The 113,767-nt window shown below is 61.0% G+C and carries 100 protein-coding genes, 1 pseudogene and 1 riboswitch (2 of these 102 only partly in view); of the genes and pseudogenes, 50 read left to right on the top strand and 51 right to left on the bottom strand.

What is annotated here, in order from left to right; genetic code table 11:
- Positions 1-597, bottom strand: partial view of a LysR family transcriptional regulator gene (locus AC07Y2_RS02555; RefSeq protein WP_074690186.1) — the 5' portion only. Its footprint begins 321 nt before the window's first position; the window shows 597 of its 918 coding nt (coding positions 1-597); it begins with the start codon at positions 595-597; the stop codon falls past the left edge of the window.
- A 141-nt stretch (positions 598-738) separates the two neighbouring features.
- Between AC07Y2_RS02555 and trhA the strand changes: the two genes are divergently transcribed.
- Complete coding sequence (trhA, locus tag AC07Y2_RS02550) at positions 739-1,356, top strand: PAQR family membrane homeostasis protein TrhA (RefSeq protein ID WP_007953311.1); 618 nt, start codon at positions 739-741, stop codon at positions 1,354-1,356.
- Here the strand turns inward: trhA and AC07Y2_RS02545 are convergent.
- Positions 1,353-2,264, bottom strand: coding sequence for a LysR family transcriptional regulator (locus AC07Y2_RS02545; RefSeq protein ID WP_103385431.1), 912 nt, complete (start codon positions 2,262-2,264; stop codon positions 1,353-1,355). The two genes, trhA and AC07Y2_RS02545, sit on opposite strands and share 4 nt — an antisense overlap.
- A 108-nt stretch (positions 2,265-2,372) precedes the next feature.
- On the opposite strand from AC07Y2_RS02545, the gene AC07Y2_RS02540 reads away from it, so the two are divergent.
- Together AC07Y2_RS02540 and AC07Y2_RS02535 are read left to right on the top strand one after the other, a co-directional pair.
- The gene (locus tag AC07Y2_RS02540; protein WP_103385358.1) at positions 2,373-3,614 is read left to right on the top strand and encodes a D-amino acid dehydrogenase; all 1,242 of its coding nucleotides are present in this window, start codon (positions 2,373-2,375) and stop codon (positions 3,612-3,614) included.
- A gap of 41 nt (positions 3,615-3,655) precedes the next feature.
- Positions 3,656-4,558 carry a transporter substrate-binding domain-containing protein gene (locus tag AC07Y2_RS02535; RefSeq protein ID WP_103385359.1) on the top strand — a complete coding sequence of 301 codons (903 nt, stop codon included), beginning with the start codon at positions 3,656-3,658 and terminating at the stop codon, positions 4,556-4,558.
- Positions 4,559-4,562: 4 nt separating this feature from the next.
- Here the strand turns inward: AC07Y2_RS02535 and AC07Y2_RS02530 are convergent, their stop codons facing one another.
- A complete protein-coding gene (locus AC07Y2_RS02530; RefSeq protein WP_103385360.1) occupies positions 4,563-5,282 on the bottom strand; it encodes a 16S rRNA (uracil(1498)-N(3))-methyltransferase in 720 nt (239 codons plus the stop codon).
- A 145-nt stretch (positions 5,283-5,427) separates the two neighbouring features.
- Complete coding sequence (locus tag AC07Y2_RS02525) at positions 5,428-6,834, bottom strand: adenosylmethionine--8-amino-7-oxononanoate transaminase (protein WP_039767958.1); 1,407 nt, start codon at positions 6,832-6,834, stop codon at positions 5,428-5,430.
- 223 nt (positions 6,835-7,057) lie between these two features.
- On the opposite strand from AC07Y2_RS02525, the gene AC07Y2_RS02520 reads away from it, so the two are divergent.
- The 3 genes from AC07Y2_RS02520 (at position 7,058) to AC07Y2_RS02510 (ending at position 10,291) form a co-directional block, all read left to right on the top strand.
- A complete protein-coding gene (locus AC07Y2_RS02520; RefSeq protein ID WP_039767959.1) occupies positions 7,058-8,836 on the top strand; it encodes a flavin monoamine oxidase family protein in 1,779 nt (592 codons plus the stop codon).
- 277 nt (positions 8,837-9,113) lie between these two features.
- Positions 9,114-9,665, top strand: coding sequence for a cytochrome b (locus tag AC07Y2_RS02515; protein WP_074692051.1), 552 nt, complete (start codon positions 9,114-9,116; stop codon positions 9,663-9,665).
- A gap of 32 nt (positions 9,666-9,697) precedes the next feature.
- Positions 9,698-10,291 carry a YceI family protein gene (locus AC07Y2_RS02510; RefSeq protein WP_039768113.1) on the top strand — a complete coding sequence of 198 codons (594 nt, stop codon included), beginning with the start codon at positions 9,698-9,700 and terminating at the stop codon, positions 10,289-10,291.
- Between the two features lie 138 nt (positions 10,292-10,429).
- Here the strand turns inward: AC07Y2_RS02510 and rhlE2 are convergent, their stop codons facing one another.
- From rhlE2 to ahcY, 4 genes are all read right to left on the bottom strand, one after another.
- Positions 10,430-12,298 carry an RNA helicase RhlE2 gene (gene rhlE2 / locus AC07Y2_RS02505; protein ID WP_103385361.1) on the bottom strand — a complete coding sequence of 623 codons (1,869 nt, stop codon included), beginning with the start codon at positions 12,296-12,298 and terminating at the stop codon, positions 10,430-10,432.
- Between the two features lie 222 nt (positions 12,299-12,520).
- Positions 12,521-13,333 carry a substrate-binding periplasmic protein gene (locus AC07Y2_RS02500; RefSeq protein ID WP_039767962.1) on the bottom strand — a complete coding sequence of 271 codons (813 nt, stop codon included), beginning with the start codon at positions 13,331-13,333 and terminating at the stop codon, positions 12,521-12,523.
- Positions 13,334-13,480: 147 nt separating this feature from the next.
- Entirely contained in the window at positions 13,481-14,326 is an 846-nt protein-coding gene (gene metF / locus AC07Y2_RS02495; RefSeq protein ID WP_007959683.1) for a methylenetetrahydrofolate reductase [NAD(P)H], read from the bottom strand.
- 195 nt (positions 14,327-14,521) lie between these two features.
- Positions 14,522-15,931, bottom strand: coding sequence for an adenosylhomocysteinase (gene ahcY / locus AC07Y2_RS02490; RefSeq protein WP_039767963.1), 1,410 nt, complete (start codon positions 15,929-15,931; stop codon positions 14,522-14,524).
- Positions 15,932-15,953: 22 nt separating this feature from the next.
- Positions 15,954-16,052, bottom strand: a riboswitch (S-adenosyl-L-homocysteine riboswitch).
- A 192-nt stretch (positions 16,053-16,244) separates the two neighbouring features.
- Between ahcY and AC07Y2_RS02485 the strand changes: the two genes are divergently transcribed.
- Positions 16,245-16,652 (top strand): acyl-CoA thioesterase, encoded by a 408-nt coding sequence (locus AC07Y2_RS02485; protein ID WP_011336338.1) that lies wholly within the window; start codon positions 16,245-16,247, stop codon positions 16,650-16,652.
- Positions 16,653-16,725: 73 nt separating this feature from the next.
- The gene (locus AC07Y2_RS02480; RefSeq protein ID WP_039767964.1) at positions 16,726-17,631 is read left to right on the top strand and encodes a formate/nitrite transporter family protein; all 906 of its coding nucleotides are present in this window, start codon (positions 16,726-16,728) and stop codon (positions 17,629-17,631) included.
- Here the strand turns inward: AC07Y2_RS02480 and AC07Y2_RS02475 are convergent, their stop codons facing one another.
- Together AC07Y2_RS02475 and AC07Y2_RS02470 are read right to left on the bottom strand one after the other, a co-directional pair.
- On the bottom strand, positions 17,632-18,897 hold the full coding sequence (locus tag AC07Y2_RS02475; RefSeq protein WP_085667394.1) for a cation:proton antiporter: 1,266 nt from the start codon (positions 18,895-18,897) through the stop codon (positions 17,632-17,634).
- 105 nt (positions 18,898-19,002) lie between these two features.
- A complete protein-coding gene (locus AC07Y2_RS02470) occupies positions 19,003-20,172 on the bottom strand; it encodes an MFS transporter (RefSeq protein WP_103385362.1) in 1,170 nt (389 codons plus the stop codon).
- A gap of 219 nt (positions 20,173-20,391) precedes the next feature.
- Between AC07Y2_RS02470 and AC07Y2_RS02465 the strand changes: the two genes are divergently transcribed.
- Positions 20,392-21,225 carry an EamA family transporter gene (locus AC07Y2_RS02465; protein ID WP_103385363.1) on the top strand — a complete coding sequence of 278 codons (834 nt, stop codon included), beginning with the start codon at positions 20,392-20,394 and terminating at the stop codon, positions 21,223-21,225.
- Between the two features lie 39 nt (positions 21,226-21,264).
- Positions 21,265-21,648, top strand: a complete 384-nt coding sequence (locus AC07Y2_RS02460) for an MAPEG family protein (RefSeq protein WP_039767967.1) — start codon at positions 21,265-21,267, stop codon at positions 21,646-21,648.
- Positions 21,649-21,697: 49 nt separating this feature from the next.
- On the opposite strand, the gene mltA is transcribed toward AC07Y2_RS02460, so the two are convergent.
- A complete protein-coding gene (gene mltA / locus AC07Y2_RS02455) occupies positions 21,698-22,870 on the bottom strand; it encodes a murein transglycosylase A (protein ID WP_103385364.1) in 1,173 nt (390 codons plus the stop codon).
- A gap of 128 nt (positions 22,871-22,998) precedes the next feature.
- On the opposite strand from mltA, the gene AC07Y2_RS02450 reads away from it, so the two are divergent.
- Positions 22,999-23,448, top strand: coding sequence for a c-type cytochrome (locus tag AC07Y2_RS02450; protein WP_074692066.1), 450 nt, complete (start codon positions 22,999-23,001; stop codon positions 23,446-23,448).
- Positions 23,449-23,490: 42 nt separating this feature from the next.
- Here the strand turns inward: AC07Y2_RS02450 and AC07Y2_RS02445 are convergent, their stop codons facing one another.
- The 4 genes from AC07Y2_RS02445 to AC07Y2_RS02430 form a co-directional block, all read right to left on the bottom strand.
- Positions 23,491-23,886, bottom strand: a complete 396-nt coding sequence (locus tag AC07Y2_RS02445; RefSeq protein WP_039767970.1) for a DUF1090 domain-containing protein — start codon at positions 23,884-23,886, stop codon at positions 23,491-23,493.
- A 97-nt stretch (positions 23,887-23,983) separates the two neighbouring features.
- Complete coding sequence (gene ligB / locus AC07Y2_RS02440) at positions 23,984-25,660, bottom strand: NAD-dependent DNA ligase LigB (RefSeq protein ID WP_103385365.1); 1,677 nt, start codon at positions 25,658-25,660, stop codon at positions 23,984-23,986.
- A gap of 143 nt (positions 25,661-25,803) precedes the next feature.
- Positions 25,804-26,994 (bottom strand): methionine adenosyltransferase, encoded by a 1,191-nt coding sequence (gene metK, locus AC07Y2_RS02435; protein ID WP_011336330.1) that lies wholly within the window; start codon positions 26,992-26,994, stop codon positions 25,804-25,806.
- A gap of 18 nt (positions 26,995-27,012) precedes the next feature.
- Complete coding sequence (locus tag AC07Y2_RS02430; protein ID WP_039767972.1) at positions 27,013-28,008, bottom strand: ArsR/SmtB family transcription factor; 996 nt, start codon at positions 28,006-28,008, stop codon at positions 27,013-27,015.
- A gap of 270 nt (positions 28,009-28,278) precedes the next feature.
- Between AC07Y2_RS02430 and tkt the strand changes: the two genes are divergently transcribed.
- The 6 genes from tkt (at position 28,279) to fba (ending at position 34,506) form a co-directional block, all read left to right on the top strand.
- Positions 28,279-30,276, top strand: a complete 1,998-nt coding sequence (gene tkt / locus AC07Y2_RS02425) for a transketolase (RefSeq protein ID WP_085611949.1) — start codon at positions 28,279-28,281, stop codon at positions 30,274-30,276.
- Positions 30,277-30,441: 165 nt separating this feature from the next.
- Positions 30,442-31,494: an erythrose-4-phosphate dehydrogenase gene (gene epd, locus AC07Y2_RS02420; RefSeq protein ID WP_064380162.1), complete on the top strand. Its 1,053-nt coding sequence runs from the start codon at positions 30,442-30,444 to the stop codon at positions 31,492-31,494.
- Positions 31,495-31,506: 12 nt separating this feature from the next.
- Positions 31,507-32,670 (top strand): phosphoglycerate kinase, encoded by a 1,164-nt coding sequence (locus tag AC07Y2_RS02415; RefSeq protein WP_103385366.1) that lies wholly within the window; start codon positions 31,507-31,509, stop codon positions 32,668-32,670.
- A 34-nt stretch (positions 32,671-32,704) separates the two neighbouring features.
- The gene (locus AC07Y2_RS02410; RefSeq protein WP_007959706.1) at positions 32,705-32,926 is read left to right on the top strand and encodes a hypothetical protein; all 222 of its coding nucleotides are present in this window, start codon (positions 32,705-32,707) and stop codon (positions 32,924-32,926) included.
- 57 nt (positions 32,927-32,983) lie between these two features.
- Entirely contained in the window at positions 32,984-33,316 is a 333-nt protein-coding gene (locus AC07Y2_RS02405) for an MliC family protein (protein WP_039767975.1), read from the top strand.
- Positions 33,317-33,441: 125 nt separating this feature from the next.
- Positions 33,442-34,506: a class II fructose-bisphosphate aldolase gene (fba, locus tag AC07Y2_RS02400; protein WP_007959708.1), complete on the top strand. Its 1,065-nt coding sequence runs from the start codon at positions 33,442-33,444 to the stop codon at positions 34,504-34,506.
- Between the two features lie 73 nt (positions 34,507-34,579).
- Here the strand turns inward: fba and AC07Y2_RS02395 are convergent, their stop codons facing one another.
- Both AC07Y2_RS02395 and AC07Y2_RS02390 read right to left on the bottom strand, forming a co-directional pair.
- Positions 34,580-35,779 carry a type II toxin-antitoxin system HipA family toxin gene (locus AC07Y2_RS02395; RefSeq protein WP_103385367.1) on the bottom strand — a complete coding sequence of 400 codons (1,200 nt, stop codon included), beginning with the start codon at positions 35,777-35,779 and terminating at the stop codon, positions 34,580-34,582.
- Positions 35,776-36,027 carry a helix-turn-helix domain-containing protein gene (locus AC07Y2_RS02390; RefSeq protein WP_039767977.1) on the bottom strand — a complete coding sequence of 84 codons (252 nt, stop codon included), beginning with the start codon at positions 36,025-36,027 and terminating at the stop codon, positions 35,776-35,778. Before AC07Y2_RS02390 ends, AC07Y2_RS02395 begins: the two co-directional genes overlap by 4 nt.
- An 85-nt stretch (positions 36,028-36,112) precedes the next feature.
- On the opposite strand from AC07Y2_RS02390, the gene AC07Y2_RS02385 reads away from it, so the two are divergent.
- The 3 genes from AC07Y2_RS02385 (at position 36,113) to AC07Y2_RS02375 (ending at position 37,530) form a co-directional block, all read left to right on the top strand.
- Positions 36,113-36,538, top strand: coding sequence for a class II fructose-bisphosphate aldolase (locus AC07Y2_RS02385; protein ID WP_490840616.1), 426 nt, complete (start codon positions 36,113-36,115; stop codon positions 36,536-36,538).
- Positions 36,539-36,698: 160 nt separating this feature from the next.
- Positions 36,699-36,950, top strand: coding sequence for a helix-turn-helix transcriptional regulator (locus AC07Y2_RS02380; RefSeq protein WP_102619726.1), 252 nt, complete (start codon positions 36,699-36,701; stop codon positions 36,948-36,950).
- Complete coding sequence (locus AC07Y2_RS02375; RefSeq protein ID WP_256586959.1) at positions 36,943-37,530, top strand: HipA N-terminal domain-containing protein; 588 nt, start codon at positions 36,943-36,945, stop codon at positions 37,528-37,530. Before AC07Y2_RS02380 ends, AC07Y2_RS02375 begins: the two co-directional genes overlap by 8 nt.
- Positions 37,531-37,906: 376 nt before the next feature.
- Here the strand turns inward: AC07Y2_RS02375 and AC07Y2_RS02370 are convergent.
- The 3 genes and pseudogenes from AC07Y2_RS02370 to AC07Y2_RS02360 form a co-directional block, all read right to left on the bottom strand.
- Positions 37,907-38,125 (bottom strand): annotated as a pseudogene (locus tag AC07Y2_RS02370) (polysaccharide lyase family 7 protein); the annotation flags it as partial.
- Positions 38,059-38,487 carry a hypothetical protein gene (locus tag AC07Y2_RS02365; RefSeq protein ID WP_146040471.1) on the bottom strand — a complete coding sequence of 143 codons (429 nt, stop codon included), beginning with the start codon at positions 38,485-38,487 and terminating at the stop codon, positions 38,059-38,061. The pseudogene AC07Y2_RS02370 and the gene AC07Y2_RS02365, both read right to left, overlap by 67 nt.
- Before the next feature lie 210 nt (positions 38,488-38,697).
- Positions 38,698-39,270, bottom strand: a complete 573-nt coding sequence (locus tag AC07Y2_RS02360; RefSeq protein WP_103385368.1) for a hypothetical protein — start codon at positions 39,268-39,270, stop codon at positions 38,698-38,700.
- Between the two features lie 502 nt (positions 39,271-39,772).
- Here AC07Y2_RS02360 and AC07Y2_RS02355 point away from each other — a divergent pair.
- On the top strand, positions 39,773-40,270 hold the full coding sequence (locus AC07Y2_RS02355; RefSeq protein WP_146040472.1) for a hypothetical protein: 498 nt from the start codon (positions 39,773-39,775) through the stop codon (positions 40,268-40,270).
- 105 nt (positions 40,271-40,375) lie between these two features.
- On the opposite strand, the gene AC07Y2_RS02350 is transcribed toward AC07Y2_RS02355, so the two are convergent.
- Both AC07Y2_RS02350 and AC07Y2_RS02345 read right to left on the bottom strand, forming a co-directional pair.
- Entirely contained in the window at positions 40,376-40,735 is a 360-nt protein-coding gene (locus AC07Y2_RS02350; protein ID WP_103385369.1) for a DUF6124 family protein, read from the bottom strand.
- 364 nt (positions 40,736-41,099) lie between these two features.
- The gene (locus AC07Y2_RS02345) at positions 41,100-41,768 is read right to left on the bottom strand and encodes a polysaccharide lyase family 7 protein (protein ID WP_011336318.1); all 669 of its coding nucleotides are present in this window, start codon (positions 41,766-41,768) and stop codon (positions 41,100-41,102) included.
- Between the two features lie 351 nt (positions 41,769-42,119).
- Between AC07Y2_RS02345 and AC07Y2_RS02340 the strand changes: the two genes are divergently transcribed.
- The 3 genes from AC07Y2_RS02340 to AC07Y2_RS02330 are packed head-to-tail and all read left to right on the top strand — an operon-like array spanning position 42,120 to position 45,097.
- Positions 42,120-44,243, top strand: a complete 2,124-nt coding sequence (locus AC07Y2_RS02340; RefSeq protein WP_074692094.1) for a putative bifunctional diguanylate cyclase/phosphodiesterase — start codon at positions 42,120-42,122, stop codon at positions 44,241-44,243.
- A gap of 41 nt (positions 44,244-44,284) precedes the next feature.
- Positions 44,285-44,776 carry a M48 metallopeptidase family protein gene (locus AC07Y2_RS02335; RefSeq protein WP_007959720.1) on the top strand — a complete coding sequence of 164 codons (492 nt, stop codon included), beginning with the start codon at positions 44,285-44,287 and terminating at the stop codon, positions 44,774-44,776.
- A gap of 24 nt (positions 44,777-44,800) precedes the next feature.
- Complete coding sequence (locus tag AC07Y2_RS02330; RefSeq protein ID WP_039767983.1) at positions 44,801-45,097, top strand: winged helix-turn-helix domain-containing protein; 297 nt, start codon at positions 44,801-44,803, stop codon at positions 45,095-45,097.
- A gap of 42 nt (positions 45,098-45,139) precedes the next feature.
- Here AC07Y2_RS02330 and AC07Y2_RS02325 read toward each other — a convergent pair whose 3' ends face one another.
- The gene (locus AC07Y2_RS02325) at positions 45,140-45,592 is read right to left on the bottom strand and encodes a GNAT family N-acetyltransferase (RefSeq protein WP_064599990.1); all 453 of its coding nucleotides are present in this window, start codon (positions 45,590-45,592) and stop codon (positions 45,140-45,142) included.
- A gap of 256 nt (positions 45,593-45,848) precedes the next feature.
- Here AC07Y2_RS02325 and AC07Y2_RS02320 point away from each other — a divergent pair, with 256 nt between their 5' ends.
- Complete coding sequence (locus tag AC07Y2_RS02320; RefSeq protein WP_064599988.1) at positions 45,849-46,586, top strand: substrate-binding periplasmic protein; 738 nt, start codon at positions 45,849-45,851, stop codon at positions 46,584-46,586.
- A 6-nt stretch (positions 46,587-46,592) separates the two neighbouring features.
- Here the strand turns inward: AC07Y2_RS02320 and yccS are convergent, their stop codons facing one another.
- From yccS to betI, 9 genes are all read right to left on the bottom strand, one after another.
- The gene (gene yccS, locus AC07Y2_RS02315; protein ID WP_103385370.1) at positions 46,593-48,776 is read right to left on the bottom strand and encodes a YccS family putative transporter; all 2,184 of its coding nucleotides are present in this window, start codon (positions 48,774-48,776) and stop codon (positions 46,593-46,595) included.
- Positions 48,777-48,886: 110 nt separating this feature from the next.
- Positions 48,887-50,065 carry a BaiN/RdsA family NAD(P)/FAD-dependent oxidoreductase gene (locus tag AC07Y2_RS02310; RefSeq protein ID WP_103385371.1) on the bottom strand — a complete coding sequence of 393 codons (1,179 nt, stop codon included), beginning with the start codon at positions 50,063-50,065 and terminating at the stop codon, positions 48,887-48,889.
- 143 nt (positions 50,066-50,208) lie between these two features.
- Positions 50,209-51,594 carry an ATP-dependent RNA helicase DbpA gene (gene dbpA / locus AC07Y2_RS02305; protein WP_103385372.1) on the bottom strand — a complete coding sequence of 462 codons (1,386 nt, stop codon included), beginning with the start codon at positions 51,592-51,594 and terminating at the stop codon, positions 50,209-50,211.
- 121 nt (positions 51,595-51,715) lie between these two features.
- The gene (gene mdtD, locus AC07Y2_RS02300) at positions 51,716-53,143 is read right to left on the bottom strand and encodes a multidrug transporter subunit MdtD (protein WP_039767988.1); all 1,428 of its coding nucleotides are present in this window, start codon (positions 53,141-53,143) and stop codon (positions 51,716-51,718) included.
- Between the two features lie 151 nt (positions 53,144-53,294).
- A complete protein-coding gene (locus tag AC07Y2_RS02295) occupies positions 53,295-54,632 on the bottom strand; it encodes a TldD/PmbA family protein (RefSeq protein WP_103385373.1) in 1,338 nt (445 codons plus the stop codon).
- Positions 54,632-56,074, bottom strand: a complete 1,443-nt coding sequence (locus AC07Y2_RS02290; RefSeq protein ID WP_103385374.1) for a TldD/PmbA family protein — start codon at positions 56,072-56,074, stop codon at positions 54,632-54,634. The genes AC07Y2_RS02295 and AC07Y2_RS02290 overlap by 1 nt, the downstream gene beginning before the upstream one ends.
- Positions 56,075-56,357: 283 nt before the next feature.
- Positions 56,358-58,061 (bottom strand): choline dehydrogenase, encoded by a 1,704-nt coding sequence (betA, locus tag AC07Y2_RS02285; RefSeq protein WP_103385375.1) that lies wholly within the window; start codon positions 58,059-58,061, stop codon positions 56,358-56,360.
- Between the two features lie 131 nt (positions 58,062-58,192).
- Positions 58,193-59,665 (bottom strand): betaine-aldehyde dehydrogenase, encoded by a 1,473-nt coding sequence (gene betB, locus AC07Y2_RS02280; RefSeq protein WP_039767992.1) that lies wholly within the window; start codon positions 59,663-59,665, stop codon positions 58,193-58,195.
- A gap of 108 nt (positions 59,666-59,773) precedes the next feature.
- Positions 59,774-60,367, bottom strand: coding sequence for a transcriptional regulator BetI (gene betI, locus AC07Y2_RS02275; RefSeq protein WP_103385376.1), 594 nt, complete (start codon positions 60,365-60,367; stop codon positions 59,774-59,776).
- A gap of 483 nt (positions 60,368-60,850) precedes the next feature.
- Between betI and AC07Y2_RS02270 the strand changes: the two genes are divergently transcribed.
- Positions 60,851-62,791 carry a BCCT family transporter gene (locus AC07Y2_RS02270; RefSeq protein WP_223290698.1) on the top strand — a complete coding sequence of 647 codons (1,941 nt, stop codon included), beginning with the start codon at positions 60,851-60,853 and terminating at the stop codon, positions 62,789-62,791.
- A gap of 241 nt (positions 62,792-63,032) precedes the next feature.
- Here AC07Y2_RS02270 and choV read toward each other — a convergent pair whose 3' ends face one another.
- The 3 genes from choV to AC07Y2_RS02255 all read right to left on the bottom strand — a co-directional run bounded on the left by choV (position 63,033) and on the right by AC07Y2_RS02255 (position 66,067).
- The gene (gene choV, locus AC07Y2_RS02265) at positions 63,033-64,211 is read right to left on the bottom strand and encodes a choline ABC transporter ATP-binding protein (RefSeq protein ID WP_011336304.1); all 1,179 of its coding nucleotides are present in this window, start codon (positions 64,209-64,211) and stop codon (positions 63,033-63,035) included.
- Positions 64,208-65,053: a choline ABC transporter permease subunit gene (choW, locus tag AC07Y2_RS02260; RefSeq protein ID WP_039767993.1), complete on the bottom strand. Its 846-nt coding sequence runs from the start codon at positions 65,051-65,053 to the stop codon at positions 64,208-64,210. The genes choV and choW overlap by 4 nt, the downstream gene beginning before the upstream one ends.
- Positions 65,054-65,119: 66 nt before the next feature.
- Positions 65,120-66,067 carry a choline ABC transporter substrate-binding protein gene (locus tag AC07Y2_RS02255; protein WP_011336302.1) on the bottom strand — a complete coding sequence of 316 codons (948 nt, stop codon included), beginning with the start codon at positions 66,065-66,067 and terminating at the stop codon, positions 65,120-65,122.
- A gap of 434 nt (positions 66,068-66,501) precedes the next feature.
- Here AC07Y2_RS02255 and AC07Y2_RS02250 point away from each other — a divergent pair, with 434 nt between their 5' ends.
- Both AC07Y2_RS02250 and gbdR read left to right on the top strand, forming a co-directional pair.
- The gene (locus AC07Y2_RS02250; RefSeq protein ID WP_007959754.1) at positions 66,502-67,878 is read left to right on the top strand and encodes an L-serine ammonia-lyase; all 1,377 of its coding nucleotides are present in this window, start codon (positions 66,502-66,504) and stop codon (positions 67,876-67,878) included.
- A gap of 524 nt (positions 67,879-68,402) precedes the next feature.
- Entirely contained in the window at positions 68,403-69,506 is a 1,104-nt protein-coding gene (gbdR, locus tag AC07Y2_RS02245; RefSeq protein WP_011336300.1) for a choline metabolism transcriptional regulator GbdR, read from the top strand.
- A gap of 140 nt (positions 69,507-69,646) precedes the next feature.
- Here gbdR and AC07Y2_RS02240 read toward each other — a convergent pair whose 3' ends face one another.
- From AC07Y2_RS02240 to choX, 6 genes are all read right to left on the bottom strand, one after another.
- Positions 69,647-69,910, bottom strand: coding sequence for a hypothetical protein (locus AC07Y2_RS02240; RefSeq protein WP_039767996.1), 264 nt, complete (start codon positions 69,908-69,910; stop codon positions 69,647-69,649).
- 273 nt (positions 69,911-70,183) lie between these two features.
- Entirely contained in the window at positions 70,184-71,347 is a 1,164-nt protein-coding gene (locus tag AC07Y2_RS02235; RefSeq protein WP_103385378.1) for a gamma-butyrobetaine dioxygenase, read from the bottom strand.
- A 24-nt stretch (positions 71,348-71,371) separates the two neighbouring features.
- Positions 71,372-71,848 (bottom strand): thioesterase family protein, encoded by a 477-nt coding sequence (locus AC07Y2_RS02230; protein WP_103385379.1) that lies wholly within the window; start codon positions 71,846-71,848, stop codon positions 71,372-71,374.
- Positions 71,849-71,988: 140 nt separating this feature from the next.
- A complete protein-coding gene (locus AC07Y2_RS02225) occupies positions 71,989-72,954 on the bottom strand; it encodes an L-carnitine dehydrogenase (RefSeq protein WP_103385380.1) in 966 nt (321 codons plus the stop codon).
- A 70-nt stretch (positions 72,955-73,024) separates the two neighbouring features.
- The gene (cdhC, locus tag AC07Y2_RS02220; protein ID WP_039768000.1) at positions 73,025-73,912 is read right to left on the bottom strand and encodes a 3-dehydrocarnitine:acetyl-CoA trimethylamine transferase CdhC; all 888 of its coding nucleotides are present in this window, start codon (positions 73,910-73,912) and stop codon (positions 73,025-73,027) included.
- A 75-nt stretch (positions 73,913-73,987) separates the two neighbouring features.
- A complete protein-coding gene (choX, locus tag AC07Y2_RS02215) occupies positions 73,988-74,932 on the bottom strand; it encodes a choline ABC transporter substrate-binding protein (RefSeq protein WP_039768001.1) in 945 nt (314 codons plus the stop codon).
- 193 nt (positions 74,933-75,125) lie between these two features.
- On the opposite strand from choX, the gene AC07Y2_RS02210 reads away from it, so the two are divergent.
- Together AC07Y2_RS02210 and AC07Y2_RS02205 are read left to right on the top strand one after the other, a co-directional pair.
- On the top strand, positions 75,126-76,070 hold the full coding sequence (locus AC07Y2_RS02210; RefSeq protein ID WP_011336294.1) for a GlxA family transcriptional regulator: 945 nt from the start codon (positions 75,126-75,128) through the stop codon (positions 76,068-76,070).
- A 68-nt stretch (positions 76,071-76,138) separates the two neighbouring features.
- On the top strand, positions 76,139-77,311 hold the full coding sequence (locus AC07Y2_RS02205; RefSeq protein ID WP_103385381.1) for an ATP-binding protein: 1,173 nt from the start codon (positions 76,139-76,141) through the stop codon (positions 77,309-77,311).
- Here the strand turns inward: AC07Y2_RS02205 and AC07Y2_RS02200 are convergent, their stop codons facing one another.
- The 3 genes from AC07Y2_RS02200 to AC07Y2_RS02190 all read right to left on the bottom strand — a co-directional run bounded on the left by AC07Y2_RS02200 (position 77,312) and on the right by AC07Y2_RS02190 (position 78,864).
- Positions 77,312-77,728 (bottom strand): DUF3010 family protein, encoded by a 417-nt coding sequence (locus tag AC07Y2_RS02200; RefSeq protein WP_103385382.1) that lies wholly within the window; start codon positions 77,726-77,728, stop codon positions 77,312-77,314. It abuts the gene before it with no gap.
- Between the two features lie 17 nt (positions 77,729-77,745).
- Positions 77,746-78,375 (bottom strand): hypothetical protein, encoded by a 630-nt coding sequence (locus AC07Y2_RS02195; protein WP_039768002.1) that lies wholly within the window; start codon positions 78,373-78,375, stop codon positions 77,746-77,748.
- Between the two features lie 87 nt (positions 78,376-78,462).
- Positions 78,463-78,864, bottom strand: coding sequence for a lysozyme inhibitor LprI family protein (locus AC07Y2_RS02190; protein WP_039768003.1), 402 nt, complete (start codon positions 78,862-78,864; stop codon positions 78,463-78,465).
- Between the two features lie 234 nt (positions 78,865-79,098).
- Here AC07Y2_RS02190 and AC07Y2_RS02185 point away from each other — a divergent pair, with 234 nt between their 5' ends.
- From AC07Y2_RS02185 to AC07Y2_RS02145, 9 genes are all read left to right on the top strand, one after another.
- On the top strand, positions 79,099-80,076 hold the full coding sequence (locus tag AC07Y2_RS02185) for a dipeptidase (protein ID WP_039768004.1): 978 nt from the start codon (positions 79,099-79,101) through the stop codon (positions 80,074-80,076).
- A gap of 77 nt (positions 80,077-80,153) precedes the next feature.
- Complete coding sequence (locus tag AC07Y2_RS02180) at positions 80,154-80,684, top strand: DUF5943 domain-containing protein (protein ID WP_011336290.1); 531 nt, start codon at positions 80,154-80,156, stop codon at positions 80,682-80,684.
- 15 nt (positions 80,685-80,699) lie between these two features.
- Complete coding sequence (dgcA, locus tag AC07Y2_RS02175; protein ID WP_011336289.1) at positions 80,700-82,760, top strand: dimethylglycine demethylation protein DgcA; 2,061 nt, start codon at positions 80,700-80,702, stop codon at positions 82,758-82,760.
- Positions 82,761-82,910: 150 nt separating this feature from the next.
- A complete protein-coding gene (gene dgcB / locus AC07Y2_RS02170) occupies positions 82,911-84,860 on the top strand; it encodes a dimethylglycine demethylation protein DgcB (protein ID WP_103385383.1) in 1,950 nt (649 codons plus the stop codon).
- On the top strand, positions 84,860-86,080 hold the full coding sequence (gene etfA, locus AC07Y2_RS02165; protein WP_103385384.1) for an electron transfer flavoprotein subunit alpha: 1,221 nt from the start codon (positions 84,860-84,862) through the stop codon (positions 86,078-86,080). Before dgcB ends, etfA begins: the two co-directional genes overlap by 1 nt.
- Before the next feature lie 9 nt (positions 86,081-86,089).
- A complete protein-coding gene (gene etfB, locus AC07Y2_RS02160; protein ID WP_103385385.1) occupies positions 86,090-86,860 on the top strand; it encodes an electron transfer flavoprotein subunit beta in 771 nt (256 codons plus the stop codon).
- Between the two features lie 1,185 nt (positions 86,861-88,045).
- Positions 88,046-91,498 carry a GMC family oxidoreductase N-terminal domain-containing protein gene (locus AC07Y2_RS02155; RefSeq protein ID WP_103385386.1) on the top strand — a complete coding sequence of 1,151 codons (3,453 nt, stop codon included), beginning with the start codon at positions 88,046-88,048 and terminating at the stop codon, positions 91,496-91,498.
- Positions 91,499-91,637: 139 nt separating this feature from the next.
- Positions 91,638-93,506 (top strand): c-type cytochrome, encoded by a 1,869-nt coding sequence (locus AC07Y2_RS02150; RefSeq protein WP_103385387.1) that lies wholly within the window; start codon positions 91,638-91,640, stop codon positions 93,504-93,506.
- Positions 93,507-93,532: 26 nt separating this feature from the next.
- Complete coding sequence (locus AC07Y2_RS02145) at positions 93,533-94,777, top strand: metallophosphoesterase family protein (RefSeq protein WP_103385388.1); 1,245 nt, start codon at positions 93,533-93,535, stop codon at positions 94,775-94,777.
- Positions 94,778-94,928: 151 nt separating this feature from the next.
- On the opposite strand, the gene gbca is transcribed toward AC07Y2_RS02145, so the two are convergent.
- Complete coding sequence (gbca, locus tag AC07Y2_RS02140; RefSeq protein WP_039768012.1) at positions 94,929-96,221, bottom strand: glycine betaine monooxygenase oxygenase subunit; 1,293 nt, start codon at positions 96,219-96,221, stop codon at positions 94,929-94,931.
- A gap of 293 nt (positions 96,222-96,514) precedes the next feature.
- Here gbca and gbcB point away from each other — a divergent pair, with 293 nt between their 5' ends.
- Positions 96,515-97,615: a glycine betaine monooxygenase reductase subunit gene (gene gbcB, locus AC07Y2_RS02135; RefSeq protein WP_011336281.1), complete on the top strand. Its 1,101-nt coding sequence runs from the start codon at positions 96,515-96,517 to the stop codon at positions 97,613-97,615.
- Between the two features lie 228 nt (positions 97,616-97,843).
- On the opposite strand, the gene AC07Y2_RS02130 is transcribed toward gbcB, so the two are convergent.
- The 3 genes from AC07Y2_RS02130 to AC07Y2_RS02120 all read right to left on the bottom strand — a co-directional run bounded on the left by AC07Y2_RS02130 (position 97,844) and on the right by AC07Y2_RS02120 (position 100,922).
- On the bottom strand, positions 97,844-98,668 hold the full coding sequence (locus AC07Y2_RS02130; protein WP_103385389.1) for an SDR family oxidoreductase: 825 nt from the start codon (positions 98,666-98,668) through the stop codon (positions 97,844-97,846).
- 355 nt (positions 98,669-99,023) lie between these two features.
- Positions 99,024-99,557, bottom strand: a complete 534-nt coding sequence (locus AC07Y2_RS02125; RefSeq protein ID WP_103385390.1) for an REP-associated tyrosine transposase — start codon at positions 99,555-99,557, stop codon at positions 99,024-99,026.
- Between the two features lie 309 nt (positions 99,558-99,866).
- On the bottom strand, positions 99,867-100,922 hold the full coding sequence (locus tag AC07Y2_RS02120; RefSeq protein WP_103385391.1) for a threonine aldolase family protein: 1,056 nt from the start codon (positions 100,920-100,922) through the stop codon (positions 99,867-99,869).
- A 127-nt stretch (positions 100,923-101,049) separates the two neighbouring features.
- Between AC07Y2_RS02120 and AC07Y2_RS02115 the strand changes: the two genes are divergently transcribed.
- The 8 genes from AC07Y2_RS02115 (at position 101,050) to fdhA (ending at position 110,779) form a co-directional block, all read left to right on the top strand.
- A complete protein-coding gene (locus AC07Y2_RS02115) occupies positions 101,050-101,760 on the top strand; it encodes a TraX family protein (protein WP_103385392.1) in 711 nt (236 codons plus the stop codon).
- A 156-nt stretch (positions 101,761-101,916) separates the two neighbouring features.
- The gene (gene glyA / locus AC07Y2_RS02110; RefSeq protein WP_064599942.1) at positions 101,917-103,170 is read left to right on the top strand and encodes a serine hydroxymethyltransferase; all 1,254 of its coding nucleotides are present in this window, start codon (positions 101,917-101,919) and stop codon (positions 103,168-103,170) included.
- 20 nt (positions 103,171-103,190) lie between these two features.
- On the top strand, positions 103,191-104,441 hold the full coding sequence (locus AC07Y2_RS02105) for a sarcosine oxidase subunit beta (RefSeq protein WP_003206307.1): 1,251 nt from the start codon (positions 103,191-103,193) through the stop codon (positions 104,439-104,441).
- A gap of 13 nt (positions 104,442-104,454) precedes the next feature.
- The gene (locus AC07Y2_RS02100; RefSeq protein ID WP_007959805.1) at positions 104,455-104,784 is read left to right on the top strand and encodes a sarcosine oxidase subunit delta; all 330 of its coding nucleotides are present in this window, start codon (positions 104,455-104,457) and stop codon (positions 104,782-104,784) included.
- A complete protein-coding gene (locus AC07Y2_RS02095; protein WP_074692149.1) occupies positions 104,781-107,798 on the top strand; it encodes a sarcosine oxidase subunit alpha in 3,018 nt (1,005 codons plus the stop codon). The genes AC07Y2_RS02100 and AC07Y2_RS02095 overlap by 4 nt, the downstream gene beginning before the upstream one ends.
- A gap of 147 nt (positions 107,799-107,945) precedes the next feature.
- Positions 107,946-108,578: a sarcosine oxidase subunit gamma gene (locus AC07Y2_RS02090; protein ID WP_039768018.1), complete on the top strand. Its 633-nt coding sequence runs from the start codon at positions 107,946-107,948 to the stop codon at positions 108,576-108,578.
- Between the two features lie 13 nt (positions 108,579-108,591).
- The gene (gene purU / locus AC07Y2_RS02085; protein WP_007959808.1) at positions 108,592-109,449 is read left to right on the top strand and encodes a formyltetrahydrofolate deformylase; all 858 of its coding nucleotides are present in this window, start codon (positions 108,592-108,594) and stop codon (positions 109,447-109,449) included.
- A gap of 130 nt (positions 109,450-109,579) precedes the next feature.
- Positions 109,580-110,779, top strand: a complete 1,200-nt coding sequence (fdhA, locus tag AC07Y2_RS02080; RefSeq protein WP_011336270.1) for a formaldehyde dehydrogenase, glutathione-independent — start codon at positions 109,580-109,582, stop codon at positions 110,777-110,779.
- 80 nt (positions 110,780-110,859) lie between these two features.
- Here fdhA and AC07Y2_RS02075 read toward each other — a convergent pair whose 3' ends face one another.
- Positions 110,860-111,072: a cold-shock protein gene (locus AC07Y2_RS02075; protein WP_039768019.1), complete on the bottom strand. Its 213-nt coding sequence runs from the start codon at positions 111,070-111,072 to the stop codon at positions 110,860-110,862.
- 76 nt (positions 111,073-111,148) lie between these two features.
- Positions 111,149-111,334 (bottom strand): hypothetical protein, encoded by a 186-nt coding sequence (locus AC07Y2_RS02070; protein ID WP_039768020.1) that lies wholly within the window; start codon positions 111,332-111,334, stop codon positions 111,149-111,151.
- 322 nt (positions 111,335-111,656) lie between these two features.
- On the opposite strand from AC07Y2_RS02070, the gene AC07Y2_RS02065 reads away from it, so the two are divergent.
- Positions 111,657-112,214: a DUF2780 domain-containing protein gene (locus AC07Y2_RS02065; RefSeq protein WP_039768021.1), complete on the top strand. Its 558-nt coding sequence runs from the start codon at positions 111,657-111,659 to the stop codon at positions 112,212-112,214.
- Position 112,215: 1 nt separating this feature from the next.
- Here AC07Y2_RS02065 and yihG read toward each other — a convergent pair whose 3' ends face one another.
- A complete protein-coding gene (gene yihG, locus AC07Y2_RS02060) occupies positions 112,216-113,103 on the bottom strand; it encodes a 1-acylglycerol-3-phosphate O-acyltransferase, YihG family (protein WP_039768022.1) in 888 nt (295 codons plus the stop codon).
- A 265-nt stretch (positions 113,104-113,368) separates the two neighbouring features.
- Here yihG and rloA2 point away from each other — a divergent pair, with 265 nt between their 5' ends.
- Positions 113,369-113,767, top strand: partial view of a retropepsin-like aspartic peptidase RloA2 gene (gene rloA2, locus AC07Y2_RS02055; protein WP_007959815.1) — the 5' portion only. Its footprint extends 105 nt past the window's final position; only the first 399 of its 504 coding nucleotides appear in the window; it begins with the start codon at positions 113,369-113,371; its stop codon lies off the right edge, out of view.

The raw sequence follows: 113,767 nt of genomic DNA, 5'->3' as shown, positions 1-113,767 counted from the left end.
GAAGGTTTCGTCGCGCACCTCCGCCAGATCCACTTCGCTGCGTTGGGCGAAGCGCGAATCGGCCGGAGTGGCGAGGAAAATGTCGTCGGAAAACAGTGGAATCTGCTCGCAGTCCGGGTCGTTGACGGTGTCGTCCAGCGACACCAGGATCGCGTCGACTTCCATGTTTTTCAGCTTGTAGAGCAGGTCGATGTTCGAGCCGAGAATCAGGTCGATGTTGAGTTCGCTGCGGCGGATCTTCAAACCCATGATCAATTGCGGCACGGTCTTCACCGTCAGCGAATACAGTGAGCCGAGCTTGAAGCGTTCAGCCGAGAACCCGGCGGCTTCGCGGGTCAGGCGCACGCTTTCGACCACGTCCTGAATCAGCTTCTGCGCCCGTTCTTCGAGCACGTAGGCGCTTTCCAGCGGTGTCAGGTTGCGCCCTTCGTGCTTGAACAGCGGACAGCGCAGGGCGCTTTCCAGCGAATGGATCGCGCGGTGCACGCTGACGTTGCTGGTCTGCAACTCGGCGGCGGCGCGGGCGAGGTTGCCGGTGCGCATGAAGGCGAGGAACACCTCGAGTTTCTTCAGGGTCAATTCTTCGTCGATCAGCATGGCGCGGACTCTTCTTGGTATCGCTCGATTGTGCCCAAATATCAGGACAGGTGCCTGCCTGCGTTGAACGGAAACATTGCGCTTTTACGCTCAAGGCCCGAGCCTTGCGCGTTGCGGTAACGAAATTGAGGTGTGCGACACATGTATCACGGAGAAAAACTGAACGCCTGGACGCATCTGGTCGGGGCGATAGCGGCGTTTGTCGGGGGTGTCTGGATGCTGGTGATTGCCAGCCTCGACGGCAGCCCTTGGAAGATCGTCAGCGTGGCGATTTATGCCTTTACGTTGCTGGTGCTTTACAGCGCGTCCACCGTGTACCACAGCGTGCGCGGGCGCAAGAAAGCGATCATGAAGAAGGTCGATCACTTTTCGATCTACCTGCTGATCGCCGGCAGTTACACGCCGTTCTGCCTGGTGACCCTGCGCGGGCCGTGGGGCTGGACGCTGTTCGGGATTGTCTGGGGGCTGGCGCTGATCGGCATCCTGCAGGAGATCAAGCCACGCTCGGAGGCGCGGATCCTGTCGATCGTGATCTACGCGGTGATGGGCTGGATCGTGCTGGTGGCGGTCAAGCCGCTGATCGCCGCGCTCGGGACGGCGGGGTTTGCCTGGCTGGCGTCGGGTGGCGTGCTGTACACCGTGGGGATCATCTTCTTTGCCCTCGACCATCGGTTGCGGCATGCCCACGGGATCTGGCATCTGTTCGTGATCGCCGGGAGTTTGCTGCACTTTGTGGCGATTCTGTTTTACGTCCTTTAAGCGCCTATCAGTCGGCCGAGTTGTTCGCTGGCGCGCTGACTGAAGATCTGCAGCAAATCATGCAGCGTATGCGGCGGCGGTTCGGTAGCGCGGGTCACGGCGTACAGCGTGATCGGCAGCGGCGGGGTGAGTGGGCGAATCGCGGTGCTGGTCGGCGAGGCACCGAGGGCGGTGAACGGATCTATCACGGCCACCCCGGCGCCGGATTCCACCATCGCTCGCGCCAGCGAGTACGTCTGCACGGCGATCCGCACACGCGGCGGCGGTTCGACCGCTTCGAGATAACTATCGAGGCGGGCGGCCAATGGATCGGCGCTGGACAGGCCGATCAGCGGCGCCCCGGCCAACGCCATCAGTGGCAACGGCTGACCGGCATCTTCCTCCGGCCAATATCCCTTCGGCGCCAGCGCCACCAGAACCCCCGAGGCCAAAGCCTGGGCCTTCAGCCCTGGATGGTCCGGCAACTGCAACGTCAGCGCCACGTCCACTTCGCGCATCAGCAGGTTCTGCATCAGCTCGCGGCTGTGGGCGCTCGACAGTTCGCAGGCGATGTCCGTGAATTGCGCGGTCCACTGCTGGATCGCCGGCGGCAGCAACGACAGCGCCAGCGCCGGGGTCGCGCCGATCCGCAGGCTGTGGCCGGGTTCGCGGCGCAGGCTCTGGGCCAGACGCCGTACGCCTTGCAGGCTTTCGGTGACCTTGTCGACTTCGCGTTCCAGTTCCAGCGCTTCAGGGGTCGCCTGCAACTTGCCGCGCACCCGCAGAAACAACGGAAAGCCCAATTGCTGCTCGGCGTGCTGCAGCACCTTGGTCACCGCCGGTTGCGAGACGTGCAGTAACTGCGCAGCAGCGCTGACCGAGCCGGTCTGGCGAATGGCCTGGAAAATCTCGATATGACGAAGGCGCATGACGATCCCATAACCTTTGTTTATAGGTTTGGCATCTTTATTCATTGTTCGGCGCCTGTCACCTCACCCTAACCTCGGCCTCGTCTTCAAGAACGATTAAGGACGGACATGGCTCAGCGTGTGTGCATCATCGGCGGCGGCGTGATCGGGCTGGCAACGGCCTGGGCGCTGGTGCGCGACGGTTTCGAAGTGACAGTGGTCGAGGCGCGGCAGTCGCTGGGCAGTGAAACCAGTTTCGCCAACGGCGGCCAGTTGTCCTACCGCTACGTCGCGCCACTGGCCGATGCCGGCGTGCCGTTGCAGGCAATCGGCTGGATGCTGCGTGGCGACTCACCGCTGAAACTTCGCCCGCGCCTGGACCCGGCGCAGTGGCGCTGGATGGCCTCGTTTCTCGCCGCGTGCCGCACCTCGGTCAACCGCGAAAACGCCGCGCATCTGTTGCGTCTGGCGCTGTTCAGCCAGAGCACGCTGAAACGCTGGCGTGAGGACGACGGACTCGTCGGCTTCAACTGGCGACGCAACGGCAAACTGGTGACTTTCCGCAACGCCGCCAGCTTCGACCATGCACGCAAGGGCCTGGCCGATCCGCAACAACAGCAGGTGTTGTCCGCCGCCGAATGTGCGCGGCTGGAGCCGGCACTGACCGATGCGCCGTTTGTGGGCGCGATCTACACGCCGGATGAAGAAGTAGGCGACTGTCACGGTTTCTGCCAGCAGCTGGCGGCGCGATTGAAGACGTCGGGCCGTTGCGAATTTCGTCTCGGTCAGGCAGTCACCGGCATTCGCCATAGTCACGGCGCCGTCACGGCCATTGAACTTGGCGAAGAGACTTTGCCGGTCGAACAACTGGTGATCGCCGCCGGCCATCGCAGCCCGTTGCTCGCGCTGCCCGGCCTGCGCCTGCCGCTGTATCCGCTGAAGGGCTACAGCCTGACCGTGCCGATTGGCAACGAGCACCGGGCGCCGGACGTGAGCATCACCGACTACGACCGCAAGATCGTCTACGCGCGTATCGGCGAACAACTGCGCGTGGCGGCTATGGTCGACATCGTCGGTTTCGACCCGGCGGTGGACCCCGAGCGACTGGCGCTGATCAAGCGCCAGGCCCGCGACACCTTTCCCGACGCCGGCAACTACGATGCGGCCGTCGAATGGGCTGGCATGCGCCCGGCCACGCCCACCGGCGTTCCGCTGTTGGGCGCCACGGCCTATCGCAATCTGTGGCTCAACCTCGGCCACGGTGCGCTGGGTTTCACCCTGGCCTGCGGCAGCGGGCAGTTGCTCAGCGAACTGATTGGCGAGCAGCGCACATCCATTGACCTACACGGGTTCAATCCCCGTGCGGCGTGACGGTTTCTGCTAAAACACCCCACCCACAACGGAGAATAACAATGCAAAAAATCACGTTGCTCGGCTGCACTCTGGCGCTGGTTTTCGGCGCTCAGGCGCAGGCCAATGAAGTGCCGCTGACCGGCACGCTCGGCAAGATCGCCAGCGCCAACAGCATCACCCTGGGTTATCGCGATGCGTCGGTGCCGTTCTCGTATGTGGGCGATCACACCGGCCAGCCGATGGGGTATTCGGTGGAGCTGGCGGACAAGATCGTCGAGCGCATCAAGCAACAACTGGTGCTGCCGGAGCTGAAGGTGAAGTACAACCTGGTGACGTCGCAGACGCGGATTCCGCTGGTGCAGAACGGCACGGTCGACCTTGAATGCGGCTCCACCGGCGTAACGGCCGAGCGGCAGAAGCAGGTCGCGTTCTCCTACGGTTTCATCTACGTCAAAGGTCAGCTGCTGACCGCCAAGGACAGCGGCATCCACAGCTTCGACGACCTGCGCGGCAAGAACGTGGTGACCACCGCCGGCACCACCAACGAGCGCTATCTGAAGAGCTACAACCTCGACCACAAACTGAACATGTTCGTGATCAGCGCCAAGGATCACGGCGAGGCGTTCCAGATGCTGCAATCAGGGCGCGCGGCGGCGTTCTACATGGACGATGCGCTGCTCTACGGCGAGCGGGCCAAGGCACGCGATCCGCACAACTGGGTCGTGGTGGGGGAGGAACAATCGCGGGAAATCTACAGCTGCATGGTGCGCAAGGATGATCCGCAGTTTCTTGCGCTGGTGAACGGCGTGTTGGCCGACCTGTACAGTTCGGGGGAGATCAACGGGATCTACCGCAAGTGGTTCGAGCAGCCGATCCCGCCGAAGGGCTTGAACCTTGAGTTCCCGATGACCGGTGAACTCAAGGCAATCATCGCCAGACCAACCAGTGATCCGGTGCAGTGACGGGTTAGAAATCACCCCACAGTTGCTGCGCTACCGCCAGTGCCACAACCGGCGCGGTCTCGGTGCGCAGCACGCGCGGGCCGAGGCGGGCGGCGTGGAAGCCGTTGGCCTTGGCCTGCTCGACTTCGGCGTCGGACAGGCCGCCTTCAGGGCCGATCAGGAACGCCAGCGTTGATGGCTTGGCATGGCTGATTAGCGGTTCGGCCACCGGGTGCAGCACCAGTTTCAGTTCGGCTTCGGTCTGCTTCAGCCAGTCGGCCAGCAACAGCGGTGGATGAATCACCGGCACCCGCGAACGACCACATTGCTCGCAAGCGCTGATCGCCACCTGACGCCAGTGCAGCAGGCGTTTGTCGGCGCGTTCGTCCTTGAGGCGGACTTCGCAGCGCTCGCTGAAGATCGGGGTGATTTCAGTCACGCCCAGTTCGGTGGCTTTCTGGATCGCCCAGTCCATCCGCTCGCCCCGGGACAGGCCCTGGCCGAGGTGGACGTGCAGCGGCGATTCGACCTGACCGGCGAACTGCTCGTCGATCTGCACCACCACGCGCTTCTTGCCGACTTCCACCAGCGATCCGCGAAACTCATGGCCGGAGCCGTCGAACAACTGCACCGCATCGCCCTCGGCCATGCGCAGCACGCGGCTGATGTAATGCGCCTGGGCTTCCGGCAGTTCGTGTTCGCCAGTGCTGAGCGGGGCGTCGATAAAAAAGCGGGACAGTCTCATTTCGGGTCTCTCTGATTAGATCGTTCCCACGCTCCGCGTGGGAATGCAGCCCGGGACGCTCTGCGTCCCAAGAGCGGACGCAGAGCGTCCTGTGAGGCGTTCCCACGCAGAGCATGGGAACGAGCCGTCAACTTAAGTGTTTGGATCAGCCCGGATCACGAAACCCGGGATGGAAATCCTTCGGCACCGCCACACTGACGTTGTCACGGGTGGCAATGTCGATGCCTTCGCTGGCGACTTCGGCGAGGAAGTCGATCTGCTCCGGGGTGATCACGTACGGCGGCAGGAAATACACCACGCTGCCCAGCGGACGCAGCAGCGCACCACGCTCCAGCGCATGCTGGAACACCTTCAGGCCGCGACGTTCCTGCCACGGATAAGCCTCTTTCGTGGCTTTGTCCTTGACCATCTCGATCGCCAGGACCATGCCGGTCTGCCGGACTTCCGAAACATTCGGATGATCCGCCAGATGCGCCGTCGCCGACGCCATGCGTTGAGCCAGCGCCCGGTTGTTTTCGATCACGTTGTCCTGTTCGAAGATATCCAGGGTCGCCAACGCCGCCGCACACGCCAGCGGGTTGCCGGTGTAGCTGTGCGAATGCAGGAAGGCGCGCAGGGTCGGGTAATCGTCGTAGAACGCGCTGTACACCTCGTCGGTGGTCAGGCACGCGGCCAACGGCAGATAACCGCCGGTCAGGGCTTTCGACAGGCACAGGAAGTCCGGGCGGATGCCGGCCTGTTCGCAGGCGAACATCGTCCCGGTGCGGCCGAAGCCGACGGCGATTTCGTCATGGATCAGGTGCACGCCGTAACGGTCGCAGGCCTCGCGCAGCAGCTTGAGGTACACCGGGTGATACATGCGCATGCCGCCGGCGCCCTGGATCAGCGGCTCGACGATCACCGCAGCGACGCTGTCATGATTTTCCGCCAGCGTCTGTTCCATGGCCGCGAACATGTTGCGCGAATGCTCTTCCCAGCTCATGCCCTGCGGGCGCAGGTAGCAATCCGGGCTCGGCACCTTGATGGTGTCCATCAGCAGGGCTTTGTAGGTTTCGGTGAACAACGGCACGTCACCAACCGCCATCGCCGCCATGGTTTCGCCGTGGTAGCTGTTGGTCAGGGTGACGAAGCGTTTCTTGTTCGGCTGACCGCGGTTGAGCCAGTAGTGAAAGCTCATTTTCAGCGCGACTTCGATGCAGGACGAACCGTTATCGGCGTAGAACACCCGGTTCAGGCCTTCCGGCGTCATCTTCACCAGACGCTCGGACAACTCGATCACTGGCTGATGGCTGAAACCGGCCAGAATCACGTGCTCCAGTTGATCGACCTGATCCTTGATGCGCTGGTTGATGCGCGGGTTGGCGTGGCCGAACACGTTGACCCACCAGGAGCTGACCGCATCCAGATAACGCTTGCCTTCGAAGTCTTCGAGCCAGACGCCTTCACCGCGCTTGATCGGGATCAGCGGCAGCTGTTCGTGGTCTTTCATCTGGGTGCAGGGATGCCACAGCACCGCGAGATCGCGTTGCATCCACTGGTTGTTCAGGCCCATGTTCAGTCTCCTCGAGGCGGCTCGCGTCAGGCGCGGGCAAACAATCGCGCAAGCCTATGCAATGCATCGCGCCGGAACAACCCATTGTGTCGATTGAGCTACTTTGTATGGGCCGATAGACGTCGCTGGCGGCGTTTTGATGGCTGACGTATTCTTCGCGGTTCTTTGGGTCGTCTGACCCGCAAAACTGCTTTTTCCTACGTGTATTTCCGGAGTTCGCTGAATGTCTGTCGGTTGGCTGCGCGCCTGTGCGCTGGTGGTGTTGGGGCTGTTCAGCGTTACGGCGCTGGCCAAGGATAAAACCGCGATCGTGATCGGCGGCGGCCTGTCGGGCCTGACGGCGGCTTACGAACTGCAAAACAAGGGCTGGCAGGTCACGCTGCTCGAAGCCAAGCCGAGCCTGGGCGGTCGCTCGGGCATGGCCACCAGCGAGTGGATCGGCAACGACAAGACTCAACCGGTGCTGAACAAGTACGTTTCGACCTTCAAGCTGAGCACCACGCCGGCGCCTGAATTCGTACGGACTCCGGGTTACCTGATCGACGGCGAGTATTTCTCCGCCGCGGACCTGACCACCAAACAGCCCGCCACGGCCGAAGCGCTCAAGCGCTACGAGAAAACCCGTGACGATCTGGCGCGTTCGATCGACGATCCGCAAAACCCGGCCGCGACCAACACCCTGCACGCCCTGGACCAGATCAACGTCTCGAGCTGGCTCGACAAGCAGAACCTGCCGGCCACCGCACGTCAGCTGATCAACCAGGACATCCGCACCCACTACGACGAGCCTTCGCGCCTGTCGCTGCTGTACTTCGCACAGCAAAGCCGGGTGTATCGCGGCGTGTCCGACCGTGACCTGCGCGCTTCGCGTCTGGTCGGTGGCAGCCCGGTGCTGGCCCAGGCCTTCGTCAAACAGTTGAAAACCATCAAGACCAACTCGCCAGTATCTGCCATCACCCAGGACAAGGACGGCGTGACCGTCAAGGTCGGCAGCGTCGGCTACCAGGCCGATTACGTTGTGCTGGCGGTGCCGTTGCGCGCCCTCAACAAGATCCAGCTGACTCCGGCGCTGGACGCCCAGCACCTGGCCGCGATCAAAGGCACCAACTACGGCTGGCGCGACCAGATCATGCTGAAGTTCAAGACGCCGGTATGGGAAAGCAAGGCGCGGATGTCCGGCGAGATCTACAGCAACACTGGCCTTGGCATGTTGTGGATCGAGCCGGCTCTGAAGGGCGGCGCGAACGTGGTGATCAACCTGTCCGGCGATAACGCCCGCGTCATGCAGGCCTTCGGCGACAAGCAGATGGTCGACCAGGTGCTGATTCGCCTGCACACCTTTTATCCACAGGCCCGTGGCTCGTTCACCGGTTATGAAATCCGTCGCTACAGCACCGATCCATCGACCGGTGGTTCCTACCTGGCCTTCGGCCCTGGCCAGATCAGCAAATACTGGCGCCTGTGGGAGCGTCCGCTGCAGCGCGTAGCGTTTGCTGGCGAACACACCGACACCTTGTACCCGGGCACGCTGGAAGGCGCACTGCGCACCGGTCAGCGCGCAGCCAGTCAGGTTGAAGACCTGGCGGCGGGCAAATCCTTCGAACCGGCCAAGGTCGGCCCGGCAGCGGCCACCGCCGCAGCGGCGGGTGCGGGTGCGGCAGTAGCGGCGAAGAAAGGCAACTTCTTCACCAATCTGTTCGGCGGTTCGGACGACGACAAGAAACCGGAGCCTGTGAAAGCGCCTGAGCCGGCACCTGCTCCAGCCGCTCCAGCGCCTGCACCGGCTCCGGCCCCCGCGCCAGCCCCGGTGGAAGCACCGAAGCCAGCGGCCCCGGTGAAAGCCGAGCCGGCGAAGAAAGCGGCAGCCAAACCAGCAGCGAAGAAACCGGCGGCCAAGACCGAAGCGAAAAAACCTGCAGCGAAACCTGCGGCGAAAAAAGCTGAACCGGCGAAGAAGCCAGCGGCCAAACCGGCGGCAAGCACCGAGACCAAAGCGCAGTAAGGCTTGGCGGTGAATGAAAAAGCGCGGCTTTCAGGCCGCGCTTTTTTTTGCCTGAAAGATCGCCATCGCGAGCAGGCTCGCGATGGGATCAATGCGGGCACTGAAATTTGAAGACCTCTCAGCTAACCTCCAGTCACACTTTTGTCTTTAATCTTTCCTTAACTCCCCTGTTCAAGACTCTTGATCGTATTTCTCGATATTTCAAAGCGAAATTTTCCGCTTTAATTCGATAGATAACTCGCTAGTCTTGGTTCGCAGTTCTCACAGGATTTGGGCAATGCAGCTACGTAACTCTTCTTCGCGCTACGGTTGGGTCAGCATCTTCATGCACTGGGGTGTGGCGCTGGCGGTCTTCGGGCTGTTCGCGCTCGGTCTGTGGATGGTGGGGCTGGATTACTACAGCACCTGGCGCAAAGACGCGCCGGATCTGCACAAGAGCATCGGTCTGGTGCTGCTGGGTGTGATGGTGTTGCGGGTGTTGTGGCGCTTTGTCAGTCCACCGCCGCCAACGTTGCAAAGCTACAGCCGCATGACCCGCATCGGTGCGAAGTTCGGCCATGGGTTTCTTTACCTTGCGCTGTTCGCCGTGATGATTGCCGGTTACCTGATTTCCACCGCAGATGGTGTCGGGATCCCGGTGTTTGGCCTGTTTGAAGTTCCTGCACTGGTTTCCGGACTACCGGATCAGGCAGATACCGCCGGTGTGATTCATCTCTGGCTGGCGTGGGCGCTGGTAATTTTTTCCGGCCTTCATGCGTTGGCAGCATTGAAGCACCACTTTATCGATCGTGATGCGACCCTGACACGAATGCTGGGACGCAAAGCCTGATGTTCAACCTCGACTCCAAAGGAAAACAAAGCATGTTGAAAAAGACTCTGGCCGCTCTGGCAATCGGCTCTGCCGTCCTGTCCGCCAATGTGATGGCCGCTGACTACGTAGTCGACAAAGAAGGCCAGCACGCCTTCGTCGACTTCAAGATAAGCCACCTGGGCTACAGCTACATCACCGGTACCTTCAAGGACATCAGCGGCAAGTTCAGCTTCGATGCTGCCAAGCCTGAAGACAGCAAGATCGAGTTTGACGTGAAGACCGCCAGCGTGTTCACCAACCACGCCGAGCGTGACAAGCACATCTCCAGCAAAGACTTCCTGGACGTGGGCAAATACGCTGATGCCAAGTTCGTCTCCACCAGCGTCAAGTCCACCGGCAAGAACGCCGATGGCAAAGACACTGCCGACGTGACGGGTGACCTGACCCTGCACGGCGTGACCAAGCCGATCGTGGTCAAGGCCACTTTCCTGGGTGAAGGCAAGGATCCATGGGGCGGCTACCGTGCCGGCTTCGAAGGCACTACCAGCATCAAGCGTTCTGATTTCGGCAAGATGATGGACCTGGGTCCACAGTCTGACAAAGTCGACCTGTACATCTCGTTCGAAGGTGTCAAAGCGAAGTAATTTTCGCCGGCCATACAAAAACGCCCCCGGTCTTGCGATCGGGGGCGTTTTTAATTGCCTGCCGCCACTTTCGTTTCAGCGGCGCACAAAAAATGCCCCGGTTTTCAGGCCGGGGCATTTTTCATTGCAGTCGAAAACTCAGCGATTGCGGGTCAGCAAGGCCGGTTTTTCACCGCGTGGGCGGCTTGGCAGTTGATCCAGTTGCTCAGGCGTCGGGAAGCGGTCGGCTTTCGACTCCTTGTGCATGATCTTCGGCCCGCTGCTGCGCGGGTTCTGCACGGCCGGTTCAGCGCGTTGCTGATCGTCACGGGCCGGGCGGCGGTTGCGCGAGTTTTCGTCGCGACGACCCTGACCGTCACGCGGTGCACCGTTGCGTGGGCCACTGCGTTTGCCTGGCGGGGTGCCGGTGCTCGAGCCGTTGCTGTTGCGCGGGCCGTTCTGGCGACCTTGCGACTGACCGCCGCGGGGTGCGCCCGAACCTGCGCCTTGCGCCGGAGCGCCTGGACGACGGTTGCGACCACCGGCCGGAGCCTGCTTCGGCACGTAATCAACGCGGTTACCGAAGTTATCGATATCGTCGTCGAGGAATTCGTCCGGAGCACGGTCAGCAGCGGCGCGTGGCGGCTGGCTTGGCTGGCGCTGTTCGCGGGCCGGAGTGCCTTCACGCGGCTTCTGTTGACGGGCTGGACGCTCGCCACGCTCACCGGCCGGTTTTTCCTTGCCCTTGTCTTTGCCTTTGTCTTTACGACCGCCGCCACCGCCGCCGCCATTCGGACCGTCACCGCGTGGGCCACGGGCATTGCGCGGGTTGCGCATGTCCGGACGTTCACGGGCTTCCGGCTTCTCGGCCTCGATGGTGCTGGCATCGAAGCCCATCAGGTCGCCGTCGGCGATTTTCTGCTTGGTCATGCGTTCGATGCTTTTCAGCAGTTTTTCTTCGTCCGGTGCGACCAGCGAGATCGCCTCGCCCGAACGACCGGCCCGGCCGGTACGGCCGATACGGTGCACGTAGTCTTCATCGACGTTCGGCAGTTCGAAGTTGACCACGTGTGGCAACTGGTCGATGTCCAGGCCACGGGCGGCGATGTCGGTGGCAACCAGGATGCGCACTTCACCGGCCTTGAAGTCGGCCAGGGCTTTGGTGCGGGCGTTCTGGCTCTTGTTGCCGTGGATCGCCACAGCCGGCAGGCCGTGTTTGTCCAGGTACTCGGCCAGACGGTTGGCGCCGTGCTTGGTGCGGGTGAACACCAGCACCTGTTCCCACGCGCCGGCGGTAATCAGGTGGGCCAGCAGCGCACGCTTGTGGCTGGCCGGCAGACGGAACACGCGTTGTTCGATGCGCTCGACCGTGGTGTTCGGCGGCGTCACTTCGATGCGTTCCGGGTTGTGCAGCAGTTTGCCGGCAAGATCGGTGATGTCTTTGGAGAAGGTCGCCGAGAACAGCAGGTTCTGGCGCTTGGCCGGCAGACGCGCGAGGACTTTCTTCACGTCATGGACGAAGCCCATGTCGAGCATGCGGTCGGCTTCGTCGAGCACGAGAATTTCGACGTGGGACAGATCGACGCTGCCCTGGCCGCACAGGTCGAGCAGACGACCGGGGCACGCCACCAGCACGTCAACGCCACGGGACATGGCCTGAACCTGCGGGTTCATGCCGACGCCGCCGAAGATGCACGCGCTGACGAATTTCAGGTCGCGGGCGTAGATCTTGAAACTGTCGTGAACCTGCGCCGCGAGTTCGCGGGTAGGGGTCAGCACGAGCACGCGCGGTTGGCGCGGGCCGTGACGCTGGGATTTGTCCGGGTGACCGTTGGGAAACAGCCGCTCCAGGATCGGAAGGGCGAAACCGCCGGTTTTACCAGTACCTGTCTGAGCCGCAACCATCAGGTCGCGACCTTGCAACACGGCGGGAATGGCCCGCTGTTGCACCGGAGTAGGCTCGGTATAGCCCGCATCTTCGATAGCGCGGACCAAAGCCTCGGAGAGACCGAGGGAAGCAAAGGACATGAGTAATCCTGTTTCAGTTAGGGCTTGGCCCAATGGGAGTCTTGCCTGGCGCGAATGGCGTTTAAGAGGACGCAATCCCGTCCGGTCCTGCTGCGGTTCCGAAGGCACGTCCGGAGCGCTCGCGCGGGCTGAAAAGCTGCGCTGTAGCGGGTCGGGAGGCCTGTTACGGTTCCGGGCGTCCGGGCGTGAGCCTGGCGGGAACGCCGGAGTATAACAGAGCAATCACTGCGCGCCGCTTTCCTGCTGCTCAACGGTTTTGCCGCTGGCGGTGGCGTTGCCCAGCGGTGCCGCCAGGGCGGGGGCCGCGCCGTAGCGAGCGCTGAGCTCGGCATAGGCCGGTTCGCGCTTGAAACGCTTGAGCTCGGCGCCGAAGCGCTGCACCAGCAAATCCATTCCGGCATTGCGTCGCACGGCCAGAAACTGGCTCTGGCGGCTGATGACCGTGGGGTTTTCAGTGATCTGGTTGCGGATATCCAATTCATCGAGCAAATGCTGGCCCACGCGGCGGTCGGTGATCAGCAGGTCGATACGCCCGCGCACCAGTTTGCCGAAATTGGCTTCGTGGGTCGGGGCCGGCTCGCGGGTGAACAGCGTCGATTCGCGAAAGTCGGGGCTGTACAGATAGCCCGGTGAGGTGCCGATGGTCAGGCCCTTGAGGTCTTCGAGGCTGCGAAAAGGGTGCGGGCGGTCGTTGGCGTAAAACATCACGAACTCGACGTCCGACAGCGGTTCGCTCGGATAGAGCAGGGTGGCGTCGCGTTCGTCGCTATGGAAGATGTCCAGCGCGCCGTCGGCCTGGCCGGTTTCGAGCATCGACAGGCAGCGTTTCCACGGCAGGAACTGCCATTCGACTTCGATGCCCAGGCGCTTGAACACGATGGCGGTGGTTTCGTAGTCGAGACCGAGGTTCTTGCCGTCTTGTTCATAGACGTACGGCGCCCACGGTTCGGTGACGATACGCAGCTTCTCGCCCCGAGCGGCAAAGCTCAGGCAAGCAAAAACCAGCACGGCGAATAACTGCGTGATCAAAGGCATGGCTTGAGATTACGACGAGAAACGGCAAAGAGCCAGAAACTGGCCGCAGAAGCTCTGTTTCGGGCATTAAAAGCAAAAGATCGCAGCGGCGAAAGCGCTGTAGGCACTGTCGTGGCTGCGATCTTCTGGTTCTGCGGTTACGTCTTTTTAGCGCGGCAGCTTCAGGTTGTTCCAGATTGCCAGGCTCGGTTCGGCCTGGTTCATGGAATAGAAGTGCAGGCCGGGCGCGCCGCCTTGCAGCAGGCGTTCGCACATTTCGGTGACGACCTGTTCGCCAAAACGCTGAATGCTCTGGCTGTCATCGCCGTAGGCTTCCAGCTGCTTGCGGATCCAGCGCGGGATTTCCGCACCGCAGGCATCGGAGAAACGCGCGAGTTTGCTGTAGTTGGTGATCGGCATGATCCCCGGCACGACCGGAATGTCCACGCCCAGCGCCTGCAAACGGTCGACAAAGTAGAAGTAGCTGTCGGCGTTGAAGAAGTACTGGGTGATCGCGCTGTCGGCGCCGGCACGGGCCTTGCGCACGAAGTTGGCCAGATCGTCTTCGTAGTTGCGCGCTTGCGGATGCATCTCCGGGTAGGCGGCGACTTCGATGTGGAAATGATTGCCGGTTTCTTCACGAATGAATTCAACCAGTTCATTGGCGTGACGCAGCTCGCCGCTGGTCATGCCCATGCCGGACGGCAGGTCACCGCGCAGGGCGACGATGCGCTTGATGCCGGCGGCCTTGTACTCGTTCAGCAGGCCGCGCAGGTCGTCCTTGCTGTCGCCGACGCACGACAGGTGCGGTGCGGCGGGGATTTTGACTTCGCTTTCCAGCTGTAACACGGTGTTCAGCGTGCGATCACGGGTCGAACCGCCAGCGCCGTAGGTGCAGGAAAAGAAGTCGGGGTTGTAGGTGGCCAGCTGACGGGCAGTGGCGAGCAGTTTTTCATGCCCAGCATCGGTCTTGGTCGGGAAGAACTCGAAGCTGTAGCGACGGTCTTGGGACATGGAGGAAGCCTCCAGTTACGAGCGGCAAGCTACAAGCTGCGAGAGAAGCGGTGGTGCGCTGATCTATCGAGCGTGAAACCTGCTGCCTGAAACTGTTTTGAAATAGGGGCAGAGCTTTCAAGCTTCGTACGGCAAGTCCGGCTTTTGACCTTGCTTGCCGCTTGAAGCTTGAAGCTCGCAGCTGCTCTTATGCTCTTAGTAGCGGTAAGCGTGCGGCTTGAACGGGCCTTCTACGGTCACGCCGATGTAGTCAGCCTGTTGCTTGGTCAGTTGAGTGACCACGCCGCCGAAGCCGCGAACCATTTCCAAGGCCACTTCTTCGTCGAGTTTCTTCGGCAGTACTTCAACGGTCAGGCGCTCGGCTTTCTGGGCTGGCGACAGGTCGGCGTACTTCTGGCCGAACAGGAAGATCTGTGCCAGCACCTGGTTGGCGAACGAACCGTCCATGATGCGGCTCGGGTGACCGGTGGCGTTGCCCAGGTTCACCAGACGGCCTTCGGCCAGCAGTATCAGGTAGTCGTCGTTCTGTGGGTCGAACGAGCCAGCACCGGTACGGTGGATCTTGTGTACCTGTGGCTTCACCTCTTCCCATGCCCAGTTCTTGCGCATGAAAGCGGTGTCGATTTCGTTGTCGAAGTGACCGATGTTGCAGACAACGGCGCGCTTCTTCAGGGCTTTGAGCATGTTTGCATCGCAAACGTTGACGTTGCCGGTGGTGGTCACGATCAGGTCGATCTTGCCCAGCAGCGCTTTGTCGATGCTCGCTTCGGTGCCGTCGTTGATACCGTCGATGAACGGCGAAACCAGTTCGAAACCGTCCATGCAGGCTTGCATGGCGCAGATCGGGTCGACTTCGGAGACCTTGACGATCATGCCTTCCTGACGCAGGGACTGGGCCGAACCCTTGCCCACGTCACCGTAGCCGATGACCAGCGCTTGCTTGCCGGACAGCAGGTGGTCGGTGCCGCGCTTGATGGCATCGTTCAGGCTGTGACGGCAGCCGTACTTGTTGTCGTTCTTGGACTTGGTCACCGAGTCGTTGACGTTGATGGCCGGGATTTTCAGCTCGCCCTTGGCCAGCATGTCCAGCAGACGGTGCACGCCGGTGGTGGTTTCTTCGGTCACGCCGTGGACGCGGTCCAGAACCTGTGGGTATTTCTTGTGCAACAGCTCGGTCAGGTCGCCACCGTCGTCGAGGATCATGTTGGCGTCCCATGGCTGGCCATCCTTCAGGATGGTCTGCTCCAGGCACCACTCGTACTCTTCTTCAGTCTCGCCTTTCCAGGCGAAAACCGGGATGCCGGCAGCGGCGATGGAAGCAGCGGCCTGATCCTGAGTCGAGAAAATGTTGCAGGACGACCAGCGCACTTCGGCACCCAGGGCAACCAGGGTTTCGATCAGCACGGCGGTCTGGATGGTCATGTGGATGCAGCCGAGGATTTTTGCGCCTTTCAAAGGCTGCTCGGAAGCGTACTTGCGGCGCAGACCCATCAGGGCCGGCATTTCCGACTCGGCGATGATGGTTTCGCGACGGCCCCAGGCAGCCAGGGACATGTCGGCAACTTTGTAATCGTTAAAATCTGCAGGCGTGATAACAGCGCTCATGAGAGCCTCCATTCGTAATGTATGCGAATGGGCGCCGTTGTGCGTTTAGTGTCCGGCCTGAGCCGGTCAACGCCCCATCCGAGCCTGACAGGTTGAACCTGCTGCAGCGCCCCTCGGACAGGTGGCGGGAAAACGGTATCAAGTGAAGGTTACCGTTTTGAAACGGGGGCGATTATAGCTTTCTTTGAGCTGCGAGTGGCAAGCCGCAAGCGACAAGTAACAGCGGCTCGGCTTTTAACTTGCAGCTCGTCGCTTGAAGCTTGAAGCTGGGGGCGTAACCCTATTGCACAAACAACTCGGAGGCCGCCCCCCCATGAATTTCCACACCCGCAAGTGGGTAAAACCCGAAGACCTCAACCCCAACGGCACCCTGTTCGGCGGCAGCCTGCTGCGCTGGATCGACGAGGAAGCGGCGATCTACGCCATCGTTCAACTGGGCAACCAGCGTGTGGTGACCAAGTACATTTCCGAAATCAACTTCGTCAGCGCCTCGCGCCAGGGCGACATCATCGAACTGGGCATCACCGCCACCGAGTTCGGCCGCACCTCGATCACCCTGACCTGCGAAGTGCGCAACAAGATCACTCGCAAGAGCATCCTGACCGTCGAGAAGATGGTCTTCGTCAACCTCGGCGAAGACGGCCTGCCGGCGCCGCACGGGCGGACCGAGATCAGGTATGTCAAAGACCAGTTCAAGGATGACGTGCCCGTTACCGAGTAATCGCGTCACACCGGCGAACGGAAGCCGAGCGGCGCGTGTCGTAGCCTTATGACCCCGCCACCGGTTTCCCGCCATGACCACACCAACAGACGGCAAGACCCCCGATCTCTCGGCCAAGGAACAGCACGAAGTCGAGAAAAACCAGCCGCCCCGGGCGGCGGTTCTGCATGAAATCATCCGCAAACAGGGCGACCAGGAACTGGAGCGCAGCATCGCCGCGCTGTGGTGGTCGGCGCTGGCGGCCGGGCTGACCATGGGCCTGTCGCTGATGGGCATGGGCCTGCTCAACTCGCGTCTGCCCGAGGGCGACGAATTCAAAGTGATTGCCAGCTTCGGCTACTGCGCAGGCTTTCTCGCGGTGATCCTCGCCCGCCAGCAACTGTTTACCGAAAACACCCTGACTGCCGTGCTGCCGGTGATGACCAAGCCGACCCTGGCCAATTTCGGCCGGTTGATCCGGCTGTGGACGGTGGTGCTGTTCGGCAACCTGTGCGGGACGATTCTGGTGGCGTACGTGATGCTCGAACTGCCGATCTTCGACAGCAAGACCGACGAGGCCTTCCTCGAAATCGGCCGCAAGGTCATGGAGAATCACGCGAGTCAGATGTTCGCCAAGGGCATCGTCTCGGGCTGGATGATCGCCACCATGGTCTGGATGATCCCGTCCATGGAAAGCGCGAAGATGTGGATCATCATCCTCATCACCTATCTGATGGCACTGGGCGATTTCACTCACATCGTGGTGGGGTCGGCGGAGGTGTCGTATCTGGTGTTTGCCGGCGAGTTGCCGTGGAGTGACTTCTGGGCGGTGTTTGCCGGGCCGACGCTGGCGGGGAACATCATCGGCGGCAGTTTCATCTTTGCCCTGATCAGTCATGCGCAGATCCGCAGTGAAAGCGGTGCGCCGAAAGAAACGGATGCGCCGAAGGAATCTGCGGATCAGGCCGAAAAGCCCGATCCGCAGCGGATCAAGAAATGATCAATGGTGCGCGGGCTCGGCAGCGGTCGCCGGCTCATCGCGGGTTGCGTGCTTGACCAGTTTGCCGATGGTCAGGCCCTGCAACAGGATCGACGACAGCACCACGATGTAAGTGATGCTCAGCAGCAGATCGCGCTCCGGGCCCAGCGGCAGGGCCAGGGCCAATGCCACCGAAACACCGCCGCGCAAACCACCCCAGGTCAGGATCCGGATCGTACCGCGCGGCACCGTGCGCCAGCGCCGCAGCAAGACGATGGCCGGGGCCACGGTGAGCAGCCGCGACAGCAGAATCGCCAGCGCCAGCAGGCTTGCCGCCGCCACGTGCAGCCAGTTGAACGGCAGCAGCAACAGCTCCATCCCGATCAGCGCGAACAGCAACGCGTTGAGCATGTCGTCGAGCAACTCCCAGAAACCGTCCAGGTATTTGCGCGTCATGTCGTTCATCGCCAGGTTGCGACCGAGGTTGCCGATGATCAGACCGGCGACCACCATCGCAATCGGCGCCGACACGTGCAGCTCGGTGGCCATCGCCGAACCGCCGATCACCAGGGCCAGGGTCAGCATGACTTCGATCTGATGCTGCTCAATGCTTTTGATCATCAGGTACACCAGATAACCGATCAGCCCGCCGAACAGCACGCCACCGATGGCTTCATGGGCAAACAGCATGGCCGTGGCGCCGACAGTCGGGGTTTCGCCCAGTTGCGCGATGCCCAGCAGCACGGTGAACACCACCACGGCGGTGCCGTCGTTGAAAAGCGATTCGCCGACGATGGTGGTCTTCAGCGGTTTCGAGGCGTTGGCCGTACGCAGCACGCCGAGTACCGCGATCGGGTCGGTCGGGGAAATCAGCGCGCCGAACAACAGGCAGTAGAGGAAGCTCACGTGCCAGCCGAACAGGGCAAAAATGTAATAGGCGAGGCTGCCGATCACGGCGGTGGCGATCAGTACGCCGAAGGTCGCCAGCAGGCCGATGGGCCAGCGGTAACTGCGCAGGTCGTTGAGGTTCACGTGCAACGCACCGGCGAACAGCAGGAACGAGAGCATCCAGTTCATCAGCAGATCGCCGAAGTCGATCTGGCCGATCAGTTGCTGCACGCGCTCTTCCAGACCGGGGTAACCGAGCAGGCTCAAGCCTTGCAGCAACAGGGAAAACATCAGTGCGGTAACCATCACGCCGATGGTCGGAGGCAGGCCGATGAAGCGGAAATTCACAAAGGTGAGGAGGGTGGTGAGGCAGATGAAAGCGGCGACGAGTTCAAGCATCCGGGGTCCTTTGGATGGGGGTGGAAAGACAGCGCGCCCGTTCATGGACGCAAGGGTTGGATGGGCTGACGCCGGGTGGGGACACAATTGTGTCCCCCGGGAAAATCAGCCGGACACATTGACCGCAGCGACACCCCGACGTTGCAGGTAGATGAAAAACAGCGCCGTCAGCACGGTCAGCACTCCCACCAGAGCGCCGGTCCAGGGCAAGTCCGCAAGGTCCGCGCCGCTGGCCACCACCAGTCCGCCAATCCATGCGCCGGCGGCATTGCCGAGGTTGAACGCGCTCTGGTTCAGGGTCGAACCGAGGTTCGGTGCCTCGTGAGCCTGATCGATGATCAGCAGTTGCAGGATCGGGCACAGGGCGAAGGCAAAAATCCCCCACAGCACCAGCGTGATCGCTGCCGGAACCACCGAGCGACTGGTCTGGCTGAACGCCGCCAGAACCACCACCACCGCCAGCGCCACACCCACCAATGACGGCAACAGACGACTGTCGGCCAGGCGTCCGCCGAGCATGCTGCCTCCGGTCAGGCCGACACCGAACAACAGCAGCATCACCGTCACGCCGTGGGGGCTGACGCCGGTGATGTCCTGCAGAATCGGCGCGATGTAGGTGAACACGCTGAACAGGCTGGTGGAGGCCAGCACGCTCATGCCCAGCGCCAGCAACACGTTGACCTTGCCCAGCACCTTGAACTCGCTGGCGAGGTTGGCCTTGTCCATCGGGATATGTTTCGGCAGCCACAACCATTGGGCGAGGGCGGAGATCACACCGATCACCGAGACCGCCCAGAAGGTCGAGCGCCAGCCGGCGTACTGGCCGAGCGCGGTGCCCAGCGGTACGCCGAGGACGTTGGCCAGGGTCAGACCGGTGAACATCATGGCAATCGCCTGCGCCCGCTTGTTCGGTGCGACCAGCCCGGCGGCCACCACCGAACCGATGCCGAAGAACGCCCCGTGGCACAGCGCGGTGACCACCCGCGCCGCCATCAGCGTCGCGTAGTTCGGCGCCAGTGCGCACAGCACGTTGCCGAGGATGAACATCAGCGTCATGCCCAGCAGCGTGGCCTTGCGCGGCATATTGGCAGTGCCGATCGCCAGAATTGGCGCACCGAACACCACCCCCAGGGCGTAGCCGGTGATCAACAGGCCGGCGTGGGGAATGCTCACCGCGAGGTCGCGGGCGACATCGGGCAGCAGGCCCATGATGACGAATTCAGTGGTGCCGATGCCGAAAGCGGCAACAGCGAGGGCAAGCAAGGCGAGTGGCATGCGCAAGGTCTCTGTCGGTAGTCTTGACGCTTTGATCAGGCATACGCAGGCCGGCGACCGGTCTCGGGCGAGAACGGGGCAGGCAGGAATTATTGGAATTTATCTGTGCGCAACTGAGTGCGGCGTGGTCGCTTGCAGTATAAACAGCTGCTGACACATCGCGAATCAATAATCTGACTAATTGGCTCAGGTTCAACAACAAGAACAAAGGAGTGGCACGTGCTGGCGACAGCTCTGGTGTTGGTGGCGGCGCTGTTGCACGCAGCGTGGAACACGTTGATCAAGTTCAGCGCCGAACGGCTGCTGGTGGTGGCCTGCATGGACTCCGTGGCGCTGTTGTTCGTCGCGCTGGCGATGCCTTTCATCAGCCTGCCGCCGGCGGAAATCTGGCCATGGATTCTGGCGTCGGCGGCGTTCGAGCTGCTTTATCGCTACCTGTTGATCCAGGCCTATCGGGTCGGCGACCTGGGGCTGGTCTATCCGTTGATGCGCGGACTGTCGCCGCTGGTGGTGCTGGCGCTGACCCTGATCTTCGCCGGCGAGGTGCTGACCACCCAGCAAATCTTCGGGATCCTGTTGATCCCGCTGGGCATGGCTTGCCTGCTCTGGCAGGGCGGCGGCGGGAAACATTTGCCGTGGGCGATGCTGCCGGTGGTGGCACTGATCGGGCTGTGCATCGGTTGCTACACCTATATCGACGGTCAGGCGTTGCGGCGCTGGTCGCATCCGCTGGATTACCTGGTCTGGGTCACGCTGCTCAGTGCCTGGCCGTTCCCGCTGCTGGCGTGGGTGGCCAAGCGGCCGGCGTTCAAGCTGTTCTGGCGCGAGCAGTGGAAGCTGGGACTGGCGGTCGGGTTCTGCGTGTTGTTCAGCTACGCTCTGGTGCTGTGGGCGATGCAGTTGGGCTCGATTGCCGAAGCGGCGGCGTTGCGTGAAATCAGCGTGATCCTGGTGGTGCTGTTCGGCATGCGTTACCTGAAAGAACCTTTCGGCCGGCCGCGGCTCTTAGCCTGTGGGCTGGTGCTGATCGGTATGTTGGTGATGAAGTTCTGAGCGCCCGGCAACTCTAAAACTCGAAAGAAGGACGGTGTTATGACGGTGGCTTTGTGGTGTGTGTTGATCGCGATTTTTCTGCCCTATCTGTGCACCGTCGTGGCCAAGGCCTCGGGTGGTTTCAGACTGCGGGACAATCATGATCCCCGGGACTTTCTGGACAGCGTGGATGGCGTGGCGCGCCGTGCCCATGCGGCGCAACTGAACAGTTTTGAAGTGACCCCGGCGTTTGCGGCGGCGGTGATCGTCGCGCACCTGGTGGGCACGGCAGAGCTGGTGACGGTCAATGTGCTGGCGGTGCTGTTCATCACCAGTCGCCTGCTCTACATCATTTGCTATCTGGCGGACTGGGCGGCTTTGCGCTCGTTGGTCTGGTTTGTCGGGATGGTGCTGATTGCCAGCTTCTTCTTCGTTTCGATCTGAACCTGAAAAGATCGCAGGCTGACGAGGCCTGCGATCTTTTGCATTGTGCTTACGGCTTGTCGGCAACCTGCGGTACTTGCGGCAACGCCGCACCTTTCGGCCAGAGCATCCAGATCTGCCCTTGCTGCTTCATGTCGCCCGCCAGTTGCCCGGCGGCATCGCCGGTGCCCCAGAACAGGTCCGCGCGAACCTCACCGGCAATCGCGCCGCCGGTGTCCTGAGCAGCCACCGGGCGCACCAGCGGCGTGCCGTCGGGGCGAGTGGTCGACAGCCACAACAGGCTGCCCAGCGGAATCACCTTGCGATCCACCGCCGCGCTGTAACCGGCGGTCAATGGCACGTTCAGCGAGCCGCGCGGCCCTTCGTTGCTGTCCGGATTGCGGGTGAAAAACACGTAGCTCGGGTTGCTCGCCAGCAGTTCCGGAATGCGCGACGGGTTGGCCTTGGCCCAGTTGCTGATCGCACTCATGGTCACTTCTTCTTTTTTCAGCTCGCCCTGTTCCACCAGCCAGCGGCCGATCGGTCGGTACGGGTGACCATTCTGGTCGGCGTAGGCGATGCGCAGTTGTCGGCCGTCATCGGTCTGAATCCGCCCCGAACCCTGAATCTGCAGGAATTGCAGGTTCATCGGGTCGGTCAGCCAGGCCACGACCGGCGCCTTGACGCCTTGGCTTTCGATGGTCGCCGCATCGTCGTAAGGCTTGAGCACGCGACCTTCGAGGCGGCCGCGCAGGCGCTTGCCTTTGAGTTCCGGGTAAATACTTTCCAGCGAGACAATGATCATGTCTTCGGGCACGCCATACACCGGCACGTTGGCGGTGGCGGTTTGCGTCAGGCTGCCGGGATAGACCGGTTCGTAGTAGCCGGTGATCAGGCCGTTGGGATTGTCGTTCTCGGCGCGCAGGCCGAAGACGTCTAGGTTCTGCTTGAGGAACGTGCGGATGTCGCCGGCGCTTTGCGGCACGTTGGCGGCGGCTGCACAGGTTGGGCCCCAGACCGGTTCAGCCTTGAGCCGGGTGCAGGCGCTGCGCCACGAACCGAAACCGGCCACCAGGTCGCTATCGGACACTGCCGGCAGGGCTTCCCAGGTGGCACTGGAATACGTGGCCAGGGCGTGGGTTTTCGGCTTGGCGCTGTCGCCACCGGTGCACCCGGCGAGGATCGCCAGCAGCGGAAGGGTGACGATGAGCGGATGACGCCAGGCCTTGAAGCGGCTGTTCATGGAGAATTTCCTGTGCCGGTTGCAGAAGTGCTCCATGCGCTCAAGCAACCCTTATTGTTAATAGGGCTATTGGTGTTTGGCGGTGACCCGAGGATACTGGCCGCCGATTTCCGTGACCTGAAGCCACCATGACTCTTAAAAGAATTTCTGTTGTATTGCTGGCCTGTCTGACCTTGTCCGCCTGTGGCGGTGTCGACCCGAATTCCCCGCTGGGCCAGCGCAAGGCGATCTTCAAGCAGATGCTCAAAACCGGCGAAGACCTGGGTGGCATGTTGCGTGGGCGCATCCCGTTCGACGGAGCGAAATTCGCCGAAGGCGCGGTCAAGCTCGATGCGTTGTCCCATGAGCCGTGGAAACATTTCCCGCAGGTGCGCGAAGAAGATCACACCAGCGCCAAGGACGATGTCTGGCAGAAACAGGCCCGCTTCCAGGAAATGGCCCGCACCCTTGAAGCGGCCACCGGTGAACTGGTGATCGCCAGCAAGGTTCAACCCTACAAGGCCAGTAACCTGGGGCCGGCGGTGCAGAAAGTCGAAGATGCCTGCAGTGCCTGCCATAAAGAGTTTCGCGACCACTGATGTTCAAGGGATCACGGTTTTTGGCTGTGATCCCCGGCTTGCTTACTTGTCGAGTTCGTCCAGCGCGTCCTGCAATTCCTTGCGCGATTCGGCGAGCTTGTTCTTGCGCTTGTCGATCTTCTCCGGATCGCCCTTCTTCATGGCCTTGTCCAGATCAGCCTGACGCCTGCTCACTTCGTGCTTGGCGTCGAGCACCTTGTTTTCACGTTCTTTCTTCAGGCCGGCGTCGGTGCAGTGTTCGGTGACTTCGCGCAGGGCGGTTTCGAGGCCGGCCTGCTGGTCGGCATTGCCGCGGGACTTGGCCTGTTCGATCTGATTGATGATGCCCTGCTTCTTGGCAGCACAGCCGGTCAGGCCCGGCGCGTCTTCGTCGGCCATCACGGGGGCGGCGAGGACTGCGCAGAAAGACAGCAGGGCGAGCGGTGCGAGAAATTTCATAAAAGCTCCATGTGCAAAGGCAATCGTATCGGTGAAGCACTGCGCTGTTGGAGCGCTCCGGCGGACTTGGGTTCCCGGTGGGCCGGGGATTGCGTGTTCAGAAGCCGTCGACACCGGCGGCTTGCAAGGTTTTACTCAGGGCCAGTACCTGCGGGTCACGAAAAAAGGCGCTCAATTGCGCCGCGCGACCCGGGCCGATTCCGGCTTCTGCCTGCCATTGTTCGGTGTTGCGTTGTGCCAGCGTCTGCCATGAATCGGCGAGTGTTGCCTGACCGGTCGGTGGCAGCCCCAGGGCTTTGAGCCACTGCAGGAACGGCCGTTGGCGGGCGCTGTGAAAACTGTGCAGCAGGCGGGCACTGCTGCGCTCGCCGAGACCGGCAATGTTAGCAAGCTCCGGCCCGTCGAGGGTCAACCAATCCAGCAGGCTGTTCAGGCGGCCTGTTTCCAGAAGTTTCTCCCAGGTGCCGCGACCGACATGGGGCAGGGCCAGTCCCTGCTTGCCGCTGAGCCAGGTCAGGCGGGCGAGGAACTGGCTTTCGCAGCCCGGCGTCGGTTGCCAGCAGCTCAGGGCGTGAAAGTCGCTGGCGAGCGGAACGTTCAGCTCCACGCGTTCGGTGCTGCGCAGCACCACGCTGTCGAGGCGCGGAATCGTCAGCCCGGCCAGGCTGATTGCCACCTGATCGCCGGGGCGAATGTCCAGTTCCTGCCAGCGCCTGAGCGAACTGACACTGACCCGTTTGATCTGCCGGTCATCGAGCATCACCGGCGACAGTTCAAGCACCGGCGTGATGCGCCCGGTGCGGCCGATCTTGAAGTTCACCTTGCGCACATCGGCCAGCGCCTGGGCAAAAGGGTATTTCCAGGCGACAGCCCAATAGGGCGGACGAGCCTGCCAGCGCTCTGCCGGTGGCCGCAGGCTTTGGCGCAGAACCACTCCGTCCGTGGCAAATGGCAGTGGCGAGCGATACCAGTGATCGCGCCAGTGTTGCGCGTCGTTCAGGCTGGCGACGGCCTGGGTGTAGGGCTCCGTGGTAGGAAAACCGAACTGCGTAAGGGCCGCGATTCGCTCCGGCAAGTCCTTCGGCCCTTGCGGCCAGTCCCAGACAAACAGCCCGATGCCTGCAGCGTGTTCCGCGTCGAGATCCTTGCGCCCCAGCAGCCCGGCCACGGTGGCGCGGGCGTTGGCGCTGCCGGCACGTGCCTGTGTATGTCCGTTCAAACGCCAGTAGAGTTCGCCTTGCACCAGCAGGTCCTGCGGTTGCGTCAGCTGTTGCGGAATGGCTCCGATTCTTTTTGCCGACTCCGTCCAGTCCTGCCCGCGAACACCATCCCCGCGACTGATCGCCTGATGCAATCGGCCGTCGCGATAGATCAGGGTGACCGCCACGCCATCGACCTTGGGTTGTACCCAGACGTTTTGGCGGTCGCGCAGCCAGGTCGCGATGTCCGCCGCGTCGTGAAGCTTGTCCAGACCGGTGTGAGCGACCGGGTGCGCAACCGGGCCTGATGCGGTGCGCAACGGCTCGGGCGGTGAGGGAAGTTTGAAGCACCGGCGCCATTGGTTCAGGCGCAAGCGGGACTGATCGTAGAGCTCATCGGCGATCACCGAACGACCTTCGCGATGATAGGCGTCGTCCCAGCGGTCGATCTGTTGTTGCAGGGCGGCGACTTCGCTCGAAGCCCGGGCGGCGGCCCAGTCGGGGCAGTCGGCAGCGAAGGTGTTGAGGTGGAAAAACGGCAGGAAAAACAAAAACAGGCGCAGTGTGGCAAGCATCGTGAGCGTCCTTGCTCAGAGAGATACCTGAAGGCTAGCCGGGATTTCGAAGCGGGCCGGGCGGCTGTTTTGCCGGTTGTTTCGCGGCCATGAAAAAGCCCCGCACGGCGAACCGTGCGGGGCTTCTTGTACCGCCAGGAAAATTACAGGCCGGCAGCGGAACGCAGAGCGTCGGCGCGGTCGGTTTTTTCCCAGGTGAACGTGGAGAAGGTGTCTTCGCCAACGGTCTTGGTCTGCGGAGCGCGGCCGAAGTGGCCGTAGGCTGCGGTTTCCTGGTACATCGGGTGCAGCAGGTCCAGCATGGTGGTGATCGCGTATGGACGCAGGTCGAACACTTCGCGGACCAGTTTGATGATCTTGTCATCGCTGATCTTGCCGGTGCCGAAGGTGTTCAGCGAGATCGAGGTAGGCTGGGCTACACCGATCGCGTAGGAAACCTGGATCTCGCAACGCTCGGCCAGGCCGGCAGCCACGATGTTCTTGGCAACGTAACGGCCAGCGTAGGCCGCCGAACGGTCAACCTTGGATGGATCTTTACCGGAGAACGCGCCGCCGCCGTGACGGGCCATGCCGCCGTAGCTGTCGACGATGATCTTGCGACCGGTCAGACCGCAGTCACCTACCGGGCCGCCAATGATGAACTGGCCGGTCGGGTTGATGTGGAACTGGGTGTCCTTGCTCAGCAGTTCGGCAGGCAGCACGTGCTTGACGATCAGCTCCATCACGCCTTCGCGCAGGTCGTTGTACGACACTTCAGGGTTGTGCTGGGTCGACAGAACCACGGCGTCGATACCGACAACCTTGCCGCCTTCGTAACGGCAGGTCACTTGCGACTTGGCGTCCGGACGCAACCAAGGCAGCAGACCCGATTTACGGGCTTCGGCCTGACGCTGCACCAGCTGGTGCGAGAAGGTGATCGGTGCTGGCATCAGCACGTCGGTTTCGTTGCTGGCGTAGCCGAACATCAGGCCCTGGTCGCCGGCGCCCTGATCTTCAGGCTTGGCACGGTCAACACCCTGGTTGATGTCAGGGGACTGCTTGCCGATGATGTTCATCACGCCGCAGGTCGCGCCGTCGAAGCCGACGTCGGAGCTGGTGTAGCCGATGTCGCAAATCACGTCACGAACGATCTGCTCCAGGTCGACCCAGGCACTGGTGGTCACTTCACCGGCAACGATGGCCACGCCAGTCTTGACCAGGGTTTCCACCGCAACGCGTGCGTGCTTGTCCTGGGCAATGATGGCGTCCAGCACTGCATCGGAAATCTGGTCGGCGATTTTGTCCGGATGTCCTTCAGACACGGACTCGGAGGTGAAGAGGGAGTATTCGCTCATCTCGATGTTTTCCTGAATTTACCGATGGTGAGTGTCGCCAGCCGGTCGCTGAAAATGGCGGACCTGGATCTGGAAACCATTACGTAAGCCTACATAGAGGCTTTCCCCGGGAACGAGTCCCGCAGCGGTGGCCCAACGGGCCAGATCGTCCTGTTCAAACCCCAACCACAGATCACCGCAGGCCTCCCTGGCCCAACTCTGGTTGTGGCTACATAACTCTGTCACGAGCAGGCTACCGCCCGGTTGCAGCAGGCTGGCCATGTGCTTGAGCGCTTCGGCCGGCGCGGCGAAATGGTGCAACACCATGTTCAACACCACGCAATCGGCCTGAAGGCTCACGCCATTCAATGCATCGGCCAATTGCAGGCTGACGTTAGCCAGCTGTTCACGTTCACATACCTGGCGAGCCAGTTCGAGCATCGCCGCGCTGTTGTCCAGTGCGGTTACGGTGTCGAAGCGACGCGCCAGTTCCGGCAGGAATGCACCATCGCCGGGGCCGACTTCAATGGCCGTGGCTGCGCCATCGAAATTCAGTTTGTCGAGCAGGGCCAGCACGCTTTCACGGTACTGCGGCAGGCCGGCAATCAAATCCTGCTGGGCGCGGAATTTCTCTGCAACCCTTGCGAAAAAGTCCTGGCTGTTGGCCGCGCGTTGCCCGTGAACCTGTGCGATCCGGGATTCCACGTCGGCTGGCAGCGCCAGATTGTCGACTTCTTCTAACAATGCAGCGTGCAACTTGCCTCCCAGCAACTCGGTGTGGGGCAGGGCGCGGCGATAGAACACCGCATTGCCTTCGCGGCGAGTCGCCACCAGATCCGCCTGCGCCAGCACTTTAAGGTGATGGCTCATGCCGGACTGGCCGATACCGAAAATCTGCGCCAGTTCCAGTACGCCGAACGAGTCGTTGGCCAGGGCACGCAATACATTCAGCCGCAGCGGATCGCCGCCGGCCTTGCACAGGGCCGCCAGCTCGTCGCAATCGTCATGGCGAATGGAAGGCACGCGTAAGTTCATAGGGCTGGCAGTCTAGTGACGGCCCGGAAGCACCGCAAGGTCTATATCAAAAAGTTTTGATATTGCTCGATGGATGGCGCATTCGATTGCACTTCTCACTGCCCGGTCAACTCTACAAACGAACAGCGGAAAGGTTTCACCAACCGAAACCGATGTTATCCAATGGAAAAACGCCTCCGGATGACTATCTGTCATTGCCCCGAGGCGCTCGGGTGAGGGAAAATGCCCTCCTTTTTCCGTTTCAATCTATTCACACCCAGGAGATCAGCGATGCCTAGCCGTCGTGAGCGTGCCAACGCCATTCGTGCCCTCAGCATGGATGCCGTGCAAAAAGCCAACAGCGGCCATCCCGGTGCCCCTATGGGTATGGCAGATATCGCCGAAGTGCTTTGGCGCGACTACCTCAAGCACAACCCGAGCAACCCGTCGTTCGCCGACCGTGACCGCTTCGTGCTGTCCAACGGCCACGGCTCGATGTTGATCTACTCGCTGCTGCACCTGACCGGCTACGACCTGTCGATCGACGACCTGAAGCAATTCCGTCAACTGCACAGCCGTACCCCGGGCCACCCGGAATTCGGTTACACCCCGGGCGTTGAAACCACCACCGGCCCGCTGGGTCAGGGCCTGGCCAACGCTGTGGGCTTCGCCTTGGCAGAAAAAGTCCTGGGCGCGCAGTTCAACCGCCCTGGCCACAACATCGTCGACCACCACACCTACGTGTTCCTGGGTGATGGCTGCATGATGGAAGGCATTTCCCACGAAGTCGCTTCCCTGGCCGGCACTCTGGGCCTGGGCAAGCTGATCGCCTTCTACGATGACAACGGCATTTCCATCGACGGCGAAGTCGAAGGCTGGTTCACCGACGACACGCCGAAGCGTTTCGAATCGTACAACTGGCAAGTGATCCGCAACGTTGACGGTCACGACCCGGAAGAGATCAAGACCGCCATCGAGACCGCTCGCAAGAGCCCGCTGCCGACCCTGATCTGCTGCAAGACCACCATCGGTTTCGGTTCGCCGAACAAGCAAGGCAAGGAAGATTGCCACGGCGCCCCGCTGGGTGACGCGGAAATCGCCCTGACCCGTCAGGCGTTGAACTGGAACCACGGCCCGTTCGAAATCCCGGCCGACATCTATGCCGAGTGGGATGCCAAGGAAAAAGGCCGCGCCGCCGAAGCCGAGTGGGATCAGCGTTTCGCTGCCTACTCCGCCGCGTTCCCGACCGAAGCCAACGAACTGATCCGTCGCCTGAGCGGCGAGCTGCCGGCCGACTTCTCCGAGAAGGCTGACGCCTACATCGCCGACGTTGCTGCCAAAGGCGAAACCATCGCCAGCCGTAAAGCCAGCCAGAACGCCCTGAACGCGTTCGGCCCGCTGCTGCCGGAAGTGCTGGGCGGTTCGGCTGACCTGGCCGGTTCCAACCTGACCCTGTGGAAAGGCTGCAAAGGCGTCAGCGCCGAAGACGCCAGCGGCAACTACATGTACTACGGCGTGCGCGAATTCGGCATGACCGCGATCATGAACGGCGTTGCCCTGCACGGTGGTCTGGTGCCTTACGGCGCGACCTTCCTGATGTTCATGGAATACGCCCGCAACGCAGTGCGCATGTCCGCTCTGATGAAGCAGCGCGTGATCCACGTCTACACCCACGACTCCATCGGTCTGGGCGAAGACGGCCCGACGCACCAGCCGATCGAGCAACTGACCAGCCTGCGCAGCACGCCGAACCTCGACACCTGGCGTCCAGCCGATGCCGTTGAATCGGCCGTGGCCTGGAAAAACGCTCTGGAGCGCAAGGACGGCCCGTCGGCGCTGATCTTCTCGCGTCAGAACCTGCAGCACCAAACCCGTGATGCCGGTCAGATCGCCGACATCAGCCGTGGTGGTTACGTGCTCAAGGACTGCGCAGGCGAGCCTGAGCTGATCCTGATCGCCACCGGTTCGGAAGTTGGTCTGGCCGTTCAGGCCTACGACAAACTCACCGAGCAGGGCCGCAAGGTTCGCGTGGTTTCCATGCCATGCACCAGCGCGTTCGACGCTCAGGACGCCAGCTACAAGCAATCGGTCCTGCCGTTGCAGGTCAGCGCACGTATTGCGATCGAAGCGGCCCACGCCGACTTCTGGTTCAAGTACGTGGGTCTGGAAGGTCGCGTGATCGGCATGACCACCTACGGCGAATCGGCTCCGGCTTCGGCACTGTTCGAAGAGTTCGGCTTCACCCTGGAAAACATCCTGGGTCAGGCTGAAGAGCTGCTGGAGGACTGATCCAGAAGTTTTGTCGTCTGGACTGCGGTCCATCGTCGGAACGCCGCCCGGAGCAGGCTCGCTCCCACATTGGAATGCATTTTCCTGTGGGAGCGAGCCTGCTCGCGATAGCGGTAGTTGAAGCACCGCAACACTGACGGTTTCACCACGGTAATCGAGAACCCCATGCCTCAACCGCGTCCCTACAAAGTTGCACTCAACGGCTACGGCCGCATTGGTCGTTGCGTCTTGCGTGCGTTGTTCGAGCGAGGCGAGAAGGCCGGGTTCGAGATTGTCGCGATCAACGATCTGGCCGACATGGCCAGCATCGAATACCTGACACGCTTCGACTCCACCCACGGCCGGTTCCCGGGCGAGGTGAAGGTCGACGGCGATTGTCTGCATATTAATGGCGACTGCGTGAAGGTCCTGCGCAGTGCCACCCCCGAAGGCATCGATTGGGCATCGCTGGGCGTCGATCTGGTGCTCGAATGCTCCGGCGCTTACCACACTCGCGCAGACGGCCAGCGCTTTATCGACGCCGGCGCGCCGCGTGTACTGTTTTCGCAGCCGATGGCCAGCGAGGCGGATGTCGACGCCACCATCGTCTACGGCGTCAATCAGGATTGCCTGACCGGCGACGAACTGCTGGTGTCCAACGCCTCCTGCACCACCAACTGCGGCGTACCGCTGTTGCGTCTGCTGGATCAGGCGGTCGGCCTGGATTACGTGTCGATCACCACCATCCACTCGGCGATGAACGATCAACCGGTGATCGACGCCTATCACCACGAAGACCTGCGCCGCACCCGTTCTGCGTTCCAGTCGGTGATCCCGGTGTCCACCGGTCTGGCGCGTGGCATCGAGCGCCTGCTGCCGGAACTTGCCGGGCGAATTCAGGCCAAAGCCGTACGCGTGCCGACGGTCAATGTGTCCTGCCTCGACATCACGATGCAGACCGCGAGCGACACCGACGCCGGCGAGGTCAACCGGATCCTGCGCGACGCCGCCACCAGCGGCCCGCTCAAAGGTCTGTTGGCCTACACCGAATTGCCTCACGCCAGTTGTGATTTCAACCATGACCCACATTCGGCCATCGTCGATGCCAGTCAGACCCGCGTTTCCGGCCCTCGGCTGGTAAACATCCTGGCCTGGTTCGACAACGAATGGGGTTTTGCCAACCGAATGCTGGATGTTGCAGAACACTATCTGCAAACAGCGACTTCAAAAAAACCGTAGGAAGTGCGACCCATGACCGTGTTGAAGATGTCCGACCTCGATCTGCAAGGTAAGCGCGTATTGATCCGCGAAGACCTCAACGTCCCAGTCAAGGACGGTGTTGTCACCAGCGATGCGCGTATCCTGGCTTCGCTGCCGACCATCAAGCTGGCCCTGGAAAAAGGCGCGGCCGTGATGGTCTGCTCGCACCTGGGTCGTCCGACCGAAGGCGAATTCTCCGCCGAGAACAGCCTCAAGCCTGTCGCCGACTACCTGAGCAAGGCCCTGGGCCGCGAAGTGCCGCTGGTGGCCGACTACCTGGGCGGCGTTGACGTCAAGGCCGGCGACATCGTGCTGTTCGAAAACGTGCGCTTCAACAACGGCGAGAAAAAGAACGCCGACGAACTGGCCCAGCAATATGCCGCCCTGTGCGACGTGTTCGTGATGGACGCTTTCGGCACCGCTCACCGCGCTGAAGGTTCGACGCACGGCGTTGCCAAGTTCGCCAAAGTCGCCGCTGCCGGCCCGCTGCTGGCCGCTGAACTCGATGCACTGGGCAAAGCCCTGGGCGCCCCGGCCAAGCCGATGGCGGCCATCGTTGCCGGTTCCAAGGTCTCGACCAAACTCGACGTGCTGAACAGCCTGAGCCAGATCTGCGATCAGCTGATCGTCGGCGGCGGCATCGCCAACACCTTCCTCGCTGCGGCCGGTCACCCGGTCGGCAAGTCGCTGTACGAGCCGGACCTGCTGGACACCGCGCGCGCCATCGCCGCCAAAGTCAGCGTGCCGCTGCCGGTCGACGTGGTGGTTGCCAAGGAATTTGCCGAAAGCGCTGAAGCGACCGTGAAGCTGATCGCTGACGTGGCTGCCGACGACATGATCCTCGACATCGGCCCGCAAACCGCGGCCAACTTCGCCGAACTGCTGAAGTCGTCGAAAACCATCCTGTGGAACGGCCCGGTCGGCGTGTTCGAATTCGACCAGTTCGGCAACGGCACCAAAGTGCTGGCCGAAGCCATCGCCGAAAGCGCGGCGTTCTCGATTGCCGGCGGTGGCGACACCCTGGCGGCCATCGATAAATATGGCGTGGCTGAAAAGATCTCCTACATTTCCACCGGCGGTGGCGCGTTCCTCGAATTCGTCGAAGGCAAGGTGCTGCCGGCCGTTGAAGTCCTGGAAAGCCGGGCCAAGGCCTGAGGCCGCCCGATTGGCCAGGCAAAGGAGTGTTCAGATGGTCAAGTCGTTAGCGCTGTTGCTGCTGACCGGTACGCTGGCGGCCTGCGGGAGTAACCCGAAGGCCGAGCCGACACCGGCACCGGGCGAGGCCCAGAAAGGCTGCTACCAGGCCGACTGGCAGGCCGAAACCAACCCGGTGCTGAACAAGCGCTCGGGCCCGGACGGTCTGGACAAATACGAGACGCAAACCCCGGCCAAGGAACATGGTTGTCCTTGACCGGTCTGACTCTTTAACTCAGGGCCGGCGGCGTGCGCTGCCGGTCGAGGAACACGGATGAAAGGCTTGATCGCCGTTGCGGCGCTGGGATTGTTGGGTGGTTGCGCGCAGTGGAACCCGTTCCAGTCGTCCGCCCCTGTGGATAACTGGACCACCTGGACCTGCGACAGCCAGGCCAAGGTGCTGTGGCGCTTCACCGATGCCGCCCGCAAGGAAGTCGATGTGCGCCTGGGCGGCGGTGATCAGGTCTATCGCCTGAAGGAAGAGCCGGGCGCCTCGGGCGCGCTGTACAGCGACGACATGCTGGCGTTTCACATCAAAGGTAATGAAGGCCTGGTTTACTGGGTCGCCACCAATGATTTGATCGGCCGGGGCTGCAAAGCCGAATAAAACAGAATTTGCTTTATCGAATCACCAGGCCGGGCCTCAACCCCCGATCTGCAATCACTTGAATAGCCGCCGCCGCTCCGGCAGGCTGGCACGATTAACGACCCAAACCGGGAGAGAGACACACAATGGCACTTATCAGCATGCGCCAGATGCTGGACCACGCAGCCGAGTTCGGCTACGGCGTTCCAGCCTTCAACGTCAACAACCTTGAGCAGATGCGCGCCATCATGGAAGCCGCTGACAAGACTGACTCCCCGGTGATCGTTCAGGCTTCGGCCGGTGCCCGCAAATACGCCGGCGCCCCGTTCCTGCGTCACCTGATCCTGGCGGCAATCGAAGAATTCCCGCACATCCCGGTGTGCATGCACCAGGACCACGGCACCAGCCCTGACGTCTGCCAGCGCTCGATCCAGTTGGGCTTCAGCTCGGTCATGATGGACGGCTCCCTCGGTGAAGACGGCAAGACCCCGACCGACTACGAATACAACGTCCGCGTGACCCAACAAACCGTCGCCATGGCTCACGCCTGCGGCGTTTCGGTAGAAGGCGAGCTGGGCTGCCTGGGTTCGCTGGAAACCGGCATGGCCGGTGAAGAAGACGGCATCGGCGCCGAAGGCGTTCTGGATCACAGCCAGATGCTGACCGACCCGGAAGAAGCCGCTGACTTCGTCAAGAAGACTCAAGTTGATGCCCTGGCCATCGCCATCGGCACCAGCCACGGCGCCTACAAGTTCACCAAGCCACCTACCGGTGACGTGCTGGCGATCGACCGCATCAAGGAAATCCACAAACGCATCCCGAACACCCACCTGGTGATGCACGGTTCCTCGTCGGTTCCACAAGAGTGGCTGGCGATCATCAACCAGTACGGCGGCGACATCAAAGAAACCTACGGCGTACCGGTTGAAGAAATCGTCGAAGGCATCAAGCACGGCGTGCGCAAGGTCAACATCGACACCGACCTGCGTCTGGCATCCACCGGCGCCATGCGTCGCCTGATGGCCACCAACCCGAGCGAGTTCGACCCGCGTAAATTCTTCGGCGAAACCGTCAAGGCGATGCGCGATGTATGTATCGCTCGTTACGAAGCTTTCGGTACCGCCGGCAACGCTTCGAAGATCAAGCCGATCTCGCTGGAAAGCATGTATCAGCGTTATCTGAAGGGTGAGTTGAACGCCAAGGTCAATTGAGACTGGGTGTTGAGCTGATTTGAAAGAAACCCGCCGTGAGGCGGGTTTTTTGTGGGTGGTGATTTTGTGCGCGTCACCCAAAAGTCAGGGTGAATGGCGCTGCTGCCTGCTCAATGGCACTGACCACATGAGGTGCCTGTTCTCGATATTGAGGGTAGCGCGCAAGTACCGCTTCAACCGAGGCAAGCAATCGCTGAATGCGCGCCCTCGGCTGCTCGATCTCACAGGTGTGGGCAAACTCCAGCAAACCCTGTCGCGAGGCAAACATTGACTTGTTGCCCGCCAGATCCAGAGCCAGTACATCCTCAGGAATATAAGCCGTGGTGTTGACGATGTCGTAAGCCGGCGCCAGGCGCGCGTCGCGCTGAGTCGGTTCGGAGTAAAGCAATCCAAAGTTTTTCAAATGAGCGTCGCCATTCCCGACAATGCAGCTCAAGGCAACGCTATCGAAAAGTTGATCAAGTGATGCGCGTACATGCTCGGCCGGGCAGTACACACGGATGGCCTTGGCAATTGCCGCATAGCTTTTGCTGTACTTCTGGCTGGCCGACAACCCCATCAACACTGCCATGTCTTCAAAACCGATCGGGTTGAGCTGATCGTCGCGGTCAAAGCGGCGCATGACGAACAGCTTGGCATTATCGGAAATGTAAAACGGCGGAACGGGAATACCCGCTTCTTTCGCCATGGACATACAAAGGAATTCGTTGACTGCCAGACCGGGAAATTCGTCTCGGCCACTTTTGATAATCAAGTCTGAGGTTTTCGAGGTCACGCGGGGTAACGCGGCTTCCTGTTGTTCCGGAACCAGCAATTTTGGCTGAACACCCGAAATGCCTGCTCGCAGAATGTAGCGATCCATCAGGCCGGCGAAAATATCTTCCGTGCCGTCCCACGTCAGAATCTCCTCAAGTTTTTCTCCTGGAAATTGTTGTTCTTCCAGCAAGGCATCAACCGTTTCAGAGCGCACTTGAACCCTGCCAATGGGAGAGGTGCTACCGGAGAGCGCCAGCAACAGCATCGGGTCGACATTCACGGTCTTGGCCAGGCGATTACGCAGTTGCTCCAGCACGTAGCCTTCCGGCAGGTTCATCTGAAAAACAGGGTGGAGCTCGCGTCGGCGAAACTCGTCATGCCGCACAGGCATCGACAGGCTGATAGCCACATCTGGCAATAAATCGTCGTGATAACGGAACGTGAAGTCCTCGCCATCGCTGAAAAGCCTGCCACTATGCCCCTCAGGCGTACTGACTTTGAGAGAGGTCATTTTCATTCGAATAAATCCCCAAGCTCTTCAAGGGTTGGCATGGCGGCCGGGACGACAGCGAGTTCGCAATCCAGTGCACCGAGCACGCGCGCATAGGCGATCATGCCAACAGAAAGGGTGCCTTTTTCTACGGCGATGACCTTGTATCGTGTCAGCCCGGCGAGGTCGGCAAGCTGAGCTTGGGTCAGGCCTCGGCGAATACGCTTTTCGCGCAACTGGTCGCCAAGGCGAGCGATCAACAAAAAATAATCCATGTGCTGCTACCGGAACATAAATATATGAATGTTACGTTAGCACAACGTTGTGGAAGATGGTGTTTCGTAGGCCTACCGCAGACGTGTGGCAATGATCGCATCAAGGCAATTCAAATTCCCGAACACCCACCTGGTGATGCACGGTTCCTCGTCGGTGCCACAAGAGTGGCTGGCGATCATCAACCAGTACGGCGGCGACATCAAAGAAACCTACGGCGTACCGGTTGAAGAAATCGTCGAAGGCATCAAGCACGGCGTGCGCAAGGTCAACATCGACACCGACCTGCGTCTGGCATCCACCGGCGCCATGCGTCGCCTGATGGCCACCAACCCGAGCGAATTCGACCCACGTAAATTCTTCGGCGAAACCGTGAAGGCGATGCGCGATGTATGTATCGCTCGTTACGAAGCTTTCGGTACTGCCGGCAACGCTTCGAAGATCAAGCCGATCTCGCTGGAAAGCATGTATCAGCGTTATCTGAAGGGTGAGTTGAACGCCAAGGTCAATTGAGACTGGGTGTTGAGCTGATTTGAAAGAAACCCGCCGTGAGGCGGGTTTCTTTTTGCCTGGAGTTTTATCAAGCAGTCGACTGACGTAAGGCGCTTGAAATGTCACTCATAACGGACATAATCGATTTTAGATTTTAAAAAGTCCCATATGGGTGACATTTATGCTGCTCCCTAATCCCGCTGTTTTCGGTGAAAGAATTCGGCAATTGCGTCGGGCCAAAGGCTACAGCCAAGCGATATTGGCCCACAGAGCCAAATGCAGCCGCAAAACCATCATTGACCTTGAGGCCGGCGAGAATGTCGCGCTCTACACCGCGTTCAGGGTGTTGTCAGCGCTGGGCATGGCACTGGAAATTGTCGATAACCGCATTGATCTCAAATCCCTGGCCGATCTGGTAGAGCACGATGAGTAAAGTCAAAAGGCTCAACGTCATCACGCCGCAAGGCTTCTCCGGCGAGTTGTCCAGGGGATCGCAGTTTTCCTTTGCCTATGAAACCGCCGATGCAACAAGGGAAGTCTCTCTGGTCATGCCCTATGATCCGACGCCCTCGGTGAGCAACGTGCTGCATCCGATCTTCGATATGAATGTGCCTGAAGGGTTTCTGGCGGATCAGATCAAGCGCCGGATGGCCAAGCACATGCAAGTCGATGAGATGCGTCTGTTATCGGTCATCGGCGTGAACCAGATTGGGCGCCTCACCTACCATCCAGAAGCACTGCAAACCGTGCAATTGGCACCCGTTTTCGATGTCACCACTACAACGGTTTACGAAAACTACAATCCAAAATCAGGTCGCTCCTTGGTTGATCGCACGTTGGCCATCAAGATGAACAAGGTGAAAACCTATCCCGGATCGCCAGCAACTGATCGAGTTTGGTCGCAAGCATTGCTCAGTGGAGAAGCCAGGATTGATCATCGAGCGTATTGCCGAGGCGATGACTCAAGCGTTGGCGAATCATCAGGCAAGAGTGAACGGCGAGTTGTTTGCTGATATGCAGCGGGAATGGGATGCGGGGCGGGTAGTGGCGTTGAATGACTCCGTCGGCTCAGGAATGAAACGAAAGCCAATCGGTACGACCCGTATTTGATACCTGTCGGCTGAGTTAAAACTAAAGTAAAGCGGGGGCAGATTTATTTAATCGATCAGCAGATAAATAAATCTGTCCCAATTTTTTCAAAGCTTGAAACCACGGGCTACTAAACCCGATCACTGCGAATCAGTGACCCGAATCAAGTTACCGATGGCCCTCCAGGCGCACAAGCCGGCGGATTCTGGCGTACCAGTAGGCAGCGACGCAAGCCGTTGTAGGCTTCGGGACGTTACGCGCACTGCCTTTAAACAGCAGCCTTAAACGAGCGCATCGCGGCTACTTATCGTGATCGATATCCAGCTTGCTGAACGTCACCTGCCCACCCTCGCTGGTGTACCCGGTGTTGCCCTGCACATACACGCCGGCCTTGAAGTACAGCGGCTTGTTGCGCCACGTCGCATAAATCCACCCGCTTTTTTTCAGGTTCTTCAGGAGAGTCTGAATCTTGCAGAAAGTGATGCTGAGACGAGAACTCCGCTTGCGTTGAATTGTAAATAACGAAGTGCATAGTCACCGTTTTGAAGCGTCAAATTTTTCTCTACACCAATGCGGCTGAGTTTGCTGCCCAGTAAAGAGTTGAGCCTTTGGAGGGTTAAAATTTCGGTGTGCACGGTAGTCGAAGGGCCATTTGGATTGATCGAATTGATGAGAAGCTCGATTTTGTCATCAGGCCGAGTGTTTGGGGTTAAATGCACCAGTATGCCTGCCAAGGCTGTGTTTGTTTTTGAGTTGTTCCACTGTATCAACGGTGCTGGGGCTACGCTGGCGCTCGTTGAAGGCGAGGCCTTGATGGAGGAAGCTGTAATGCCTGAAGTTGGAAGTGGTAATGGCGCAGTTAGCATTGTTAACGTGCTCATGATTTAACTCCTGTTGCGCGCAGGGAACGCTGAAGATCATCCCTTGTTTAATACGAGTCCCTGATTTCAATCAATGAATACGGCACCGGACGGTGTGTCACGGTATATTTGATCGACTTACAATGTCAGGGACTTGTAAATTATTGGTTAAGGGGAATAGGATCGGGTTTTATTCGGTGATTGGACGAATTAAAAGCTCGACCCATTGGTTTATTTCCTGTTGGTTAAGCTCCATCCGGGATTATTCTGCATGTGCGTGTGAATAGCCGAATAGACTCCACCTGCCGCGCCACCTCTGGCAGTACCAATGTTGAATGTGACTCTTTTTGCGTCAGCTGAAGTCGAGACGTTCGTTCTCAAAATGAATCTATCTGACATCATGTCCAGCGGCCCGAAAATATCAACGTTTTGGAATGCACCGAGGATGTCAGCTGTCATTAATATTGAATCAATTTTTGAGATTTTCGCTATAACCGGTTGATTGTTCGAGTCCATAAAGGTCAGCAACTCTCCAAGCTTAAAATTCGAAGTATCGGTTGTCTCAATTGTGCTGCAAGCCTCCCAGGTATTTTGGGGATCCCGAAACCAGATGGATCGTTCGCGGCCTCCGTACATACGTAAAATTTTTTTCCTCTCGATCACTTCAGGCACACCACTTCTGTCAAGAATCAGTGCGTCCGCCTCTGGATCAAAACTGAGGAAGTTGCCCTCGTAGTAATTATTTTCGTCATCGAGGATTGTCAGATCATCATATTGATCAAACTGAGTGTCAGGGAAGTGCATTTGATAATTCCTTTTATGGGTTTTGTGCTGAAAAGGTTTGCATTTGTTCTGTTGCTTGTATGGGTGTGGCTGGTTTTCATAGGTTTGATGTCACTGCGAGGGTGATTGTTGTGGATTTTCAAGCGTGATGGGAACTGTCAAAGTTGACAGTTTTTTATACCATTTGGCGATGGAATAAATAGCGATTGTCGTTGTTTGAAGCTGAAAATCCATTTGTTTCAGGGGAAATCCATTTGTTTCAGGGGAAAGATGATCTCTTCGTTTTTTTGATCTCTGCGGTAAATGAATCCGTCAACTTTTGTTTTTTTGCTCCCTTTTTGCTCAGGTGGTGTGGTGAGTAGTTGAAATGCTGCAGGGCTATAGCTGGGATAGTTCTTATGGCTGAATTGAATTAGAAACTGGTAGTTTTTACAGGTTCCTTGAGCTCAAGTGCTTGTTAGGCTGTGAGTGCATGAGCTTGGTTTTAATCATCCGTCGGCATCTTTGATCAAGTAGGTTGACTATGAACGTTACCCCTGTTGTAGCGGTTCCGGGAAATCTGATTGGATTGAGCGCGACTACACTGCAAATAGCTTCCGATCCTAATCCTTATCCATCTTTGCAGATGAGAAGCGTTGCGCCGTTGCTGGTACAAGTGCCGGGAACAGTGTTCGCGGCTTTGCATTACGCGTTACCAGGCGCTACCAGAGTAGGCGACGAGCTGGAGATCCTTCTGGTTGACCAAAGCCTTTTTCCAACGTCGGTATTGAAAATTCATCTCGATGACTATCGGATTTTTTTGGCTCTTAGAAGGCAGCAGGGGGTATTTATCCAGAACGAGATCAATACAAGTCGCTGGCCTGCCATGGGTATTACGCCCGGCATCTACGATGTTGAAGTTGTTCACTCTGGTGCGACTCCTCCGGGTGTGCCGACTCCACCCTCTCCGGCCCCTCAAGTGCCCGCTACTCCCAGTCGAGTGGTGGCTCTCAGTTTTCTTCGCTCGTATTTGATTACGTGAAGAAGGGTGTACGCCGGACTCCAGGCGATTTGATCCGGTTCACAGCAAACCCACCCCGTCAGACTCAGTGAAAGGGCGGGTTTTTTGGTTTCAGCGGTGTGCAGGTTATGCCGGTTCGACGTGATCCAGCGCCTGATTCACCGCCAGTTCTCCAAGCATTACCAACTGCGCAATGCCTATCGCGGTTTTGCGGTCGGTGGGAGGGAGAGTCGCGGCGAAGTTGTTGAGCATTTCGCTGGCGGAGCCGAGGGTTTCGCTGGCGTTGGCCAGCAGGGATTCCGTGTTGTAGGCGGGATTGGCGAAGTACATGCGGTCGGGTTCGTTGACCGTGGTCATGATGCGGGCGCCGGGGCAGAGGTAGTGGTCGAGGGCGCGTTCGGCGGCTTCGTTGAGTTTGGTGGGGTCGAGGGGATCGTAGGGGGAGGCCGGGTCTGTGACCGGCGGATGAGGTGTCGATTGAATCATGTTTCGTCTCCGGGAAATGGAGCCGACACCGGATCGCTACTAAACGATGGGGTGGCAGCTGAACGCAGGTTAGTAGACCGGGGAGACGCGAACCGGCGCGCCCGAAAGCGCCCTGCGTACAGCTACCATCAAGCGCAGATATTGAGATATCTCACTTTCTGGAGTGCAAATACGCCTCGCGAACCCTCGGGCTACTAAACCCGATCACTGCGAATCAGTGACCGGAATCAAGTTACCGATGGCCCTCCAGGCGCACAAGCCGGCGGATTCTGGCGTACCGGTAGGCAGCGACGCAAGCCGTTGTAGGCTTCAGGAAGTAACGCGAACCGTCTTTAAACAGAAGCCTTAAACGGTCGCGTGGCTACTATTTATCGTGATCAATATCCAGCTTGCTGAACGTCACCTGCCCACCCTCGCTGGTGTACCCGGTGTTGTCCTGCACATACACACCCGCCTTGAAATACAGCGGTTTGTTGCGCCACGTCGCGCTGATCTGCGAATCCCACTGATACCCGGCCGCACTCACGCCCAGCGCGCCGCCGGGGCTCAGGTGAATGAGGTAGTTGAACTCGCGATTGAGTTTGATCCCGGTGGCGAGGGTGATGACGCGGCTTTCGTCCTGATCCGGATGGGTGCGCAGTTTGATCACCAGGTTGCCGGTCTCGGTTTTTTCTTTGTATTGGTATTCAAGCTTGAGCATCGGCTTCTGGCTTTCATAGGCGTGGATCTGGCCGATGACGATCTTGCCCGAGCTGGGCACCTTGTTGACCGAAAGGGTCGCGCGCAGCAGGTTGTCGGCGTCGGGGTAATACCAGTTGCGCAATGTTCCGTTGCTGTAGGTCTCACGCAGTTCGGTGCGGGGATAAATGGCGTTTTCGGTTTTCGAACCGGTCACCGGGGACCAGAAGAACAGGGTGCCGGTGTCGGAATGGAAGTACTGATCCTTGAAGCCGTTCACCAGTTTGGAGGTTTCGACGGTGTAGGGCGGGCTGCCAACGGGAACGCTGAGGTTCCAGGTTGCGAGGTCGATCATGTCGGTTCTTCCACTCTATTTCTCTTGCACGCGCGTGCCAGAAGCTCTAGCCCGCGCCTTTTGGGGGCGGCCTTTATAAGCGTAGAGGGATTTTTTGTTAACGGCCGTCTGGCGGATGATTGGCGTCAACATCCTGTCGAAATGCCACCTTTCCCGGTTTTCGGGGGCTTCAGCGGTGACCGTTAGTCGGCTGCCTGCTGGTTTGTTTAAATGATGGCTGGATGACAGCTATTGCTTTTACAGATCCCGGACTAGAGTGAAGACTCGGTGACTGTACGGTTTTCACGAGAAGCCGCGCGGAACACTGACCCGAGATGCCCCGACACGAGTTGTCCCGACAAGAGAAGCAGCATGGAATGCGCGCAACCCCAGCCAGGTGAAGGCAGCTCAGTCCTTTTGATCGTCGATGATTACCCTGAAAACCTGATCAGCATGCGCGCGTTGCTGCAGCGCCAGGACTGGCAGGTATTGACCGCCGCTTCCGGTTACGAAGCGCTCAACCTGTTGCTCGAACACGACATCGACCTGGTGCTGCTGGATGTGCAGATGCCGGGCATGGACGGTTTCGAAGTCGCGCGGCTGATGCGCGGCAGCCAGCGCACGCGCCTGACCCCGATCATTTTCCTCACCGCCAACGAGCAATCCCAGGACGCCGTGATCAAGGGTTATGCCAGCGGTGCGGTGGATTACCTGTTCAAACCGTTCGATCCGCAGATTCTCAAGCCGAAAGTCCAGGCGTTGCTCGAGCACCAGCGCAATCGCCGGGCCTTGCAGCGCTTGAGTCAGGATCTGGAATCGGCGCGGGCCTTCAATGCGTCGGTGCTGGATAACGCCGCCGAAGGGATTCTGGTGCTGGGCGAGGATGGTTTGATTCGCTTCGCCAACCCGGCGATTTCCCGGTTGCTCAATGCGCCGGTAAAGGAGCTGGAAGGGCAGGAGTTTCTCGATTATCTGCAGAAACCGCACATTCCGCTGTGGGCCGATTCCGAGTTTTACGCCGGTTACAAACGTGGCGAGACGCTGCGTCTACACGATGCGTCGCTACGCACCGCACCGGGGCAGCAGGTGCCGGTGGCCTTGTCCTGTGCGCCGCTGCCGAGTGAACAGCACGCGATGGTGGTGACGGTGCTGGACATGTCGGTGGTGCGTCATCTGCATCAACAGCTGGAATTTCAGGCCGTCACCGACCCGCTGACCGGGCTGCTCAATCGTCGGGGTTTTTACCAGACCGTTGAAAACCTGCTGCTGCGCGGCGAGCGCACCGACAGCAGTTGGGTGCTGATGTACCTCGATCTCGACGGCTTCAAAAGGGTCAACGATTCCCTCGGCCATGATGCCGGGGACCGGGTGTTGCGCTGGGTCTCCGAACAATTGAAAGCCTGCCTGCGGCCGTTCGATATTCTGGCGCGGATGGGCGGCGATGAATTCACCGCGCTGCTGGATCTGGAATTCCCCGAGCAAGCGGCGAAGATTGCTGAAAAACTCATAGAGCGGGTGTCGATCTGTCAGCAGATTGAAGGGCTGGATATTGCGCTGGGTGCGAGTATCGGCATCGCCACTTACCCGGATTGCGGCAACAACCTTGACGGTTTGCTGCGCGCCTCGGACATCGCCATGTACGAGGCCAAGCGTGCCGGGCGTCAGCAATATCGTTTCTACGATCATGAAATGAACGGCCGCGCGCGGTCGCGGCTGATGCTGGAAGAAAGCGTGCGTAATGCCATCGAGAACCGCGATTTCAATCTGGTGTATCAGCCGCAGGTGGCCATTGGCGATGGTCGCGTTCGTGGTTTCGAGGCGTTGCTGCGCTGGCAGCACCCGAGTGTCGGCGACGTGCCGCCGGGGTTGTTCCTGCCGTTGCTGGAGGAGGCGACGTTGATCAGCCGCCTCGGCAGCTGGATCTATCATCGCAGCGCCGGGCAGCGTAAGGCGTGGGAGGCCGAGTTCTCCAGGGATCTGGTGATCGGCGTGAGCCTGAGCAACACTCAGTTCGGCCTGCCGAATCTGGTGACCGAATTGCGCCAGGTGCTGGAGCGCCATGGTTTGCAGCCGCACCAGATGGAAGTGGAAGTCACCGAAGAGGCGCTGACGATCAACCCGGACGAGACCCGCAAGCAGCTGAAGCTGCTGCGCAATCTCGGGGTGCGGGTGGCGCTGGATGATTTCGGTTCCGGAGCCTGCTCGCTGGCGCATCTGCGCGATCTGGAACTGGACACTCTCAAGCTCGATCGCCACCTGATCGCCCGATTGCCGGACTCGTCCCGCGACGCTTCGCTGGTGCGCACGGTCATCGACCTGTGCAAGGAATACGGCTTGCTGGTGATTGCCGAAGGCGTGGAAACCGTCGAGCAATACCAGTGGCTGCAAGCCCATGGTTGTCAGTACGTGCAAGGCTTTCTTGTGGCGCGGCCGTTGGTCGCCGAGGACACCGCACGCTTTACCGAGCCGTTCGACTGGAGCGCGTTGGCCGGTTGAATTCGCTACACTGGCGGCCTTTTCATGACCCGTGCCGCCCCATGACTGCGTTGAAATACCTCCAGGCCTATCCCGCGAATCTGCAGGATCAGGTGCGCCAATTGATCGCCGACAACCGCCTCGGTGATTACCTGAGCCAACGCTATCCGGGCCGCCACGATGTGCAGAGCGACAAGGCGTTGTACGGCTACGCGCTGGACCTGAAGCAGGAATACCTGCGCAACGCCCCGGCCATTGACAAGGTGCTGTTCGACAACCGCCTCGACCTGACCCATCGCGCCCTCGGCCTGCACACCACGGTCTCGCGGGTGCAGGGCGGCAAGCTCAAGGCCAAGAAAGAGATCCGCATCGCCTCGCTGTTCAAGGACGCCGCGCCGGAGTTTTTGAAGATGATCGTCGTGCACGAGCTGGCGCACTTCAAGGAGTCGGATCACAACAAGGCGTTCTATAAGTTATGTGAGCACATGCTGCCGGGTTACCACCAGGTCGAGTTCGACCTGCGGGTGTATCTGACCTGGCGGGACATGCAATAAGACATCAAACAACGGAGCGCATGCATGGACGTGAGCAAGACCAAGAGCAGTTTCTACCGGCGCTTGTACGTGGCGTACCTGATCGACAGCGGCCTGGCCAGCAGCGTGCCGGCGTTGACCGAGGTCACCGGCATGCCCCGGCGTACGGCGCAGGACACGATTGCGGCGCTGACGGATCTGGATATCGTCTGTGAGTTCGAACAGGAGGAGGGCGCGCGCAATCATGCGGGGCGCTATCGGATTCGGGAGTGGGGGGCGATCGATCGGGGGTGGATCGAGCGGAATTTGCGGCAGATCAAGGCTGTTCTCGAGTATCCCTGACTTCAGCAGTCCCTTCGCGGGCAAGCCCGCGAAGGGGAAATCTCAAGACCGACGCATTCCTATGTGCGGAATGTCATCCTCAAGATATTCCTCACCCGCCACCACAAACCCATACCGCCCGTAATACCCCTGCAAATGCGCCTGGGCCGACAGATAGATCGGCACTTCAGGCCAACGCTTCTGCGCCTGTTTCAGCGCCTGTTCCATCATTTCATGCCCCAACCCTTTGCCACGCCCGGCCGGCGCGGTCAGCACGCGGCCGATCACCACGTCGCCACCCTGGGATTCCGGATCCAGCAGGCGCAGGTACGCCACCAGTTGATCATCGTCCCAGCCCATCAAATGGCAGGTGTCACCGTCCAGATCCTGACCGTCCGGATCCAGGTACGCGCAGCGCTGTTCGACCACGAACACTTCCGAGCGCAATTTCAAAATGGCGTACAGCTGCTCCAGTCCCAGATCGCTGTGATGTTTGCAGACCCACTCGATTGTCATCTTCCGATTCCTTGAACAACGTCGCCCGATACTAAGCGCCCCGCCGAAATATGTCTGTATGGCTGAGAAATCTGTGACAAAGGCCAAAATGCCATCATTCCAATATCGCGGCTCGCCGTACTTTGTGTAATCTGCTGGGAAGCACTGTGCAATGGCTTCAATGAGCTAAGGTTAGGGCCTGGGATTCGCCGGTAAGGGGCCTTGGGGTTTTGACTGAAAACACGCCGGGCGGCCCGCCCGCTAAGGATTTTCAAGCATGCCGCGATTGCATCGAGCCTTTGCTTTGATCGGATTGCTGTTGCTGGGTCAAAGCGCGGCAGCGGAGAAATTGCGTCTGGTGTTCGACGTCTGGCCGCCCTTTACCGATGACACGCTGGTCAACGGTGGGCTGGCGACCGACATCGTCAGCACGGCCCTGGCCCGTGCCGGTTATGCCAGCGGTTATGAGCAGGTGCCGTGGGCGCGGGCGTTGCTGGGTGTTGGCGAAGGACGTTACGACGTGCTGGTCAACGCCTGGTACAACGACGAGCGCACGAAGATCGGGCAGTTTTCCGCCGAGTACCTGCTCAATCGCGTGCGCTTCCTCAAGCGCAAAGACGCGCCCATCGAATACAACAACCTGCAGGAACTGCATACCTATCCGGTTGCGGTAGTGCGCGGCTATGCCTATTCGGCGCCGTTCGATGCCGACACCGCGTTGCAGAAAGTCCCTGTGCATAACTTCGCCATGGCCGTGCGCATGCTCGCGGCGGACCGGGTAAAGCTGACCCTGGAAGACGAATACGTGGCCCGCTATTACCTGGCCCGGGAATCACAGAAGGTACGTAACGCGGTGGAGTTTCTGCCCAAGCCGCTGAGCGAGAACAGCCTGCACATTCTGGTCAGCCTGAAGAACCCGCAGCACGAACAGATCGTGGCCGGGTTCGACAAGGCGATTGCGTCGATGAAGGCCGATGGCAGCTATGAAAAGCTGCTCAGGCAGCACGGCATGTGAGGCGGCTCAATCCTCGGCTGTGTCCTTGATCAGGTGCGCCGCCAGCGTGCGCAACGGGCCGAGCTGGCGGCAGATCAGCGCCAGTTGCGTCTGCACCAGCCGCTGGCCCTCGTCGATTTCGTCCGGCATCTGCTCCAGCTCATTGGCCAGCGCTTCTTCCTCATCGCTTTGAATGGCAATCGGCTGTTTGCTCGCCAGACCCTGGGCGATCTCATCGATGCTCGACGCCAGACTCACCCCGGCGCCGTCGATCAAATGTTCGCGCACCTCGGCCGGCAACTGGGTTTCGCGGTGCGCGCCGAGGCCTGACAAATAGCTGAGCAAGGTGTGCGATAGCACCAGGAAGCGGAAGCCCACGTCGGCTTCCTTCCGGAAATGCCCCGGCTCCATCAGCATGTTCGCCAACGTTGTTGATAGTGCGGCGTCGGCGTTGTGCGCGTTGCGCCGGGCCAGGCGATAGGCGAGGTCGTCGCTCTTGCCGGCGGCGTATTGCTGCATGATCTGGCGCAGGTAGATGCTGTTGCAGGTGAGGGTGTTGGCCAGCACTTTGTTCAAGCGCCGACCCTGCCAGTCCGGCAGAAACAGGAACACCGCCAGTCCCGCGATCAGGCTGCCGAGCAAGGTATCGAACAGCCTCGGCACAAACAGCCCGTAGCCATCGCCGACCTGGTTGAAGCAGAACAGCACCATGATCGTGATCGCGGCGGTGGCCACGGTGTAGCGGGTGGTGCGGTTGGTAAAGAACACCACGCCGGCGGCGATGGCGAAGCACGACTGCACCAGCGGATTCGGGAACAGATCGAACAGCGCCCAGGCAATCGTCAGGCCGATCGCCGTGCCGAAAATCCGCTGGCCGAGTTTGCGCCGGGTGGCGCCGTAGTTCGGTTGGCAGACGAACAGCGTGGTGAGGATGATCCAGTAACCCTGCGACGGGTGAATCAGGTGCACCATGCCGTAGCCGATGCTCAACGCCAGCGGCAAACGCAGGGCGTGGCGGAACAGCAGCGAGGTCGGCGTCAGCTGCGTGCGCAGACGAATCCACACGTCCTTGAAGTTGCGCGGCGAGCGGTCGAGCAGGCTGCTGTCGGTGGCATCGGCCAGGGCATCGGGGTTGCTGGCATCGCTGAGCAAACGGTCGAGGGTGCCGAGGTTGGCCGCCAGTGCCCGCAGTGAGCGGAGCAGGCCACGCCAGGCCGGGTTGCTCTGAATGCGCAGGTGTTCGAGGGAAGCATGCAGGTCGCTCAGGGCTTCGGCGAAACTCGCGTCGTAGGTGAACGGCTGGCGCATCTGGATCGATTCGGCCAGCGCCCGACAGGCCTTGCCTTGCTGGCGCAGCAGGCGCTGGCAGCGGAACAAGACATCGCTGTGGAAGAACGCATCGGCCAGGGCGTTGTAGGGATAGTGCGAAGAGCTGGCGCGTTCGTGAATGTCTTGCGCCAGGAAGTACAGCTTCAGGTAACGGCTGACTTTCGAGCCCGGACGACCGTTGCCGACCCGGTGCAGGATGATTTCCTTGGCGCTGTTCAGGGCTGCGACGACCCGGCCATTCTGCTGGGCCAGTTCCAGTCGCCGCGCCTCTACGTCCATCTGACGGATCGGCTCGAACAGCGAGGATTTCAGCTTCAGGTAATAGCCGAGTTCGCGGAACAACCGCGCCAGACTCTGCTGCACCGGCTGGTTGGAAAACATCGCCTGCCACAGCACCGACAGCAGGCCGTACCACGCGGCACCGGCCACCAGCAGCATCGGCTCATGCCAGAAATCCGTGACCGCGCCACCGCGCTGATCCACGCCGATCATGGTGTAGACGGAAAGAATCAGCGTCGCCGAAGCAATCGCCCCGTAACGTTCGCCGAGCGCACCGAGCATGGTCAGGCCGAAGCTGGCCAGTGCCAAAGCGATGACGAAAACGATGGGGTAGGGGAACAGCAATTCCACGGACAGCGCCGCGACGCTGAAACACACCAGCGTCACTGCCAGTGCGTTGAGACGGCCCTGCCAACTGTCGTCGGTCTCGGCCAGGGCGCTGGCGATGATCCCGAGGAACAACGGGATCAGCAGCCCCATTTCATCCTGATACCAGCACAGCGCCATGCTGCCGGTCAGGGCGATGAACACCCGCACGCTGTAGCTGAATTTATCCAGCGCCCACAGGCGCCGCAAAGACTGACGAAACGAGGTCGAGGACATGAAGTGCGAAGGCCTTCCGAGGCGATGCCGCTAAATTGAGCCAGTAATGACGCCGACGCAATGGCGCCGATCACATCTGACAGCAAAAAGTGTTCCGCACGGCCTTCGAATCAGACGTATTGCGCCGCCGCGTAACCCGATGCCCACGCCCACTGGAAGTTGAATCCGCCCAGATGTCCGGTGACATCCAGCACTTCGCCTACGAAGTAGAGGCCCGGGCTTTTCAGCGATTCCATGGTCTTGGACGAAACTTCGCGGGTGTCGACGCCACCCAGCGTCACTTCGGCGGTGCGATAGCCCTCGGTGCCGGCCGGGACGACTTTCCAGCTGCCGAGCTTCTCGGCGATGTCCGCCAGTTCGGCGTGGGTGTACTGCTTCATCGGTTTGGAGACAAACCAGTTGTCCGCCAGCAGGTTGGCCATCTTCTTGGTGAAGATTTCACCGAGCAGGGTTTTCAGCTCGCTGTTCGGACGCTCGGCGGTTTGCTGTTGCAGCCAGTTCGCGGCGTCATGATCGGGCAGCAGGTTGATTTCGACCGTGTCGCCCGGCTCCCAGAACGAGGAAATCTGCAGAATCGCCGGGCCACTGAGGCCGCGGTGAGTGAACAGGATGTTCTCGCGAAAACTCTGGTCGTTGCAGCTGACCAGACAATCCACCGAGGTGCCGGACAGTTCGGTGCACAAGTCCTTGAGCTGATCGGTGATGGTGAACGGCACCAGACCGGCGCGGGTCGGCAGCAGTTCATGGCCGAACTGTTTGGCGACCTGATATCCGAAACCGGTCGCGCCCAGCGTCGGGATCGACAGCCCGCCGGTGGCGATCACCAGCGACTGGCACTGGATCTGGCCGAGGGTGGTGTCGAGCAGGTAACCGCCCTCGACTTTCTCGATGGTCTGGATCGAGGTGTCGAGGTGCAGGTTGACGCCGACCTGATCGCACTCGTCCAGCAGCATGCCGAGGATGTCGCTGGATTTGTTATCGCAGAACAGTTGGCCGAGTTTCTTCTCGTGATACGGCACGCCGTGTTTGGCAACCATGCCGATGAAATCCCACTGGGTGTAGCGGGCCAGCGCGGATTTGCAGAAGTGCGCATTCTGCGAGAGAAAATTGCTCGGTTCGGTGTACATGTTGGTGAAGTTGCAGCGCCCACCGCCGGACATCAGGATTTTCTTGCCGGCCTTGTTCGCGTGGTCGAGCAGCAGCACCTGACGCCCGCGCCCGGCGGCGGTCAGTGCACACATCAACCCTGCGGCGCCAGCGCCAATGATCACGACTTCGGTAGAGCGCAAAACGGTGTCCTCACACAATGATCACGTAGATCGTTCCCACGCTCTGCGTGGGAATGCCGCCATGGACGCTCTGCGTCCGCTTTTGAATCGTGACGCGGAGCGTCACAGGATGCATTCCCACGCAGAGCGTGGGAACGATCAGGTCAGAGGATGCGAACGCGCAGCGAACGACCCTTGATCTTGCCGTTGTTCAAGCGCTGCAGCGCCTGCATGACCACGGTGCGTTCAACAGCCACATAGGACTGGAAGTCGAAGATCGCGATCTTGCCGACCTGGGCGCCCGGAATGCCGGCCTCACCGGTCAGTGCGCCGAGAATGTCGCCCGGACGCACCTTGTCCTTGCGCCCGCCAGCGATGCACAGCGTGCTCATCGGCGGTTGCAGCGGGGCACCGCCCTGGGACTTGAGGTTATCCACCTGATCCCAGTTCAGCGGGGTTTTCTGCAGTTGTTCGATGGCTTGCGCGCGGTGGGCTTCGGACGGCGCCACCAGGCTGACCGCGATGCCTTTCTCGCCGGCACGACCGGTACGGCCGACGCGGTGAATGTGAATTTCCGAGTCGCGGGCCAGTTCGACGTTGATCACCATGTCCAGTGCATCGATGTCCAGACCACGGGCGGCAACGTCGGTGGCAACCAATACCGAAGTGCTGCGGTTGGCGAACATCGCCAGCACCTGATCGCGGTCACGCTGTTCCAGATCGCCGTGCAGGCCGACGGCGGAAATGCCTTTGGAGGTCAGGTGATCGACGGTTTCCTGCACCTGCTGCTTGGTGAAGCAGAACGCCACGGTGGAGGCCGGACGGAAGTGATGCAGGACCTTGGTCACCGCGCTCATGCGCTCTTCCGGGGAAATCTCGTAGAAGCGCTGTTCGATCTGGGTGTCGTCGTGGAACGCTTCGGCCTTGACCGTTTGCGGGTCGCGCATGAACTTCGACGCCAGCTGCTTGATGCCCACCGGGTAGGTGGCCGAGAACAGCAGGGTCTGACGGCGGGCCGGGGTCTGTTCGATGATGTCTTCGATGGCGTCGTAGAAACCCATGTCGAGCATGCGGTCAGCTTCGTCGAGGATCAGCGTGTTGAGGCCGTCGAGAACCAGCGAACCCTTGCGCAGGTGCTGCTGGATGCGGCCCGGCGTACCGACGATGATGTGCGCGCCGTGCTCCAGCGAGCCGATCTGCGGGCCGAAGGATACGCCGCCGCACAGGGTCAGGACCTTGATGTTGTCTTCGGCGCGGGCCAGACGACGGATTTCCTTGGCGACCTGGTCGGCCAGCTCGCGGGTCGGGCAGATCACCAGTGCCTGGCAACCGAAGTAGCGCGGATTGATCGGGTTCAGCAGGCCGATGCCGAACGCGGCGGTCTTGCCGCTGCCGGTCTTGGCCTGGGCGATCAGGTCCATCCCCTTGAGGATCACCGGCAAGCTCTGCGCCTGGATCGGCGTCATCTGGGCATAACCGAGGGAGTCGAGGTTAGCCAGCATGGCGGCGGACAGCGGCAAAGTATTAAAAGCGGTGGCGATGGTGGTCACGGGACTGGCCTGCAAAACAAAATGTCGCGCAGTGTAGCAGCCTCTGGCCACTTTCCTCGAAAGTTCTGGACGAACGCAAAGCCTGTGACGAGGGCCGGTCCCCTCGCCACGCAGACCCCGGTCAATGCTCGATGTGTTCCTCCCGGCGCTTGGCGCGCCGTCCGTCCTCTTTCGAGAGCTGCGAGAAAATCGTCGCCGCCAGCATCGCCATGATCCCGACGGTCACGAACGTGAGCTGGAAAGCGCCCAATACGGTCTCGACGCCATCGTTGCCGATCTCCGCCGTAAAGCCGCCGAGCAGCGCACCGGCACACGCCACGCCAAGGCTCAGCGACAACTGCGCCACCACCGACAGCAAACTGTTGCCGCTGCTGGCGCTGGCGTCGTCGAGGTCGATCAGGGTCACGGTGTTCATCGCGGTGAATTGCAGCGAGTTGATCGCCCCGAGAACCGCCAGCAGGCACAGCAGCAGCCAGTACGGCGTCTGCTCGCTGACCAGACCCATGCTCGCCAGCATGATCCCCAGAAACAGCGTGTTGCCGGTCAGCACGATGCGATAGCCCAGACGCTCGATCAGCGGCCGCGCGCCCCACTTGGCGACCATCGCCGCAGCCGCCAGCGGCAGCATGCTCATCCCGGCCTGGGACGGCGAATAACCCAGCGCCACTTGCAGCAGCAACGGCACCAGAAACGGCAGGGCGCCGCTGCCCAATCGGGCGAACAGGTTGCCGAGGATGCCGACCGCGAAGGTGCGGGTCTTGAACAGCGACGGCGCGAACAGCGGGTTTTCAATGTGCCCGGCGCGCAACCAGTACGCTGCCAGACACGCCATGCCGCCGAACAGCAACAGCATCACCCGTAGGTGCGGCAGGTGCAGTTCGCCGAGGCCTTCCATGGCGATGGTGATCAGTACCATCGCCGCGCCGAACAGCAGGAACCCCAGGCTATCGAAACGCGTGCGCTCGGTACCGCGCAGGTCGGGGATGAACTTCCACACCGCATAGCAACCGATGACGCCGACCGGCAGGTTGATCAGGAAGATCCAGTGCCACGTCAGGTATTCCACCATCCAGCCGCCCATGGTCGGGCCGATCAGCGGGCCGAGCAGGCCGGGAATGGTGATGAAGCCCATGATCCGCACCAGTTCCGAGCGCGGGTAGGCGCGCAGCACCACCAAACGTCCGACCGGCAGCATCAGGGCACCGCCGAGGCCCTGGATCACGCGCGCGCCGATCAGCATGCTCAGGCTGCTCGACAAGGCGCAGAGCAGCGAGCCCAGGCTGAACAGCAGGATCGCGCCGAAGAAGATTTTCTTGGTGCCGAAGCGGTCGGCGATCCAGCCCGACGCCGGGATCAGCAAGGCCACGGTGAGCATGTAGGCGATGATCACGCCCTGCATGCGCAGCGGGTCTTCGGCCAGGTCCCGGGCCATGGCCGGCAGGGCGGTGTTGAGGATGGTCCCGTCGAGGGACTGCATGAAGAAAGCGATGGCGACGACCCATGGCAACCAGCGGGCGGTGATGGCGTCGAGAGGCGGGCGGTTGGGCATGGAACCTCTTGTGGGTTGTTGGATGATCGTTCCCACGTCGAACCGTCCGCGTGGGAATGCCGCCATGGACGCTGTGCGTCCGCTGTAAAGTGACGCGGAGCGTCACGGGATGCATTCCCACGCAGAGCGTGGGAACGATCAGGTCCGGGATTTACAGGGTCAAGGTCAATCGGCTCACCAGCGCCCCCGGCAACAACGCCGACGAGGTATTGCGCTGGCTATAGGTGCTCGCCGACAGCAGCAACTCACGCTCGGCAGTCAACGCTTCCAGCTGCGAACCCAGCAGGCTGTAGGCGCTGTCGTCGAAACGCATGGTGCTGACCGGCGCCTGAATCTCGCCGTTTTCCACCCAGAATGTGGCAAACCGGGTCATGCCGGTCAGGCGCGCCGCCGGTTGATCCGAGAAGTTCAGGTACCAAAGGTTGCTGATATACAACCCGGTGCCCAACTGCTTGAGGATCTCGTCCTGGGACAAGTCGCCGGCGGCCATGTTCAGCGCGCTGGGCGATTCACCGCCGCCGGCGCCGTTGGCGGTGAGGCCGTATTCGGCTGCGCTGCGCGAGCCGACCAGTTGCTCGCCGGCCTGGCCTTCGATGATCAGCCGCAGATCGCTGCGCGGGTAACCCTCGCCGGAAAACGCCGGACTCAGCGAACCACTGACTTTTTCGTCGAGGGACACCAGCGGGCTGAACGCCTGATCGCCGGCATACAGCTTCTGCAACGGGCTGCTCTTGCTGGCAATCGACTGCGCCGAGAAACCGCCCCAGCACAACATGCCCATGATTTCTTCCAGCGCCGCCGGTGCCAGATAGGCGCGGTACTGGCCGGGCGGCAAGGTGCGCAGCGGTCGACCGAGAAACTCGAGTTGCTCGCGGGCCTGCTGGAAGCGGCGGGCGAAGTCTTCGCTGTTCCAGTCATGTCCGGCGTAGCTGGCCTTCACCGCTTCGCCGTTCTCGTGGAACAGGCTGAAGTCGAAGTTGAAGCTGTTGGCCTGATGCCAGCCGAATGCGCCGGAAGAACTGGCGAAGCCACGGCTGATGGGGCCAGCAGCGTAGAAACCGACCAGATCCAGACCTTCGGCCGCTTGAGCGATTTCAGCGACAACTTGCTCGGTGTCCGGCAGCGGATGCTCCTGCACATTCTTGCTCTGCCAGCCGTTGTGGTTGAGCAACAGGTACGGATCCTGCGGCAGCAGCGGCAGGGTTTCACGCAGCTGTTGCAGGCCTTCGGCAAGGCGTTGCAGGTCGGCTTCCTGATCGCCGGACAAGGTGATCTGCAGGTCGGCATGGCGACCGTCGTCGATCAGTTTCAGACCGATACCGGCTTGCTGAACTTGCCCGGCCTGACGCACCTTGGCGTGGTTGAAGCGCACGAAGGCCGATGATTCGGCGTCGTAACTCAGGGTGAACTGTTCCGGCTCGCGCACGGCATCGCGCAGCCAGTTGACCAGCAGCTTGAACGCCTCGGACTGGCTCTTGGAAATACTCATCAGGCGTCTCCCCCAAACACATCAACATTGCTGAACACGCAGGCCGGTGAAGCGTGGCCGACGCGGATCACCTGGTTCGGTTCGCCCTTGCCGCAGTTCGGCGTGCCCAGCACCTGGGTGGTGGCGGCGTTGCCGACGGCGCGCAGACTCTTCCAGAAGTGCGCGGAAATGCCCCGGTAGTTCGGGTTTTTCACCACGCCCTTGAGTTCGCCGTTTTCAATCAACTGGCCCCATTCGCAGCCGAACTGGAATTTGTTGCGTGCATCGTCGATCGACCATGAGCGGTTGGTGCTCATCAGAATGCCGTTTTCGATACCGCCAATCAGTTGCTCCAGTGGCTGGTCGCCCGGCTCGATGTTGAGGTTGGCCATGCGGTCGATCGGCGGTCGGTTCCAGCTGCAGGCGCGGCTGTTGGCAACGCCGTCCAGACCTGCGCGGAACTGTGACAGGGCTCCGCCCAATGGCCGGACCAGCAGGCCTTCGCGAATCAGGAATTGTTTGCTGGCCTTGGAGCCGTCGTCATCGTGACCGTAACTCGCCAGTTCTTCGGGAATGCCCGGATCGAACGTCACGTTGAGCAGTTTCGAGCCGTATTGCAGGCTGCCGAAATCCGCGGCTTTGACGAAACTGGTGCCGGCGTAATTGCGCTCGTCGCCGAGAATCCGGTCGAGCTCCAGCGGGTGGCCGATGGATTCGTGGATCTGCAGCATCATCTGGTCGGGCATCAGCAGCAGGTCGCGCGGGCCTTGCGGGGTGTTCGGCGCGAGCAGCAATTGCAGCGCCTGATCGGCGACTTGCGGACCGGCGCCAATCAGTCCGCAGCGGCTGATCACGTCGGCGCCGCCCTGCTGACCGAAGTTCTCGCGGCCGAGGCTACGGGTCTGGCTGTCGTTGCCGTCGTAGGCGGTGACGTCCAGGCTCGGGTAGACGAAGCGTTGGGCCTGGCGCAATTCGGCGCCGGCGCTGCTCAGGTAGATCTGTTCGACGTGGGTGATGCCGATGCTCACTTGCCAATTCACCAGGCGCTCATCCCTTGGCACCGAGGCGGATTCCGCGCCGAGCAGCTCGAAGCATTCGCTCAGGGACGGGAAGGGTTGCTCCAGATTGGGTGAAAAGTAATCGGCGCGGTCGCTGGAAACCGGCTGCTGGCTCAGGTCGAGCAGGGCGTGCGGTTTGATCCGCCGGGCCTGCTGTTCGGCGCGCTCGAGGGCGGCTTGCAGGCCTTGTTGCGACAGGTCATTGGTCGCGGCGTAGGCTTCGACGCCGTTGATGCGAACGGTGAGCATCGCGCCTTCGTCGCGGCTCAGGCTCGGCGGTTCGGCGACGTTCTTGCGCACCGACAGGTACTGGCCGGACTCGCGCACATACCGCAAGGAAAAAAACTCGGCGCCCGTGCGCAAGGCAGCGAAGCGCTGCTTGAGCTGGGGGTGGAAATCGAACATCAGGGAACCTCCTTGTCATGGGAGCAGCGGCGAAGCGGATTCGGCGGGGAGGGATGAAGCGATCAGGCGAGGACTAGAGTAGGCCTGCGTGGGGTGTAGGATCAAGTGAAGAGGGGGTGTAGGGGGATTTACTCTGATAACAGCAGATCGTTCCCATGCTCCGCGTGGGAACGCCGCCATGGACGCTCCGCGTCCGCTGTGTGACGCGGAGCGTCACGGGATGCATTCCCACGCAGACGGTTCGACGCCTCGACGTGGGAACGATCCGAAGAGGTATTACGGCTTACTGAGCAACAGCACTCAAATCACGCATCGGCTTGCCTTTCACCGGCGCATCGCCAGCGACGTAGTACGGCGCGTTGCTGCGCGGCAGCGGCTGGCGGCCACGGATCTTGTCGGCGATTTTCTCGGCCATCATGATCGTCGGTGCGTTCAGGTTGCCGGTGGTGATGATCGGCATGATCGAGGCATCGACCACACGCAGTCCCTGCATGCCATGCACGCGGCCTTCGCCATCCACTACGGCCATGTCGTCGGTGCCCATCTTGCACGAGCAGGACGGGTGGAACGCGGTTTCTGCGTGCTCGCGGATGAACTTGTCCAACTGCTCATCGGTTTGCACTTCGATGCCCGGGCTGATTTCACGGCCACGGAACGCGTCCAGTGCAGGCTGTTGCATGATTTCACGGGTCAGGCGGATGCCGTCGCGGAATTCCTGCCAGTCCTGCTCGGTGGCCATGTAGTTGAACAGGATGCTCGGGTGCTGGCGCGGATCCTTGGATTTGACCTGGATGCGACCGCGGCTCGGCGAACGCATGGAACCCATGTGCGCCTGGAAGCCGTGCTCTTTCACACCGTTGCTGCCGTTGTAGTTAATCGCCACTGGCAGGAAGTGGTACTGGATGTTCGGCCACTCGAATTCCGGACGGGTACGGATGAAACCGCCGGCTTCGAACTGGTTGCTGGCGCCGATGCCGGTGCCGTTGAACAGCCACTCGGCACCGATGGCCGGCTGGTTGTACCAGAGCAGCGACGGGTACAGCGAAACTGGTTGGGTGCAGGCGTATTGCAGGTACAGCTCGAGGTGATCCTGCAGGTTTTCGCCAACGCCCGGCAGATCGTGAACGACCGGGATGTCGAGGCTTTCCAGCAGTTTCGCCGGGCCGACGCCGGAGCGTTGCAGCAGTTGCGGCGAGGCGATCGCGCCGGAGCAGACGATGACTTCCTTGCGGGCGCGGGCTTCGACGCGCTCTTCAGCCGCGCCGACCAGGTAACGCACGCCAACGGCACGCTTGCCTTCGAACAGAACCTTGTCGGTCAGGGCGTGAGTGACGATGGTCAGGGTCGAACGCTTCTTGGCCACGTCCAGGTAACCGCGGGCGGTGGAAGCACGACGGCCGTTCGGCGTCACGGTGCGGTCCATCGGGCCGAAGCCTTCCTGCTGGTAGCCGTTGAGGTCTTCGGTGCGCGGGTAACCGGCCTGTACGCCAGCTTCGACCATGGCGTGGAACAGCGGGTTGTTGCCCGCCTTCGGCGTGGTCACGCTGACCGGGCCGTCGCCACCGTGGTAGTCGTTCGGGCCGATGTCGCGGGTTTCCGCTTTGCGGAAATACGGCAGGCAATCGAGGTACGACCAGTCTTCCAGGCCTGGCAGTTTCGCCCAGCCGTCGTAGTCCATCGCGTTGCCACGGATGTAGCACATGCCGTTGATCAGCGAGGAACCGCCGAGGCCCTTGCCGCGACCGCATTCCATCCGGCGACCGTCCATGTGTGGCTCTGGATCGGTTTCGTACGCCCAGTTGTAGCGACGGCCTTGCAGCGGGAATGCCAGAGCGGCCGGCATCTGCGTGCGGAAATCGAGACGGTAGTCCGGGCCGCCGGCTTCAAGCAGCAGGACGGTGACGCCTTCGTCTTCAGTCAGACGGGTCGCCAGGGTGTTACCGGCAGAGCCGGCACCGACGATGATGTAATCGAATTCTTGGGACATAGGTCCTCCGGGAGTTTCAAGCTGCAAGCTTCAAGCTGCAAGAGAGCAGCGAGCGGTGCTGAGATAGAGCGGCAAACCAAGCTGCTTTTACTTGCAGCTTGAAGCTTGCCGCTTGTCGCTGGATCAGCTGATCAAAATACCGAAACGTACTCGCCCAGCTCGACTTGCACGGACTTGATGCGCGTGAAGTTATTGAGAGAGCTGATCCCGTTCTCACGGCCGACGCCCGACTGCTTGTAACCGCCAACCGGCATTTTTGCGTCGGACTCGCCCCAGGCGTTGATCCAGCAGATACCGGCTTCCAGTTGATGAATCACGCGGTGGGCGCGGTTCAGGTCGCGGGTGACGATACCGGCGGCCAGGCCGAAGTCGGTGTCGTTGGCGCGGCGGATCACTTCTTCTTCGGTTTCGTAGCTCAGGATCGCCATCACCGGGCCGAAGATTTCTTCACGGACGATGGTCATGTCGTCGGTGCAGTCGGTGAACACGGTCGGGGCCACGAACGCGCCTTTGGCGAATTCGCCGTCGGTCAGACGCTCGCCGCCGCACAGAACGCGGGCGCCTTCTTCTTTACCCTTGGCGATGTAGCCCAGCACACTTTCCATGTGCGGGAAGCTGACCAGCGGGCCGAAGTTGGTGTTTTCGTCTTCCGGGTTGCCAACGCGGATGCGCGCAACACGCTCGACGATCTTGGCTTCGAAAGCGGCTTTCAGGTGGCTCGGCACGAACACGCGAGTGCCGTTGGTGCAGACCTGACCGGAGCTGTAGAAGTTGGCCATCATGGCGGTGTCGGCGGCGCGATCCAGGTCGGCGTCGTCGCAGATGATCAGCGGGGACTTGCCGCCCAGTTCCATGGTCACGTCTTTGAGCGACGAAGCCGAAGCGCTGGCCATGACCTTCTTGCCGGTGTCGGTGCCGCCGGTGAAGGAGATCTTCTCGATGCGCGGGTGCTCGGTCAGCCAGGTGCCGACTTCACGGCCGCTGCCGGTCAGAACGTTGAACACGCCATTCGGAACGCCGGCTTCGGTGTAGATTTCGGCCAGTTTCAGGGTGGTCAGCGAGGTGACTTCGCTTGGCTTGAAGATCATCGCGTTACCGGCCGCCAGGGCTGGCGCGGATTTCCACAGGGCGATCTGGATCGGGTAGTTCCACGCGCCGATACCGGCGACAACGCCCAGCGGCTCGCGACGGGTGTAGACGAAGGAAGTGTCACGCAGCGGGATCTGTTCGCCTTCGATGGCGGGCACCAGGCCTGCGTAGTATTCCAGCACGTCGGCGCCGGTGACGATGTCGACGTACTTGGTTTCGGAGAAGGCTTTACCGGTGTCCAGGGTTTCCAGGGCAGCCAGTTCATCGTTGCGCTCGCGCAGGATGTCGACGGCGCGACGCAGGATGCGCGAACGCTCCATGGCGGTCATCGCGGCCCAGATTTTCTGGCCCTTTTCGGCGCTGACCACAGCACGCTCGACGTCTTCCTTGGTCGCGCGTTGCACCAGTGCGAGGACTTCACCGTTAGCCGGGTTGATGGCTTCGAAGGTGGCATCGCTGCCGGCGTCGGAGTACGCGCCATCGATGTAGAGTTTTTGCAGTTCGAAACGGGCCATAGTGTCCTCGCAAGTGCATTAGTGGTTGGCGTTGGTCACCGGGTGAGCCATATAGCTGTGGCATCGCTGGTCGGTGACAGTTCAGGGGCCGAGCGTTTTCTCTGTGCTCTAGCTCACCTGCTTGGCCAATTGGAAATCCATGTATTCGTAAGCGATCTGTTGCGCCTGCGCAGTGTCGAAAGCGTCTCCCGACAGCGCGCCGCGCAACCACAAGCCGTCGATCAGAGCTGCCAGTCCACGGGCGGCGGTGCGCGCATCTTCAAGCGGCAACACACGGCGGAACTCGCAGCACAGGTTGGAATACAGACGGTGATCGTTGATCCGCTGCAACCTGTGCAAAGACGGCTGGTGCATGCTGGTGGCCCAGAAGGCCAGCCAGGTTTTCATTGCCGGGCCATTGACCTGGCTGGCGTCGAAGTTGCCTTCGATGATCACCTGCAGATGCGCCCGAGGGCTGTTGTCTGCCAGCGCCTGACGGCGCGCGGTGACGCTCTCGCTGAGGACGCTCATCAGATACCGCATCGTGGCGGCGATCAGGCCATTCTTGTCCTGAAAATAGTGACTGATGATGCCATTCGAGACACCGGCCAAACGGGCGATCAGCGCAATGCTGGCGTCCCCCATTCCGACCTGATCAACCGCCTGCAATGTGGCTTCGATCAGTTGTTGGCGGCGGATGGGTTGCATACCGACCTTGGGCATCTTGCACATCTCCTTAGGCCTTCCGACGGGCGAATGACGCCTATCGGATTGAGGGCCAGTCTATTTTGTTTTGATTGAACGTTCAATCAACAAAGAATAAGATCTGCGACAAATCGTCGCTGCCTACAGAATTTTCTTACGTGTAAGTGGCGATAAAACCGACATCCGAAAAGGCTCGAAACCTGCGCGCGGCAAGGCGCGGTTCGACGTTCGACGGACGTGTTGAATGGGCAAGACGCTCAAGGCCAGGTTTCGGATGAACGTCCATGCCTCGGCCACGACGGCGATTCGCGATGCCATCTCTGCAGGTTCGGGCTTTTTTCGGGGTGTCTTTATATCACCCGCCGGTCGGCTGCCAACTAACCGATTGGTCGGGTTCCGTGTTGCCTTGTGTTCTTCTCTCGCACTGCCTGGAGCATTTGTGCCATGAGTTCTGCCTCGCTTATAAAGACCCCGCCCGAGAAGGTGACGGTCAACGGTTGGGTGTTTTACACCTCTACCGCGCTGATTCTGTTGTTGACCGCCATTCTGATCATCGCCCCGCAAGAGGCCGGCAGAATGCTGGGAGTGGCTCAGGCCTGGTTGTCCCGCAGCTTCGGCTGGTACTACATGGTGGTGATCGCCGCTTACCTGGTGTTTGTGGTGGGCCTGGCGTTTTCCTCGTACGGCAAACTCAAACTGGGCAGCAAGGACGACACCCCGGATTTCAGCTACGGCGCCTGGGCCGGGATGCTGTTCTCGTCGGGTATCGGTATTTCGCTGCTGTACTTCGGCGCCTCCGAGCCGCTGGATCACTACTTCAATCCGCCGGAAGGCGCGTCCGCTACCAACATGGCGGCACGTCAGGCTGTTCAGCTGACTTTCCTGCACTGGGGCCTGCACGGCTGGGCGATCTACGCACTGGTCGGTCTGGCCGTGGCCTATTTCGCTTACCGTCATAACCAGCCGCTGGCCCTGCGTTCGGCGCTGTATCCGCTGGTGGGCGAGCGTTGGGTCAAGGGCGCTGCCGGTCATGCGGTAGACGGTTTCGGCATGTTCGTGACCCTGCTGGGTCTGGTGACCAACCTGGGGATCGGCTCGCTGCAAGTGTCCTCGGGCCTGGAAAACCTGTTCGGCATGGAACACAGCAACACCAATCTGCTGATCGTGATCATCGTGATGAGCACCGTGGCCACCATCGCTGCCGTGTCCGGTGTGGAAAACGGCATCCGTCGTCTGTCCAACCTCAACATCATCCTGTTCAGCGGCCTGCTGATTTTCGTCCTGCTGTTCGGCCCGACCCTGCACCTGCTCAACGGCTTCGTGCAGAACATCGGCGACTACCTCAACGGCGTGGTGCTGAAGACTTTCGACCTGTACGTCTATGAAGGCGACAGCGAGAAGTCCGACCGCTGGCTGGGTCTGTGGACGCTGTTCTACTGGGCGTGGTGGATTTCCTGGGCCCCATTCGTCGGCATGTTCATCGCGCGTATTTCCCGTGGTCGTACCGTGCGTGAACTGGTGGCTGGCGTGCTGCTGATTCCGCTGGGTTTCACCCTGGCGTGGCTGTCGATCTTCGGTAACTCGGCGCTGGATCTGGTGATGAACCAGGGCGCGGTGGAACTCGGCAAGACGGCGCTGGAACAGCCGTCGATGGCGATCTATCAGTTGCTTGAACACTACCCGGCGTCGAAAGTCGTGATCGGCGTGTCGATCTTCGTTGGTTTCGTGCTGTTCCTGACACCGGCCGACTCCGGCGCGGTGATGATGGCGAACCTGTCCTGCAAGGGCGGCAACGTCGACGAAGACGCTCCGCACTGGTTGCGGATCTTCTGGTCGGTCGTGATCACCCTGGTGACCATCGGCCTGCTGTTCGCCGGTAACTTCGAAGCCATGCAGACCATGGTGGTGCTGGCCGGTCTGCCGTTCTCGGTGGTGCTGGTGTGCTTCATGTTCGGCTTGCACAAGGCGATGCGCCAGGACATGCAGATCGAACAGGAGCAGGCGCAACTGGCTGAACGCGGTCGTCGTGGTTTCAGCGAGCGCCTGACCCAGCTGGACCTGCAACCGAGCCAGTCGGTGGTGCAGCGCTTCATGGATAAACATGTCAGCCCGGCGCTGGAAGATGCCGCGGCGCAAATGCGTGCCCAGGGTCTGGAAGTGCAGACGCTGCTGGGCAAATCCAAGCGCTGCATGGGCGTGCGGGTCGAGATGGAAGAGGGCAACCCTTTTGTCTACGAAGTGAGCCTTGACGGCTATCTGGCGACCCCGAGCGAATCGGTCCAGTCCGATGAAGCTCGCCAGCGTTTCTACCGCGCCGAGGTGTACCTGCACAACGGCAGCCAGGACTACGACCTGATGGGCTTCACACAGGATCAGATCACGCGCGATGTGCTCGATCAGTTTGAAAGCCATCGGCAGCTCCTTGGCCGGGTCTATAGCTGAGTTGTGAAGTGATCTTTCCTGCACGTTGTGCGGGAATACAAAGGGGCTCAAGTTGAGCCCCTTTTTTGTGTCTGATCGTTCCCACGCTCTGCGTGGGAATGCCTCAACGGACGCTCCGCGTTCGGCTTTTGATTTGGGACGCGGAGCGTCCCGGGCTGCATTCCCACGCGGACGGTTCGACGCCTCGACGTGGGAACGATCACGCCGCGATCCTCTCGCGGCGTTTTTGTGTCTGCTCTCTTTACCCCAGGTTCTTCCCGAGCAGCGCGTGATACAGCTCGCTGTCGCCGAGAATCCCCACCACATGATTGTTGTCGTGCAGCACCAGTTTGTTGCCGGTCTGGTAACGGATCTGCAACGCGTCGCGCATGCCGATGTTCGAGTCCACCAGCGTCGGTTTGCGCTCCAGGCCTTCCACGGCTTGCCCTGGTGCCCAGTTCTGCAGGTTCAGCACCGAACCGTTCTGCCGCGCACCCTTGATGGTGTTGCCTTCGGCCAGATCCAGCCACGAATCGCCGCCCGGATCCAGGCACACCGAACCGTTGATGCGTTTGCAATTGTCCAGGGTGCGCATCAGGCTGCGACCGCACAGCACGTTCAGCGGGTTGGTGTGGGCGACGAAGGTGCGCACGTAATCGTCCGCCGGGTTGAGCACGATCTCCTCCGGCACGCTGTACTGGATGATCCGGCCGTCCTTCATGATCGCGATGCGGCTACCGAGTTTCAGCGCCTCGTCGAGGTCGTGGCTCACGAACACGATGGTCTTGCTCAGCTTGCGTTGCAGTTCCAGCAGTTCATCCTGCAGACCCTGACGGATCAGCGGGTCGAGGGCCGAGAACGGTTCGTCCATCAGCAGAATGTCGGCGTCCATCGCCAGCGCGCGGGCCAGGCCGACACGCTGCTGCATGCCGCCGGAAAGCTCGTCGGGCTTCTTGTTGCGCCATTGGGTCAGGCCAACCAGTTCGAGTTTGTCATCGACCAGTTTGCGCCGTTCCTTCTCCGGACGACCCTGCATTTCCAGACCGAAACTGATGTTCTCGCGCACCGTCAGCCAGGGCATCAGGGCGAACTTCTGGAACACCATCGCGATGCGTTTGGTGCGCATCATTTTCAGCTCGGCCGGGGAGCAGGAAGCGATGTCGATCTGCTTGCCTTCATGTTCGACGAACAGCTTGCCGCGGCTCACGGTGTTGAGGCCGTTGATGCAGCGCAGCAGGCTCGACTTGCCGGAGCCGGAGAGGCCCATCAGCACGCAGATCTCGCCTTTGTTGATGTCCAGGCTGGCCTTTTCAACGCCAACGATCTGCCCGGTCTTTTTCAGGATTTCACTGCGGGTCAAGCCTTGATCGAGAAGTTTCAGTGCTTCGCGCGGATCTTTGGTGAAGATCACGTCAACGTTATCGAAGCGAATTATGCTCATGCGTCACCCCCTGCTTTGGCGTCGGGTTGTTTGCAGATACGGTCGAGCATGATCGCCAGCAGTACGATCGCCAGGCCCGCTTCGAAGCCCAGGGCGATATCAGCAGTGTTCAGTGCGTTGACCACCGGTTTGCCGAGTCCGTCGGCGCCCACCAGTGCCGCGATCACCACCATCGACAGCGACAGCATGATGCACTGGGTGATGCCGGCCGCGATGCTCGGCATGGCGTGAGGCAGTTCGATCCGTGAAAGCAGTTGGCGACGCGAGCAGCCGAAGGCCTTGCCGGCGTCCATCAGTTCTTGCGGGACATCGCGGATGCCCAGGTAGGTCAGGCGGATCGGCGCGGCGATGGCGAACACCACCGTCGAGATCAGGCCCGGCACCACACCCAGCCCGAAGAGGGTCAGGGTAGGAATGAGGTAAACGAAGGTCGGTACGGTCTGCATCAGATCGAGTACCGGCCTCATCAAAGTGTAGAACATCGGTTTGTGCGCGGCGACGATGCCCAGCGGCACGCCGATGACCACGCAGACCAGGGTCGCGAACATGACCTGGGCGAGGGTTTCCATGGTTTCCTGCCAGTACCCCAGGTTGAGGATCAGCAGGAAGGAGGCGACCACGAACGCGGTCAGGCCCCATTTGCGTTGAATGAAGTGGGCCAGCAGGGCGATGAGGCCGATCAGCACCAGCGGGTTGAACCAGGTCAGCGCAAACGTCACGCCGTGGATCATCGTTTCCAGTGTCACGGCGATTGCGTCGAAGGTGTTGGCGCCGTGTTGCGTCAACCATTCAACGAAGCCCGCGATGTACTGGCCTAAAGGGATTTTCTGATCAATCAGCATGGTAGTGAACGTCCGCATGCAAGGAAATAAACAGCCCGGACGGCGTGAGCCGTCCGGCATAAGCGATTACTGGGCAATCTTGGCTTTCACGGCCTCCAGGCCAGGTTTACCGTCAATGGTGGTCACGCCAGCGAGCCAGGTATCGAGCACCTGTGGATTCTTTTTCAGCCAGGCCTTGGCGGCCGCGTCAGGCTTCATCTTGTCGTCCAGGATGTTGCCCATCAGTTCGCTTTCCATGTCGACGGTGAACTCCAGGTTTTTCAGCAGCTGGCCAACGTTGCTGCATTCCTCGGCGTAGCCCTTGCGGGTGTTGGTCGCCACGGTGGCGGCGCCGAAATCCGGGCCGAAGAAGTCATCGCCGCCGGTCAGGTACTGAATCTTGAAGCGCTTGTTCATCGGGTGCGGCGCCCAGCCGAGGAACACCACGGCGGTGTCGCGTTTCTGCGCGCGGTCGACCTGCGACAGCATGCCCGCCTCGCTGGATTCGACTACCTTGAAGCCGGCGTCTTTCAGGCCGAAGGCGTTCTTGTCGATCATGCTCTGGATCAGACGGTTGCCGTCGTTGCCCGGCTCGATCCCGTAGATCTTGCCGTCGAGTTCCTTCTTGAATTTGGCGATGTCGGCGAAGTCGTGCAGACCCTTGTCATACAAAGCCTGGGGAACGGCGAGGGTGTACTTGGCGCCCTTGAGGTTGGTGCGCACGGTTTCCACGGTGCCGGCGTCGCGGTAGGCCTTGATGTCGTTTTCCATGGTCGGCATCCAGTTGCCGAGGAACACGTCCATGTTCTTGCCGTCGGCCAGCGACTTGTAGGTCACGGGTACGGAAATCATGGTGGTCTTGGTCTTGTAGCCGAGGGCGTTGAGCACGACGGAGGTGGTGGCGGTGGTTGCGGTGATGTCGGTCCAGCCGACATCGGAGAAGTTCACGGTACTGCACTGCGCCGGTTCTGCGGCTTGAGCCAGTAACGGCAGACTCAGCATGGCGGCCAACAACAACGACGGGGAACCTTTCATGAATGGACTCCTTGGTGTTTTTTTTGGCAGTGTTCCGATTGGACCACCGCACTTATGGGTTGCGGTTGGATGGCGTTCTGGAGACAGCTCTACCGCAGCGCCTTGCAATCGAGTCGATACGATCATGTACCAGTGAAAATCTGACGCCTACAGGGTGCGTCGTATCCAGTACAGGGATGGTCGCATCCAGTGTCAGTGACGTCGTTTACAGCTTTTTTCTGCCCTTTCTGGCCATCTGAACCGCATAAAAACGGCGAAAACACGGGCTGAAACCGGCACGGCGTTAGTGGGCATGAGTGCGTCGGTGTCAGACGCCGAGCGACCCGGGAAAAGCCTGATGATGCGGGCATTCCGGCGGATCGCAGCTTGAGCGTAGCAGCTCCGCCAGCGGGCGTTTCACGCCCCGGACCGGCACTTTCAGGAGCTCTGCAGCAATGGCTATCAGCGTTTTCGACCTGTTCAAAATCGGCATTGGCCCCTCCAGTTCCCACACCGTCGGGCCCATGCGCGCCGCCGCCCTGTTTGTCGAGTCATTGCGCGACAAACATTTGCTGGAGCAGGTGCGTCGCATCGAGGTGCAGCTGTTCGGTTCGCTGTCGGCCACCGGGGTCGGTCACGGCAGCGACAACGCGGTGATCATGGGCCTGATGGGCGAGTGGCCGGACGCGATCGACCCGTCGCAGATCGGCCCGCGGATCCAGGCCCTGCGCGAAACCCATACGCTGTTGCTCGACGGTCGTTTGTCGGTGCCCTTTATATGGGGCCGGGACATGCGCCTGATCGACGAGAACCTGCCGTTCCACCCCAACGCCATGACCCTGGTTGCCGAAGGCGATCACGGCGAGCTGCATCGCGACACCTACTATTCGGTCGGCGGCGGTTTTGTGGTGGACGAGGCGCAGGCCTCCAGCGGTGTGGTGGATCTGGATCGCACCGAGTTGCCTTACGATTTTTCCAGCGCGGTGGAATTGCTGGAACTGTGCAAGACCCACAACCTGCGCGTGGCCGAATTGATGATGGCCAACGAGAAGGTCTGGCGCAGCGAAGAAGAAATCCGCGCCGGCCTGATGAAGCTCTGGCGGGCGATGCAGGATTGCGTCGAGCAGGGCCTCAAGCACGAAGGCATCCTGCCGGGCGGCCTCAACGTGCGCCGCCGCGCGGCGAAGTTGCACCGCAGTCTTCAGGAATTGAACAAGCCCAACGTGATCGGCTCGACCCTCAGCGCGATGGAGTGGGTCAACCTGTTCGCCCTGGCGGTGAACGAGGAAAACGCCGCTGGCGGGCGCATGGTCACGGCACCCACCAACGGCGCGGCGGGGATCATTCCGGCGGTGCTGCACTACTTCATGAAATTCAGCGAGGCGGTGACCGACGCCAACGTGGTCGACTACTTCCTCGGGGCGGCGGCGGTGGGGATTCTGTGCAAGAAGAACGCTTCGATCTCCGGCGCTGAAGTCGGCTGTCAGGGTGAAGTCGGTTCGGCTTGTGCGATGGCGGCGGCAGGACTGGCTGAAATCCTTGGCGCAAGCCCCGAGCAGTTGTGCAACGCGGCGGAAATCGGCCTGGAACACAACCTGGGCCTGACCTGCGATCCGGTGGGTGGCCTGGTGCAAGTGCCGTGCATCGAACGCAATGCGATTGCGGCGGTGAAGGCGATCAACGCGGCGCAGATGGCCTTGCGCGGGGATGGGCAGCACTTTATTTCGCTGGACCGGGTGATCCGCACCATGCGTGATACCGGCGCCGACATGCATGACAAATATAAAGAGACTTCGCGGGGCGGGTTGGCGGTCAGCGCGGTGGAGTGCTGATTCCGAGTTGCCTCCTATCGCCAGCAGGCTGGCTCCCACACTGGATTTGCGGCGTTCGCAAAAACTGTGGGAGCCAGCCTGCTGGCGATGAGGCCGGACCAGTCAAAACTGCGCACCAAGTGAGCACCGGATATCAAACGCGCCACCTTTTGGCGCGTCGCTATCGGATAAGAGTCTTTCCTGCCTCCAGCGCCTGATTCGCAGGCGCTACCGTCCGTCACCCGTGCCTGCGGTGACACTGTAGGACAATCGCGCGCAGGCCAGTTCCCACAAGTGCTACCGATTTGCTCACACGCTCCGGGGCAGGGCTTTCGCGGCCACTGATGGCACTTCGAATTACCCTTCGTCTGAGCGCTTGTATAGACGCGTCGCGACGTCGTTTTCAGGAGTTATTGAACAGCCATTCAATTTTAGGCATGGCAATTGCTCTGTCATAACAAAGCCCGTCTCACGCAAGAGAACGATGGCAATAACAAGAGCCTCCGCCTGAGGCCATCACCCGCTTTGTGTGAGGAGATACCGCGATGACGTCGTTCAACTCCGGGGCTCAACCCCAGAACCGTGCGCCTCAATCCATCGGCTTTCTGCTGCTGGACAATTTCACGCTGATTTCCCTGGCTTCCGCAGTCGAACCGCTGCGCATGGCCAACCAGTTGTCCGGTCGCGAGCTGTATCGCTGGACCACCCTCACCGTCGACGGCGGCCAGGTCTGGGCCAGTGACGGTCTGCAGATCACCCCCGACGCTTCCATGCATAAAGCCCCGGCCCTCGACACCGTCATCGTGTGCGGCGGGATCGGCATTCAACGTACCGTTACCCGTGAACACGTGTCGTGGCTGCAAAGCCAGGCGCGGCAGTCACGCCGCCTCGGTGCCGTGTGCACCGGCAGTTGGGCCCTGGCCTGCGCCGGCCTGCTCGACGGCTTCGATTGCAGCGTGCACTGGGAATGTCTGGCGGCGATGCAGGAAGCTTTCCCGCGTGTTGCGATGAGCACCCGCCTGTTTACCCTCGACCGTAACCGTTTCACCAGCTCCGGCGGCACCGCGCCGCTGGACATGATGCTGCACCTGATCAGCCGCGATCACGGTCGTGAACTGTCCGCCGCGATCTCCGAGATGTTCGTCTACGAACGCATCCGCAACGAGCAGGATCACCAGCGCGTACCGCTCAAGCACATGCTCGGCACCAACCAGCCGAAACTGCAGGAAATCGTTGCGCTGATGGAAGCCAACCTGGAAGAGCCGATCGACCTCGACGAACTGGCGGTGTACGTCGCCGTGTCCCGTCGCCAGCTCGAACGCCTGTTCCAGAAATACCTGCACTGCTCGCCGTCGCGCTACTACCTCAAGCTGCGCCTGATCCGTGCGCGGCAACTGCTCAAGCAGACGCCGATGTCGATCATCGAAGTGGCGTCGGTCTGCGGGTTTGTGTCGACGCCGCACTTCTCCAAGTGCTACCGCGAATACTTCGGCATTCCGCCGCGTGACGAGCGCGTCGGCTCCAACACCACCCAGCAGGTGGCAATGATGCCGCTGCCGCAGGCCATTGTGATGTCGCCGCTGTCCGGGCCCATGTCGGCGCTGAGCCAGGCACGCAACGAATCCACATTCGCCAGTGTAAGGCTCTGATAAGTATCGTTCCCACGTCGAGGCGTCGAACCGTCTGCGTGGGAACGCAGCCCGGGACGCTCTGCGTCCCAAAAGGCCGAACGCGGAGCGTCCGTTGAGGCATTCCCACGCAGAGCGTGGGAACGATCAGGTGAGTAACGTCAGGCGCTATGGGTTTGTTGGTATTGCGCCAATGCCGGCAACAATTGTTTGTCGATGGCCTGACGCACTGCAGGCTGGATGCTGGCGCCGCTGGTGTACATGTCCTTGACCATCTTGCGCAGTTCAAAGGCGCGAACGTTATCCAGACCGCGCACCGCATACTCACAGGCCTGCTCGGCAGTTGAACCGCTCGGCACTTGAAAACCCAACGACTTGAGCTGGCCCAACAGGTCTTCCTGATCGATCAAATCGGCATACATCATGACGCGAATCCTTCTTCGGCAACGGAGGTCGTGGCTCGATTCTGGTAGGCCTGCCCAGGCACGGCAAGGGCGATTTGTCGCAGTGGCCGCGACGGCTATGAACAGGTCGTTTTCGGCTAACTCGCCGTCAAGGGGAGTCGGCACACTGGCCTCAGCTCGCTTCACGAAGGTTTGGTCACCCTCGCCACGGCAGCTCCTCAACAGTACCCTCGCCCCGATCCTGTCACGGCTTGTATCGGGGCTTTTTTTGCCTGCGAATAAGGCTGACGCGGTCTAGCGCTGCAACACCAGAATCCGCGACAGCAATTCATCCCGATCGATGTAGCAGCCCTGAAAATGCCGGGCCCCGGTGGTCGGGTCGAACGCATTGCGCGCGTGCAAAGTGCGGCGGTTGTCGAAGCACCACAACTCGCCCGGATTGAGCCGCTGCATCACCCGAAAGCGTGGCTCGCGGGTCATGGCGATGAAGCGCCGATAAGCGCGATACAGCAGGGGCATTTGCTCCACGGACGTGTCGAACGCCCCGCGCAAAAAGTTGGCCATGCGGATTTCCGCGACCCGGCCCAACGCGTCCAGGGCGATGACCGGCGCGAGGCAGCGATAGTCGCTGTGGCGGTCCTTGTTGCGAAACTCCACCGGGATTTCGCACAGCGCCTGAAACGACGCGGGATCTTCCTGGCGCAACGCTTCGGCAATCGCAAAACCGTCGACGAAAATGCTCTCGCCACCCTCGGCGTCGTTCACCAGACAATGCAGAAATTGCAGGCCCGGTTGCAGCTCGCGGGTCGGCAGATCCGTGTGCAATGGCAGGTTGAAAGCGGTGTAGGCATTGCTGTCGGCGTCGGCCTTGGATTGCACGTTGAACAGCACGCCGAAGTTGCTCTCGCGGATGAACGAAATGCGCTGGGCGATCAGCTTCAGCGAGCCGGGTTCGGTGGGCACGCCACGCACCTGAGTCAGACCGATATCGCGTACTGCCAGCAACCATTGCAGCAACGCGGCGTTGTCGTTCATCAGGGCTGCATAGTCGAACACCGGCAACTGCAAATCACTGCGCCACAGGAAGGGTTTCGGCTTGGCGGCGAGGCGTTCGGCGCGGGATTCATCATCGTAGGCGTGGGCGCGCAACCAGCCGGCATCGAAGCGGCTGAGGTGGCCGTCCTGCCAGTCGATACGCAGGCAGCCATCGGTGTCGATGTGCACGGCGGAGGGCGACAGATCCTGCGCTGCATCGACGATCTCGAACACCTGCTCACGAGTGACGCTGTAGACACAGTGTGGACACGGGCAATTGTCCCGCAGCCACACGTGGTGGAACGGGCTGACACGCCCGTCGGCCCATTCGATCAGGACGCGATCCGCCAGGTTCTGCACGCCGTTCAGCGCGCTGATCAACGGATAAGTACGGAAATCGGCAACTGCAGCGGCGGTTTGCATGGCGGCTCCTTGTGAGGGATGGATTTACCGGGCTGGGGGCAGGGCGATGACCCGGCCGATGTAAGCAGGCGCGGGCAGGTCGGCCTGCTCGGCGACGATGGCTTGCAGGCGGCCCAGGGTGTCCGGGGTAAACGGCGCGGAACGCGGCCCGGCCAGATCGACGTGCAGCAGCATCTGTTCGTTGCCGGCCAGCTCCATGTCACCGCCGGCCAGATGCAGGCTGTGATAGAGGTGCAGGCGCTTCTGGTCGTGACCGATGATCTGCGTGCGCACTTCGACTTCGGCATCGAGCTTCACTTCGTGCAGGTAATTGAGGTGCAGTTCGAGGGTGAACAGCGAGTGACCGCTGGCTTCGCGGTTGTTGCTGTCCATGCCGAGGCGATCCATCAGGGCGTCGGTGGCGTAGCTGAAAATCAGCAGATAGAAGGCGTCGCGCAGGTGGCCGTTGTAGTCGACCCAGTCGGGGATGATGCGGGTTTGGTAGGTGGTGAGGGTGGGCATATTTTCTCCTGATGCGATCGTTCCCACGCTCTGCGTGGGAACGCCTCCTGTGACGCTCTGCGTCACGCTTCTGGGACGCAGAGCGTCCCGGGCTGCATTCCCACGCAGACGGTTCGACGCCTCGACGTGGGAGCGATCGGTTACTCGCTGAAACTCATCCCATGCTTCTCTTTGGTGGTCTTCACCGCCTCAAGCACCGCCAGCAGGCAATCATCACGATAGCGCTCCAGCGCCGAAATACTGTGCCGGCCCAGTTGATCGCTGGTGCCGTCCACCACATCGTCGATCAACTTGTCGGTCAGTTCCGGTGCCGGCAGGTACGTCCACGGCAACTGCAACGCCGGGCCGAACTGCGACATGAAGTGGCGCATACCGGCATCGCCACCGGCCAGGGTGTAAGTCAAGAACGTACCCATGAACGACCAGCGCAGGCCCGCGCCAAAGCGGATCGCATCGTCGATCTCACCGGTGGTCGCCACACCGTCGTTGACCAGGTGCAGCGCCTCACGCCACAGCGCTTCGAGCAGGCGGTCGGCGATGAAGCCCGGCACTTCCTTGCGCACATGCAGCGGGCGCATGCCGAGGGATTCGTAGACGTTCATCGCCGCTTGAATCGCTTGCGGCGCGGTGTTCTTGCCGCCGACCACTTCCACCAATGGCAGCAGGTAAACCGGGTTGAACGGGTGACCGACCACGCAACGTTCCGGGTGGGTCGAGCTCTCGTAGAACTCGCTCGGCAACAGGCCGGAAGTGCTGGAACCGATCAACGCATTCGGCTTGGCCGCCGCACTGATTTTGCTGTGCAGATCCAGTTTCAGTTCGAGGCGTTCCGGGGCGCTTTCCTGGATGAAATCCGCATCGCGCACGCACTCTTCAATGGTCGCCACAAAGCGCAGGCGATCCTGCGACGCGCCCGGCGCCAGACCGTTTTTCTCCAGCGCGCCCCAGGCGTTGGCCACGCGTTTGCGCAGCGCCGCTTCGGCACCCGGCGCCGGGTCCCAGGCCACCACGTCGAGGCCGTGGGCGAGGGCGCGGGCGACCCAGCCGCTGCCGATGACGCCGCTGCCCAGTGCTGCGAAGGTTTTGATTTCGGTGATAAAGCTCATGGTCACTTCCTGGAATGAGGCAAAAAAACGGTGGGCGTCAATGGCCCGCCCACCGGGGGAAAGGGTGATTTCAGCCGCGCTGGGTCAGACCCATCTTCTTGCGACCTTCAGCCGGGGTCAGCACGCGGGCGCCGAGGCGGCTGAGGATTTCGGTGGCGCGTTCGACCAGTTGGCCGTTGGTCGCCAGCACGCCTTTGTCCAGCCACAGGTTGTCTTCCAGACCGACCCGCACGTTGCCGCCGAGCAGCACCGCTTGCGCCGCCATCGGCATCTGCATCCGGCCGATGCCGAACCCGGCCCACACCGCGTCGGCGGGCAGGTTGTCGACCATGGCTTTCATGGTGGTGGTGTCGGCCGGCGCGCCCCACGGGATACCCAGGCACAGCTGGAACAACGGGTTGTCGAGCAGGCCTTCCTTGATCATCTGTTTGGCGAACCACAGGTGACCGGTGTCGAAAATCTCCAGCTCCGCCTTCACGCCCAGCTCGGTGATGCGTTTGGCGCCGGCCCGCAGTTGGGCCGGGGTGGAAACGTAAATGGTGTCGCCGTCGCCGAAGTTCAGGGTGCCGCAATCCAGCGTGCAGATTTCCGGCAGCAGTTCTTCGACGTGGGCCAGACGGGTCAGCGGGCCGACCAGATCGGTGTTCGGACCGAACTCCATCGGGCTCTCGCCAGGGCCGATTTCCAGGTCGCCGCCCATGCCGGCGGTGAGGTTGACGATGATGTCGACGTCGGCTTCGCGGATGCGCTCCATGACTTCGCGGTACAGCGCCACGTCACGGCTGAACTTGCCGGTCTGCGGGTCACGAACGTGGCAGTGCACGACCGTGGCGCCGGCCTTGGCCGCTTCCACCGCAGCTGCGGCGATCTGTTTCGGGGTGACCGGCACGTGTGGGCTTTTGGCGGTCGTGTCGCCAGCACCGGTGAGTGCGCAGGTGATGATGACGTCGTGATTCATGGTGCGTTTTCCTTCAGGCGTGATGGGTCTGTTCGCAGCCCGTGGCGGGCTGCGAAGTGGTTCGTTCGTTGCGGTTTATTTGCTGGTGAGCTGGAGGTTTTCAGCCGCCGGTTTGCCATCGAAAGTGGTAACGCCTTCGAGCCAGCGCTGTTTGTCCTGCGGGTGATCCTTGAGCCATTGTTTGGCCGATTCGAAAGCGTCCTTGTGATCGAGCAGCGGCTGCATCATCCGGCTCTCGTCTTCGGCGGTGAACGTCAAGTTGCTCAGCAGACGGCTGACGTTCGGGCATTGTTCGGCGTATTTCGGCGCGGTGACGGTCCATACGGTGGCCATGCCTTCGTTCGGGCCGAGGGCGTCGTCGCTGCCGGTCAGGTAGGTCATCTGCACGTTGACGTTCATCGGGTGCGGCGCCCAGCCGAAGAACACTACGGCCTCCTTGCGGCGCACGGCGCGATCGACGGCGGCGAGCATGCCGGCCTCGCTCGATTCCACGAGCTGGAACTTGCCGAGGCCGAACTGGTTCTTGGCGATCATCGCCTTGATCTGGGTGTTGGCGCCCGAGCCGGGCTCGATGCCGTAGATCTTGCCGCCCAACTCTTTTTCAAACTTGGCGATGTCGGCGAAGGTTTTCAGGCCCTTGTCCGCCAGGTAGGTCGGCACGGCGAGGGTGGCGCGCGCATCCTTGAGGCTCGGCGCTTCAAGCACCTTGACCTGGTTGGCCTCGACGAACGGGGTGATGGTCTGGGTCATCAGCGGGTTCCAGTAGCCGAGGAACAGATCCAGACGCTGATCGCGGATGCCGGCGAAGACGATCTGCTGGGAGGCGCTGGTCTGTTTGGTGCTGTAGCCGAGGCCGTCGAGCAGAACCTGGGCCATGGCGCTGGTGGCGATCACGTCGGTCCAGTTCACCACGCCCATGCGCACGTTCTGACACGATGCGGAATCGGCCGCCATGACACTGGCGCTTAAAAACGCGGTACCGCTGAGTGCGAGAACACAGCTGCTGATCAGTCGTTTCATGTCGGGTTCCTCGGCAGGTCGTTATTGTGGGTTCCGGTGTCTGATGCGCCGGTGATGCTCAAATTACGCAGCAACGTCCCCGTAAAAGCGCACTGCGGCGACCAGCTCTTGCACTGCAGCGACCTGTGCTCTTGAATGCCGCCGACAACTGGCGTATCAACGTTGCACGCTACCCGCTGACCGAGTGCGCGCCATGTCCCAGGATTTCTACTTTCTGTTGATGCCGGGTTTTTCCGCCATCGGGTTCATCTCCGCGATCGAACCGCTGCGGGTGGCCAACCGCTTTCGCGGCGAGCTGTACCGCTGGCACGTCTTGAGCGCCGATGGCGGGGCGGTGCTGGCGAGTAACGGGATGTCGGTCAACGCCGATGCGGCGCTGGAGCCGCTGAAGAAAGGGGCGACGCTGCTGGTGGTCGCCGGTTTTGAACCGTTGAAATTCGCCACCCCGGCGCTGGAGCACTGGCTGCGACGGCTGGACAACGAAGGCGTGACCCTCGGCGCCATCGACACCGGCAGCTTCGTCCTTGCCGAAGCCGGTCTGCTCGATGGCCATCGCCTGACCCTGCACTGGGAGGCCATCGACGCCTTCAAGGAATCTTATCCACAGCTCAGCGTCACCCAGGAGCTGTTCGAGATCGACCGTCGGCGCATCACTTCTGCCGGCGGTACCGCATCCATCGACCTGATGCTCGACCTGATTGCCCAGGCCCACGGCCCGCAGCTGGCGATCCAGGTCAGCGAGCAGTTTGTATTGGGGCGGATTCGTCCGCGCAAGGACCACCAGCGCATGGAAGTTGCCACGCGCTACGGCATCAGCAACAAGAAGCTGGTGCATGTGATCGGCGAGATGGAGCAGCACAGCGAACCGCCGCTGACCACGCTGGAACTGGCGGAATCGATCAAGGTGACAAGGCGGCAACTGGAGCGGTTGTTCCGTCTGCACCTGAACGACACACCGAGCAATTTCTATCTGCGCTTAAGGCTGGAAAAGGCCCGGCAACTGTTGCGCCAGACCGACATGAGCGTGCTGGAAGTCAGCATCGCCTGCGGGTTTGAATCCCCGTCGTATTTCACCCGCAGCTACCGGGCGAAGTTTGCCCGGTGTCCGCGAGAGGATCGGCGACGGGAGGCCGTTTGACGGACGATTATAGTTAATTATACTTTTAGGTATAAATTACAGTCGTTTGAATAATTGAGTGTAAAACCATGTCCCGAAACAACGGCTTCGTTTTCCGCCGCCCCGCTCTGGCCCGCAGCGTTGCCGATGGTCTGGTGGGTGCAGGTCTGCAGGATTTCACCTCCGGCCTTTTTTTGGCAGCGCCGCGTCGCACAGGCAAAAGTACCTTTCTGCGCGAGGATCTGATCCCGGAATGCCAGGCCCGAGGCTGGCTGACGGTTTACGTCGACCTGTGGGCCGACAAGGAAAAAGACCCTGCTGACTTGATCGCCAGTGCCATTGCAGGTGCGTTGGTCCCCTTTGAAAGGGGCATCCGCAAACTGGCGAAGAATATCGGCATCGAAAAACTCAGCTTTCTGCGCACCTTGTCCTGGGATTTCACCAAGCCGCAACTGCCGGCCGGCGCGACCCTGACGCAAGCGCTGGAACTGCTCCACAGCGCCGCCGAAAAATCCGTAGTGCTGGTGATCGATGAGGCCCAGCACGCACTCACCACCGCCGCAGGCATCAACGCGATGTTTGCCCTTAAGGCTGCACGGGATCAGCTCAACCAGGGACGGGAAGGCGAGGGCAGCGGTTTGCATCTGGTGTTCACCGGTTCCAATCGCGACAAACTCGCCCATCTGGTGCTGGGCAAGAGCCAACCGTTTTTCGGCTCGAGCATCACGCCCTTTCCGTTGCTGGGAAAAGAGTTCACCCAGGCGTACACCTTGCACCTCAACGCCCATCTGGCCGAGACCAACCAGTTCAGCGCTGCCGATATCGACGACGCTTTCGAGTTGGTGGGGCGACGCCCGGAAATGTTGCGCACCATCATTGGTGAAGTGGCACTGGAGCTGGGCGAGGCCAGCAATCTGGGGCAACTGCTGCAAAGCCGTGCCGAATTGTTGCGCGCAGGCGTATGGACCGAGTTCGAGAGCGCGTGGAACGCTCTGACCATCCCTCAGCGCGCCGTGCTGGAGGTGATGGTGGAGCGCTCACAGAACAACGAGCCATTCGCGCCGTTCACAGACAGCACGCTCACGGCCGTCAGCAAGGCACTGGAAAACCTGGGCAGCGACGTGGTGCCGGGCACCCAGACCATTCAGGCCTGCATCGATGCCCTGCGCGACAAGGAGCTGGTGTGGAAGTCGAGCCGTGGTGGCTATGCGCTGGAAGACAAGTCCTTCGGCGACTGGCTGAGCACGCGTAAAGCGCGCTAGCTACTTCTTCACCAACGCCGAGCACGCTGCCTTGTAGGCTTCATGCTGATACTTGTTCAGCGTCCCCGGCAGCTCGAAATTGTGCTTCTTGGCCTGGGCATTGATCGTCTGCGGCGACAGCAGCGTCACCTCGCAACCGTCCAGCAACTGAAACACACCCTCGATCTTGAACGTGGTCGGCCCACCGGCAAACTCGCCCTTCTTGCTGCGCTTCTTGATCGCGATGCGATCGATGGAGTTCTCGCGCACGAACGACGCCACTTGAGCGGCGAACAGCTTCACGTTGGCCGCCTCGTCGTCATCGTCCAGGGCGATTTTCTTGGTGCTCAGAGCCACATGGCTCAGCCCCGAACCATCGAGGGACGCCACGGCGATGATCGCTTCACTGCCTTTGATTTCGATACCGCAGATGTTCATTGTTGCTCCGTATCTTATTAGATTGTCACATCGGATTTTTTGTTGGGTTTAATTGTGCTATGGAGCTTGAAGAGTTGTTTTATTGTCTCAGGCATTGGCTGGATTTGATTAATCTCTACCTGAAGTTTCAATAAAGTTGCTTCTTTTATCCTCATATCGAGATAGTGTTGCTCTTCAGCTGGAAGGTGTATTTTTTTATACCATAGCTTAAATCCGAAGTAAGTGCAGGTAACGGTCAGGAGGGAGTACGCTGCGATAAAAATGTAGATCCAGTAATCGCCGGAAAACAAGAATCCCATCATTGATTCATTAATGGGATTGTCGGGTTTTTTTGGTTTTTCAAGATTTTTTTCACTGATTTCTAGGGTTTTTTGAAGTGCTGTCATTTCATCAGTGAATACAGCTGACCATTCGAGTTTGTTTTCCTCGGGAGCATTGTTTTTCAGGCTTGTTAGGCGTTTTTTTATTTCTGAGATTCTAGCCTCGGTGTTCATGTAGTGGATGTTTTGTTTGGTTTCTTCTTCCAGTGCGTATGTTAGGTAACTTAAATAAAACATGCCGGCCAGTAAGCCTGCTGTTAGCCAAAGGCCAAAGATAGCTATGAGTTTGTAGAGGTTGTCAGTTGGAAAAGAGGGTAGCCATTGCATGTTATAGTCCGTCCTTGAATTTTAAGAGGCTAAAAGCAAACCTCTGCAGTGCTAACAAAGAGGGGCAAAATTATTAGGTGATCCTGATCACTCTTGCCCAATCGACTCCAAAAACTCCGACCGCTCGTCACTCATCCGCGCCACGCAGTCATTCTGCGCAATCTTGAACGCCTTGCTGCCGTCCGTCGCCGGGAAGGCTTCGACGGCGCAGTCGGCGTCGCGGGTCTTCAGCCATTGTTGCTGGGCGGCTTTGAGTTTGGCGGTGATGTCGGCCAGTTGTGCCGGGTTCTTGCCGTAGGCGGTCTGCATGCGTTCGTTGAGGCTGGCGTAGTTGTCCTTGAGCAGGTCCTCGGCGGTGGTGCGGCTGTAGGTCGAGCATTCCAGGGTCTGGATGTCGTTTTCCACCGCGTCGCACGGGTTGTTGTCGGACTCTTCGGCGGCGTGTACGCCGGTCGCAATCAGGGCCAGGGCCAGGAAGATCGATTTCATTGATGTCGCCGCTCTAATCCAGTGGTGTTTCCGGGATGCGGCAGATTCTGGCTCAAGCTCGCGGGCTTGAACAGGTGGCCGGTCGGACCGGTTGGCGACCCTTTGTCGCGGATTGACGCTTTCGGCAATTCCCCTGTCGTTTTTGCACCCGGCTGGTCGCGCACCGAGGCATATGCTGGCCCCAAAGCGCCGGCAGACGATTCGGCGCATGAATCGCCAATAAGGGGACGCCTGATGAGCCCAGCCGAATTACACGCCGACAGCATCGTTATCGACGGTCTGATCATTGCCAAATGGAACCGCGAGCTGTTCGAAGACATGCGCAAGGGCGGTCTGACGGCGGCCAACTGCACCGTGTCGGTGTGGGAGGGCTTTCAGGCCACGGTCAACAATATTGCTGCCAGCCAGAAACTGATTCGTGAAAACAGCGACCTGGTGATCCCCGTCCGCACCACCGCCGACATCCGCAAAGCCAAGGAGCAGGGCAAGACCGGCATCCTCTTCGGCTTCCAGAACGCCCACGCGTTCGAAGACCAGATCGGCTATGTCGAGGTGTTCAAGCAGCTCGGCGTCGGCATCGTGCAGATGTGCTACAACACCCAGAATCTGGTGGGCACCGGTTGCTACGAACGTGACGGCGGTCTGTCGGGTTTCGGTCGCGAAATCGTTGCCGAGATGAACCGTGTCGGCGTCATGTGCGACCTGTCCCACGTCGGCTCCAAGACTTCCGAGGAAGTCATCCTCGAATCGAAAAAACCGGTCTGCTATTCCCACTGCCTGCCGTCGGGGCTGAAAGAGCACCCGCGCAACAAATCCGATGAAGAGCTCAAGTTTATTGCTGACCACGGCGGTTTCGTCGGCGTGACCATGTTCGCGCCGTTCCTGGCCAAGGGTATCGATTCGACCATCGACGACTACGCCGAAGCCATCGAATACACCATGAACCTGGTCGGCGAAGACGCCATCGGCATTGGCACCGACTTCACCCAGGGTCACGGCCAGGACTTCTTCGAATACCTGACCCACGACAAGGGCTACGCCCGCCGTCTGACCAACTTCGGCAAGATCATCAACCCGCTGGGCATCCGCACCGTCGGCGAGTTCCCGAACCTGACCGAAACCCTGCTCAAGCGCGGCCACTCCGAGCGCGTGGTACGCAAGATCATGGGCGAAAACTGGGTCAACGTCCTCAAAGACGTCTGGGGCGAATAAGCCGCCGCTTCCCGAATACTTTCCCCCGGCCGTCCGCGCCGGGGGCAACACCAAAATTTTTCTGGAGTTAAGTTTCCATGGCCAAGATCGCCCCGCAATTGCCAATCGAAGTCGACAGCGAGACCGGTGTCTGGACCTCCGACGCCCTGCCGATGCTGTACGTGCCACGCCATTTCTTCGTCAACAACCACATGGGCATCGAGGAAGTGCTGGGCGCTGACGCCTATGCCGAAATCCTCTACAAGGCCGGCTACAAATCCGCCTGGCACTGGTGTGAAAAAGAAGCCGAGTGCCACGGCCTGGAAGGCGTCGCGGTGTTCGAGCACTACATGAAGCGTCTGTCGCAGCGCGGCTGGGGCCTGTTCAAGATCCAGGACATCGACCTCGACAAAGGCACCGCCAGCGTCAAGCTCGAACACTCGGCGTTCGTCTACGTCTACGGCAAGGTCGGGCGCAAGGTCGACTACATGTTCACCGGCTGGTTTGCCGGTGCCATGGACCAGATCCTCGCCGCTCGCGGCAGCCAGATCCGCACCGTGGCCGAGCAGGTTTACGGTGGCTCCGAAGAAGGCCACGACGACGGCCTGTTCACCGTCAAGCCGTTGTAAGTCGAGGAACCCGCCATGGCTTTCGAAGCAATGTTTCAGCCAATTCAAATTGGCAAACTGACCATCCGCAACCGCGTGCTCAGCACCGCGCACGCCGAGGTCTACGCGACCGACGGCGGCATGACCACCGAGCGGTACGTCAAGTATTACGAAGAGAAAGCCAAGGGCGGCATCGGCCTGGCGATCTGTGGCGGTTCGTCCGTGGTGGCGATCGACAGCCCGCAGCAATGGTGGAGTTCGGTGAACCTGTCCACCGACCGGATCATCCCGCACTTCCAGAATCTCGCCGACGCCATGCACAAGCATGGCGCCAAGATCATGATCCAGATTACCCACATGGGCCGTCGCTCCCGTTGGGACGGTTTCCACTGGCCGACCCTGATGTCGCCGTCGGGCATCCGTGAACCGGTGCACCGTGCCACTTGCAAAACGATTGAGCCGGAAGAAATCTGGCGGGTGATCGGCAACTACGCGCAAGCGGCTCGCCGCGCCAAGGCCGGTGGCCTGGACGGTGTTGAACTGTCGGCCGTGCACCAGCACATGATTGACCAGTTCTGGAGCCCACGGGTCAACAAGCGGACCGACGAATGGGGCGGCACCTTTGAAGGCCGGATGAAGTTCGGTCTGGAAGTCCTGAAAGCCGTGCGCGCCGAAGTCGGTGACGATTTCTGCGTCGGCATGCGTATCTGCGGCGACGAGTTCCACCCGGACGGTCTGTCCCACGAAGACATGAAGCAGATCGCCAAGTATTACGACGACACCGGCATGCTCGATTTCATCGGCGTCGTCGGCTCGGGTTGCGACACCCACAACACCCTGGCCAACGTGATTCCGAACATGAGCTATCCGCCGGAGCCGTTCCTGCACCTGGCGGCCGGGATCAAGGAAGTGGTCAAGGTTCCGGTGCTGCACGCGCAGAACATCAAGGACCCGAACCAGGCCACGCGGATTCTGGAGGGTGGTTACGTCGACATGGTCGGCATGACCCGCGCCCACATCGCCGACCCGCACCTGATCGCCAAGATCAAGATGGGGCAGATCGACCAGATCAAGCAGTGCGTCGGCGCCAACTACTGCATCGACCGTCAGTATCAAGGTCTGGACGTGCTGTGCATCCAGAACGCCGCGACCTCCCGTGAATACATGGGCGTGCCGCACATCATCGAGAAATCCACCGGGCCGAAACGCAAAGTGGTGATCGTCGGTGCCGGCCCGGCGGGGATGGAAGCTGCCCGTGTGGCGGCCGAACGTGGCCACGACGTGACCCTGTTCGAGAAGAAAGAATTCATCGGCGGCCAGATCACTACCGCCTCGAAAGCGCCGCAGCGTGACCAGATCGCCGGTATCACCCGCTGGTTCCAACTGGAACTGGCACGTCTGAAAGTGGACCTGCGTCTGGGCACTGCCGCCGATGCCGACACCATCATGGACCTGCGTCCGGACATCGTGGTGCTGGCGGTCGGCGGTCACCCGTACCTGGAACAGAACGAACACTGGGGCGCCGCCGAAGGGCTGGTCGTCAGCAGCTGGGACGTGCTCGACGGCAAGGTTGCGCCGGGCAAGAACGTGCTGGTCTACGACACCATCTGCGAGTTCACCGGTATGTCGGTGGCCGACTTCCTCGCCGACAAGGGCAGCCAGGTCGAGATCGTCACCGACGACATCAAACCGGGCGTGGCCATCGGCGGTACGTCGTTCCCGACCTACTACCGCAGCATGTACCCGAAAGAAGTGATCATGACCGGCGACATGATGCTGGAGAAGGTCTACCGCGAAGGCGACAAGCTCGTCGCCGTGCTGGAGAACGAATACACCGGCGCCAAAGAGGAGCGGGTGGTGGATCAGGTGGTCGTCGAGAACGGCGTGCGCCCGGACGAGGAAATCTACTACGCCCTCAAGGACGGCTCGCGCAACAAGGGCCAGATCGACGTCGAGGCGCTGTTCGCAATCCAGCCGCAACCTTCGTTGAGCAGCACTGGCGACGGTTATCTGCTGTTCCGCATCGGTGACTGCGTGGCGCAGCGTAATACCCACGCCGCCATCTATGACGCCCTGCGGTTGTGCAAAGACTTCTAAACGCTCTAGGCCTGATCGTTCCCACGCTCTGCGTGGGAACGCATCAATGGACGCTCTGCGTCCGCTCTTGGGACGCAGAGCGTCCCGGGCTGCATTCCCACGCAGAGCGTGGGAACGATCACTGACCCTGCGGTCTTTGGGAGCTTCACCATGTTGAACACCCTTCTTCCAATCCTGTTGTTCGCAGCCCTGGCCCTCGCGGTGCTGGGGGCGTTGCGGCGGGTGGCCATGTGGCGCCGGGGCCGGGCCTCGAAGGTCGATCTGATCGGCGGCCTGTTCGCCATGCCCAAGCGTTACATGGTCGATCTGCACCACGTGGTGGCGCGGGACAAATACATCGCCAACACCCACGTCGCCACGGCGGGCGGTGCGGTGGCGTCGATCGTGCTGGCGATTCTGGTGCACGGTTTCGGCCTGCATAACCGCATTCTCGGCTACGCGTTGCTGCTGATGACGGCGGTGATGTTCGTCGGGGCGGTCTTCGTTTATCGGCGCCGGCTCAACCCGCCGGCGCGGCTGTCGAAAGGCCCGTGGATGCGCCTGCCGAAAAGCCTGCTGGCGTTCTCGGCCTCGTTCTTCCTGGTGACCTTGCCGGTGGCCGGGATCCTGCCGGAGAACTTCGGCGGCTGGGTGCTTGCAGCAATTCTCGGGATCGGTGTGCTGTGGGGCGTGTCGGAGCTGTTCTTCGGCATGACCTGGGGCGGCCCGATGAAACACGCCTTCGCCGGTGCCCTGCACCTGGCCTGGCACCGTCGCGCCGAACGTTTTGGTGGCGGTCGTTCCACCGGTTTGAAACCTCTGGATCTGAATGATCCGACCGCGCCGCTGGGCGTGGAGAAACCCAAGGATTTCACCTGGAACCAGTTGCTTGGTTTCGACGCCTGCGTGCAGTGCGGCAAGTGCGAAGCGGCGTGCCCGGCGTTCGCCGCCGGCCAGCCGCTGAACCCGAAAAAACTGATTCAGGACATGGTCGTCGGCCTCGCCGGCGGCACCGATGCCAAGTTCGCCGGCAGCCCTTATCCCGGCAAACCGGTGGGCGAACACGGCGGCAATCCGCATCAACCGATCGTCAACGGCCTGGTCGATGCCGAAACCCTGTGGTCGTGCACCACCTGCCGCGCCTGCGTCGAGGAATGCCCGATGATGATCGAGCACGTCGATGCCATCGTCGACATGCGCCGCCACCTGACTCTGGAAAAAGGCGCTACCCCGAACAAGGGCGCCGAAGTCCTGGAAAACCTGATTGCCACCGACAACCCCGGCGGTTTCGCCCCGGGCGGACGGATGAACTGGGCGGCCGACCTGAACCTCAACCTGCTCAGCGAGAAGAAGACCACCGACGTGCTGTTCTGGGTCGGTGACGGCGCCTTCGACATGCGCAACCAGCGCACTCTGCGTGCGTTCGTCAAAGTGCTGAAAGCGGCCAAGGTCGACTTCGCGGTACTGGGGCTGGAAGAACGCGACAGCGGCGACGTGGCCCGGCGTCTTGGCGACGAAGCGACTTTCCAGCTGCTCGCCAAACGCAATATCCAGACCCTGGCCAAATACAGTTTCAACCGCATCGTCACCTGCGATCCGCACAGCTTCCACGTGTTGAAAAACGAGTACGGCGCGTTCGATGGCAACTACCTCGTGCAGCACCACAGCACTTATCTGGCGGAAATCATTCAGGCTGGCGCGCTGAACCTCGGACAGCACAAAGGCAACAGCGTGACCTATCACGATCCGTGCTACCTCGGCCGCTACAACGGCGAGTACGAAGCGCCGCGCGAAGTGCTGCGCGCCCTCGGCATCGAGATCAAGGAAATGCAACGTTCCGGCTTCCGTTCGCGCTGCTGCGGCGGCGGTGGCGGGGCGCCGATCACTGACATTCCGGGCAAGCAGCGGATCCCCGACATGCGCATGGAAGACATTCGCGAGACCGGCGCCGAGCTGGTGGCCGTGGGTTGTCCACAGTGCACGGCGATGCTCGAAGGCGTGGTCGAACCGCGTCCGCTGATCAAGGACATCGCCGAACTGGTGGCCGACGCGCTGCTCGAAGACGCCGCGCCGAACAAGCCTGCCACCCCGGCCAAACGTGAACCTGCGGAGGCCCACTGATGAGCGACATTATCCGCCGCGACCCCCGCGCCGAATGGATCGCACGCAACCGTCTGCACCCGCTGCACGCGGCCATGCAACCGGCGCAACACAGCTGGATGGGCCCCAACGGGATCATCCGCAAGAACCTGCACGGTATCGGCTTCATCGGGCCGAACGGCATCAAGCGCATCGACCGCAGCGGCGCCCAGCAGGGCGGGGCGGTCAAACGTTCGGCCGCGGTCGAAGTGCAATTGCCGCTGCATCAGGTGCCGGCCCCGGCGTTCTATATCAGCGTGGTGCCCGACATGGTCGGTGGCCGCTTGAGCAGCCATGACCGTGACCTGCTCGGTCTGGCTCATCAACTGGCCGGCAGCGAAGGCGCGGTGCTGGCCGTGGTGTTCGGCGAGCACAAGGAAAACGCTTTCGCCACCGCAGGCGTTGATCGCTTGCTGGTGCTGGAAGGCGAAGCGTTCAGCGGTTATGCACCGGAGCAACGGATCCAGGGCCTGCGGGCTGTGGATAACCAGTTCAACCCGCGTCACTGGCTGCTGCCGGACAGTCGCAGCGGTGGCGGCGAACTCGGTCGGCGCTTTGCTGCTGCACTGGATGAGCGCCCGGCGACACGGGTGTGGCAGGTCAAGGATCAGGAATGCATCGGCCGCGCCGGTGCCGGGTTGCAGGATCTGGCCCGCCCGGTGGCGCGGTTGATTCTGGCGTCCGCCGAATGTGCCGAACCGGTCAGCGAAACCCGTCATGAAGCGCTGCCGGTGGAGTTATCCACACCCGTCGCGCGCAGCTTGTCGCGGATCGAGGATCTGGGTGCGGTGGCGGTGGATCCGGCGGCGATTCCGATGGCCGAGGCCGAGTTCATCTTCTCCGGCGGCAACGGGGTCAAGGATTGGGAGCTTTTCCACAGGACCGCTGCGGCCCTCGGTGCCACCGAAGGCGCTTCGCGGGTGGCGGTGGACGATGGCTTCATGGCCCGTGACCGCCAGGTCGGCGCGTCCGGCACCTGGGTTACCGCGCGGGTTTACGTGGCCGTGGGGATTTCCGGGGCGATCCAGCACCTGCAAGGCATCGGTGCCTGCGACAAGGTGGTGGCGATCAACCTCGATCCGGGTTGCGACATGATCAAGCGTGCCGACCTGTCGGTGATCGGCGAAAGCGCGGAAATTCTTCAGGCCTTGATCGCGGCGGTAGAGGCTTACCGCAACGAAGCCAAGCGCGATGCGGCTTAAGGAACGGTTATGAGCACAAAGATCATCAGTCTGGTTTCAATCGGCGCCCACCCGACCTCCGGCCGCCCGCGCCGCGCCGATCAGGACGCCCGCGCGGTGGAACTCGGCCTGCAACTGGCGGGGGACAACCTGCAAGTGCTGCACGCCGGCGACATCGCGGAACCGGCGCTGCGCGCCTATCTGGGCATGGGGCTTGCGCAGATGCATGTGCTGGAACAACCGGCCGGCGCCGATGCGCTGCCGGCGTTGACCGAGTATCTGCGTGATGCTGGCGCGCAAGTTGTACTGACAGGCAGTCAGGCGGAAACCGGCGAAGGTTCGGGGATGCTGCCGTTTCTGCTGGCCGAAGGACTGGGCTGGCCGTTGGTGGTGGGGCTGGCGCAGGTCGAATCGATTAACGACGGCTCGGCGCTGGTGCTGCAAGCGTTGCCCCGTGGGCAGCGGCGCCGGCTGAAGGTGCGGCTGCCGTTTCTGGCGACTGTGGATAACGCCGCGCCCAAGCCTCGGCAGAGTGCTTACGGCCCGGCCCGGCGTGGGGTTCTCCAAGCTGAGGACGTGGAAGTGGTGGATGACGAACTGCTTGCGATGGCGACCCTGCAACCGGCCAAGCCTCGGCCGAAACGCTTGAAGGTGATCAAGGCCAAGAGCGGGGCTGACCGGATGAAGGCGGCTACGGCCAAGGCCAGTGGCGGTGGGGGGCAGGTGCTCAAGGGTGTGACTGCTGAGGCCGGAGCTGAAGCGATTTTGAAGTTGCTGATTGAAGAAGGTGTTGTCCGCTAGAAGCCCCCTCACCCTAGCCCTCTCCCAGAGGGAGAGGGAACTGACCGAGTTGAGCTGGCTATTTACATCGACCTGCGACTTCAGCGGTGACCTTGGTTTGGCCAAGCCTGAGAACACATTGATCTTTCAGGTCGATGTAGTTCAGAAGGGCAACTCGGTCGGCTCCCTCTCCCCCCGGGAGAGGGCTGGGGTGAGGGCAGCGGTCACAAGCCATCCACTCCTCAGAATTTACACACAATCCCTGTTAACCACTCTGTGGATAACATGTTCGCCCCTCTCCCAACCCCATACAAACCAAGCCCTCCAGCCCTCAGATCAAAAAACAACCAGCCTAACTCGCGGTTTTTTCTGAGTTTTTCCCCAGAACAACTCCCAGACTTGCCCCCAATCTCTGTTGGCGCTTCTGTGGATAAGATGTTCGCTATCCGCTAAGAGCCCTATAAACCGTGGCTTACATCGACCTGATCAAAAAACGATCAATCCACCCTTTTAATCCAGCAAACCCAACGCAAACCCCGATTTATCAACGCCTCCAGCGCTTTTCCACAGCACCCGCCAAGTTACCCCCGAACTCTGTTGGCGCTTCTGTGGATAAGGTGTTCGCCATCCTCTGGAAGCCACGTAATCCTTGACATGTAGCGATTTGATCAAAAAACAGTCAATCGCTAATGGAAACCCTGCTTCTGGATAAGTCACGGTTTTTCTTCACAAAACCGCGACTATTTTTCCAGATCATCCACAGTTGTCCCCATTAGCTGTGGGTGGCTATGTGGATAACTTGTTTGCCAAACCCTGCAACCCCCGGCGGGCTTAGTCCAAAAGGCGATTGATCAGATTTCATACAGTTCTAAGAGCCTGCCTTGACTTCGATCCGGTGCCTGTCTTCACTGCAATGGCACAAGGACAGCTGTCACTTATCCACATCTGGTTCAGGGAGAACGCGTGATGGATACCCGGCCCCACCGCTTACCCCTCAATCCCTGCATGCTTCGTGCTCTGCCGGCACCTTCGCCGCGCAAGCGCACGTTGCGTCGTGCCGCCAATCAGCACGCCCGACTGTAGCGCCTGATTCCTGCCCAAACCGTTGTACTGCCGTCGGGATTTCCCGGAGGCCAGGTGCCCGTTCGCCCATTGATTGCAGGCAACCGCAGAGTTGCCCCATCTGCCTGAGAGAGGAACCACCTCATGACACGGATCGCAACGCCCATCAGCGACATCAAGGAACACTACGACGTGATCGTCATCGGCTCCGGGTACGGCGGCGGCATTGCCGCGTCGCGCCTGTCCCGGGCCGGTAAAAGGGTCTGTCTGCTGGAACGCGGTCGGGAGATCCAGCCCGGCGAATACCCCAACACCATGATCGCCGCGACCGAAGAATTGCAGGTGCACGATCCGGACGGCCACATCGGCTCACGCACCGGGTTGTTCGACCTGCACGTCAACGCGCAGCAGAACGTGGTGGTCGGTTGTGGTCTCGGCGGCACGTCGCTGATCAATGCCAACGTTTCCCTGGAGCCGACTGTCGATGTGTTTCAGGATCCGCGCTGGCCATTGGCGGTGCGCGAAGACCACGACGGCTTGCTCCAGTTGGGTTACCAAAAGGCCCGGGAGATGCTCAAACCCAATCCCTACCCGAGCACCGCGCCGAACCTGCCGAAACTCGATGCCAACAAAAAATCCGCAGATTTCCTCAAGCAAGGCGCGCATTTCTACAAGCCGCCGATTAACGTGACCTTCGACAAACTGCCGAACAACCTCAACCACGTCGGCGTCGAGCAACTGCCGTGCAACCACTGCGGCGACTGCGTGTCGGGCTGTAACAACAAGGCCAAGAACACCACGCTGATGAACTACCTGCCGGACGCCACCAATCACGGCGCGGAGATTTTCTGTCAGGCCCAGGTGCGGCATCTGGAGCGCGACGGCAATGGCTGGATCGTGCACTTCCAGTACCTCGATAGCGGCCGCGAGAAGTTCGATGCGCCGACGCTGTTCGTGAAGGCCGACATCGTCGTGGTGTCCGCCGGCACCCTCGGCTCCACTGAAATTCTGCTGCGTTCGCGGGACAAAGGCCTGGCGATGTCCGGCCAGCTCGGCGAGAACATGAGCGGCAACGGCGACATCCTCGGCTTCGGCCACAACTGTGAGCAGACCATCAACGGCATCGGTTTCGGCGCGCATTCGGCCAAGGAACTGCAACCGGTCGGCCCGTGCATCACCTCGATCATCGACATGCGCACCGAGGGTGACCGCAGCAGTCGCATGGTCATCGAGGAAGGCTCGATCCCCGGCGCGCTCGGCCGGCCGATGGTGCCGGCAATGGCCGGGTTCGCCGAGATGATCGGCAAGCCCACCGACGACAGCTTCAGTGGCAAGGTGAAGTACAAGGAGCGCGAAGCCGAAAGCTTCCTGCGCGGCCCGTATCACGGGGCGCTGCACAACATGCAGACCTACCTGATCATGAGCCACGACAGCGGCCAGGGACGCATGGTTCTCGACAGCAAGGATCAACTGCGCATCGACTGGCCGGGCGTCGGCGAGCAGGAAAACTTCAAGATCGGCAACCAACGCCTGTACCAGAGCACCAAGGCCCTGGGCGGGATCTGGGTCGAGAATCCGATCTGGACCAAGCTGCTCAAGCACAGCATCGTCTCGGTGCATCCGCTGGGCGGTTGCGTGATGGGTGAAGACGCCGCGCAAGGCGTGGTCAACCACAAGGGCCAGGTGTTCAGCGGCGCCAGCGGCACCGATGTCTACGCCAACCTGTACGTGACCGACGGCGCGGTGATCCCGACGTCACTGGCGGTCAATCCGCTGCTGACCATCTCCGCCGTGAGCGAGCGCAACATGGGCCTGCTGGCGGCAGACCGAGGCTGGACGATCGACTACACGCTGCCGTCGGCGCCGCGCAAACAGACCGCGCCGCCGACCCTCGGCGTGCAGTTCACCGAAACCATGAAGGGCTACTTCTCCCGCGCTTTCACCGCCGCGCAAAGCACCGACCTGAAGGTTTATGAGGCGGCCGCCAAACGCGGCGAGGCGGACAACTCGCCGATCGACTTCACCCTGACCATCACCGCCAACGACCTCAACCGGATGATCAAGGAGCCGGAACACGCCGCGACCATCGTCGGCACGGTGATCGCCCCGGCGCTGTCGCCGGAACCGCTGACCGCCAGCAACGGTGTGTTCAACCTGTTCGAGCAGTTCGAGCAGCAGGTCGATACGCGCCACATGAAGTACGACATGAAACTGACCGCCGAGGACGGCAACGACTACTTCTTCAGTGCCTTCAAGACCGTGCCGGAAGACAACGGCGTGCTGAATATCTGGCACGACACCAGCACCCTTTACGTCACGCTGTATCGCGGGCAGGACAAGACCGGCGAGGTGATCGGCTCCGGAGTGATGCACATCAAACCGACCGATTTCGCCAAGCAGATGACCACCATGAAAGTCCTCAATGCGCGCAACGAGCGTGAGCGCATCGAAGGGCTGGCGCGGTTCGGCAAGTTCTTCGCCGGGATTCTCTGGGAGAGTTACGGCGGGGTGTTCGCCGGTGACAAATATTTCAACCCCGACGCGCCGCCACGGCTGAAACGGCCACTGGATGCACCGACGCCTGCCGTGCATTTCTTCTCCACCGAAGACGGCGTGCAGTTGCGCCTGACCCGCTATCAGGCCGGCAGCAAAGGCCCGGTGATGCTGGTACATGGTCTGGGGGTGGGCTCAAATATCTTCTCGACCGATACGATCCAGACCAACCTGCTCGAGTTTCTGTGCAAGCACGACTACGACGTGTGGCTGCTGGATTTCCGGGTGAGCATCCTGCTGCCGGCAAGCAAGAAAGAATGGAACGGCGACCAGATCGCCCAATACGACTTCAAGGCCGCCATCGCGCAGATCCAGCAGGAAACCAAGGCCAAGGACGTGCAGTGCGTGGTGCATTGCTACGGCGCCACGACCTTCTTCATGTCGCTGCTCGCCGGTTTGCAGGGGGTGCGTTCGGTGGTCTGCTCGCAGATCGCCGCCGACACGGTGGTCGCAACCGCAACGGGGTTGAAGGCCGGTCTGCACTTGCCGGGAATGCTCGATGCGATCGGCATCAAATCCATGACCGCCTACGCCGACAGCAAGGAGAACTGGTTCAACCGGCTCTACGACAAGGCGCTCAACGGCTACGCGCGGATCGAAGCCCAGGGCTATTGCACCAACCCGGTGTGTCACCGCATCACCTTCATGTACGCCTCGCTGTATCGCCACGACACCCTCAACGAGACCCTGCACGACAATCTGCACGAGCTGTTCGGCGAGTCGAACATCGAGACCTTCGAACACCTGGCGCTGATCGTGCGCAAAGGGCATCTGGTGGATTTCAAAGGGCACGACGTGTACATGCCGCACTTTGATCGGCTGACTATGCCGATCTGTTTTATCAGCGGCGCCGACAACCAGTGTTATCTGCCGGAAAGCACGCTCAAGACCTATCAGCGGGTTTGCGAGAAGCATGGGCCGGAACGCTACAGCCGGCATGTGGTGCCGGGTTACGGCCACATCGATTGCATGTTCGGCAAGAACGCGGTGGTCGATGTGTATCCGATCATCCTTGAACACCTGGAGAAAACAGCCCTCGGATAGCCGTCGATCGTTCCCACGCTCTGCGTGGGAATGCCGCCATGGACGCTCTGCGTCCGCTTTTGTGACGCGGAGCGTCACGAGATGCATTCCCCCGCGGACGGTTCGACGCTTCGACGGGGGAACGATCTGGGGAACTGATATGGACAGCTACATCCGCTGGTTTCAACGCTTCATCTGGCTCGGCATTGCGATGAACATGGTGTTCGCGATCCCGGCGCTGTTTGCGCCGGGGTTGCTGACATCGGTGGTCGGCCTGCCGCCGCAACTCTCCGACCCGTGGCTGGAAAACGCCGGGATGCTGCTGGTCGGCATCAGCGTGTTCTACATGCCGTCGGGCTTCAACGCGCCGCGCTACGTGGTGCACTCCTGGCTGTGCGTGCTGACGCGGCTGATCGCCGTGGCGTTCTGGATCTACCTGATCAACACCAGCAGCCAGGGCTCGGTGTTCGTACCGATGCTGATGGGCGATCTGAGCTTTTTCCTGATCCTCGGCATCCTGCTGTACCTCGGCACCCCCCCTGAAAACCGACCCTTGACGCTGCTCTGTGACGGCTGGCGCGAATGGCGGGCGGCATGGGCGCAGCAGTGGCAGAGTCACGGGTTCAAGGTCGGCACGCTGGTCGTGGTGGCGCTGCTGGCCTTCATCGGTTACCAGACCTGGTATCAGATGCTCCGCGTGGTGCCGGAGCAGGATTACGCCTCCGACGAAGACCACTACAAATACGCCGCGATTGGCTTGGGCATCGAAGCGCGAATCCCGTATTACCTGTTCTCGGTGCTGCCGCAGATGTGCCCGGAAAAGCTGCCGAAACCCGGTGGCTGGGAAGTCTTCGGTTTCCTGTTCGAGAACGGCAAGGACCTGCCGATCGGCATGGCCAAGCGACAGATCGGCTACCCGACCGTCGAGCCGAATTGTGCGCTGTGCCACACCGGTTCCTACCGGGCGAATGCCAGCGACGTCGCGGTGAATGTGCCGAGCGCACCGGCCAACACCCTGCAACTGCAAGCCTTCCAGTGGTTCGCCTACGATTGCGCCAGCGATCCGAAATTCACCACCGACGCGGTGATGGCGGCGATCAACAGCAAGTTCCAGCTCGGCTTCTTCGAGAAGATCTACAACCGTTACCTGATCATCCCGATGGCCAAGACCGCGCTGCTCAAACAGAAGCAGGCGTACGCCTGGCAGAAGCTGCGCCCGCAACAGGGGCCGGGGCGTACCGACACCTTCAACCCGACGAAGATGGTGGTGTTCGGCTTCCCGGATGACTCGACCATAGGCACCGTCGACCTGCCGCAAGTGTGGAACCAGAAACCCCGGGAATCGATGTACCTGCACTGGGACGGCAATAACAACAAGATCCACGAGCGCAACTACGCCGCCGCGATGGCCGTGGGCGCGACGCCGGAATCGGTGCTGCCGCCGAGCTTCAATCGGGTGACCAACTGGCTGCTCGGGCACAAGGCGCCGGCGTGGCCGTGGGCACTGGATCAGGCCAAGGTCGCTCAGGGCAAACCGGTGTGGGAGGCTAACTGCGCGGGTTGTCACGATTTCGGTCGCGTCGACACCGGGCAGGTCACCACCAACATCGACCAGCTCGGCACCGATCCGCACCGGCTGAACTCGTTCACCACCGGGCTGGTGGCGGCCTTCCACACCTTCAAGAAACCGCCGTTCGATTTCGGTGCCTACCGCAAGACCCAGAGCTATAGCAACACGCCCACCGACGGCATCTGGCTGCGCGCGCCGTATCTGCACAACGGCTCGGTGCCGACCCTGTGGGACTTGCTGCAACCGCCGGAAAAACGTCCACAGGTGTTCATCACCGGCTCCGATGTCTACGACCCGGTCAACGTCGGCTTCGTGACCAGTGGCGCCCAGGCCAAAGCCTCGGCGGACTTCACCTACGACACGCGCCTGGAAGGCAACCACAACAGCGGTCACCTGTACGGCACGACGCTGTCGGACGACGACAAGCGTGCGCTGATCGAATTCATGAAAACCCTGTGAACCCCCTACGGATAGAGGATTACGCCATGTCAGCGGTTGGTCATCTGAAACACGAATACGACAAGGTCAAGCTGCGCCTGCACGGCCTGTTCACGCGCATCGAAATGGCCTGGATGAAGCTCATCAGCGAGCTGGAGCCGCAGGAGTTTCAAGCCATTATCAAATTGCTCCAGCGCGGTCACGATCAGGCGCAATACGTGCTCAAGCACGGCGAGCTGCCGGACGACGAACCGGCGGTGCCGTGGGAGTTGTCCCACGGCCTGTCGATCCTGCGTATCGGCAACGCGACGCCGTTACCGCAATCGCCCGATCAACTGCAGACCAAGGTGCTCAAGGACGGCACGCTGCTGGGCTGCCGCAAATGGGAGCTGCTGGATCTGCTGTGGAGCGAGGCGCTGCTGAAGTGGATCGAGAACCTGCGCCATCACGCGACTTTCGGCACCGATCCGGCAATGGTGACCATGGATCGCGAAGTGACGCTGGCGATTGCCGGCGACTGGGGCACCGGGCCGTTCAACAGCCATGCGCCGGCGGTGTCGGTGGCCAACCAGATGCAACTGGCCAATGCCGATTTCACCATTCACCTGGGGGATGTCTATTACGCCGGCACCCACTCCCAGGAAGACACCGACATGGCCGGCTGGCCGATGGGCACCCACGGTTCGTTCACCCTCAACTCCAATCACGAGATGTACAGCGGCGCCCACGGCTATTTCAAGGAGCTGGCCGCGCGTTTTCCGGGGCAGCAGGGCACCAGCTACTTTGCGCTGATCAATGACGACTGGCTGATTGTCGGGCTGGACACGGCGTACGCCTCGGATGTCATGAACCTGTACATGGACGGCACGTTGAACAAGCCGCAGATCGAGTGGATGAAAAGCCTGCCCAAACGCAAGAAACTCATGGTGCTCAGCCACCATCAGGGCTTCGACATCACCGGGCACAACAAGACCGCGCTGTATCAACCGGTGTGCGATGCACTGGGGCGCGAGCCGGATTACTGGTACTGGGGGCACCTGCACAATGGCATCGTCTATGCGCCGCAGGGTGGGCTGCACGCGCGCTGTGCCGGACATGGCGCGATTCCCTACGGCACCACCAGCGAGCTGAACGGGCATTCGCGGGTGCTGTTTTCGGAGACGCAGGATGCCAACGATCCGGACTATCCGCTGCGGGTGTTGAACGGCTACGCGAAGATCAGGTTGGTGGGGGAGGAGATTTTCGAGGAGTTTATCGGGGAGGATGGATCGGTGAGGTGGTCATCGCAATGATGCGGTGATTGTGTGATCGTTCCCACGCTCTGCGTGGGAATGCCTCAATGGACGCTCTGCGTCCGCTTTTGGGACGCAGAGCGTCCCGGGCTGCATTCCCACGCAGAGCGTGGGAACGATCTGTCACGATTCGACTTGCCAGCGATGCTTTTTAGCCTTGGACCGGCACGCCTTTGAGGTACGGCGCAGGCTCGGCGCCGAGGTTGCTCAGCATCCGCTCGCTGTACCAGTCCACGAAGTTGACCACGCCGAACTCATAGGTCTTGGAGTACGGCCCCGGCTGGTACGCGGTGGAGTTGATCCCGCGCTGGTTCTCTTCGGCCAGACGACGGTCCTGATCGTTGGTCGCATCCCACACCTGGCGCATGCGTTCGACGTCGTAATCCACGCCTTCGACCGCATCCTTGTGCACCAGCCATTTGGTGGTGACCATGGTTTCCTGAGCGCTGATCGGCCACACCGTGAACACGATGATGTGGTCGCCCATGCAGTGGTTCCACGAGTGCGGCAGGTGCAGGATGCGCATCGAGCCCAGATCGGGGTTCTTGATCCGGCCCATCAGCTTGGCGCAGCCCTGTTTGCCGTCCATGGTCATCGACACGGTGCCCTTGAGCAGCGGCATGCGCACGATACGGTTGCGCAGGCCGAAACTGGCGTGGGCGTAAGGGATCTTCTCGGCTTCCCAGGCAGCGGCGGAGGCGGCGACGTGGTCCTTGAACGCCTGATCGGCGCGCGGGTCGGTGACGTCGTCCCATTCCAGCAGGGTTTTCAACAGTTCCGGGTGCGAACCGTTGCAGTGGTAGCACTCGCGGTTGTTTTCCAGCACCAGTTTCCAGTTGGCCTTTTCCATCAAGGTGGTTTGCACCGCCACCTTGGTGTTTTCCATGTCGTACGGTTCCATGTAGTGGTTCAGCGTCGACAGGAAGTCATCGATGGCCGGCGGGTTCTCCGCCAGGCTGATGAAGATGTAGCCGCCGGCAGTCTTCACGTTCACCGGTTTGAGGCCGTACTGCTTCATGTCGAAGTCGGCGCCCATCTCGGTGCCGGCGAACAGCAGGCGACCGTCCAGCTCATACGTCCACTGGTGGTAATGGCAGACCAGTTTGGCGACCTTGCCCTTGTCGCTGGTGCACAGGCGCGAGCCACGGTGGCGGCAGACGTTGTGGAACGCATGCACCACGCCTTCGGCACCGCGAATGACGATGATCGGGTTCTTGCCGATCTGCAGCGTGATGTAGTTGCCCTTGGCCGGGATCTCGCAGGTCATGCCGGCGATCAACCACTCTTTCTGGAAGATCTCCTGCATGTCGATATCGAACAGGCGCTCGTCACTGTAGAACGGTTGCGGCAGCGAATAGGTGCGCTCGCGTTCCTGGAGCATTTGTGCGGTGGCCTTGCGTGCGGGTTCCAGCGGGTCGCCCAGGCTGATTTTTGCGGTGTCCATCGATGAATTCCTCAAGGCCATCTGCGTGGCCGCGAAAGTGGCTGATCGGGTGTGCGGCTAAAGGGTGCAACGCAAGGTGTAAAGAATCTGTTTGTGTTGGGGCGAGTGTGGGGCCGCCGCTGCCCGGAACCTTATCCATGGGCGACATGGTGCAATCTGTTCCCGACGCGCAACCCCCGGTGGTTGGGGGCTGGTCGCGATAAGTATGTCAATGTCGCGGATAGGTAAACGGGGCGTTCGCGCTATACGCAGAATCGCCACATGAAGGCCGACAGTCGGCCGTGGAGAACAGCATGTCGAACAGCTTCCTGAATCCGGTCACCACCCAGACCTGGGCCAATGGCCGACACATCGTCCGTTGCGTCAAAGTCATCCAGGAAACCTGGGATGTGCGCACCTTCTGCTTCATGGCCGACCAACCGATCCTGTTCTTCTTCAAACCCGGGCAGTTCGTGACCCTGGAGCTGGAAATCGAAGGCCAGCCGATCATGCGTTCGTACACCATCTCCAGCTCGCCGTCGGTGCCGTACAGCTTTTCGGTAACCATCAAGCGGGTGCCGGGGGGCAAGGTGTCCAACTGGCTGCACGACACGCTGCATGAAGGCCAGGAGCTGGCGGTGCACGGGCCGGTCGGGCTGTTCAACGCCATCGACTTCCCGAGCCCGAAAGTGCTGTACCTGAGCGGCGGTGTCGGCATCACCCCGGTGATGTCCATGGCGCGCTGGTTCTACGACACCAACGGCAACGTCGACATGACGTTTATCCACAGCGCCCGCTCGCCGAAAGACATCATTTACCACCGCGAGCTGGAACACATGGCGTCGCGGATCGACAACTTCAGCCTGCACCTGATCTGCGAAAAGCATGGGCTGGGCGAGCCGTGGGCCGGCTATCGCGGCTACCTCAACCACAAGATGCTGGAACTGATGGTGCCGGACTTCCTCGAGCGCGAAGTCTTCTGCTGCGGCCCGACGCCGTACATGACCGCAGTCAAGCGCCTGCTGGAAAACGCCGGCTACGACATGAAGCGCTATCACGAGGAATCCTTCGGCGCCACGCCACCGGAAGCCCGTGCCGACGCGGTGGAACAGGCCGAGCAGGCGGCGGAAGCACCGGAAGTCCCGGCGGCGGATCTGCACTTGGTGGAATTCACTTCTTCAGACAAGAGCATCCGCGTTGCGCCGGGCGAGACCGTGCATGCGGCGGCTGCGAAGGTCGGCCTGATGATCCCGAAAGCCTGCGGCATGGGGATCTGCGGGACGTGCAAGGTGCTCAAACTGGGTGGCGAGGTGGAGATGGATCACAACGGCGGGATCACCGAGGACGACGAGGCGGAGGGGTACATTCTTTCTTGCTGCAGTGTGCCGAAGGGGGATGTTCGGATCGAGTATTGAGTGGTACTTCAAAAGCCCCTCACCCCAGCCCTCCCGAAACGTCGGACCGCCCGGAGGGAGAGGGAGCTGATTGGGGGATGCTCTAGGAATACGCCGACCTGAATTTTCTTTGCCGAATCCATAATCGATAAGGTCTTGCAGGTCGATGTAGCTCGCCAAAACAACTCGGTCGGTTCCCTCTCCCTTTGGGAGAGGGCTAGGGTGAGGGGGATTTCACAGACTTGCTGATCAATCCACAAACAAATCCGTCATCAACTTCGCATCACTCCCCGGCTCAAAACGGTAATGATCGAATTCGGTCACACCGCTTTCGCGCAAAATCTCCTCATCAATCAACAACCGTCCGGTAATTCGCCGTCCGCTGCTGTCCAGAATCACATGTGCCGCATCCGCCATGATCGCTGGCGTGCGCGCATGCTTGAACGACTCGCGATTGCCCAGCTGAAATTCGATGGCCGCCGTGGCGATCATGGTCTGCGGCCACAGCGAATTGACGCTGATCCCGTAGTTGGCGAATTCCTCGCTCATCCCGACCGTCAGCATGCTCATGCCGTACTTGGTCACGGTGTAGGGGCTGTATTGCGCGAACCATTTGCTGGCCAGATTCAGCGGCGGTGACAGGTTGAGAATGTGCCCGGAGGATTTCTTCAGGTAGGGCAGGGCCGCCTGGCTGCACAGCAAAACCGCGCGAGTGTTGATCTGGTGCAACAGGTCGAAACGCTTGAGCTCGATGTGCTGCACACCGGTCAACTTGATCGCCCCGGCGTTGTTCACCAGCGCATCGATCCCGCCGAAATGTTCATTGGCCTGGGCCAGCGCCTGACGCACCGCGTCTTCATCACGCACATCCAGTTGCAGCGCCAAAGCCTTGCCGCCGGCCGCTTCGACTTCGGCGGCGACACTGTGGATGGTGCCGGGCAACTTGGCGTGCGGCTCGGCGCTCTTGGCCGCGATTACGATATTGGCCCCGTCCCGCGCGGCCCGCAGCGCAATCTCACGCCCGATGCCACGGCTGGCGCCAGTGATGAACAGGGTTTTGTCTTTCAGCGACATGCGGATGCTCCTGCTTATTGTTATGTGAGCGATGGCTCGACAGACAATGTAGACGATGGAGCTGAAACGGGAGGGAGCCTGATCGCCGATCGTTCCCACGCGGAGCGTGGGAACGAGAAGGGTAAGGAGGTCGATGTGACCGAGCGTCAGGAGGCGACTGTGGCGGCGGTAAGAGAGTCAGTTGTCGCTTTGAGTGGTGATCGTTCCCACGCTCCGCGTGGGAATGCAGCCCTTGACGCTCCGCGTCATGACGATGCCTGGCGTTGCATCGGTGGTGCGGCAGGAACGCGGAGCGTCCCGGTATGCATTCCCACGCAGAGCGTGGGAACGATCTGCGTGTGGGATACCGGGAGCTTCAGTACCAGCGCTGAACCTCGATCAACCCATCCAGCCCTGCATAGTTTCGGGCGCTTGAATACCGCCAGTGTTCCGGTAACTCCACATAACCACGCTTTACCGGGTTGTTATGGATGTAATCGAGTTTCTGACGCATGACTTCTTCGCTGTAGACCATCTCTGCGTGAGCGCCTTCCTGCCACATCTGATACACCCGATCTTCCTTGTGTGCCCGTTTGCTGAAGCGAAGGCGCTTCAATGCTCTTTCGGCGCCCCTGTTTTGCAGGTCATCAATGATCTGTCGGGCGGTGAAGGATTTGAATTGGCTCAGGCATTTGCTCAGGTCAGGCGCCTGGGCGACGAAATGCAGGTGGTTTTCCAGGATCACGTAGCCGTAGAGCTTCAGTTGCTGGGGGGGTTGTTGATAGCGCCAACAGTTGAGCAGGTGGTCGACGAGATAAGGGCGGACGAACAGTGGCAGCCACTCCACCAGCGTGCAGGTCAGGAAGTGAGGCTTGTCGGGTTCGGTGATGGTGTAGCGGCTTCGGCCCATGGGATTCATCCTTGAATCTTGCGGTGCTGCTGAGAGGAACGCGGAGCGTCCCCGGATGCACTCCGACGCAGACGGCTCGACGCCTCGACGGGGGGACGAGCAGAGTGGGGTGGTCGGAGTGATCGCGCTAGAGGCGAAGTCTGTAGCGGCGGTGGGAAAAGTCATCTGTAGCTTTTGATCGTTCCCACGCTCTGCGTGGGAATGCAGCCTTTGACGCTCCGCGTCATGACGGTGCCTGGCGTTACATCAGTGGTGGGGCAGGAACGCGGAGCGTTCCGGTATGCATTCCCACGCGGAGCGTGGGAACGATCAAGGAGGAGGAGAACAGGCCGACATGACTTCGCGGATGTCGCGCGCCAGTTCGCGTACGCGTTCTTCTTCGGTGTCCCACGAGCACATGAAGCGGGCGCCGCCCTTGCCGATGAAGGTGTAGAAGCGCCAGTTCCTGGCGGTCAGGGCGGCAATCGCCGGTTCCGAGAGCTGCAGGAACACGCCGTTGGCCTGGACCGGGAACATCAGTTCCACGCCCGGGATGTCGCTGACCAGTTCGGCCAGCAGTTGCGCGCAGTGGTTGGCGTGGCGGGCGTATTTGAGCCAGGCGTCGTTTTCCAGGATGCCGACCCACGGCGCCGACAGGAAGCGCATCTTCGACGCCAGTTGCCCGGCCTGTTTGCAGCGGTAGTCGAAGTCTTCGGCCAGTTTGTGGTTGAAGAACAGGATTGCCTCACCCACCGCCATGCCGTTTTTCGTGCCACCGAAGCACAGCACGTCGACGCCGGCCTTCCAGGTCAGGTCCGCCGGCGAGCAGCCGAGGAAGGCGCAGGCGTTGGAGAAACGCGCGCCGTCCATGTGCAGGTTCAGGCCCAGCTCCTTGCAGGTGTCGCTGATGGCGCGGACTTCTTCCGGGGTGTAGACGCTGCCGACTTCGGTGGCCTGGGTCAGGGTCACGACGCGCGGTTTCGGGTAGTGGATGTCCTGGCGCTTGAGGGCGACTTCGCGGATCGAGGCCGGGGTGATCTTGCCGTTTTCGGTGCCGGCGATCAGCAGTTTCGAACCGTTGGAGAAGAATTCCGGCGCGCCGCATTCGTCGGTTTCGACGTGGGCGGTTTCCGAGCAGATCACGCTGTGGTAACTCTGGCACAGCGACGACAGCGCGAGGGAGTTGGCGGCGGTGCCGTTGAAGGCGAAGAACACCTCGCAGTCGGTCTCGAACAGCTTGCGGAAATCATCCGAGGCGCGGGCTGTCCATTCATCGTCGCCATAGGCGCGCTGGTGGCCGTGGTTGGCCTGTTCCATGGCAGCCCAGGCTTCAGGGCAGATACCGGAATAGTTGTCGCTGGCGAATTGTTGGCTCTTGTCGGTCATGGCCGGCTTCCGTGGTCGGCGCGCTTGTGGCGCTCCGTTGGTCAATGATGGTGCGCACTTTACCGAAGATCATCCGGGGAGCACACGGGATGTCGCTGTCAGAACATTACAGGGATGCGAGCCGATTATGCACCTGAGCCGGCGCGACGGCGCACTCGATCTGCTCAAGTGGCTGGCGCTGCTGAGCATGCTGCTCGATCACTTGCGATATGTCGGGATCAGCGCCGATTGGCTGTATGTGCCGGGGCGGCTGGCGTTCCCCTGGTTCTGTCTGGCGATGGCGGCAAATCTGGCGCGGGACGGCGCGCGCAAGACCGAGTGGCGCTATCTGGGCTGGTTGCTGCTGTTCAGCCTGCTCAGCGAGATTCCCTACCGCTTGTACATTCCCGAGCCCGACACCTTGAACGTAATGCCCACCCTGGCGCTGGGCCTGCTGGTGGCGCGGGGCTGGCAGGATCGAGCGCTGATTTCGCGACTGCTGGGCGTCAGTGCTTTGCTGGTGGCCGCGTTGTTCCCGGAGCGACTGATGTTCGGTTTGTTCGGTGTCCTGCTGCCGCTGGCGATGTTGCTGGTGTTTCGCAAACCCTGGTATTTCAGCCTGCTGCCGGGGCTGGTGTGTCTGGCGGCGAATCAATGGCGGGTGCTCTACGAATCCGCGCAGTTCGGTAACCTGGTCGCCATCCTCGGGATTGCAATCTGCCTGATCGCGCCACTGCTCGGAGTGTTCCTGTTGCGACACGCCACTTGCCTCCACGCGCCACCCATGCGGCGCTGGGCTTATGCGCTCTATCCCGCGCATTTCGTGGTTCTTCTGGCCCTGCGCCAGCTGCTTGTTTGAGTCCGTCGTCTCTGCCATGTCGTAAACGCACCTTTGCGTGGCGTCCGTAGGCATTTGACCTCCCTGCGCCGGCCATACCATCGCATCAAAGGGCACTGGCTGAACGCCGTGCCTTACCGAGACGAATGGCGCACAGATGCCGCTGGGAGAGACGCGATGTTCAGCAAGCAAGACCAGATCCAGGGTTACGACGATGCACTGCTGGCGGCGATGAATGCCGAGGAGCAACGTCAGGAAGATCACATCGAGCTGATCGCGTCGGAGAACTACACCAGCAAACGCGTGATGCAAGCGCAAGGCAGCGGCCTGACCAACAAATACGCCGAAGGCTATCCGGGCAAGCGCTACTACGGTGGCTGCGAGCACGTCGACAAGGTCGAAGCGCTGGCCATCGAACGCGCCAAGCAACTGTTCGGCGCCGATTACGCCAACGTCCAGCCGCACTCCGGTTCCTCGGCCAACAGCGCCGTGTACCTGGCCCTGCTGCAAGCGGGCGACACCATTCTCGGCATGAGCCTGGCCCACGGCGGTCACCTGACCCACGGCGCCAAGGTCTCGTCCTCGGGCAAGCTGTACAACGCCGTGCAGTACGGCATCGACACCAAAACCGGCCTGATCGATTACGACGAAGTCGAGCGTCTGGCCGTCGAGTGCAAACCGAAAATGATCGTCGCCGGTTTCTCGGCCTACTCGAAAACCCTCGACTTCCCGCGCTTCCGTCAGATCGCCGACAAGGTCGGTGCGCTGCTGTTCGTCGATATGGCCCACGTCGCCGGTCTGGTGGCTGCCGGTCTGTACCCGAACCCGCTGCCGTACGCCGACGTGGTCACCACCACCACCCACAAGACCCTGCGCGGTCCGCGTGGCGGCCTGATCCTGGCCAAGTCCAACGAAGAAATCGAGAAGAAGCTCAACGCCGCAGTATTCCCCGGCGCCCAGGGCGGCCCGCTGATGCACGTCATCGCCGGCAAGGCCGTGTGCTTCAAGGAAGCGCTGGAGCCAGGCTTCAAGGCCTATCAGCAACAAGTGATCGACAACGCCCAGGCGATGGCGAGCGTATTTATCAAACGTGGCTACGATGTAGTGTCCGGCGGCACCGACAACCACCTGTTCCTGGTCAGCCTGATCCGTCAGGGCCTCACCGGTAAAGACGCCGACGCCGCCCTCGGTCGCGCGCACATCACCGTCAACAAGAACGCCGTACCGAACGACCCGCAGTCGCCGTTCGTCACCTCCGGCCTGCGCATCGGCACCCCGGCGGTGACCACTCGCGGCTTCAAGGTGACCCAGTGCGTGACGCTGGCCGGCTGGATCTGCGACATCCTCGACAACCTCGGCGATGCCGATGTCGAGGCCAACGTCGCCCAGCAGGTTTCGGCCCTGTGTGCTGACTTCCCGGTTTATCGCTGAGCGTTCTGGAGTACATGACTATGCAACGCTATTCGGGCTTCGGCCTCTTCAAACACTCCCTCAGCCACCACGAAAACTGGCAGCGCATGTGGCGCACGCCGACCCCGAAAAAGGTCTACGACGTGGTCATCGTCGGTGGCGGCGGGCACGGTCTGGCGACGGCCTACTATCTGGCCAAAGAGCACGGCATCACCAACGTGGCCGTGGTCGAGAAGGGCTGGCTGGGCGGCGGTAACACCGCGCGCAACACCACCATCGTTCGCTCCAACTACCTGTGGGACGAGTCGGCTCACCTGTACGAACACGCGATGAAACTGTGGGAAGGCCTGTCTCAGGACCTGAACTACAACGTGATGTTCTCCCAGCGCGGCGTCTACAACCTGTGCCACACCCTGCAGGACATCCGTGATTCCGAGCGTCGGGTCAGCGCCAACCGTCTCAACGGCGTCGACGGCGAACTGCTCAACGCCAAGCAGGTCGCGGACGAAATTCCGTACCTCGACTGCTCGAAAAACACCCGCTACCCGGTGATGGGCGCAACCGTTCAGCGTCGCGGTGGCGTGGCCCGTCACGATGCCGTGGCCTGGGGTTTTGCCCGTGCCGCCGACGCCTTGGGCGTGGATCTGATCCAGCAGACCGAAGTGATCGGTTTCCGCAAGGAAAACGGCGTGTGCATCGGCGTTGAAACCAACAAGGGCTTCATCGGCGCCAAACGCGTCGGTGTAGTCACCGCCGGTAACTCCGGGCACATGGCCAAGCTTGCCGGTTTCCGTCTGCCGATCGAATCCCACCCGCTGCAGGCGCTGGTGTCAGAGCCGATCAAACCGATCATCGACAGCGTGATCATGTCCAACGCCGTGCACGGTTACATCAGCCAGTCCGACAAGGGCGACCTGGTGATCGGCGCCGGTATCGACGGCTACAACGGCTACGGCCAGCGCGGTTCGTACCCGGTGATCGAGCACACCATCCAGGCCATCGTCGAGATGTTCCCGGTGCTGTCGCGAGTGCGCATGAACCGTCAGTGGGGCGGCATCGTCGACACCACGCCGGACGCCTGCCCGATCATTTCGAAAACCCCGGTACCGAACATGTTCTTCAACTGCGGTTGGGGCACCGGTGGCTTCAAGGCCACACCTGGCTCGGGCAACGTGTTTGCCGCAAGCCTGGCCAAGGGTGAAATGCACCCGCTGGCCGCACCTTTCTCCATCGACCGTTTCCACAACGGTGCGTTGATCGACGAACACGGCGCTGCGGCTGTCGCCCACTAACAGGAGAAATCCCATGTTGCATATCTTCTGTCCTCACTGCGGCGAACTGCGCTCCGAAGAGGAATTCCACGCATCCGGCCAGGCGCACATCCCGCGCCCTCTGGACCCTGCAAGCTGCACCGACGAGGAGTGGGGCGACTACATGTTCTTCCGCGACAACCCGCGCGGTCTGCACCACGAGTTGTGGGATCACGTCGCCGGTTGCCGCCAGTACTTCAACGTCACCCGCGACACCGTGACCTACGAGATTCTCGAAACCTACAAGATCGGCACCAAGCCGCAATTCACCGACAAGGCTGACACTGCGAAAACAGCCACGACGGCGCTGGGAGAGAAGGTATGAGCCAGACCAATCGCCTGTCCAACGGTGGACGGATCGACCGCAACAAAGTGCTGAGCTTCACCTTCAACGGCCAGACCTACAAAGGTTTTGAAGGCGACTCGCTGGCCGCAGCTCTGCTGGCCAACGGCGTCGACATCATTGGCCGCAGCTTCAAGTATTCACGTCCGCGCGGCATCTTCGCCGCCGGCGCCGAAGAGCCGAACGCGGTGCTGCAGATCGGTGCTACCGAAGCCACCCAGATCCCTAACGTGCGCGCCACGCAACAGGCGTTGTACCAAGGCCTGGTCGCCACCAGCACCAACGGCTGGCCGAGCGTCAACAACGACATGATGGGGATTCTCGGCAAGGTCGGCGGCAAGCTGATGCCGCCGGGTTTCTACTACAAAACCTTCATGTACCCGCAATCGTTCTGGATGACTTACGAGAAGTACATTCGCAAGGCTGCCGGCCTGGGCCGTTCGCCGACCGAAGTCGATCCGGACACCTACGACTACATGAACCAGCACTGCGACGTGCTGATCGTCGGCGCCGGCCCGGCCGGTCTGGCCGCTGCACTGGCGGCTGCGCGCAGCGGTGCGCGGGTGATCATCGCCGACGAGCAGGAAGAGTTCGGCGGCAGCCTGCTCGATTCCCGCGAAAGCCTCGACGGCAAACCGGCGATGGAATGGGTGGCCGGCGTCATCGCTGAATTGAAGAGCACTCCGGACGTGCTGCTGTTGCCGCGCGCCACGGTCAACGGCTACCACGACCACAACTTCCTGACCATTCACGAACGCCTCACCGATCACCTCGGTGACCGCGCGCCGATCGGCCAGGTGCGTCAGCGCATCCACCGCGTCCGCGCCAAACGTGTGGTGCTGGCGACCGGCGCTCACGAGCGTCCGCTGGTCTACGGCAACAACGACGTGCCGGGCAACATGCTCGCCGGTGCTGTGTCGACTTACGTGCGCCGTTACGGCGTGGCGCCGGGCAAAAAGCTGGTGCTCTCGACCAACAACGATCACGCCTATCGCGTGGCGCTGGACTGGCTCGACGCCAGCCTGCAGGTGGTCGCCATCGCCGACGCCCGCAGCAATCCGCGTGGTGCACTGGTTGAAGAGGCGCGCGCCAAAGGCATTCGTATCCTCACCGGCAGCGCCGTGATCGAGGCCCGTGGCAGCAAGCACGTGACCGCTGCCCGCGTGGCGGCGATCGATGTCAAAGGCCACAAGGTCACCAGCCCGGGCGAATGGCTCGACTGCGACCTGATCGCCAGCTCCGGCGGTTACAGCCCGGTGGTTCACCTGGCGTCGCACCTCGGCGGCAAGCCGATCTGGCGCGAAGACATCCTCGGCTTCGTACCGGGCGAAGCACCGCAGAAACGCGTGTGCGTCGGTGGCATCAATGGCGTCTACGGTCTTGGCGATTCGCTGGCTGACGGTTTTGAAGGCGGCGTGCGCGCTGCGTCCGAAGCCGGTTTCCAGGCCGTTGAAGCCGTGTTGCCGAAAGCCCTGAGCCGTCTCGAAGAACCAACCCTGGCGCTGTTCCAGGTGCCCCACGAGAAGGGCACTTCGCGGGCGCCGAAGCAATTCGTCGACCTGCAGAACGACGTGACCGCCGCCGCCATCGAACTGGCGACCCGCGAAGGTTTCGAGTCGGTCGAGCACGTCAAACGCTACACCGCGCTGGGCTTCGGCACCGATCAGGGCAAGCTCGGCAACGTCAACGGCCTGGCGATTGCCGCCCGTTCGCTGAACGTGACCATCCCGCAGATGGGCACCACAATGTTCCGTCCGAACTACACGCCGGTGACGTTTGGCGCGGTAGCTGGCCGTCACTGCGGGCACATCTTCGAACCTGTGCGTTACACCGCACTGCATCAATGGCACCTGAAAAACGGCGCCGAGTTCGAAGACGTCGGTCAGTGGAAACGTCCGTGGTACTTCCCGAAAAACGGCGAAGACATGCATGCCGCCGTCAAACGCGAATGCAAGGCTGTGCGCGATAGCGTCGGTCTGCTGGACGCTTCGACCCTGGGCAAGATTGACATCCAGGGCCCGGACGCCCGCGAGTTCCTCAACCGCGTGTACACCAACGCCTGGACCAAGCTCGACGTGGGCAAGGCCCGTTACGGCCTGATGTGCAAGGAAGACGGCATGGTCTTCGACGACGGGGTGACGGCGTGTCTGGCCGACAACCATTTCGTCATGACCACCACCACCGGCGGCGCGGCTCGCGTCCTGCAGTGGCTGGAGCTGTACCACCAGACCGAATGGCCGGACCTGAAGGTGTATTTCACCTCCGTCACCGACCACTGGGCGACCATGACCCTGTCCGGCCCGAACAGCCGCAAGCTGCTCAGCGCCGTGACCGACATCGACCTGGCCAACGAAGCGTTCCCGTTCATGACCTGGAAGGAAGGTCTGGTCGGCGGTGTGCCGGCGCGGGTGTTCCGTATCTCGTTCACCGGTGAGCTGTCGTACGAAGTCAACGTCCAGGCCGATTACGCGATGGGCGTGCTGGAAAAAATCGTCGAGGCGGGCAAGCAGTACAACCTGACCCCGTACGGCACCGAAACCATGCACGTGCTGCGGGCCGAGAAGGGCTTCATCATCGTCGGCCAGGACACCGACGGCTCGATGACCCCGGACGACCTGAACATGGGCTGGTGCGTCGGTCGCACCAAACCGTTCTCGTGGATCGGCCAGCGCGGCATGAACCGTGAAGACTGCGTGCGTGACCAGCGTAAGCAGCTGGTGGGCCTGAAGCCGATCGATCCGAACGTCTGGCTGCCGGAAGGTGCACAGCTGGTGTTCAACACCAAGCAGTCGATCCCGATGACCATGGTCGGCCACGTGACCTCCAGCTACGCGCACAACTCCCTCGGCTATTCGTTTGCCATGGGCGTGGTGAAGGGCGGTCTGAAGCGCATGGGCGAGCGGGTGTTCGCACCGCTGGCGGACGGCAGCGTGATCGAGGCGGAAATCGTTTCTTCGGTGTTCTTCGATCCGAAAGGCGATCGCCAGAACATTTGACACTGATCGTTCCCACGTCGAGGCGTCGAACCGTCTGCGTGGGAATGCATCCCGGGACGCTCCGCGTCCCAAGAGCGGACGCAGAGCGTCCATGGCGGCATTCCCACGCAGAGCGTGGGAACGATCAAACAAAAGAATAGGTGCTTTATGACCGCAGCCAACGTTTACCAACAACGCCCGACCACCGGGGCCAAGGCCGAGTCGTCGCTGCATCACGCCGACCTCGCCAGCCTGGTCGGCAAGGGCCGCAAGACCGCCGGTGTGACCGTGCGCGAAAAGAAACTCCTCGGCCATCTGACCATCCGCGGCGACGGCCACGATGCCGCGTTCGCCGCCGGTGTGCACAAGGCGCTGGGCATCGAGTTGCCGGGCGCCCTGAGCGTCATCGTCAAAGGTGAAACCAGCCTGCAATGGATGGGCCCGGATGAGTGGCTGCTGATCGTGCCGAGCGGTGAAGAGTTCGCCGCCGAGCAGAAACTGCGCGAAGCGCTGGGCGATCTGCACATCGCAATCGTCAATGTCAGCGGCGGCCAGCAGATTCTCGAACTGAGCGGCCCGAACGTGCGTCAGGTGCTGATGAAATCCACCAGCTACGACGTGCACCCGAACAACTTCCCGGTCGGCAAGGCTGTCGGCACGGTGTTCGCCAAGTCGCAGTTGATGATTCGCCATACCGCCGAAGACACCTGGGAACTGCTGATCCGTCGCAGCTTCTCGGATTACTGGTGGTTGTGGTTGCAGGATGCGTCCGCCGAATACGGCCTCAGCGTTCAGGCCTGATCAGGAGAAAACGATGAGCCGCGCCCCGGATACATGGATTCTGACCGCCGACTGCCCCAGCGTTCTCGGCACCGTGGACGCGGTGACGCGTTTTCTGTTCGAGCAGGGTTGCTACGTGACCGAGCACCATTCGTTCGATGACCGGCTCTCGGGCCGTTTCTTCATTCGGGTGGAGTTCCGTCAGCCCGACGGTTTTGACGAGCAATCCTTCCGCGCCGGCCTCGCCGAACGCGGTCAGGCGTTCGGCATGATCTTCGAGCTGACCGCGCCGAACTACCGGCCAAAAGTGGTGATCATGGTCTCCAAGGCCGATCACTGCCTTAACGATTTGCTCTACCGCCAGCGCATCGGCCAGTTGTCGATGGACGTGGCGGCGGTGGTGTCGAATCACCCGGACCTCAAGCCGCTGGCCGACTGGCACCAGATTCCCTACTACCATTTTCCCCTCGACCCCAACGACAAACCGGCCCAGGAGCGGCAGGTGTGGCAGGTGATCGAAGAGGCCGGCGCTGAACTGGTGATCCTCGCCCGCTACATGCAGGTGCTGTCGCCGGAGCTGTGCCGCAAGCTCGATGGCAAGGCGATCAACATTCACCACTCGCTGCTGCCGGGCTTCAAGGGCGCCAAACCGTATCACCAGGCCTACAACAAGGGCGTGAAGCTGGTGGGCGCAACCGCGCACTACATCAACAATGACCTCGACGAGGGGCCGATCATCGCCCAGGGCGTCGAGGCGGTGGATCACAGTCATTACCCCGAAGACCTTATCGCCAAGGGCCGCGACATCGAAGGCCTGACCCTGGCCCGGGCTGTTGGGTATCACATTGAAAGAAGGGTTTTTTTGAACGCCAATCGCACGGTCGTTCTCTAGGCCGCTATCGCTGGCTTGCCAGCGATGAGGCCATAACAGGCAACACAAGAATCAGCATCTGTACCCGAGCACTTAACGCACTGCCTGCCTGGGCGGCGCGGTTCCATAAAAACAACAGCGAGGTGAAAGCATGTCTGGCAATCGTGGTGTGGTGTATCTCGGCGCTGGCAAGGTCGAAGTACAGAAAATCGACTATCCGAAAATGCAGGATCCGCGCGGCAGGAAGATCGAGCACGGTGTCATCCTGCGTGTGGTTTCAACCAACATCTGCGGCTCCGACCAGCACATGGTGCGCGGCCGTACCACCGCTCAGGTCGGTCTGGTGCTGGGACACGAGATCACCGGTGAAGTGATCGAGAAGGGCAGCGACGTCGAAAGCCTGAAAATCGGCGACCTGGTCTCCGTTCCGTTCAACGTGGCTTGCGGGCGCTGCCGTTCCTGCAAGGAGCAACACACCGGCGTCTGCCTGACCGTCAACCCGGCCCGTGCCGGGGGTGCCTACGGTTACGTCGACATGGGCGACTGGACCGGCGGCCAGGCCGAGTATGTGCTGGTGCCGTACGCCGACTTCAACCTGCTGAAACTGCCGGACCGCGACAAGGCCATGGAGAAAATCCGTGACCTGACCTGCCTCTCCGACATTTTGCCGACCGGTTACCACGGCGCCGTTACCGCTGGCGTCGGTCCGGGCAGCACCGTTTACATTGCCGGCGCTGGCCCGGTCGGTCTGGCCGCTGCCGCCTCCGCCCGTTTGCTCGGCGCTGCGGTGGTGATCGTCGGCGACGTCAACACCATCCGCCTGGCCCACGCCAAGGCTCAGGGTTTCGAAATCGTCGACCTGTCGAAAGACACCCCGCTGCACGAACAGATCGCCGCGCTGCTGGGCGAGCCTGAAGTGGATTGCGCAGTGGACTGCGTCGGTTTCGAAGCCCGTGGTCATGGGCACGACGGCGTCAAATCCGAAGCCCCGGCCACCGTGCTCAACTCGCTGATGGGCGTGGTGCGCGTCGCCGGCAAGATCGGTATCCCGGGCCTGTACGTGACCGAGGATCCGGGTGCCGTGGACGCTGCCGCGAAAATGGGCAGCCTGAGCATCCGTTTCGGCCTCGGCTGGGCCAAATCCCACAGCTTCCACACCGGCCAGACCCCGGTGATGAAGTACAACCGCCAGCTGATGCAGGCGATCATGTGGGACCGCATCAACATCGCCGAAGTGGTGGGCGTGCAAGTCATCAGCCTCGACCAGGCGCCGGAAGGTTACGGCGAGTTCGATGCCGGCGTGCCGAAGAAGTTTGTGATTGATCCGCACAAGTTGTTCAGTGCGGCGTAATTAGATCCAAATGAAAAACGGCGCTCTTGAGCGCCGTTTTTTGTCGGAAACGAGTTGAGCTGGTCTTTGTGGCGAGGTTTCTACTCGGGTCGCACCTGTGCGGCCTGCATTCCTTTTTGCCCTGGTTCGGCTACATAACTTACGGTCTGCCCTTCCTTCAAACTTTTGAAACCGTCTGTTTCTATTGCCTTGAAATGAACAAAAAGATCAGGCCCCCCATCTTTCGGGGTGATGAAACCAAATCCTTTCTCGTCGTTGAACCACTTGACTGTACCTTGAGCTCTGTTTGACATTTTGATGCTTCCCGCTTCGATTGAGTTTGTAAACCTACGGAATTGCAAACTTGCGCAGTCTTCTCAGGAGACGTCCTTAATCCTGAGCCAGTCTGATGTCGACTGCATAAAACTGGCCGTTATCACCACGCACAAGGTCATAAGTCACCTTCTGCCCCGCTTTGATATGTTTGATGATCGGATCGTCCGGGTTGATGCAGAAGATGATCGGCGGCATATCCGGGTCAAGCAGTTCATTGCGCGGTACGCATTGCTTTTCCATTACCGTATCTCCTATTCAAATGGCTGACGCCTGCCCCTCGCTGTTTCCGGATCATTGATGCAAATCCACGGTAATCCAGTTCCGATGGCACGGTAACTGTCATATCTGACAGGTAAAGAAATCCATTCGGCATCAACGCCCGACTTTTTATGAAGGTCAGAAATAACGGAGCGGTCCTTTGGCTGAAAGCGCGTCACGCTTCCTTCACAAACAGGATGTGAATATCCAGTCGCACGCCGGAACATGCTGCCGCCTACCCGGTCAAACCGGCAGTTTGATCGCCTGTATCCGGGCGGTCTTCACGCCACAAGAGGATGTCTGAATGAAGATTTCACGCGGTTTTGCCCTGGCATCGCTCCTGACCCTGGCGGCAGGGCCGGTGTTTGCCGGTTTCAGTTTGAATGATGTGGCCGGCGTGGTATCGGGCATGCAGGGCGGTGACAAGGCTGCGACGGCCGCGCCGACCTCGGAAACCGCTGGCTTGTTGAGTGCGCTGAGCGCACTGGACCTCACGCCACAACAAGCGGTGGGTGGCACCAGTGCCATGTTGGGCCTGGCGAAGAACCAATTGAGCAGCACCGATTATTCCGAACTGGCCAAGGAAGTACCGGGTATCGACCAGTTGTCGGGTGGCGCTGGCAGTCTGGCGGCGTTGAGCGGTCTGCTCGGCTCGTCGGGCAAGTCCGCCGGGCTGGAAAATGCGCTGGGCAACGTCAAGGACACCAATGACCTGAACAACGCCTTCGGTGCGTTGGGCATGGACAGCGGGATGGTCGGCCAGTTTGCCCCGATCCTCCTGCAATATCTCGGTCAACAGGGTGTCGGCGGTTCGCTGCTGCAAAGCTTGGGCAGCATCTGGGGCACCGGCACCAACGGTTGATTCAGCGGCGCTCGACCTTGAGTTCGGCGATGCGCTGATCCTTGAGAGTCCAGAGCTGGTTGACCCAGTTCTGGACCTTCTCGCGAAACACCGGATCATTTTCGTAATCGCCCTGCCACAGGGCCGGATCCAGCTCGCGGGTCTGGATGTCGATGATCACGCGCGGCACGTTGCCGCTGATCAGGTCCCAGAACCCCGGAATCTTCTGCTGTGGATAAACCACGGTCACATCGAGAATCGCGTCCAGCTGTTCGCCCATCGCCGCCAGTACGAACGCCACGCCGCCGGCTTTGGGCTTGAGCAGGTGGCTGAACGGTGATTGCTGCTGAGTGCTTTTGGCGGCGGTGTAACGCGTGCCTTCCAGATAATTCACCACCGTCACCGGCTGACGCTTGAACAGTTCGCACGCCGCTTTGGTGATTTCCAGATCCTTGCCGGCCAGCTCGGGGTTCTTCGCTAGGAACGCCTTGGTGTAGCGCTTCATGAACGGGTAATCCAGCGCCCACCAGGCCAGGCCCAGGAAGGGCACCCAGATCAGCTCTTTCTTGAGGAAGAACTTGAAGAACGGCGTGCGTCGGTTGAGGGTCTGGATCAGCGCCGGGATATCGACCCAGGACTGATGGTTGCTGATCACCAGGTAGGAAGTGTCGCTGCGCAGGTCTTCGCCGCCGCGAATGTCCCATTGCGTGGGGATGCACAGGCGGAAGATCAGCTTGTCGATTTCCGCCCAGGTTTCGGCGATCCACATCACCGCCCACGAGGCATAGTCGCGAAAGCGCCCGGGCAGGATCAGCTTGAGCACGGCGAACACCATCAGCGGGCCGAACAATACCAGGGTGTTGGACAACAGCAGCAGGGTGACGAAACAGCCGGTGAGCAGGCGGCGCATAAGCAACTCTTGGAAAACGGATGGGCGCGCCATGATAAGTGGCTTCGGCCGGCAGGCCAAATCCGCCGGTGACGAATGTTTCACCTGTGGCGCGTTAGTCTGATCGTTCCCACGCTCTGCGTGGGAACGCCGCCGGGGACGCTCTGCGTCCCTGTGACGCGGAGCGTCACCTGATGCATTCCCACGCGGAGCGTGGGAACGATCAAGTAAACAACGGTCTAAAATCTCGCGTCTGACGCCCCCATTTCCCAAGGAAGCCCCTTACGTGAAATCCCTCCTTGCACTGCTTTCCCTCGTCGCCCTGCCGGTGCTCGCCGCCGAACCGACCCTGTACGGTCGTTACGAATACATCGCGCTGCCGGAAATCGGCGGCGAAGTGCTCAAGGCCAAGATGGACACCGGCGCACTGACCGCCTCGCTGTCGGCCAAGGACATCGAGACGTTCAAACGCGACGGCGAAGACTGGGTGCGTTTCCGTCTGGCCACCAAGGACGCCAGCAACAAGGTGTACGAACACAAGGTCGCGCGGATCAGCAAGATCAAGAGTCGCTCGGATGAAGAAGACGAGGGCGAAAGCACCGAAGTCGCCAAGCGCCCGGTGGTCGATCTGGAGCTGTGCCTGGGCGATGTCAAGCGTACCGTGGAGGTCAACCTGACCGACCGC

The organism is Pseudomonas sp. GW456-12-1-14-TSB6, assembly GCF_059424205.1.
This window is presented reverse-complemented; position numbering and strand designations above follow the sequence as displayed.

Bases quoted from the DNA above. Each gene is read 5' to 3' on its own strand.
- trhA (WP_007953311.1), top strand. From the start codon at position 739: ATGTATCACGGAGAAAAACTGAACGCCTGGACGCATCTGGTCGGGGCG.
- AC07Y2_RS02545 (WP_103385431.1), bottom strand. From the start codon at position 2,264: ATGCGCCTTCGTCATATCGAGATTTTCCAGGCCATTCGCCAGACCGGC.
- AC07Y2_RS02540 (WP_103385358.1), top strand. From the start codon at position 2,373: ATGGCTCAGCGTGTGTGCATCATCGGCGGCGGCGTGATCGGGCTGGCA.
- AC07Y2_RS02535 (WP_103385359.1), top strand. From the start codon at position 3,656: ATGCAAAAAATCACGTTGCTCGGCTGCACTCTGGCGCTGGTTTTCGGC.
- AC07Y2_RS02530 (WP_103385360.1), bottom strand. From the start codon at position 5,282: ATGAGACTGTCCCGCTTTTTTATCGACGCCCCGCTCAGCACTGGCGAA.
- AC07Y2_RS02525 (WP_039767958.1), bottom strand. From the start codon at position 6,834: ATGGGCCTGAACAACCAGTGGATGCAACGCGATCTCGCGGTGCTGTGG.
- AC07Y2_RS02520 (WP_039767959.1), top strand. From the start codon at position 7,058: ATGTCTGTCGGTTGGCTGCGCGCCTGTGCGCTGGTGGTGTTGGGGCTG.
- AC07Y2_RS02515 (WP_074692051.1), top strand. From the start codon at position 9,114: ATGCAGCTACGTAACTCTTCTTCGCGCTACGGTTGGGTCAGCATCTTC.
- AC07Y2_RS02510 (WP_039768113.1), top strand. From the start codon at position 9,698: ATGTTGAAAAAGACTCTGGCCGCTCTGGCAATCGGCTCTGCCGTCCTG.
- rhlE2 (WP_103385361.1), bottom strand. From the start codon at position 12,298: ATGTCCTTTGCTTCCCTCGGTCTCTCCGAGGCTTTGGTCCGCGCTATC.
- AC07Y2_RS02500 (WP_039767962.1), bottom strand. From the start codon at position 13,333: ATGCCTTTGATCACGCAGTTATTCGCCGTGCTGGTTTTTGCTTGCCTG.
- metF (WP_007959683.1), bottom strand. From the start codon at position 14,326: ATGTCCCAAGACCGTCGCTACAGCTTCGAGTTCTTCCCGACCAAGACC.
- ahcY (WP_039767963.1), bottom strand. From the start codon at position 15,931: ATGAGCGCTGTTATCACGCCTGCAGATTTTAACGATTACAAAGTTGCC.
- AC07Y2_RS02485 (WP_011336338.1), top strand. From the start codon at position 16,245: ATGAATTTCCACACCCGCAAGTGGGTAAAACCCGAAGACCTCAACCCC.
- AC07Y2_RS02480 (WP_039767964.1), top strand. From the start codon at position 16,726: ATGACCACACCAACAGACGGCAAGACCCCCGATCTCTCGGCCAAGGAA.
- AC07Y2_RS02475 (WP_085667394.1), bottom strand. From the start codon at position 18,897: ATGCTTGAACTCGTCGCCGCTTTCATCTGCCTCACCACCCTCCTCACC.
- AC07Y2_RS02470 (WP_103385362.1), bottom strand. From the start codon at position 20,172: ATGCCACTCGCCTTGCTTGCCCTCGCTGTTGCCGCTTTCGGCATCGGC.
- AC07Y2_RS02460 (WP_039767967.1), top strand. From the start codon at position 21,265: ATGACGGTGGCTTTGTGGTGTGTGTTGATCGCGATTTTTCTGCCCTAT.
- mltA (WP_103385364.1), bottom strand. From the start codon at position 22,870: ATGAACAGCCGCTTCAAGGCCTGGCGTCATCCGCTCATCGTCACCCTT.
- AC07Y2_RS02450 (WP_074692066.1), top strand. From the start codon at position 22,999: ATGACTCTTAAAAGAATTTCTGTTGTATTGCTGGCCTGTCTGACCTTG.
- AC07Y2_RS02445 (WP_039767970.1), bottom strand. From the start codon at position 23,886: ATGAAATTTCTCGCACCGCTCGCCCTGCTGTCTTTCTGCGCAGTCCTC.
- ligB (WP_103385365.1), bottom strand. From the start codon at position 25,660: ATGCTTGCCACACTGCGCCTGTTTTTGTTTTTCCTGCCGTTTTTCCAC.
- metK (WP_011336330.1), bottom strand. From the start codon at position 26,994: ATGAGCGAATACTCCCTCTTCACCTCCGAGTCCGTGTCTGAAGGACAT.
- AC07Y2_RS02430 (WP_039767972.1), bottom strand. From the start codon at position 28,008: ATGAACTTACGCGTGCCTTCCATTCGCCATGACGATTGCGACGAGCTG.
- tkt (WP_085611949.1), top strand. From the start codon at position 28,279: ATGCCTAGCCGTCGTGAGCGTGCCAACGCCATTCGTGCCCTCAGCATG.
- epd (WP_064380162.1), top strand. From the start codon at position 30,442: ATGCCTCAACCGCGTCCCTACAAAGTTGCACTCAACGGCTACGGCCGC.
- AC07Y2_RS02415 (WP_103385366.1), top strand. From the start codon at position 31,507: ATGACCGTGTTGAAGATGTCCGACCTCGATCTGCAAGGTAAGCGCGTA.
- AC07Y2_RS02410 (WP_007959706.1), top strand. From the start codon at position 32,705: ATGGTCAAGTCGTTAGCGCTGTTGCTGCTGACCGGTACGCTGGCGGCC.
- AC07Y2_RS02405 (WP_039767975.1), top strand. From the start codon at position 32,984: ATGAAAGGCTTGATCGCCGTTGCGGCGCTGGGATTGTTGGGTGGTTGC.
- fba (WP_007959708.1), top strand. From the start codon at position 33,442: ATGGCACTTATCAGCATGCGCCAGATGCTGGACCACGCAGCCGAGTTC.
- AC07Y2_RS02395 (WP_103385367.1), bottom strand. From the start codon at position 35,779: ATGAAAATGACCTCTCTCAAAGTCAGTACGCCTGAGGGGCATAGTGGC.
- AC07Y2_RS02390 (WP_039767977.1), bottom strand. From the start codon at position 36,027: ATGGATTATTTTTTGTTGATCGCTCGCCTTGGCGACCAGTTGCGCGAA.
- AC07Y2_RS02380 (WP_102619726.1), top strand. From the start codon at position 36,699: ATGCTGCTCCCTAATCCCGCTGTTTTCGGTGAAAGAATTCGGCAATTG.
- AC07Y2_RS02375 (WP_256586959.1), top strand. From the start codon at position 36,943: ATGAGTAAAGTCAAAAGGCTCAACGTCATCACGCCGCAAGGCTTCTCC.
- AC07Y2_RS02365 (WP_146040471.1), bottom strand. From the start codon at position 38,487: ATGAGCACGTTAACAATGCTAACTGCGCCATTACCACTTCCAACTTCA.
- AC07Y2_RS02360 (WP_103385368.1), bottom strand. From the start codon at position 39,270: ATGCACTTCCCTGACACTCAGTTTGATCAATATGATGATCTGACAATC.
- AC07Y2_RS02355 (WP_146040472.1), top strand. From the start codon at position 39,773: ATGAACGTTACCCCTGTTGTAGCGGTTCCGGGAAATCTGATTGGATTG.
- AC07Y2_RS02350 (WP_103385369.1), bottom strand. From the start codon at position 40,735: ATGATTCAATCGACACCTCATCCGCCGGTCACAGACCCGGCCTCCCCC.
- AC07Y2_RS02345 (WP_011336318.1), bottom strand. From the start codon at position 41,768: ATGATCGACCTCGCAACCTGGAACCTCAGCGTTCCCGTTGGCAGCCCG.
- AC07Y2_RS02340 (WP_074692094.1), top strand. From the start codon at position 42,120: ATGGAATGCGCGCAACCCCAGCCAGGTGAAGGCAGCTCAGTCCTTTTG.
- AC07Y2_RS02335 (WP_007959720.1), top strand. From the start codon at position 44,285: ATGACTGCGTTGAAATACCTCCAGGCCTATCCCGCGAATCTGCAGGAT.
- AC07Y2_RS02330 (WP_039767983.1), top strand. From the start codon at position 44,801: ATGGACGTGAGCAAGACCAAGAGCAGTTTCTACCGGCGCTTGTACGTG.
- AC07Y2_RS02325 (WP_064599990.1), bottom strand. From the start codon at position 45,592: ATGACAATCGAGTGGGTCTGCAAACATCACAGCGATCTGGGACTGGAG.
- AC07Y2_RS02320 (WP_064599988.1), top strand. From the start codon at position 45,849: ATGCCGCGATTGCATCGAGCCTTTGCTTTGATCGGATTGCTGTTGCTG.
- yccS (WP_103385370.1), bottom strand. From the start codon at position 48,776: ATGTCCTCGACCTCGTTTCGTCAGTCTTTGCGGCGCCTGTGGGCGCTG.
- mdtD (WP_039767988.1), bottom strand. From the start codon at position 53,143: ATGCCCAACCGCCCGCCTCTCGACGCCATCACCGCCCGCTGGTTGCCA.
- AC07Y2_RS02295 (WP_103385373.1), bottom strand. From the start codon at position 54,632: ATGAGTATTTCCAAGAGCCAGTCCGAGGCGTTCAAGCTGCTGGTCAAC.
- AC07Y2_RS02290 (WP_103385374.1), bottom strand. From the start codon at position 56,074: ATGTTCGATTTCCACCCCCAGCTCAAGCAGCGCTTCGCTGCCTTGCGC.
- betA (WP_103385375.1), bottom strand. From the start codon at position 58,061: ATGTCCCAAGAATTCGATTACATCATCGTCGGTGCCGGCTCTGCCGGT.
- betB (WP_039767992.1), bottom strand. From the start codon at position 59,665: ATGGCCCGTTTCGAACTGCAAAAACTCTACATCGATGGCGCGTACTCC.
- betI (WP_103385376.1), bottom strand. From the start codon at position 60,367: ATGCCCAAGGTCGGTATGCAACCCATCCGCCGCCAACAACTGATCGAA.
- choV (WP_011336304.1), bottom strand. From the start codon at position 64,211: ATGAGCATAATTCGCTTCGATAACGTTGACGTGATCTTCACCAAAGAT.
- choW (WP_039767993.1), bottom strand. From the start codon at position 65,053: ATGCTGATTGATCAGAAAATCCCTTTAGGCCAGTACATCGCGGGCTTC.
- AC07Y2_RS02255 (WP_011336302.1), bottom strand. From the start codon at position 66,067: ATGAAAGGTTCCCCGTCGTTGTTGTTGGCCGCCATGCTGAGTCTGCCG.
- AC07Y2_RS02250 (WP_007959754.1), top strand. From the start codon at position 66,502: ATGGCTATCAGCGTTTTCGACCTGTTCAAAATCGGCATTGGCCCCTCC.
- gbdR (WP_011336300.1), top strand. From the start codon at position 68,403: ATGACGTCGTTCAACTCCGGGGCTCAACCCCAGAACCGTGCGCCTCAA.
- AC07Y2_RS02240 (WP_039767996.1), bottom strand. From the start codon at position 69,910: ATGATGTATGCCGATTTGATCGATCAGGAAGACCTGTTGGGCCAGCTC.
- AC07Y2_RS02235 (WP_103385378.1), bottom strand. From the start codon at position 71,347: ATGCAAACCGCCGCTGCAGTTGCCGATTTCCGTACTTATCCGTTGATC.
- AC07Y2_RS02230 (WP_103385379.1), bottom strand. From the start codon at position 71,848: ATGCCCACCCTCACCACCTACCAAACCCGCATCATCCCCGACTGGGTC.
- AC07Y2_RS02225 (WP_103385380.1), bottom strand. From the start codon at position 72,954: ATGAGCTTTATCACCGAAATCAAAACCTTCGCAGCACTGGGCAGCGGC.
- cdhC (WP_039768000.1), bottom strand. From the start codon at position 73,912: ATGAATCACGACGTCATCATCACCTGCGCACTCACCGGTGCTGGCGAC.
- choX (WP_039768001.1), bottom strand. From the start codon at position 74,932: ATGAAACGACTGATCAGCAGCTGTGTTCTCGCACTCAGCGGTACCGCG.
- AC07Y2_RS02210 (WP_011336294.1), top strand. From the start codon at position 75,126: ATGTCCCAGGATTTCTACTTTCTGTTGATGCCGGGTTTTTCCGCCATC.
- AC07Y2_RS02205 (WP_103385381.1), top strand. From the start codon at position 76,139: ATGTCCCGAAACAACGGCTTCGTTTTCCGCCGCCCCGCTCTGGCCCGC.
- AC07Y2_RS02200 (WP_103385382.1), bottom strand. From the start codon at position 77,728: ATGAACATCTGCGGTATCGAAATCAAAGGCAGTGAAGCGATCATCGCC.
- AC07Y2_RS02195 (WP_039768002.1), bottom strand. From the start codon at position 78,375: ATGCAATGGCTACCCTCTTTTCCAACTGACAACCTCTACAAACTCATA.
- AC07Y2_RS02190 (WP_039768003.1), bottom strand. From the start codon at position 78,864: ATGAAATCGATCTTCCTGGCCCTGGCCCTGATTGCGACCGGCGTACAC.
- AC07Y2_RS02185 (WP_039768004.1), top strand. From the start codon at position 79,099: ATGAGCCCAGCCGAATTACACGCCGACAGCATCGTTATCGACGGTCTG.
- AC07Y2_RS02180 (WP_011336290.1), top strand. From the start codon at position 80,154: ATGGCCAAGATCGCCCCGCAATTGCCAATCGAAGTCGACAGCGAGACC.
- dgcA (WP_011336289.1), top strand. From the start codon at position 80,700: ATGGCTTTCGAAGCAATGTTTCAGCCAATTCAAATTGGCAAACTGACC.
- dgcB (WP_103385383.1), top strand. From the start codon at position 82,911: ATGTTGAACACCCTTCTTCCAATCCTGTTGTTCGCAGCCCTGGCCCTC.
- etfA (WP_103385384.1), top strand. From the start codon at position 84,860: ATGAGCGACATTATCCGCCGCGACCCCCGCGCCGAATGGATCGCACGC.
- etfB (WP_103385385.1), top strand. From the start codon at position 86,090: ATGAGCACAAAGATCATCAGTCTGGTTTCAATCGGCGCCCACCCGACC.
- AC07Y2_RS02155 (WP_103385386.1), top strand. From the start codon at position 88,046: ATGACACGGATCGCAACGCCCATCAGCGACATCAAGGAACACTACGAC.
- AC07Y2_RS02150 (WP_103385387.1), top strand. From the start codon at position 91,638: ATGGACAGCTACATCCGCTGGTTTCAACGCTTCATCTGGCTCGGCATT.
- AC07Y2_RS02145 (WP_103385388.1), top strand. From the start codon at position 93,533: ATGTCAGCGGTTGGTCATCTGAAACACGAATACGACAAGGTCAAGCTG.
- gbca (WP_039768012.1), bottom strand. From the start codon at position 96,221: ATGGACACCGCAAAAATCAGCCTGGGCGACCCGCTGGAACCCGCACGC.
- gbcB (WP_011336281.1), top strand. From the start codon at position 96,515: ATGTCGAACAGCTTCCTGAATCCGGTCACCACCCAGACCTGGGCCAAT.
- AC07Y2_RS02130 (WP_103385389.1), bottom strand. From the start codon at position 98,668: ATGTCGCTGAAAGACAAAACCCTGTTCATCACTGGCGCCAGCCGTGGC.
- AC07Y2_RS02125 (WP_103385390.1), bottom strand. From the start codon at position 99,557: ATGGGCCGAAGCCGCTACACCATCACCGAACCCGACAAGCCTCACTTC.
- AC07Y2_RS02120 (WP_103385391.1), bottom strand. From the start codon at position 100,922: ATGACCGACAAGAGCCAACAATTCGCCAGCGACAACTATTCCGGTATC.
- AC07Y2_RS02115 (WP_103385392.1), top strand. From the start codon at position 101,050: ATGCACCTGAGCCGGCGCGACGGCGCACTCGATCTGCTCAAGTGGCTG.
- glyA (WP_064599942.1), top strand. From the start codon at position 101,917: ATGTTCAGCAAGCAAGACCAGATCCAGGGTTACGACGATGCACTGCTG.
- AC07Y2_RS02105 (WP_003206307.1), top strand. From the start codon at position 103,191: ATGCAACGCTATTCGGGCTTCGGCCTCTTCAAACACTCCCTCAGCCAC.
- AC07Y2_RS02100 (WP_007959805.1), top strand. From the start codon at position 104,455: ATGTTGCATATCTTCTGTCCTCACTGCGGCGAACTGCGCTCCGAAGAG.
- AC07Y2_RS02095 (WP_074692149.1), top strand. From the start codon at position 104,781: ATGAGCCAGACCAATCGCCTGTCCAACGGTGGACGGATCGACCGCAAC.
- AC07Y2_RS02090 (WP_039768018.1), top strand. From the start codon at position 107,946: ATGACCGCAGCCAACGTTTACCAACAACGCCCGACCACCGGGGCCAAG.
- purU (WP_007959808.1), top strand. From the start codon at position 108,592: ATGAGCCGCGCCCCGGATACATGGATTCTGACCGCCGACTGCCCCAGC.
- fdhA (WP_011336270.1), top strand. From the start codon at position 109,580: ATGTCTGGCAATCGTGGTGTGGTGTATCTCGGCGCTGGCAAGGTCGAA.
- AC07Y2_RS02075 (WP_039768019.1), bottom strand. From the start codon at position 111,072: ATGTCAAACAGAGCTCAAGGTACAGTCAAGTGGTTCAACGACGAGAAA.
- AC07Y2_RS02070 (WP_039768020.1), bottom strand. From the start codon at position 111,334: ATGGAAAAGCAATGCGTACCGCGCAATGAACTGCTTGACCCGGATATG.
- AC07Y2_RS02065 (WP_039768021.1), top strand. From the start codon at position 111,657: ATGAAGATTTCACGCGGTTTTGCCCTGGCATCGCTCCTGACCCTGGCG.
- yihG (WP_039768022.1), bottom strand. From the start codon at position 113,103: ATGCGCCGCCTGCTCACCGGCTGTTTCGTCACCCTGCTGCTGTTGTCC.